This is a genomic window from Bacillus sp. ISL-7 (assembly GCF_018613065.1).
The window spans coordinates 230,687-340,373 of sequence record NZ_JAGGQW010000031.1 but is presented as its reverse complement, the minus strand read 5'-3'; the positions used below and the strand labels follow the sequence as shown (position 1 = coordinate 340,373).

Sequence of the window (109,687 nt, the reverse complement as noted above, 5' to 3'; positions counted from 1 at the left end):
ATTGAATGAATCTTGAAAGGAAATCATTTGTATACCACCTAAAATGTTTTATTACCACAATTATAAAATAAAAAGCAGTTGAAGAGTTGATAAAATCAACCTACAACTGCTATAAAACAAGGGACTTTTTCAGTGCCCTCCGCGAATGCGCCGAGGAGGCTCACCGACCGCCCGCGGAAAGCGAAGTGCCTGGAACGGAAATCAACAGGCAAGTTTAACAAAGCCATTTTAATAGTAAGGAAAATGCTCATTATTATTACCACTAACAGTTAAGGTCGTCATAAAGCCGACACATATGATCGTAAGAAGGGAATAAAAAAAATTTTCTAAACCGACTATTTGAATGCCGCTCGTTATGACTAGACCATCAATTAAGAATATAATGATACCTACATTTATTGAAGTAAATTTGGTTAGAATCTGAGCCAGTAAATCAGTCCCACCCGTACTTGTTTCATAACGAAGCATAAGACCGATGCCAATGCCGACAAGTAATCCACCAATTATTGTACTTGGTAATATACCCAATTGTATTTTACCGTTCATAAATGAAAGAAAATCAATACAAAACGAAGAAATGATCAGTCCGTGGAGGCTATAGTAGAAGTAGCGTCGCTCAAAAAACCAGGCTAAGACATATAAAGGTAGACTTAAAAGGATAATACTTAGACCAGTCGGCCATCCGTAAAAATAATGAATGAGTAGCCCTATGCCGATTACCCCTCCGTCTAGTAAGTGATAGGGAACTAAAAATCCATTTACCCCAAGACTCAATAGCAAACTCCCAAGCAGCATAGCTGCAATTTTTTCCTTCACAATCTCACCTCAAAACTTGTCCTCTAACATAAAAATATGAAAATTCGAGGCATTTAGAAGTGATATCACCAAAAAAATGACTATTATAAAGGATTAAAAAAAATAACCAGGAGAAAAAATTCCTGGTTGTTTTTTTAAAAGAAGATATTCAGAATAAAATAAATTATACCTGCTAACAAGGAAGTTATTGGTAATGTAATGACCCAGGTAATTAACATCCGCTGAGCAGTACCCCATTTTACTCCTTTAAGACGATGCGAAGCACCTACACCAAGTATCCCTGAAGAGATGACGTGTGTAGTACTGACAGGTAAGTGGATGTAGGTGGCCCCGAAAATGATCGCTGCACCCGTTAAATCCGCTGCAACACCATTAATCGGACGGATCTTCATAATTTTCCCGCCTACTGTTTTAATGATCTTCCATCCGCCTATCGAGGTACCAAGTCCCATTGCAATCGCACAAGAGAGCTGTACCCAAAAAGGAACCTCATCAGTATGCAGATAACCATTAGCTAACAGAGCCATGGTGATAATCCCCATGGATTTTTGTGCATCATTTGTTCCGTGTGAATAGGACTGTAATGCCGCAGTAGCAATCTGTATAAAACGAAAGTTTCGGTTTGTCTTTGTTAAATTGAAGTTCTTAAACACGACTTTAAAAATGCTGTAAACAATATAACCAACTGTGAAAGCTAAGATCGGTGATAGGACTAATGCTTCAAGGATTTTTATAAAACCTTCTGCTTTTATTACGTCAAATCCTTTGGCAGCAATAGCCGCACCAGCAATAGAACCAATAATTGCATGGGAAGAGCTGCTTGGAATACCGTAATACCATGTGAGTAAGTTCCAAATAATAGCCGATAGCAGCGCCGCAAAAATAACAATTGATCCGGTATGACCACCAGTTAGTGAGAATGGATCAACAATATCCTTAGATATGGTTTTGGCTACACCTGTGAATGTCAAAGCACCAACAAAATTCATAACGGCTGCCAGCAAAATTGCTTGGCGTGGCTTTAGGGCTTTTGTTGATACAGAGGTAGCGATTGCATTTGCAGTATCATGGAATCCATTTATAAAGTCAAATGCAAGGGCACCAATTACAATTAAAATCGTTAGAATTAATACAACACTCATATTTTTGCTCCTTAAGCATTTTTCATGATAATGGTTTCAAGTGTATTAGCAACGGTTTGGCAATAGTCTGCGATATCTTCAAGATTTTCGTAGATTTCTTTATATTGAATGATACGGATTGGATCTTTTTCAACCGTAAATAAATTTTTAATCGACTGGCGTAAGATATTATCACAGTTGGATTCATAATCTTTTATTTTAATCGCATGTTCTCTTATTTGTTGTAACTTTTTATTTGAAAGCAGTTCAACCGCTTTGTCAATTTCATGAACACTGGCTTGAATAGCATCGACAAATTTCTTCATATAGTCATCTGCATTCGTAATCGAGTACATTTCAAATAATGCCGAACATCCTTCAAGTCCATCCAGTACATCATCCATACTCATCGCTAGATGAAGAATATCTTCACGTTCAATTGGAGTGATGAAGGCATCATTCAATTCTTTGATTACTTCATGTACGAATGAATCTCCTTTGGTTTCAAGTTCCTTCATTTTCTCTGAGAAAATTTTCAAATCACTCACATTTTTTAATTTATAATCTGTGAAGAAATTTGCACTTTCTTTAAGGTTCGTAGAAATATTACTAAGTAATGCCATAAATTTATCAGTTTTTTTAAATGCCATGTAATTACCCCCATTTTAATTTAAAACGTCTTGTAGACCAACTTAGATATTTTATCTGAAAAATGTCGAAGAAAGAAACAAATTCTATGTAACTTTACAAAAACTTAACATTAGAATTTTTTGAATAGTTCATTTTTAAGATGGAGACCTTTTTACTTTTACCTAAATTCATTGATTTATGTATTAAAGGAAGGTTGTAAGATTTTTTCTTTTCTGAGTATAAAAATGAAAATAGGGTACTTTATAAGTACAGGTAGCATGAAAATTAAGTTGCTTTTCCAATACTGCCTGAGACAAATAATTGAATACTAAAAAGGAGTGTTCTAAATGAGTTTCATTTGGGCATTAATTATTGGTGGGATTATTGGATGGTTAGCAGGCCTCATCGTTGGAAGAGATATACCGGGCGGCATCATTGGTAACATCATAGCTGGATTTGTTGGGGCGTGGCTTGGGACAGCGATTTTAGGTAACTGGGGGCCGCATGTGGCTGATTTTGCAATAGTACCTGCAATCATTGGTTCTGCAGTACTGGTATTGCTGCTAAGCTTCATTTTGAGAGCCTTTAGAAGAACAGATAAATAACCATTGAAAAAGCCTCCTAAATCAGGAGGCTTTTTCAATGGTTTGTGGTTCAATAACCTAAATTGAATATATGTCAATATCTTTAAAAATAGCAGGTTGATCTAAAAATGGAGCATGACATACAATTTTATCCTGAGTAAATGGGTGAATCAACTCAAGCTTTGCTGCATGTAGTGCTTGTCTTTTAATAATTGCTTTCCCGCCATACAAAGTATCTCCAACTAAAGGATGTCCGAGATGACTTAAGTGAACTCTGATTTGATGGGTTCTCCCAGTATCGAGCCAACATTTAACATAGGATTGTTGTTTGTCTTTGTCTGCCTTTAAGACCATGTAATGGGTAAGTGCCTCTTGACCTGTTGGAGAAACTCTTCTTTTGGTTGCATGATGGCGGTCACGGCCGATTGGATCCTTAATTGTTCCGCTTCTATGTTTAACTATCCCATGAACCAAAGCAATGTAGGTTCTTTTAATCTCCCGTTTTTCGAGCATATTGTCCAAAATAGCACCAGCTAAAGCATGTTTAGCAAAAAGGATGGCACCTGATGTATCGCGATCTAATCGATGAACCTGCCGAATGTTTCTTATTTCCCCATTTGATTGCAGATAAAATTGCACCGCATTAACAAGGGTATATAGATCGGCGTTTGGGTCATTCGGATGGGTATTCATAAATGGCGGTTTGTTAAGAACCAATACATGGTCATCTTCATAAAGGATGTCGACATCTATATAGTTTGGTGTGATTAGTAATTCTTCTTCCTCAAAAAGTTTAACTTGCAGCTTCGAACCATGACTAAGAGGGATATTCCAGTTAGCCTGATCCCCATTTAGTAAAACCTTATTTTCCATTCTAAAAGAATGAGTTAATTTTTTGGGGGCTCCCCATACGTTTCGAAAAATATCAGCAATGGTATTTCCATTCCATTCCAAAGGAATCGTTAGTTGAAACCATTCACCCATTCGCATTGTTTTTAGCATTTAATTCTCCTTCAGGTTATAATTACCACCGTAAATACAGTCTTTGTTATGTTATTCTTATGATATACAATCAGACAGAAATAAGCGATGGCAAAGGTGGGTTAAAAGTGAAAATTGTTTTTGCCTCCACACCAAGTCAGGAAGAAGAAATTAATGAACTGGTGAGGTACATCTATTCGGATATTTTTCCTCTTTACTATACCGATGAGGAAATTAATCAATTTGAACAGTTAAAGGTTTTGCATACATCTGAAGATTTTAATACATTAAAAGATGCCTTTCAGGTAATGACAAGTATTCAAACATTAATCTCTATTCTTGAGGCCTCTCAACTTGATGTTCAGTATACATTATTATTTAATAAGAATGTTGAGACCTTAGAGGAATTTGGATTATTTTTTCCATTTAAATATGAACATTTTGAAGAGGCAAAATGTATCAGAGCAAACATGCTAAGTATTTATTCTAATGCTGATAATGAGTTGCTAGTATAATAAACAAAAAAGTCTGCAAAATTGCAGGCTTTTATTTTTTTTCTATTAGTAATGAGTAATTTTAAGGTAATATAGTAAAAGGAAAGAAATTAACAATTATATATTACTGCGAAAATTGTCGGCTAATTTCAGTAGATTTTTAAAGGAGTAACAAACATGAAATTAGAAACAATATAGAGTAGACAGAAACTGGAGGGGACACCTATGGATTGGAAGAAGAAAGCAAAAAGTTGGATAGAATTTGAAGGATTAGATGCTGAATTAAGAAATCAATTAACAGAAATAGTGAAGAATGAAGGGCAGCTAGAAGAGGTTTTTTATAAGAATTTAGAATTTGGAACTGGTGGTATGAGAGGCGAAATCGGAGTTGGTACTAACCGAATGAATCTTTATACTGTGCGCAAAGCCTCAGCTGGTTTAGCGGGATACATAGAAAACCAAGGTATAGAAGCGAAACAACGCGGTGTTGTGATTGCTTTTGATTCCCGTCATAAGTCACCAGAATTTGCAATGGAGGCCGCTAAAACGTTAGCCTCAAAAGGAATCCAAACATATGTATTTGAAGAATTAAGGCCTACCCCTGAATTATCATTTGCGCTAAGATATTTAAATGCCTTTTCAGGAATTGTCATCACTGCAAGCCATAATCCGCCTGAATATAACGGATTTAAGGTATATGGTTCAGATGGCGGCCAACTTCCTCCAGATGGAGCAGATAAGGTTATTGCCAAGGTAAATGAGATCGAGAATGAATTACTAATTGAGGTTGATAGTGAAGCAAACTTAAGAGCTGCCGGATTAATTAAAACGATCGGTGCTGAAATTGATAATGCTTATATTGAGAAATTAAGAACTATTTCAGAGAATCCAAACCTTGCTGAAGAAACTGATATTAAAATCGTCTTTACCCCTTTACATGGAACTGCTAATAAGCCTGTCCGTGCGGCTTTATCTGCATTGGGCTATAAAAATGTAACAATCGTTAAAGAACAAGAACTTCCAGATCCGGAATTCTCGACTGTAAAAAGTCCTAACCCTGAAGAACATGCAGCCTTTGAATTGGCCATTCGTGATGGAAAAGAAGTAGGAGCGGATCTTCTCATTGCTACAGATCCCGATGCCGATCGATTAGGTATTGCTGTGCGCAATCCTGAAGGAGAATATGTTGTTCTTACAGGAAACCAAACAGGTGCTTTGTTACTTGATTACATTATCACACAGAAAAAGGAAAAAGGAACACTCCCGGAAAATGGAGTTGTTTTAAAAACTATTGTTACATCAGAAATTGGCAGGAAAATTGCTACAGCTTTTGATTTAGAAACAGTTGATGTCTTAACCGGATTTAAATTTATCGCTGAAAAGATCAATGAATATGAGGCATCAGGTGATCGGAAATTCCTATTTGGATATGAAGAATCCTATGGCTATTTAATTGGGGACTTTGCTAGGGATAAGGATGCAGTCCAAGCGGCTCTACTAGCAACCGAAGTGTGTGCTTTTTATAAGAAACAAGGAAAAACCCTCTATCAAGGAATGATGGAAGTATTTGAAAAGTATGGTTATTACCAAGAAGGCCTACGTTCCTTAACCTTAAAAGGAAAGGAAGGGGCGGAGACAATCCAACAATTATTGGCTTCTTTCCGATCAGAGCCAATTACGAGTCTTGGAAACTTGACTACCTTCACGACGGAGGATTACTTAACAAGCATCCGTGTAAAGAATAATGGAGAAGAAGAAATTGATTTACCAAAATCGAATGTTTTAAAATATACTTTCGAGGATGGTTCATGGGTTTGTTTAAGACCATCAGGAACAGAGCCGAAGGTGAAATTCTATTTTGGAGTCAATAGTAAAAGTTTAGAAGAAAGCAAGATAAAACTAAAATCGATTGAAAATGATTTTATGGCTTTAGTTGACGATAAAATGAAAATGGTTCAAGAAATTTAATCCCATTTTAATAAGATCTAAGAACATCATCATGAAAAGAATAAATTAAAACACGGCTTCCATTTCAGGAAGCCGTGTTTTTTTGGTGGAATTCTTCGGTCCGGTTGTAAAAAGTTTCTCAGGCAGAAATTGTATTCACTTATCATTTTAGGAAAGACTATACATCGGTATCTCATTAGGGTCAGGCTCTACGGTTTCATTCGCATGGTCAATGTAGCGAAGAAGGTTATATAGTTTGGTTTCAATTACACTGTAATCACGTTCGAAATTGTAGGCATGCAGGAATTGTTCAATTCTTTTCGATAAAAATTGGTCTTTTGTTCGTACCATTAAAATCAGCAAATTATCCCACTCAGATCGATGTGTATAATATAAAGCTCGATCATAATCCATTTTATTCATTTTTTTTATCTCCTCCTTATTAGGAGTTGAGATTATTGTATGATATTTAGACGATAACTTTCACAGCAAATGTTGGACACCCATTGTTTACGCGTTTTTCAACATTTACCTGTATATATTCTTGTCATTATGAACAAGGCGGAGGCGCTATGGTTAAAATTATAATTTGTGTCATGCTCTTTTTATCCCTACAACTGGAAAATGTCGCAAGCGCTAAAATTGTCAAAGCTGATAAACCGTATACTTATGAAATGTTAGAAAATGACCTTTCAATAATTAACGAAAAGTATCAAGAGAAAATAAAAATCAAATCGATCGGAACGTCTCACTTTGGGCGGGATATTTGGGCAATCAAGCTCGGAAAGGGCAAGAAAAATGTGGTTTTGATTGGCTCGCATCATGGGCGGGAGTGGCTGACAAGCTTAATGTTAATGAAAATGCTTGAGTCTTATGCAGCTTCCTATGAGGAGAAGGGCCTTTTCGGATTTAAATCCAATCATATTCTTAATGAAGTATCATTATGGTTTGTGCCAATGTTAAATCCAGATGGAGTGGCCATTCAACAGAATGATCTTAAAAGTTTTCCATCTACACATCAGAAACTTTTGGTGAAAATAAATGAAGGATCAGATAACTTTAACCGATGGAAAGCAAACGGCATGGGCATAGATTTAAATAGGCAATATCCAGCTGGGTGGGAAAATCTTAATCCTGATCCTGTTTCACCCTCCTATAAACTTTATAAAGGAAAACAACCATTAGAATCAAAAGAAGTACTCTCCTTAACGAAATTTATTAAGGAAATTAACCCTTCAATTGCAGTTGCTTATCATACAGCGGGAAGAGAAATTTATTGGAATTATAAAAATGGCAAGCATCTTACACGTGATAAACTTGTTGCTAAAAAAATTTCGAAATTAACTGGCTATAAATTAGCCAAACCTGAAAAAAACGCAGTGGGAGGCGGTTTCACGGATTGGTTTATCACTACTTATCACAGACCGGCCATGACCATTGAAATTAGTTATTTAGTTGGCGAAACAAATCCCCCCATCTCAATTTTTAAACAGGAATGGAAACGGAATCGACATGTTGGCTTGAAGCTTGCAGTGGAAGCCAAAAAAATCTCTGATTAAAGCAATACTAGCCTATTGTTTTTTCTATCTTGTTTCATCATTCCCCTTTTTCCTTCATACATTGTGGTAAGAGGAAAAGGGGGAATGGCAAAATGGATGTGGAAGGTCGTAATTCACTCGAATATGCGATCAGTGAAATCACTGAAATAGCAACCGGGTTTGGTTTGGATTTTTATCCAATGCGTTATGAAATCTGTCCTGCCGAAATTATTTATACATTTGGGGCTTATGGTATGCCAACCCGATTTTCACATTGGAGCTTCGGCAAGCAATTCCACAAAATGAAACTTCATTATGATTTAGGGCTGAGTAAAATTTATGAATTAGTTATCAATTCAAATCCATGCTATGCTTTTTTGCTTGATTCCAATACACTTATTCAAAATAAACTAATTGTTGCCCATGTTTTAGCACACTGTGACTTCTTTAAAAATAATGTTCGTTTTCAAAATACAAAACGTGATATGGTCGAAAGTATGGCTGCCACAGCAGAAAGAATTCATCAATATGAAGTTCAATATGGTAAAAAAGAGGTGGAAACCTTTTTAGATGCGGTATTGGCTATTGATGAACATATAGACCCATCGCTTATGAGGCCTAAGTTATCTTGGTCCATTGGAGACGACGAGGAAGATGATGACCTAGAGCTTCAAGTAGCAACGCCATACGATGATCTATGGAGATTGGATGAAAAAGATAAAAAGGAGACCAATCAACCGCGGAAAAAGAAATTTCCTCCAAGGCCAGAAAAGGATCTGTTGCTATTTATTGAAACATATAGCAGAGAGTTAGAGGATTGGCAGCGGGATATCTTAACTATGATGCGGGAGGAAATGCTCTACTTCTGGCCGCAGCTTGAAACGAAAATTATGAACGAAGGCTGGGCTTCCTATTGGCATCAACGAATTTTACGGGAAATGGATTTAACGAGCGGTGAGGCAATCGAGTTTGCTAAATTGAATGCGGGAGTTGTACAGCCATCAAAAACGGGCATTAATCCTTATTACCTTGGAATAAAGATTTTTGAGGATATTGAAGAACGCTATAACAATCCAACCGAAGAGATGAAGCGAAGAGGCGTGGTTCCAGGATCAGGGCGGGAAAAAATGTTTGAGGTCCGTGAAGTAGAATCCGATATATCTTTTCTTCGCAATTACTTAAATAAGGACCTTGTCATGCGAGAAGATATGTATCTTTTCCAAAAACAAGGAAGAGACTACAAAATTGTTGATAAACAATGGGAACAGATTCGTGATCAACTTGTAAATATGCGCGTAAATGGAGGTTTCCCTTACATCACTGTCAATGATGGCGATTATTTAAAAAATGGGGAACTATATCTAAAACACTGGTATGAAGGGGTGGAACTCGACGTTAAATATCTAGAAAAAGTTCTTCCGTATATCCAACAGCTTTGGGGCAGACCTGTTCATATCGAATCGATGATTGAAGATAGAAAAATGTTATTTTCTTATGATGGTAAAGGAGTCCATCGTAAATATTTGTAATTTCTTGAGGCTATCTTGTACTATCAAGATAGCCTATTTTTATTTATGCGTAATAGGAGAGAGGAAATCATTTCATGAATGTATTTGTTAATGTTGTTAAAACTATTCTTAAAAAGGGGATAAATAAATGAAACAAGCTCTTAACTCTAAAGTTCTTTCAGTTTTAGAAGACAAGATTCAATTAATAAAAACAGAAAAAGGTGCGATATATTTAGTAGGACCGATCCGGCTTCCCGTTAATTTATACGGAGAAACAGTTGTCTTCAAATGGTATTGTTGGCTAAATTGTGATGAGGTAACAGAGGATTTTGAAAGAATTATTGATAAGTTATCTTCTGCAAATTTAGCAGAGTTTCAACAATCAAGCGTTTTAGTATATGGTGACTTTGAATATGAAGATGATGTCATTATTAGAATGCATTCCATCTGCCATACGGGAGATATATTTGGAAGCAAGCGATGTGATTGTGGATTCCAATTAAAACAATCAATGAAAATGATCTCCGAACATGGAACAGGGGCATTATTTTATCTAGCTAACCACGAAGGAAGAGGAATTGGCTTATTCAGTAAGGCAATGGCATATGTTCTTCAAGAAAACGGCTATGACACGGTTGAAGCAAATGAAGGCCTTGGTTTTGTCGATGATTCTAGAAACTATGGGGATGCTATTCAAGTCCTTAAAGCATTACGCTCTAAACCAGTCACACTTATGACTAACAATCCAAAAAAATTGGAAGCATTAAAAAGTGCTGGTTTAGTGGTAGCAGGCAGAAAGCCTTTGTGGGGAGATGTATCAGAGTATAACGAAAAATACCTGCAGACAAAAGTAAATAAGTCAGGTCATATAGGAGATAAGGGGACTTGTCCAAATGACTAACCATGAGTTCTATATGGAGTTAGCTCTTAAAAATGCTAGTGCAATGAAAGGCCAAACAGACCCAAATCCACTAGTAGGGGCTGTGATTGTGAATGATAACCGAGTAGTGGGAATCGGAGCCCATTTAAAAGCTGGCGAGCCTCATGCTGAGATTCACGCTCTCCGTATGGCTGGCGAAGCAGCAAAAGGCGGAACCATTTATGTTACATTAGAACCATGTTCCCACTATGGCAGGACAGGCCCATGTGCTGTTGCAATAGTAGAAGCCGGTATTAAAACAGTCGTAATTGCCACACTTGATCCAAATCCTGTTGTGTCAGGGAATGGAGTAAAAATTCTAAAAGACGCAGGAATTGAAGTAATAATCGGGGTTCATCAAGAGGAATCCCAAAAGATGAATGAAGTATTCAATAAATTCATTGTGGAGAAAAAACCATTTGTCACCTTAAAATCAGGGATTACTTTAGATGGTAAAATAGCCAGTTATGCATCAAACAGTAAATGGATAACTTCGGAACAATCCAGACATGATGTCCATCTTCTGAGAAATGAAAATATGGCTATTCTTGTAGGGGTTAATACAGTAATAAAAGACAACCCAGAATTGACAGCGCGAATTCCAAATGGAAGAAATCCAATTCGTGTTATTTTGGATTCTACTTTAAAGATCCCTATAGATTCAAAAGTTGTAACAGATAACCTTGCTGAAACTTGGATATTTACGTGTCAGAAATATGATCAGGATAAGGAAAAAACATTAAAGTCCTTAGGAATGAAAGTCTTTCCTACCAATGGGGTGGAAAAAGTAGATCCTAAAGATGTCATGGAAATATTAGGTGAGCACCTTATCTCATCCGTATTAATTGAAGGAGGGGGCACCATAAATGCTTCTTTTCTTGAAAATAAATGTATTGATAAAGTAATTCTTTATTTTGCACCCAAATTAATTGGTGGAAAGGATGCACCTACTTTCTTAGAGGGGGCAGGAATAGAGAAAATGTCTGATGCAGTGGATTTAGTGGATACATCGATCATTAAAATTGGAAAAGACTTTAAATTTATTGGCTATCCGATTTATTCAAAAGAGGGAATTATGTGATGAGATTTGGTTTTGATATCGATGATACATTAATAAATCTACGCGAGCATGCCTTTAACATTTACAATCAAAGGTTGAATCAGAATGTTCCGATCGAAGTTTTTCAAAGCTTAAAAAGAGTAGAGATACATGAACCCTTTGGATTAACAGATGAACAAGGGCAAGAAATGTGGCGTAATTCTTTAGAAGAAATTTATTATACGTCATGTCCTGCTTTTCCAGATGCTGTCGAAACTTTACAAGAACTAGAGAAGAAGGGGCATGAAATCTTTTATATTACGGCTAGGCCCAAAGAACATGGGGAAAGAACGAAAGAATGGTTAAAAGAAAACGGTTTTCCTGTTCATGAGGAGAGGTTTTTTTATGGAATGCAGGATCATGAAAAGGTAGAAATCATTAAAAAATTAAAACTCGATTATTATTTTGATGATAAACCAGAGGTTTTAAATACATTATTAAACGAATCAATTAAAATTTTTCTCAGGGATCAATCCTATAATCGGCATTTAAATTTACCGAGAATTATAAATTGGAGTGACCTTGAGGAAACAATTAAAGATAAAGCGAAATAAAAGTCGAGTTTTATTGTGTGTTAAAGCTATCTTGTAAAGACAAGATGGCTTTTTAATATATATAGGTTAAAAATGTGACTATTTAGTTAAATATAATAAAACAAGTTGACACTGATAATCATTCTCTTTATAATCAGAGTTGTGAATGATAATCATTATCAAATATAAAAATTATACAAACCGGGGGAAAATCACAATGTCAATCAAATTTAAACTTCTAGCAGCAATGGCAGCCCTTTCATTAGTTCTTGGAGCTTGTGGGAAAGCGGAAGAAACCGCTAGTAAACCAAAGGTAGAGAACAAGGAAAAAGTATCAGAGAAGAAAGAAGCAGAAGCAGAAGAAAAAGAAAAAGTAGAGTATGCTGATGTATTTAAAGAAGCTATTACGGAACTTGAAAAAGCAAAAGAAGGTAAAGATGTTGATTTTGACAAAGTGACAGATTTATATAATTCGAATTTAAAAGAGTTAGTTCAAAAGAGAGACGCGGAATTTGAAGATACAATTGATGAAAAAATCACTGCAGCTCTATCAGCAGGTAAAGACGGTTCAATGGACAAAGTAGTCGTTAAACAAATCTTTGATAAATTAATGCAAAAGGTATTTTATACATCTATTAAACACGATTTTACAGAAGTAACTGAAAAATGGGGTAAAACTGAAGAAGTCAATGCAGAATTAGAAGAAGCAAAAGGATATTATGCCATTCTAAAATCAACTGTAGAAAAGCGTGATGCTGCCTATGGAACAAACCTTGTCAGTGTAATTGATGGTGGATTTAGCGAAATAGAAACAGCAATTAAAAACAATGATCAACTAAGCTTTAACTTAGGTAAGCAAGTGGTTGACAAAACGTTAATGAAGACCTTCTATCTTGCAACGGGTGCACTTCCAAATGGATATGCAACAAAGGCTGCAGCTGAAGCGGGGAAAGATGCTGCTTTAGCCAAAGTAGAACAGGCAGAAGGCTGGGCATTCTTCCAATCTTTATATAGCTATTTGAACAAACATGCAGCTGATGAAACTGCATTAATTGAAAAACAATTCAATCTTGAATCTGATGTAAAAGCAGTTGATCCAGCTGCTGTTAATAAAGCTTTTGTTCGTGGTTTTGCAAAAATTGCCATTTCTGAGTATGGTGAGAGTAAAGAATTATTAGGTGAAGATAAAGCTGTTATCACTGGTTTAGAGGGTGCGTTATTCATCGATATCATCGGCGAAGATATCAAGCCCCTTCTTGGAGAAGATGGTTATAAGACATTAACTGAAAAAGCACAGAAATATGTTGAAACAGCAAAAGCCAAAGATAAAGCTGCTGGTGAAGCACAATTGAACGAGTTAATTTCCACTCTGAATACTATCGTAGAAAAAGCGAAATAATGCAGAGGAAAAACCTTGTTAACTTACGCAAGGTTTTTCCTTTTTTCTCTGATATGAGAGAATAATGTACATAATAAGTCGTGATGACCAACTAGGTATAGAGGTGTTATACATTGAAAGTAATTGTTACTGGCGGAGCAGGATTTATTGGCTCCCATCTTACAAGGAAATTGTTAACGGAAGGCCATGAGGTTTTAATCATCGATGAACTGCATCCTTACTATTCTGTTGCTAGGAAAAAACGACAGCTAGAATTTGCACGTGGAGCAGGAGAGTTCGCTTTCTTTCAAAAAAGTCTTCTAAATGACGAAGCGGAAGTAAAGGAAATCTTTCGTTCCTACAAGCCAGAAATGGTAATACACCTAGCGGCCATTCCTGGAGTATCACATTCAATAGCGGCCCCGAATGAGTATGTTGACTACGATATTAAAGCCACCATTAATGCACTGCGATTTGCGGGTCAATCAAACGTAAAACATTTTATTTTTGCTTCTTCCTCATCGGTTTACGGAGAACAAAAGAACGTTCCGCTTCAAGAAGAGATGGCGATGGGAAAGGTGGTATCTCCTTATGCAGCAGCTAAATTTGGGGCTGAATCCTTTTGCCATGCTTATTCTTCATTATTTGACTATAAAATTTCTATCCTTCGCTTTTTTACCGTTTATGGACCCTGGGGTAGGCCAGATATGGCCATTACAGGGTTTATTAAAAATTTGCTGAATAAACAGGAAATTACATTGTTTGGAAATAGAACGGCTAGGGACTATACATATATAGATGATTGTATAACAGGGATCATTAGTGCTTTTAACCAAACTGAAAGGGTCGGTACCTATAATATAGGGTCTGGTAAACCGATTTTTATTGAGGAATTAGTTGAGTATTTAAAACAACATTTTCCTGATATAACTGTAAAACAAGGTGGTTTTCGCCAAGGGGATGTCAATTCCACATGGGCGGATATTTCGAAGGCACATCAACAGCTAGGATTTTCCCCATCTATATCTTTTTCAGAGGGACTTGCTAAAACGATAGAATGGGCCAAAAAGCATGTTTCGGAAATCAGTTAAACGTTTGGTTAAAGTGATGGGATTCATTTTGGCAGGAATTTTTATCCTGTTGTCCTTGCGATATTTTCATGCTGAAAACTTTTTAAATGGGTCCAAAAAATTTTTCTTGGGGAATCCTTTGATTATCATAGTTGTTACCGTGGGTTACCTATCCTCATTTATCCTCAGAGCAGAGGCGTGGAGATTATATCTAGGAAAGAAAGCCAAGTTTATAAGCTGCTTACAAGGCATTCTCTTAAGTCTTTTCGTAAATCATATCACTCCAATAAAGGTTGGGGATGCGGTAAGGGTCGGGGTGTTGTCCTGGAAAGAAAAAAACATAAGTCCTGATATTTCAGCACATTCTGTAGTTGTGCTCAGATCGCTTGATATGTTGTTCCTAATGTTATTTTCCATAATAGGACTTGTTGCTTTTTCCAAAGCGTTTATCTTCCACTTGTCATTAGGAGTATTGCTTATTTTAGGTTTAAGCATTCTAATAGGAGGATTTATAATCTTTAAATACTGTCCACTCTTTGTGGAAAAGCATATCTCATTATTAAGAACAAGCTTTAAGGGCTGGAATTTTGTTTATATTTTTTTCTTGATTGGATTAAGCTGGGCAATGGAATGCGCTGTTTTGTGGGGAGTAACAGCTTCGTTAGGTGATGGTCTTTCTATTTATAAGTCAATTTGGGTCAATTCTATTACTGTCGGTGGGCAGGTATTTCAAATTACACCTGGGGGAATATCTACATACGAATCAGTCATGACTGCGGCTTTAACAAGTTTTGGGTTTCCGACAAAGGATGGATATATGGTTGCTCTTATTAGCCATAGTTATAAGTTTATTTTCTCCTATTTCGTTGGTTTCTTGCTAGTGATTCATTCACCTGCATCAAATTTTAAACAAATAAAAGTGTTTCTAAGAATGAGAGGAAGACAAAAATGAAAAAAGCATCTTCTTTTGAAAAAGTGGCGGCAAGGTGTTGGAACCTTCTGAATGAAGGGAAGCCGTTTACTCCAATATTTACAATCGGTACCATGTTGATTTATTCCCTGTCTAAGTTGGGATCCCCTTCTTACAGTTTAGATCTATTCTTAGGGTTATTAGCCATCTTACCTCTATTAATTATTTACTACCTGTACGATTATCCATTATTTCTTAGAAACTATTTATGGATCCCATTTACGGCCTTTCTTATCATTTGGGATCATGTAAATCTTAGTTTGCTTTTTACTGGCATTGGTTTATATTTCTTCTTTACAGTCTTTTTTTGGGGCACATTTTATTATCATTTGCGCATCGGTACCTCATGGCTGAATTTTACCCGGTTCTGGAAACTCGTTTTAAAAAATAGTGATTCAACAAGTGGGAATGCCCAAGAACAACTGCCAAAGTTTCTTTTGTTATTATCACTTTGGAATTTGACTATTGAGAAGCAAACCTGGTCGGGAAGTGAAATTGGAGTCATCGTATTCTTCTATTTAGGAATTCTATTGTTTTCTTGGATTCTTCATAAAAATCTGTTCGATTGGAAGCCGAAGATTATCCCTACCTTTACTTCTAATGTGGAGGAGCGGACAGATGCCATTAATAAGAAAGTTATTGTTATGGTCATTGACGGAATGAGGAAAGAGCGTTTTGAAGAAGCGAACACTCCCTTTCTCGACTATTTGAGAAAAAATGGAACAGACTATACTAGAATGGAAACCGTATATCCAGCAAGAACTGTCGTTTGTTTTTCATCGATGTTTTCAGGGACTTACCCATTTGAACATGGAATCAAGTCGAATATGGTTTGGAAGCAGGGTATTAAAGTAGAGAGCGTATTTGACACATTAAGAAAAGTAGGGAAAAAGGGTTCATTATTAGCGGTAGCCCATCTCGTTGATTCCTTTGGAAAGGATGTAGAGACATTCACAGCCGTAATGCACAATAATGTTGTCGATCGTAAAATTATTGATCGGGCGAAAAATATCATGGAAGAACAGGATCCCGATTTGCAAATTGTGCAATTAATAAGTACTGACCAAACTGGACATAGCCGAGGAGTATTATATAACGAATATATTCAAAAAATCGAAGAGGCTGACGCCTTAGTTAAAGAATATTTTGAGTGGTTAAAAGATAAAGGTAAGCTTGAAAATTATACGTTTATTGTTTGTGCTGACCATGGTCAAGCTGATGGGATTGGAGGACATGGCCACCTCGATGAAGGTGAAAGATTCGTACCGTTCTTTATGTATGGTCCGTCTATTGAAACAGGAAAAAGTGTGGAGGAAAAGCATAGTTTGGTTTCCCTCGCTTCAACGATTTCCTATTTGTTGGGGGCACCATATCCTAGTCACAGCCGTGGACCAGTATTAATAGAGGCAGTAAGGAAGGATGTTTAATCAATGGAGCAGCAAAAAGTAATTGTCTTTCTTCCAGCTTTCAATGAGGAAGAGTCGATTGCCCAAGTCATTCAAAAAATACCAAGAGATTTCGATCCAAAGGTGAAGGTAGAGGTTTTAGTGATAAATGATGGCTCTAATGATCGAACGGTTGAGCAGTCCTGGAAAGCAGGGGCAGATTATGTCCATACCTTTGCTAAAAACCTTGGATTAGGTGCTGCTGTTCGTAAAGGGCTGGAGCTTTGTGTTTTAAATGGAGCAGATATTGGTGTCATGATTGATGCTGATAATGAATACCCTGCTGATCAGATTCCTGATATTGTCAAACCCATCTTAATGGGAACAGCTGATTATGTAATGGGTTCCCGTTTCCTTGGAACTATTGAAGGAATGCGGTGGAACAGGAGAATCGGGAATTATTGTTTTACATTTCTACAAGCGCTTATACTAAGAAAATGGATTTATGATGGACAGTCTGGGATGAGAGCTTTTTCTAGACAAGCTATGGAAGAAGCTGAAATTGTTCATGATTACAATTATGCACAAGTTGTTACGCTGAATCTCATTAGAAAAGGCTTTCGGATGAAAGAAGTCCCAATTCGATATCAGGTCCGTAAAGCAGGGGAATCATTTATCAAGTTTCGTAGTTATATGACATCGGTCTTACCCGCCATTTTAAAAGAAATGAGAAGGCCAGTGAAAAAGGTGATCCATAATAGGACAACATCTGGTGCAAGAGACAGGGAATTACACCTTTTGAAAGCAAGGGAGATTAATAAGTAAGATAAATATGATAAATATGTGACATTCTAAATCCTTGCATTGACAGCGAGGATGATAATCATTATCATTATTCATGTAGGAGGGAAATTCTTAATGAAGAAATTTTTTGGATTATTTTTTACTTTCGCATTAATTTTTTACAGCATTCCTTTAAGTAGTGCTTTTGCCTATTCCTATGGTGATCCGAATGAGGAGAAGGTAGCTGAGGTGTACAAAGAAATGGTAGTGAAGCTTGATGAGAATCCTCCCAATTACAATTCTGCCAAAAAAAACTTTGAAACTGTTAAAGAAGAGATTGATATGCATATGGGCCAAGAGCCTGCTAAGCTAATTCTGAGTAACCTTAAAGATAAGGACAAGGAAGCCACCATTAACAATATGGAAAAACTACTGGTTTTAAATATTGCGAGGCGTTTAGAGAGTATTGAAAAGGACTTTGCTGAATATGACACAACGAAAAGACTCCTAGCTAAAGCCTTTGCTACATACGATGCGTTGTCTCCTAAAGTGGAAACTGAAAAACCTGAGAATGATAAGAAAATCAGAACCGATTTTGATCAGGCCCTTGAAGCATTAGGGAATCCTGGATTGTTTGGTGTCGGGAAAAAAGAAGCGAATTTAGACGCATTTAAGGAAAATAAAGACGAGATTTTAAACTCATTAAAAACTGAATTCAACATAAAAAGTCTTGAAGTCGGGCATTTTTCTGAAAGTGCTACAGAATCTGGGACTGTAAAAAAAGACTGGACGGATATTTCGAATATCCGAAACTGGGTACCGCTTGTATTAATCGCAGGTATAATAATAGCGGTAATCATAGTTGTTATCCGCAGAAGAAGAAAATAGAAATTAGGAAACATCACCATTGGGGAGGGACTCGGCTGTGGAAATTCAAGCTCTATTAATCACATTCCGTGAAGTGTTAGAAGCGTTATTGATTGTTGGTATAATAACTACCTATCTAAAAAGAGTGGACCATAAGCAGTACAATAAATATGTTTGGTTAGGAGCAGGTCTTGCCATACTAGCAAGTGTTGGGGTTGCCCTCCTATTCCAAATTGTTTTTACAGGATTCGCTGCAATGGGAAGCGAAATGTATTTGAAAATAGGAATTATGCTCGTTTCGACCGTATTATTAACCCAAATGGTTTTCTGGATGGCAAGCCACAGCCGTGATTTAAAAGGAAATATGGAAGGGAAAATGAATAAATTCATCTCCACAGGTAACGTTGTTGGAATGGTAATCCATTCTTTTCTAGTCGTCCTTCGTGAAGGAGTAGAAACCGTATTCTTTTTTGCTGCAATTACAGGTGGAAACATCGGCGCAGCCATGCAGGGATGGGGCGCGATTACTGGTGTGGTGATAGCAATTATTGTCTCTTATTTGTTCTTTAAAGGAACGATGAGGATTCCTTTGAGCACTTTCTTCAAGTTAACCGGTGCTTTTATTATTCTTATATCTGCTGGACTACTAGTACAAGCGATTTCCATGATGCAGGACCTTAATATCATTGGCAGTGTACTTCCACATGTGTATGATCTTACATGGTTCCTGCCAGAGCATCCGATTGATTACACACATTACCTTCGTGATACTGGTTCGGCTCCGATATTATCCGGGGATATTGGAATATTTCTAAAAGCTCTGTTTGGCTATTCTTCTATGCCTTCTATTGAAGAAATATTGGCTTATATCGGATACTTTGTCGCAATTTTATTGCTTACCTCTTCCAAACCTGCAGGAAGCAAGCAAACAAATAAAACGAATGCAAAGACAACTAAAATTCTTGAGACACAAGTGAAATGAATTTTTGAACATAAAAAGTACAAGGCCGATGCCTTGTACTTTTTCTCTAGATTAGGTGGTGGATATTTATTGTTCAAAAGTGGTTTAAAAGGGCCCTTTTTATTAGTGATAAGTGTTGCAGCTATAATTATTGTTTTTATATCCCAACTGTATTTTATTAATCCATATACCTCCTCATGGGATCAGGTAGATTTTGCACTGGCCGTGAAGCGCTATGATTTAATGGCTATGCAGCCGCACTTCCCTGGATATCCCTTTTTTATTTTAGGAGGGAAATTCATTCATCTGTTTGTAATGGACCCATCAAAAGCATTAACGATTTTTAATGTCTTTTGTTATGCTAGTTCTGTTTTTCCCATGTATAAGTTGTCCAGGAGATTCATACAAAGATCATTTGCTAGTTTATCTACAGCACTTATTTATTCAGCAAGCTACAGTGTTATAATCGTTAATCAGCCAATGTCAGAAGGCGCGGCACTGGCAGCATTTTGGTGGTATTTATGGAGCCTTCTATTGGCTTTAAACAAAAAAGATTCAAGAGCAATCTTAATACCATTAGGTTTTTTGAGTCTTATGCTAGGAATTCGCCTTTCATACTTACCCTTTGCAATCGGTATAATCTTTCTGTTTTATTGGAAAGTAAAAAAAGATGGATTAAAAATGAAATTGATCATATTTTACTTGATCTCTGGAGTCATCTTTCAAGCAATATGGGTAATTGGTCTTGTCATTTCAGAGGGGAGTATAATCGGTTTTATTAAGCTTTCTTTAGCGTTTACCAGCGGTCATTTCAATGATTGGGGAGGAACGGTAGAGGCAGCTGATATTGGCTTTTTTGATAGATTTATCATTTTTTCCTCAAAGAACATCCTATGGACAGGTATTGCAACTGAATCAGTGCTTAGTGCTGTCATTTATACTTTCCTTCTCATTTATATATTTATTAGGGCGTTCAAAAAAACAAAAAAAAGATGGCCATTTATGAACCTTCTTTATATATTGTTTAGCAGTTATTTTGGTTGGGCACTATTGGCTCAAAATGTAGAAAAAGCAAGGCATGCGCTCCCGCTTGCGGTCTTATTGATATTTTTCCTGTGTATTCGTCTTTTTTCAGAAAGAATCCCTTTTTTAGTCGTGGGACTCAGCATTTTCGTCCTTGGCCATCAGGTAAATCAAAATGTAACCCTATTAGCGACGGAAGCTAAAGAACCTCCAGCTGTTTATAAAATGAATGCATTTATTGAGAAAATGAATGAACCTGTTATACTCTACACATGGGAAGAAACGAGGGTGTTACAGTATTTAGAGGTTCCATATACACACAAAAGGATAGAAACTTATCAATATTTCCGGTATGATGCGAAATATTTCCAAGGCAGGACCGTACTACTTACAGATAAAGTGATTCAAGGATTTAGATCACAAGGTATTTCAATAGATGGGAAAATTAAAAAGGTAGCAGCTTTTCATTCCAACGGGCTTTTTGATCCAGTTTATCATGAAATAATTTTATATAAATGGATGGAGAAATGAACTGAGTAATAATTAATAAGAAATACTCAAAATGGAAAGGAAAATCTTCATTGAAAAAAATAGCCATTGCTGGAACAGGATACGTTGGATTAGTTACAGGGGTTTGTTTAGCAGACATCGGCCATGATGTGATTTGCGTAGACCAGGACCATCATAAAATAAGCACATTAAACAATGGGTATCCTCCAATTTATGAACCAGGATTAAATGAACTGATGTTGAAAAATATGGAAGAGGGGCGGTTACGGTTTACAACTAGCCCATCTATTGGTTTTAAATCGGCTGAAATCATTATGATAACAGTAGGAACTCCTCAAAATGAAAATGGCTCCCTTGATTTACAATATATTGAACAGATTTCTAAAGAAATTGGCAGGTCAATAAAGCGAAATAACGTCATTGTCGTTACAAAAAGTACGGTACCAGTGGGAACAAATGCAAAAATTAAAAATTGGATTCAATCAGAATTGCAAACAAGTCTTAAATTTCAAATCGTTTCCAATCCTGAATTTATCAGCCAAGGGTCGGCAATTTATGATACTTTTCACGGAGATCGGATCATTATTGGATCTGATAGTAAGGAAGCCCTCCATTCGTTGGAAGAATTATATCAGTCGTTTGGTATTCCCATTTTTAAAACGGATACGAATAGTGCTGAATTAATAAAAGTAGCATCAAATTCATTCTTAGCTTTAAAAATTAGTTACGTAAATGCACTCGCAAGTATTTGTGAACATGTTGGCGGAAATATTGAAGACGTATCATTTGGAATGGGGATGGATTCAAGGATCGGATCATCATTTCTTAAGGCTGGAGTAGGTTTTGGCGGCTCATGCCTGCCGAAAGATACCCACGCACTAGTTCAAATGGGTAATGATGCGGGAGAAGCTTTTAACCTCATTGAGGAGGTTATTGAAGTTAATAAAAGACAGGAACTTAAACTAGTGGAAAAGGCCCTGAACCGATTTCAAAGTTTACGTGGAAAAAAAGTCGCATTACTGGGGCTTTCATTTAAACCTAATACAGACGATATCAGGGAAGCAGTTTCGATTAAGTTAGCCAAGCATCTAGTTCAAGAAGGGGCGATAGTAATTGCCTATGATCCCGTCTCAATTCCAAATGTGAAAAAGGTTTTAGGAAAGCTAATTTCTTATGCAGATACGGTCGAGCAAGCTCTCATGAATGCTGACCTTACGTTTATTGTAACTGAGTGGGATGAAATTAAAAATGTTCCATTAAATCTCTTCCATGAGTTAATGAAAGAACCCGTTATCTTTGACGGGAGAAATTGCTTTCAATTAGAATCTATAAAAAAATATCCAGTTGAATATTATTCAATTGGCAGACCTAATGTAATTGGAGAGATAAACACGGTGCTACAAAACAAAGGCAGCTAGTAAGAATAGCTGCCTTTGTTATTAAAATCATATATTACTTTGTACATTCTTTGCAGGTTTGAATAGGTCATTATAGTTGTCATACACTCGGGGGACTCTTTTCCCAATTAAACAAACAACCTCATAATTGATGGTGCCCATTAAATGGGCAATTTCGTCCACGGACTGAAATGAGGAGCAGTTTTCTCCAAAGATGGTGACTACATCTCCAACAGAACAATTTTGTATATTTGTAATATCGATCATCGTTTGATCCATGCACACCCTTCCTGCAATAGCGGATTTTTGCCCATGGATTAAAACCTTCCCACGGTTTGATAGGAGACGGGAAAGTCCGTCAGCGTATCCAAGCGGAAGGGTAGCGATAAGACTTACTCTTTCCGGCTTCCAAGTCCACCCGTAGCTGATTGCTTGTAAAGCTGCTACTTTTTTTATGGCTGCAATTTTCGTTTTGAAGGTCATGGCCTGCTTTAGCTGGATGGAGTGGTTTTTTAACGAAGCATCTGGATATAACCCATACAAGGAAACTCCAATTCGAACCATGTCCAGATGCATTTCTGGAAATTTCATTGTTGCAGCACTGTTGCAGCAATGTTTTATGGGTATATAAATACAGTTGTTTTCCAAATATTCTACTATTGATTGAAATTTATTAAACTGTGCATATGTAAGGTCGCAGTTTTCACTATCTGCATTAGCAAAATGAGTAAATACCCCTTCAAGACAAACATTTTTTGCTTTTATGGCCTTCTTAGCAAGAATTAGTGCATCATCACTGGAAGTAACGCCAATCCTGGACATACCAGTATCAATTTTCAAATGAATAGAAGCAGTTTTGCTTAAGCTATCAGCTTGGACAATGACTTCATCCAATACTTCATGGTTAAAGACTGTTAGCGTGATATTTTCTAAAATGGCAGCCCTAATCGAACGTGTCGGAGTATACCCGAGTACGAGAATGGGTTGTGTGATCCCACACAGTCTAAGTTTGATGGCCTCATCTACAAGAGCAACTGCTAAATAATCTGCACCAGCTTCAATCGCTGTTTTTGCAATTTCAATGGCCCCGTGTCCGTATCCATCAGCTTTAATCACTGCCATGATTTTTGCATGTGGGTGAACAAACTGCCTAAACTGTAGATAATTATTTTTAATATGGTCTAGTGAAATTTCAGCCCATGTATCGCGGTAACTCAATTGATTCATGTAAACCATCCCCTTTAATCAAAAATCCCCTCAAGAGTTTCTTGAGGGGAATAACTACAATCAAATCGTAGCTAGTTCTTTTTCTAATGCCTTTTCGACTGTTACATAATCAAACCCTAGATCTTTTGCTACTGCTTCATAAGTGATTTCTCCGTTGGCAACGTTAAGGCCAAGATATAATGCAGCATTTTCAGAAATGGCTTTGAAAACCCCTTTATTTGCGATTTGCAATGCATATGGAACAGTAACATTGGTTAGTGCTATTGTTGAAGTTCTTGGAACGGCGCCAGGCATATTTGCAACAGAGTAGTGTACAACTCCATGTTTGATAAAGGTTGGATTGTCATGTGTTGTCACATGGTCGATTGTTTCAACAATTCCACCTTGGTCAATCGCAACATCGACAATCACTGAACCAGGCTTCATCGATTTAACCATTTCTTCTGTAACCAGCTTAGGAGCCTTTGCACCTGGGATTAGTACTGCTCCGATTAGAAGGTCAGCTTCTGCCACTGCTTCAGCAATATTGAGAGGATTAGACATTAATGTTTTGATTTGATTTCCAAAAATGTCGTCTAACTGACGAAGACGGTCAGCACTTAGATCAATAATTGTTACGTCAGCACCTAAACCGATGGCCATTTTAGCTGCATTGGTTCCAACAATCCCACCACCAACAATGGTAACTTTTCCACGGTTAACTCCTGGGACACCAGCAAGGAGAATTCCAAGACCACCATTATTTTTTTGTAAGAACTGTGCGCCAATTTGAGCAGCCATGCGTCCAGCTACTTCACTCATTGGTGTAAGCAGTGGAAGAGTCCTGTTTACAGAAACTGTTTCATAAGCAACTGCGATAACACCTTTTTCTTTAAGAGCTTTTGCTAACTCTGGCTCAGCTGCAAGGTGTAAGTAAGTAAATAAAATTAAACCTTGGCGGAAGTACTTATATTCACTTGAAAGAGGCTCTTTCACTTTCATAATCATATTTGCTTTTGTCCATACCTGTTCAGCGCTATCTATAATCTCAGCACCAGCTTTAGCATAATCATCGTTAGTGAAACCGCTTCCAATTCCAGCGTCCTTTTCCATTAACACAGTGTGGCCGGCATTTAGGAATGAAACAACACCTGCTGGAGTTAGTGCTACACGATTTTCATTATTTTTAATTTCTTTAGGTACACCTATAAACATAATCTTATTTCCTCCTCTAGTTACATTAAAGTGTTTTGCTATGGCTAAAGTATAGAATGTTTGCCAGAGAATTTCTTTGTTTAGAAAAGAGAAAGATTTTCATTCTTTTTGGGGATTTTCACAAAAAGTTCAAATCCCCTGATATTTTTCCAGTTTTAAATCTAGGTAGAGGATCATTTTTTGGTTAGGATCCTTGAAATTTACATCACCAATTTCCGTGATTCTCTTAAGTCGATAATTTAATGTGTTAGCATGGACATTTAATTCCTTGGCTGCATCATTAATGTTGTTATCTTTATTTAAGAAAACCTCTAATGTTTCAATTAAATTGCTGTTGTGTTTTTGGTCATATTCATGAAGCAGTTTTAAGGAATAATTTTCATATTCTTCGGTTTGTCTTTTTTCTAAAATAAGATCAAAAATTTGATATATTCCTAGTTTTTGATAATTATAAATGTCCTTTGTTTCAATTGGGAATTTTTCTTTAATTGATAAAACCGCCAATGTTTCCTTATATGCTTTGTTTGTTTTTTGATAATCCTCTTTAATACTGCTATATCCTGGTTTGATCTCCTTAATTCCATATCTTTCACTCATTTGCAGGACAAAGAATTTCGCAAATTGATCAAGTTCATTGAAAGGGTTTTCAAAATTGGTAACTGATACCAATAGAATTAATTGATTGCAGTCTATTGTATAAAGAGTAATTTTTATCCGTTGATTTGTTTTCAAAAGATATGAGATGGATTGCTCTACTTTGTTCGTGATATTTTCATGGAACTGAAAAACAAGAACCGCATAAGAGGTCGGCGGTGTAAGTTGTAATGAATGGAAATGTTCGAAAATTTCCTCTTTTGCTTTCAGATGACCTGTTAATAGCTTCCAAAAGAATTCTTGTGAACGTTCTTCCTTTTTGTTCTTTCTCGTCTGAAGCTGTAATAGTTTATTTTTTGCGGAATCTGCTGCTTTTTTTAAAAGGATGAAATCATCAGCCGTTAATGTTTTATCAATTTCTATTGCCCAAATAAATCCGATCACTTCATCATGCTTCCATATAGAGATAGCGACTCTATGGTTAAGCCCTATATCATTCATGTTTTTCACACGAATAGGCTCTTGGGTCTTTAGTAAAGCAGGAATCGTTCCTTCTTTCCATAATTGATTAATGACTTTTTCTGGAACTCTCCGGCCTATGATGGTAGAAATTCTTGCTGGATCTGTACGTTCATCATGTGTACTATAGGCAAGTAGGCGGTGGTTTGCATCCTCAATTGTAATAGGGCACATTAGTACCTGACTAATAAGGTCGGCAAATTCATCTAAGCTATCAAAGGCAGTCTTAAATGGGTCATGTAGTCTAGTATTCAAAATGATTACCCCCGGATTAATATATAATGACATATGGTAGTCTTGTTCAGTTCATAAAATGCCTTTGTTTAATTTTACAAAAAATATAAAATAATTTCATTTATTTTAACAAAATAAATAATATGCTATAATGTTAAAATGATTTAGAGTAATCTCAAAAGAGTAAATATTTTTATAATTGCTCTTTTGAAAGCGTTATCATTAGGAAAAAAGGAGGAATTAGTGATAAAAAGCTTAAAAGTGAAGCCTAATATTGCTATATTAATAAAGAGAAGAAATTATTTCATTGGGATGAGAGAATTTTGAAGTTTATTCATAAAGGGGGATTTATATGAGTAAAAACACTCATGGGAAAGAGCTACATCGTGGTTTAGAAGAAAGGCATATTACCTTGATGTCCTTAGGGGCAGCCATCGGGGTAGGACTATTTCTTGGTTCTGCAACAGCCATTAAGATGGCGGGACCAGGTATTTTGTTTGGATATGCTGCTGCTGGATTAATTATGTTTTTTATTATGCGTGCACTGGGAGAAATGGCGATTCAAAAACCGGTTGCAGGTTCTTTTAGTAAATATGCGCGTGATTATTTAGGACCACTTGCTGGATACATAACAGGTTGGAATTACTGGTTTTTATGGGTCGTTACCTGTATGGCAGAGATTACAGCTGTAGGAATTTACATGGAGTATTGGTATCCGGATGTTCCACGGTGGATTTGGGCACTCACCGCACTGGTGGTCATGGCGACTGTCAATTTCCTTGCGGTAAAAGCGTATGGTGAATTAGAATTTTGGTTTGCGCTAATTAAAATTGTTACGATTATTGCGATGATTGCCATCGGAATTGGAATGATTTTCTTTGGTATTGGCAACGGTGGTATTGCTACTGGAATTAAGAATTTATGGGATCATGGCGGGTTATTCCCTAATGGGATTAAAGGCGTATTATTATCTTTACAAATGGTTATGTTTGCCTATTTAGGGATTGAAATGATTGGGGTAACTGCAGGTGAGGTTAAAAATCCTGAGAAATCTCTTGCAAGAGCAATCGATTCTGTTTTCTGGCGTATTCTAATTTTTTACGTGGGTGCTTTATTTGTCATTATGTCTATCTATCCATGGGAGGAAATTGGTACAAAAGGAAGCCCATTTGTACTGACCTTTGAACAAATTGGGATACCGGGAGCAGCAGGTATTATTAACTTCGTCGTATTAACAGCAGCACTTTCGTCCTGTAACAGTGGGATTTTTAGTACGGCACGGATGTTATTTAACCTTGCTCAGCATGGTGAGGCACCACAGAATTTCGCGAAGGTCACAAAAAGTGGTGTTCCAGGGATTGCAGTAGTTGCTTCTGCTGGTGCGTTATTGATTGGCGTGGTCTTAAATTATATTGTTCCTGCAAAAGTTTTTACATGGGTTACTAGTATTGCGACCTTTGGTGCGATCTGGACGTGGGGAGTCATTCTTTTATCACAAATTCGCTATCGTAAAACCTTAAAGTTGACTGAGACGAAAGCTTTAAAATATAAGATGCCACTTTTCCCTTTTACTTCATATATTTCATTAGCCTTCTTAGCTTTTGTCATTGGGTTAATGGCTTATAATCCGGATACGAGGATTGCATTAGTAATTGGACCGTTATTCCTAGTATTCTTGGTTGCAGTTTATTATGCAAAAGGATTTCATAAACGAGATGCAATCAAGGATAAAGTAGAAGAACGAGTTAGTTAATTTTCTATATGAATAAACATACATGAAAAACGCAGTGGGTAAAAATCCACTGCGTTTATTATATGATTAACTTAAATTTGCTGCATTTCTCTCAACAATTCCGAATCGATGATTGGAATTTTTCCTATTTCACATACTAACATTAAAAAATAAATGAGGGATTTATGTTGGTATTGAATAAAATTATTACCCTGATAGCAGCAACATATTTAATTATATTCCTAACTAGTGTTCATGCAAATGCAGAAACAGCTGAAAATTTGTCTGAACAAAATACGATGTCGGTACTTTGGTTTCAAAGCGCCGGGGAAGCAAAAGGGTTATATTATCAAGGCTATAACATTGGAAGGATGAGATTGGACGAAATCATGAAAAAAGAAAGGGGAAAAAGTAGCTTAAAGCCGGCAATTGTCCTTGATATCGATGAGACCATTTTAAATAACAGCCCTCATCAAGCCTGGTATGTAATGGCAGGAAGAAAAATCCCGTTTAATTGGAATGAATGGTTCAAGCGGTCAGAAGCAAAACCGCTTCCGGGAGCAATTGAATTTTTGCAGTACGCAAATTCATTAGGAGTGGAGATTTATTACATTTCTAACCGTTATCAATCACAAAAAGATGCAGCTATTAAAAATTTACAGAGTGTAGGGGCACCACAAGCTGATACAGACCATGTATTATTACGGCAGCCTGGTGAAATAGGGAAAGAAACGCGCCGCAGGCAAGTAGGGAGAACACATGAAATACTTCTATTATTTGGCGATAACCTTGGAGATTTCAGTGGTTTTGATTTGTTATCCGTTTCAGAAAGAAATCAAGCAGTGGACAGGTATAGGGAGGAATTCGGTAAAAAGCTGATTCTGTTTCCAAACCCAATGTATGGTGATTGGGAAGGCGCCATTTATAATTATGATTACAAGAAATCTGATGAAGAAAAAGCCAAACTAAGAAAGAAATTCTTGGAAACATACCGTTAGAATAAAAAAGACGCCAGAGAAGGCGTCTTTTGTCTGGACGAAATAAAATAAATACTATCATAGACAACAAGAGCAACTCAATTCCTTACATTTTTAAGGATATTGATTGCAAAGACAATGATACCTAATACCATCAGGGTCCCACCTGTAGCTACTGCAGGCGCGGCACTTTCCGTTCCGGTTACTAAAAAAGCGAGTCCAATCATCATAATGGGAAGAGAAATATTATGAAGCCAAAAGTGAACCTTTGCCAGTGTTGTTTCCGCAGCACCTGGAAAACCAATATAGATGAGACCAGCGACAGCCATAGTCAGCCAACCTAATAAATTAATATGGGCATGAACCGGTGTGAAGTCGAAACTTTCCGTCATTGACATATACATACCCATGCAAACCCCAATGACAAAATACACAACAGAGATTTTAATCAACCGAATTGCCATTTTTCCGCCTCCTCTTTTAATCCTAAAAGATATGACTACAGTACTAATTATGTTGAAATACTCTGAAAAATAACTTTGATTTCAAGAGGACAAAGCAAGAATTTCATGGACGAAAAAAAGCCACCAATAAATGGTAGCTTTTTGCTAAGCATTAAAAAAGTGCTTTAATTCCTACTAAAACAATTCCTATTAAAAATCCACATACTGCACCATTGACACGGATCCATTGAAGGTCTTTTCCAACGTTAGTTTCAACCATATCGATAAGTGTTTTATCATCTAGTTTTTCTAAATTTTCTTTAACAAGCATTCCTATTTTTGAATGATTTTTATCAACAAAACTAAAAATATGATTTTTAATCCAAGCTTCAATAAGGTTCACTTTTTCTGGATTTAATTCGATACCTTCTAAACCCTTTTTAATTAAAGGGAGGAGATAATCATCATAAAAGGCAGGTTTTTCGACAAAGTCATAAGCTTTTTGCTGGATCTGACTTAATAAATCAGTAATTTGTTCTTGCAACTCCCATTTATCTACTAGCTGGGATTTAAAGTTATTAAGTTCTTCATAAATCTTTTCATCACTTTTTATTGATTGCAGCTTTTTATTCAAATGAATCAATAAGGTATGTCTATTTTGATTTAAGGGGTCACTATAGCTGGCTACACCTTTTAGAATAAGACTTTGGATAATGTTCCCTAGCTTTTCTTCATTAACAAGGTTGCTAAATGACTTTAAGGCAAATTGCATAAAACCATCTGCCTTAATATTTTCCACCGCATCTACAGCCAAGCCACCAAGTTTGTATTTCGTACTTTCTTTCCTGGCCCATTCATCAATTTCTTTTAGGATATAATCTAGTACTTTTTCATCATATTTTCTAATACTAATCTGGTCGATAAGCAAGGGGAGATAATTCTTGCTATCCAAATCGTTGATTCGTAATTTTAGTTCTTTTTCTAGAAGCGGAGCAAATTTTTTTATATCAAATATTTTTATCAAATGTTTAGAAATCATTAGGAAAGACTTTTGAACGGCTTTTGATGGTAATTCATTATAGATGATCTCAAATAGTTTTTTAGTAAAATTTATGGTGTCTATTTTTTTTCGAATACTCTCTTTTGTTAGCCAATCATTTTCTAACATTGAAATTATTCCAGCAATAATTCTGTTACGATTTTTGGGAAGAAGAGCAGTATGTGGAATAGGAATTCCTAGTGGATGACGGAATAATGCGGTTACCGCAAACCAGTCAGCCAGTCCTCCTACCAGACCGGCTTCAAATCCCCCTTGTAGGATGCTCCCCCAGATTGAATTCTGTATCGGAATAGTAGCTAAAAAGCCGATTCCCATCACAGCAAGAAAAATTGTCGCTAAATGCCGTGTTTTATTCTTACGATTTAACATCATGAAACCCCTCGTTTTTTGAGTATATTATTGTCTAATGCTATTATCTCAATTTTACAGAAAAAAAAGCAAAAAAAAATACTTAATAATGGCTTATTTGCTAAATACTTGTCGGATTAGGAAAAAAATAACATAAATATTTCTTAAAATGCAGATTTAAAGGCTTATGTCGCAAAGGTAACAAAGCGTCCTTTACCCAAGGTGAAGAAAAACTTGGAAAAGTATTTGAAAGTGAAAAGTTACTAGCATCAAGCATAGATAAACAAGTAAACTAATGAAACTAAAAAAACAAGCCAGATGTACTATGCTGGCTTGTTTTTTTAGTTTCATTAAAGAATCACTTCAGAGGATTGAAGATTCACACAATAGAGAAATACAGCATATCAACCGGCGTCTTGATTCCTATTAAGTAAACGCTTATATTTTACTGAATAATGATTTGACACCTTGGTAAAGCAAAACAAAAGAAAATACTAAAATAGCAAGTGCCCCTACTAAATGGAAAAATGATGACAGCCCAGCTAAAAATGAAATTGTTGGCATATTAACTAAGGCAAAACCGGCTAAGATACAAGCTAAAAATAAATTTGCTAAACGATCCATTCTAAAATCCCTCCTTTGTGATTAGAATATGCTTTAAGAAGATCGTTGACTGGTCAAGAGTCCTATAATCATTTATTTTTCTCAATAAAAAAAACCAGACCGGAAACCGATCTGGGTTAAGAACTTCTTTAAGATAGCACTTCTGAATTGGATATTGAAACTTGTTGGCTAACCGCCTCTCCATTATTGGCAATTTTGGAGACCTCGATATATTTAATATGGTGCTCTTCCATATCGAGAATTTTAAAGGAATAGCTTTCATGAAGTAGGATGTCTCCTTCTTTTGCTTCGTAATTCTCGGTTAGAATCCAACCGCCAATCGTATCGACATCTTCATCGTCAATCTCCACTCCCAATAAATCATTGACCTCACTAACTAATACTTTAGAATCGATAATATAATGGTTTTCTTTAATTTTGCGAATCTCTGGAATTTCATCCATATCGAATTCGTCACGAATTTCCCCAACAATTTCTTCTAAGATATCCTCAACAGTAACCAGCCCGGAAGTACCGCCATATTCGTCCATTAAAATCGCCATATGGACACGGTCTTTTTGCATTTTTACTAATAAGTCATGGATAGGAATCGTTTCTATTACTCTAATTATTGGTCGTGTATAGTTTTCTAGAGTACGTTCAGCTAGTTTTTCATTACCAATTAAATCAGTCATAACTTCTTTTATATTAATAAGCCCAATTATATGATCCTTATCACCATCAATGATGGGATACCGTGTAAATTTTTCTTCACGTAAAACCTGAAGAAAAGTCTCTAATGTATCATCCTTAGATAAGGAAACGATTTCCGTTCTAGGGACCATAACTTCTTTGGCAATACGGTTATCAAATTCAAAAATTTTATTTACATACTTAAACTCTGATTGGTTAATTTCACCACTTTTGTAGCTTTCAGATAGAATAATTCGAAGCTCTTCTTCTGTATGGGCGATTTCGTTTTCAGAAACAGGCTTAAGCCCAAAAAAACGTGTTGTAATTCGTGCAGAACCATTAAGCAGCCAAATTACAGGATACATCACCTTATAAAAAAGGATGAGCGGACGTGACATCATCAGGGTAATCCATTCTGCTTTCTGGATCGCCAATGTTTTAGGTGCAAGTTCACCAATTACTACATGTAAAAATGTAATCGCTGCAAATGCAAAGCCCACAGATAATATTTGGTTAAAACTTTCGGGAATATGCAGGCCTTTAAAAATAGGGTGCAGGATCTTTTCAAATGTCGATTCACCAAGCCAACCTAATCCAAGGGCAGTAATGGTAATTCCTAACTGACAGGCAGAAAGGTATTCATCTAGGTTCGAAATCACTCGTTTAGCTGTCACAGCACTCGAATTTCCGTCTTCGATTAACTGATCAATTCTTGAGCTTCTTACTCTGATAATAGCAAATTCTGAAGCTACAAAAAAAGCAGTTAAAGCAATTAAAATGGCTATAATAACCAAGTTAAATATGTCCAAATAAGTTCCCTTATCCCGTTTTTAGACAGGTAAGGAGTCACCTCCCAGTTTAATAAAAAAAATTAACTCGTATCAAAATAAACTCATTTCTAGTTTTCTGCTAATCTCGTCTAATGGTCATTATACCACCTCGACAATTTTGTAAATTAACAATAATTATAAAGAATTTGAACCGTACAGTCAAACGTTCTGGTTAGTATATTGGTTGATAACTATATTTTATGGGAAAACATAGTGAATATGAACAGTAAAGACGAAATATTACAAAAATTATCTAAAATAATACTGGCTCCTATTCAGGAGCCACTTCCACTTTTTTTTGTTCTGTTTTTGCTTTATATACTTCAATATATAAGATATGGTGACCTTCTATCTCATTAATTTCGAATACAAATCCGTCGTTTTCGATGGAATCACCTTTATGTACATCAAACTTTTGTGTTAAAAACCAACCCCCAATCGTGTCTACATCTTGCTCATCAAGTGATGTGCCCAGTAGATCGTTTACTTCGCTTATTAGTACTTTTCCATCCAAAATAAAATGCCCATCTGCTTTTTTCTGAACCAGTGGGAGTTCATCTAAGTCAAATTCATCCCGTATTTCACCAACAATTTCTTCAAGAATATCTTCGACCGTGACAATTCCTGCTGTCCCTCCATATTCATCAGATAAAACGGCCATGTGTGAACGGTTTTTTTGCAGTTTGACTAGTAGTTCCTGAATGGGAATTGTTTCAATGACATGAATGACTGGCTTAAGATAAGGGATAAGCGGCCTTTCGCCGGTACATTTTTGCTGAATACAATCGGTTAAGACCTCTTTAATATTAACAACACCTAAAATATTATCTTTGTCACCATCAATAAGGGGATATCTAGTGTATTTTTCTTCCTTGACTATTTCAATAATTTCTTCCATTGAGGCATCCCTGGATAGAGTTACAAGCTCAGTTCTCGGAACCATAATTTCTTTTGCAATCCGGTTATCAAATTCAAAAATTCGGTTCATATAACGGTATTCAGATTGATTTATTTCCCCACTCTCATAGCTTTGTGAAAGGATTAACCGTAGTTCTTCTTCCGAAAGGACGATATCATGCTCAGAGGCTGGTTGTATTCCGAAAAGCCCAGTAACAAATCTGGCGGAACGATTAAGAATCCAAATAAAGGGATACATCAGCTTATAAAATATGATTAACGGTCGTGCAAAAAACAAGAGGATTTCTTCTGCTTTTTGAATCGCTATCGTTTTTGGTGATAATTCCCCAATTACAACATGGAAATAGGTTATAGCAATAAAAGCAATGATAAACGAGATAATGTGTTTTAAAGATAAGGGTAATTGAATCCATTCAAAAACGGGATCTAGCAGCTTTCGAATAGTGGGCTCACCCAGCCATCCTAATATTAGGGAGATGATTGTAATTCCAACCTGAGTAGCTGATAAATATCCATCCAAATTAGAAATGACTTTCTTTGCTGCTTCCGCTTTGGGGTTTCCTTCTGACAGTAATTGATCAATTCTTGTTGTTCGAACCTTTACCATCGCAAATTCAGAAGCGACAAAAAGTGCGGTAAAGGCTATTAGGATAACAATAATAATTACATTCATCCAAATCATCTATCACCTTACAAAAGGTAAGGTATGCCACCTCACTTACGTTGTACTGTATACATTATTTCAAAAAAAAATTCTATTAGCAAATCGGCCTATAAAAAATGCTGCCAATAGGCAGCATGAACGATTTGTAATTAGACATTTTTTAATAGGCAATTCTTTTATTCCAGTCGCGGGCAAGCATGCTATAAACAAAAAGATCATGATATTGTCCATACAATTGTTCGCCGTCTCTAATGATCCCTTCCTTTACAAAACCGAATCTCTCAGGAATCGCACGGCTTTTTTTGTTTTTTATACCACAGCGAATTTCAACACGGTTTAAGCCTAATGTGAAAAAGGCATAGTTTATAAGGGATTGGACGGAACGAGTCATGATCCCATGACCTTCTGCATTTTTGGAAAGATAATAGCCGATACTTGTCATACGGTTATGCCAATCAATTTGATGTAATCCAATTGAACCAACTAGTTCACCTTTATAGAGTATCCCTACGTTTAATCCGCTATTTTCTGAGAACTGGGACAGCCATACGGGAATAATCGACTCAAATTGATAAGGGGAGTTCATGCTATCCACCCAGGGCATCCATTCACGTAAATGTTCACGATTCTCCTCAACTAGCTGATACAGCCTTAAGGCGTGATGCTGCTGGAACAACTGGAGCTCAATTTCATTATCAACCTTTAATGTAAACATTGGCCTAATCTCCTGATAAAAAATTTTAGTTCATCATATGCAACAGGAGTTTATAATGGAAGATATATTGAAGAGAAAAAAAAGAATCCCTGCTTTAATGAAAGTGGGATTGGATAATAGGACTATGAATGACCTTGTTCATTGCCACTAGGGATGGCTGTGACTGGTAAGCTAATCGAAAATGTTGTTTTATCAGGAGTGGAATCACAAACTAAATTCCCTTTATGTTTTTCAATAATTTCTTTACATACAAACAATCCAAGACCTGTACCCAGTTTTTTCGTCGTGAAAAATGGTTCGAAAATGGATTTTCTAAGTTCAGCTGGGATCACTGGGCCATTATTGGAAATATTGATTTTGATGGACTGATTTTCGAGACTGCTATTGATCTCAATTGTTGGAGTGGGATTCTCATCATGATTCAATACATCTATCGCATTAAATATGATATTAATTAATACCTGCCTAATTTCATCCGCATACCCATTAAGAGTAATATCTTCACTTAATTCTTTTCTTATTTTTACTTTTCCATCGAGAATGCTTGGATATAGAAAGTTTAATACTTCATCAATTAATTTATTTAAATTGAAGTCATCCTTTTCCTTTCCAATTAACTCCTTTTTTGATAAAAGTAAGAATTGCGAAATACGAAAATTAAGTTGATCCAATTCACTTGAAATGATATCTAAATATTTCATATCCGGATAATCAGCTTTCAGTAATTGAATAAATCCTTGAACAGAAGTTAGTGGGTTCCTAAACTCATGAATAAAGCTTGATGTCATCTGGCCGAGTAGTGTTAATCGATCCTGATGGGTAGAATCGATGTGCATTGTTTTTTCTTCGATTATTTTGTTTTTTGCTTCAGAATAATGTGAAACAGCATAGTATAAAAATTTATCAAAGCAAAAATTTATCCTGTTTAACGCTTCTTGCATATCTGACCATGGGATCCCAGTGTTACCTAAAAAGCTGTATAAAACTGTTCTCCCAAGATTTACATTATAAACAAAATCTCCAAGGTTAATATCAGCCAATACTCTTTCTTCCGAAACTTCTATGGCTAGCTTTTCGATAATGTTTAAAAGCTCTTGCTTAGTCATTTTATGCATATTAAGCAAAGCTTCGAGTAAGGCGGCTCCGTTTTCATGAATCTTCAATTTAAAAGGGTCTGCTTTAGTGGTAACAATAGCATTTTCCCATTCTTGAATCAATTTCTGTTTATTTTGATTAAAATAATCAATTAAATCCGTTTCGCTTTCCGTGAACATGCCGTTTTCCCCCTATGCTATTGACAAAACTGCTTACAGTGTAAATTCGATGATTAAAGCAAAAATCCTTCTTTATTTTATCATAAAAAGTGTTACTTCCGATTTTAATCATAATACTAGAATCATATGGGAAAATAAGAATAAAATCTAGCATCACTCAGTTTATATTTTCTTTGTAAAAGCCACAAAAGATTTCGAACTTTTGACAAATTTATTATGATTATTACCTATAAATAAGTGTTAAAATGACGATATTGAAAGATAATCATTCTCAATTAACATAGATAGGGTGATATAAATGTTCGGATTGTTAAAAGCAGGGGGTAAAGGGAAAATCGTTAATCTTTCTCAAGTTGGTCTCCTGGTGCAAAGACGTTTACTTGACTTAGGGATCACAGAGGGCTCAGAAGTGTGTGTGAAGTGTGTGATGCCATTTGGCGGGCCAGTTATGATTGAATCATGTGGACAATGTGTCGGTATCCGCCGTAGGGAAGCAGTTCAGATTGTAGTGGAGAAAATATAATGGAAATCGCTCTAATTGGAAATCCCAATACTGGGAAAACTTCATTGTTTAATAATCTAACAGGATCCTATGAGTATGTTGGTAACTGGAGCGGCGTAACCGTTGAAAAGAAAGTTGGTATTTTTAAAAATAATATTGGCCATTTAATTGATTTACCAGGTGTGTATACACTTAATCCGCTGTCAAAGGATGAAGGAGTGGTTACATCCTTCTTTTTGAATGAATCCGTTGATCGCCTGCTAAATATATTAGATGCTTCACAATTAGAACGTAATTTACATTTGACCTTGCAATTGCTGGAGATTGAAAAGCCATCCCTTATTGGACTTAATATGATTGATGTGGCTAATAAGCGCGGGATTCAAATAGATGCAGGAAAGCTTTCAAAGTTTCTCGGGGTGCCAGTTGTTCCGGTGGTGGCAAGAAGCAGTAAAGGCTGTGATAAACTAGTAGATGTCATCTCAACAGAATCAATCCAGCCTGTCAAAAAGAACCTCGTTTACTACGGTAAAGAGGTCGAAGAAGTGATTGTGACATTGACCGGTATGTTAAATGGAAAAACCGAACTTTCTGCACGCTTTCTAGCGATCCAATATTTTGAAGGAAATGAATATGTTAGAGACTATTTAAATAGCATTGTAGATGTAACTAAGCTAACTTCTATTATGGCAAATCTTGATTCAATATTACAGAAACAATATGATGTAAAATCTTTAGCCAACTATATTTATCAAAAAAGAAAAGAAGTAATCGAGAAGATTTTCGCGGAAGTTGCTAGGAAAAGTAGTTCAGATATTCCTCTTTCTGAAAAAATTGACAGTATTGTTACGAATCGCTTTTTAGGAATGCCAATTTTCTTGTTGCTCATGTATTTTATGTTTATGTTGACTTTTGATTGGCTTGGAACCCCATTATCTGATCTTTTGGATGGATGTTTAACCGGACAGATTACGGCAGGATTTGAGAAGGTATTAACTACTATTCATGTTTCCGATTTTATTCATGCTTTAATTATTGAAGGCTTAGTTGCAGGGGTAGGCGGGGTTCTCGTCTTTGTACCGCAAATTTTTATCCTCTTCTTTTTTATATCTTTATTAGAAGATTCAGGGTACATGGCTCGAGTCGCATTAGTAATGGACCGGATTATGGAATCAGTTGGCTTAAATGGGAAGGCATTTATCCCAATGATGATTGGTTTTGGCTGCAATGTACCAGGAATAATGGCAGCAAGAACAATTGAAACACCAAGGGAGAGGTTGCTAACCATTTTACTAACCCCGTTAATGTCTTGCTCGGCACGATTACCGGTATATGCATTATTCGTTGGAGCGTTTTTTGCAGGAAATAAGGCATTGGTTGTCCTTAGCCTGTATGTATTTGGCATCATTGTTGCGTTAACCTTGGCAAAAGTCTTTTCTTCTACTGTACTTAAATTAGAAACTTCATTGTTTGTTATTGAACTGCCGCCCTACCGACTGCCCCAATTTCAATCACTTTGGAGAAGTACATGGGATAAAGGGAAAGGATTTGTAAGAAAGGCTGGAACATTTATTTTTGCTGGTTCTGTCTTTATCTGGCTGCTATCATATGCGGGTCCCAATGGTTTAAAGGTTGACATGGATGATAGTTATTTAGCGGCAATTGGGAATGTTATTGCGCCAATTTTTGATCCGATTGGTTTTGGAACATGGCAGGCATCCGCATCGTTAATTACTGGATTCTTGGCAAAAGAAGCAATTATTTCTACCATGAATATCATCTTTTTTGTTCCGAACGATGCAAGTCTGCAAGGATTATTGGCAGATTATTATACACCGCTTGCAGCTTATAGTTTTATGGTTTTTATATTGTTATATATTCCATGCTTAGCGACGGTTGCAACAATCTATAAAGAAACGAATTCAAAGAAATGGACAGCTTTTTCAATAATCTATGCATTTGCTATTGCGTATGTCCTCTCTTTGATTATCTATCAAGGCGGCAAACTGTTTGGACTTGTGTAATTCTTAAAAGAGGTGGAGCAAATGATTGCCAATATTTTGATAGGGGCAGCTATTTTTGGATACGCGAGCTGGGCCTTGGTCAGGTTTATTAATAAATCGAAAAAGGGAAAATGCGGCGCATGTGATTTGAATAATTCATGTTCTAGCAAGTGCGGCATCCCTCCTAAAATACAATAATTATTAAAAGACTGCTATCCATGAGGTAGCAGTTTTTTAATGTTAATATTTGAATGATACGACAATCTAGTGTAAAATTACACTAGTTGGAATTGAAGGAAGGGCTGAACGTGACCAGGGATGAAATTATGATGCAGGTTTCTGAAAAACTTCGTCTCATTCGAACCGAGGCAGGTTATACTCAGGATAAAATGGCAGAAATCATTGGTGTCTCAAAGAAAACACTTGTTCAAATTGAGAAAGGCAGAGTTCTTGCCAACTGGTCTACCGCTGTTTCTATTTGCGCTCTTTTTCGTGAAACGGAAACAGTCCAATTCTTATTTGGAAATGAACCGCTCGAAGTGTTAGAAACGGTTGCCCGTGAAGGAATAGATATTCGTAAATCAAAAACGTTTGGCGGCAGGATCTGGTGGAGAGTATTATCAAAGAAAAACGGTTATATTCTTCAACAAAATATTCTAAGTAAACATTTTCGCATCTTGGATGAAAGAAATTACCGCATCTTTAGCAGTATTGATGAAAAACTTTCGAGACAACGCTTTAAAGAATTGATAAAAAATGAATAATAGACATTGAAAAGATGGGAATTCTGCCCATCTTTTTTCTTTTTTGTGGAATACTAATCGTTGGAGTTATCTTTCATAGAAAACCATCATAAAATCAACCCCATACTCAAAAAAGTATACCTGTTAAGATTACAGTTAAAGGATGTTTTTCATTTGGTATTTAAAGATAAAGTTAGCGCCATTTTTATGAACTGGAAAAAGTGGCACTTACTACAAATATTAGTGCTATCAGTATTGGTTCTCGTCTTAAGTTTTTTCGGTCTTCTTTATTATTTTTCCAAGGATGCAGATATTTCTGGACTTAAAAACGAGCTGCCCCAAGCAACCGTGTTTTATGATGTAAACGAGAATGTAGCAAGTAAAGTGTCGGCCAATAAAAATGAAGGTGTCTCAATCAAGCAGGTGCCTGATTCATTGAAAACTGCCATCATTGCCATTGAGGATCATCGGTTTTATCAACATAATGGTGTCGATCTAATTGGAACCTCTAGGGCACTCATCCGTGACTTAAAAGCTGGAGGAATGGTCGAAGGCGGCAGTACCATTACTCAACAATTGACAAAGAATACTCTACTTACATCACAAAAAACTTTAAACAGGAAAATGGAGGAAGTTTTTTTAGCACTTCAGATTGAACGGGAGTATTCGAAACCCGAAATCCTCCAAATGTATTTAAATCAAATCTACTTTGGAAATGGTGCATGGGGAATAAAGACTGCTGCCAGCAAATATTTTGCCAAAGAGGTGAAAGACCTAACAATCAGTGAATCTGCCTTACTCGCAGGGTTAATTAAAGCGCCATCAGCCTTAAATCCGTATGAACATATGGAGAAAGCGACTGAAAGGCGAAATCTAGTATTAACACAAATGCGAAAACAAGGGTATATTTCGAGTCGGCAATATGAGAAGGCGAAGCATGAAAAAGTGGTTTTGAATTATAGGGGAGGGGACCCGTTCAGAGGTAAATTTCCATATTATGTTGATCAGGTATTAGATGAAGCAATCAACCAATACGGCTTATCACAGGATAAATTACTAACAGGCGGCTATCAAATTTATACAGAGTTAGAACCGACGATGCAAACAGCAATGGAAAAGACGTATCAAAATGATACATTATTTCCAAAAGGAAAGGATCGCCTTATACAGAGTGGTGGAGTATTAGTTGATCCAAAGACAGGCGGGATCAGGGCCATTGTTGGCGGTAGAGGGAAACACACCTTTAGGGGCTATAATCGTGCTTCACAATTAGAAGCACAGCCAGGATCCTCCTTTAAGCCATTAGCTGTTTATACACCTGCACTGGAAAATGGCTGGGGAATGACCGATATGTTAAAAGATGAACCGATGACTTTTGGCGATTATCAACCGAGTAATTACGATCATCAATATGCTGGAGAAGTGCCGATGTATGAAGCCGTTAAAGAATCAAAAAATGTTTCAGCAGTATGGTTATTAAATGAGCTAGGGATCGAAGAAGGATTAGATTCTATCAAACGGTTTGGAATTTCATTGGACAAAAATGACCGCAATTTATCACTTGCCCTGGGAGGCTTGCATAAAGGAGTCTCTCCCCTCAACATGGCTGAAGCCTTTGCTGTTTTTCCGAATCATGGTGTAAGAGTGACGACCCATGCAATCAAGAAAATTGTGGATGCAGACGGAAATGTAATCGCTGAGTGGAAAACAAAAAAGGAGCGAGTCACTACAAAAGCTGTTACCGATAATATGACGACAATGCTCCTTGGTGTAGTTGAACAAGGAACAGGAAGTGCTGCACAAATACCGGGCCGAGAAACGGCAGGGAAAACAGGTTCAACTCAGGTTCCAATCAAGGGCATCAATGGTGTAAAGGACCAATGGTTTGTTGGTTATACACCACAGCTGGTTGGAGCTATTTGGGTAGGCTATGATAAAACAGATGCTAATCATTACGTAACTCCAATAAGTAATAAAGGTTCGGCGGTTGTTTTTCGTGAAGTGATGACGGAGGCACTAAAGAATGCACCATCGGAAAGCTTTAATGTCTCACATATTACTTCATTTATAGAGAAGAAAAGGCTGGAAGAAGAGGCGAAGAAACGAGGTAATATTCAAGAGAACTTTAATAATGAGGTTCAGAAATGGGAAGAGAAGTGGAATAAGCAAAAGGAAAAGTGGAAGAAGAAGTGGAAGAATAGAGGGAATGGTGAGGGTCACTAATATTTTTATCCGAAAGACAATAGATAAAACAATTCTGAAAAATGGGAATTGACTTTTAAATAAACTGGTGATAATCTAACAAAAGAAGAAAAAAAAGGAAAGGGAGGGTTACAATAATGATTAAATTCAATCCAGCTTTTTTACCATTTGAATATTTGAATGTAACCTGTCCTGAAGAATTTTCCTGTTAATTTTAGACGCGAAAATTAATAAATGACAAAAACACAGGTTGCGTTTTATTTGATACGTAACGTGTGTTTTTTTGTCCCTTTTTTTAAAAGGAGGCATACTGCACTACTGCGGTATGTCTTTTTTTATAAATAAAAATGCTTTAAGGAGGTAAATTTGATGGGAAATTTAGAATTAGTCAGGATTGGAAATACAACGGAGGCGCTAGAAGGCGGATAGTAAAACATAAGGGGGCAGTCAGTTATGTTTGCGGTATTAAAAAAATTAAGTTGGTTCTTTAGAGAAAATTGGCAGCGATATATGATTGCCATTACGCTATTAATTTTAGTTGGTATTTTGGATGTGATGCCGCCAAAATTAATTGGAATGGCGATTGATGATATTCATATCGGTATTATAAGTAAACAGAAAATTCTCAGGTACCTCGGTATTCTTTTATTAATTACGGTGTCATCCTACGCGATCACCTATATATGGATGTATCGTTTATTTGGAGGGGCCTTCCTCGTTGAAAGGAAACTCAGGTCTCGATTTGTCAAGCACTTAATAAAAATGACCCCGGGATTTTATGAAAAAAATCGAACAGGGGACTTAATGGCACGTGCTACAAATGATTTAAAAGCCATCTCTATTACAGCAGGCTTTGGGATCCTAACCCTAGTGGATTCTAGCGTTTGGATGTTAACCTTGCTGTTGACAATGGGACTTTTCATTAGCTGGAAGTTAACATTAGCGGCTATTATCCCGCTGCCATTAATGGCCATTTTAATGAAAATTTATGGGAAAAGGATTCATACTCGCTTTATGGAAGCGCAGGATGCCTTCGGTGAACTGAATGACAGGGTGCTTGAATCTGTCGCAGGAGTAAGGGTCATCCGTGCTTTTGTTCAAGAAGCGGCTGATTGTAATCGGTTTCATCAACTCACGGAGGATGTTTATCATAAGAATATTAGGGTTGCAAAAATTGATGCCTTATTTGATCCCACGATAAAGGTGCTTGTAGGAATAAGCTATTTAATTGGTCTCGGGTATGGTGCTTATTTAGTTTTTCATCAAACGATTACATTAGGCAATCTGGTTTCCTTTAATGTGTATTTAGGGATGCTGATATGGCCAATGTTTGCTATTGGTGAGTTAATCAATGTGATGCAAAGAGGGAATGCCTCTCTAGACCGTGTGAATGAGATACTTAATTATAAGGTAGAAGTCGGCAATCCACTCGAACCTGTTGCAATCGCTACAGCGGATCGTATTGATTATCAAAAGGCAACCTTCAGGTATCCATCTTCTAAAAATGACAATCTAAAAAATGTGGATGTTAAACTTCTTCAGGGGCAAACATTAGGAATTGTAGGTAAAACGGGCTCAGGAAAGACCACCTTTATTAAGCAGTTATTAAGGCAATATCCACTTGGGACCGGTAAGGTATCTATTTCAGAGGTATCATTAGAGGAACAAACCTTGAATCAAGTCCGTAACTGGATTGGTTATGTGCCCCAAGATCATGTCCTGTTTTCTCGAAGTGTGAAAGACAATATTCTTTTCGGCAGGACAGATGCCAGCGACGAAGAGTTAGAAACAGCCATAGATTTAGCGGCGTTCCGTAAGGATCTTGAAATGCTTCCGGAAGGATTAGCTACGATGGTAGGAGAAAAGGGTGTGGCCTTATCAGGAGGGCAAAAACAACGTATTTCGATTGCCCGCGCGCTTATCAAAAATCCAGAAATCCTTATTCTTGATGATTCCTTATCAGCCGTTGATGCGAAAACAGAAAAACAAATTATTGATAATATCCGCTTGGTAAGAACAGATAAAACAACGATTATTACTACTCACCGAATGTCTGCTATCGAGCATGCAGACCATATTATCGTTCTAGATGAAGGCAGAATTGTTGAAGAGGGAACACATGAACAACTGATTGAACACAATGGGTGGTATAAGGAACAATTTATCCGCCAACAGATTGCAGGTAAGGTCGATGAGGGGGTATCAGCATGACAACTGGGAAGCGATTAACTAAGTACGCTTTTACTTATAAAAAAATTATTATAGCGGCATTGTTCATGCTGACCATTTCTGTCGGAACCGACCTTGCAGGACCGTTTATTGCTAAAAATATTATAGATCAGCATATATTAGGGATTGAATCTGTTTGGTATGAAACCGCAAGTGGCAATCGGGCAGTGAATTATGACGGGAAATTTTACACAAGAGAAAAGTATTTATCTATATCAGAACAAAAGGGAAAACAAATTCAAATTTTGCAAGTCGGTTCCAAGTTCGTTTTCATTGACCAAAGACTTGAATTTGATGGGAAGAGAAGCTTAAAAGCAGGAATTTTGGAGATTAAAAAAGGTGGACGAAAGGCAGAGTATCAGGCGAAAACCCTAAAGGGGTCTGAAATATTATCCTTTTACCAGCCAGAGATTCCAGCTATCTTTCAACTATTGGCCATCTATTTTGGACTCTTGGTTGTATCAGCCGTTTTTCAATACGGAGAACGTTTTTTATTACAAAAATCAGCCAACCGTATCATTCAAAAAATGCGAGAAGATGTCTATGGTCAGATACAACGGTTGCCGATTAATTATTTTGATAATTTGCCTGCAGGTAAAGTGGTAGCAAGAATCACGAATGATACAGAAGCAATCCGGGAGTTATATGTTACTGTTCTTGCTACCTTTTTTACTAGTGCCATATATATTACAGGAATATATGTTGCCTTGTTTATTTTGAATGGAAAGCTTGCAGCGATTTGTTTGTTATTATTGCCAATTCTATATGCATGGATGCTAATATACCGGAAGTATGCTTCTAAATATAACCGTGTCATCCGGTCTAGGAATAGCGATATAAATGCAACCATCAATGAGTCCATCCAAGGGATGAGTATTATTCAGGCGTTCAGTCGCGAAAAAGAAACAAAAGCAGATTTTGAAAAACTAAACCATGAGCATTTTACGTACCAGAATAAGCTATTAAGTTTAAATGCATTAACCTCTCATAATCTGGTTGGGATATTAAGAAATCTCATTTTTGTGGCATTTATTTGGTATTTCGGGGGCCAGGCGCTGAATACTTCAACTATCCTATCACTTGGGATGCTATATGCCTTTGTTGATTACATCAACCGCCTTTTCCAACCTGTTCAGGGGATTGTCAATCAATTGGCTAATTTAGAGCAGGCACTTGTGGCCGGTGAACGAGTATTCAAGTTGATGGATGAGCCAGGGGAAAATGTTAGTGGTGAGCGGATTGCTCGTTTTAAAGGGAATGTAAGATTTGATCATGTTTCGTTTGGATACAAAGAAGGAGAATTCGTGCTAAAGAATATTGATTTTGAAGCGAAGCAAGGTGAAACAATTGCCCTCGTGGGTCATTCAGGTTCTGGAAAAAGTTCAATCATGAATTTACTTTTCCGCTTTTATGATTGTCAAAAGGGGAAAATTACGATTGATGGAAGGGATATTGAATCCATCCCACGTCAAACGATCCGAAACCATATGGGCATCGTTTTACAGGATCCCTATCTATTTACAGGAACGATTGCTTCCAATGTAAGTCTTAATGATCCTTCGATGACAAAAGAAAAAATCGAGAAAGCATTAAAGGATGTTGGAGCAGAAAAGGTATTCAAAAATTTAGAAAATGGGTATGATGAACCTGTTCTTGAGAAAGGAAGCACCCTTTCGAGCGGGCAGCGGCAGATAATTTCTTTTGCCCGTGCGCTTAGCTTTAATCCTGCGATTCTAATTCTTGACGAAGCCACTTCTAGTATTGATACAGAGACAGAAGCAGTGATCCAAGAGGCTATGGATGTCCTGAAAAAAGGGAGAACAACCTTTATCATTGCCCACCGGTTATCAACGATTCGAAATGCCGATCAAATAATTGTATTGGATCGAGGGACGATCGTTGAAAAGGGATCACATGATGAATTGATGGGGAATAAGGGGAAATATTATCAGATGTACCAACTTCAGCAGGGCAGCACAGATCTGGCAGGATAGAAAAATGGCCCCTTAACGAAATTTGTTAAGGGGTCTTTTTTCAATAAGTAAGTCCCACTCGCGAGCCGATAAATTGTTTGTTAATAAGCTGCTTAAATACGAAATCAGCTGTATCGTAAATCGAGATGGAAGAAGGATGATCAGGTAAAAAGTCTTTTTCGTACCTGTAATATCCTTTTCTTTCGCCTATAGGTAAGTAGGTAGGACATACAACCGTCCAATCAAGTCCAGAATCTTTTAGCATTAAATAGGCTTTTAAGTGTTCCTCCGCATCACGAGTGCTTTTCCGTTTCGACTCAGAGGATTGAAATCGATATAAATGTGGGGCAGAACGAGCTTGCAGAATTCCTGCTGTACCAATTGTAATAATTCGGCTTATTTCCTGCTCTTTCATATGTTTAATGATTAATGGCATCGATCCAGACAGAGTAGTGGTGCCATCTGTATTTAATGCACTAATGACCACATCTGAACCTGTTAAGCTATTAGCAATATCTGTCTCATTTAGTACATTACCTGTCTTAACCTCAAGACCTGCACCATTACTATTTAGCTTTTTCATATCTCTCACTAGTGTAGTTATAGAATGTTGCTGGGACAAAGCATTTTCTAAAATGATCGAGCCTACCCTGCCCGTTGCACCAAATAGGCAAATGTTCACAAAAAGTTCACCTCTTAGTCAATAATGTGTAATAATCATCACTTGTCAAACCCGCCGCTTGTGATATTTTAAAAATGTTTAAGTATTTAATAAGATCGGGGTGGGATGTATATGTCAGAGTATTCAGTAGTACTATTGATCGGTAGTTTTTTAATCCTTTCTTATTATATCGGATATTCAATCATTAAACATTAAATTATTAACTGCAGACAAGTGTCTGCAGTTTTTTTATATAAGTAAATTGTAAATAGTTTAATAAAATGGATAGGAATGGGTATATATATTGAAGTATACGAATTTGTGAGGTGTGGATGACACGTGGAGAATTATCGAATCGAAAAAGATACGCTAGGTGAGGTTCGTGTGCCAGCAGATAAATATTGGGGTGCGCAAACACAACGAAGTAAGGAAAATTTTAAAATTGGCTCCGAAAAAATGCCATTGGAATTAATTTATGGCCTGGTTTTTATAAAAAAAGCTGCAGCAATCGTCAATTTTCAATTAGGAAAACTCAGCGAGAGGAAAATGAAGGCAATCATAAAAGTATGTGATTCTATTCATAACGGAGAGATGGATGAACATTTTCCATTGGTAGTTTGGCAAACAGGCAGTGGTACTCAATCCAATATGAACGTAAATGAAGTCATTGCCAATCGGGCGAATGAATATTTAAAAGAGCAAGAAGCCAATCTTGAAAAAATCCATCCGAATGATGATGTCAATTTGTCGCAAAGTTCCAATGACACCTTTCCGACAGCAATGCATATTGCTGCCTATACAAAAATAGTAGAGGATCTCCTGCCTGCTGTATCAGAATTAAAAAACACGCTGCTTGTAAAAGAGAAGGATTTTTCAAAAATAATCAAAATAGGTAGAACTCATTTGCAGGATGCAACACCACTAACGCTGGGACAAGAGATTAGCGGATGGCGGGTAATGCTTGAAAAATGTGAAAGGATGATAACAGAGGCAAACCAGTATCTGCTTGATTTGGCGATAGGAGGGACAGCTGTTGGTACAGGAATCAATGCTCCCTCACAGTTTGGTGACAAGGCTGCCGAGCAGCTTTCGATGCTCACAGGTTATCCATTCCGTTCCTCTGGGAATAAATTCCACGCATTAACAAGTCACGACGAAATTGTTCATGTTCATGGGGCGTTAAAGGCTTTGGCAGCTGATTTAATGAAAATGGCTAATGATGTCCGCTGGCTTGCTAGTGGGCCGCGCAGTGGAATCGGTGAACTTAGCATTCCCGCAAACGAGCCAGGAAGCTCCATTATGCCGGGGAAGGTTAATCCTACTCAGAGTGAAGCGTTGACGATGATTGCGTGCCAGGTTTTTGGGAATGACGCCGCCATTGGATTTGCGGCAAGCCAAGGGAATTTTGAGTTAAATGTGTTTAAACCAGTAATAATTAATAATTTTATCCAATCAATCAGGCTCCTTTCGGATGGAATTAATTCTTTTAATAAAAATTGTGCCTTAGGTCTCCATGCCAATGAAGAAATTATCAAAGAGCATGTAAACCGATCTTTGATGTTGGTTACAGCGTTAAATCCACATATTGGCTATGAAAAGGCCGCAGAAATTGCCAAACTTGCATTTAAAGATAATTGCTCATTAAGGGAGGCAGCCATAAAAATAGGCTATGTTTCAGAAGAACAATTTTCAAAATGGGTTAGACCTGAAAATATGATTTAAACAATGAAAGCCCCCTTCCAAAAGAAGGGGGCTTAGCCATAATATTTATTTGTATTTACTGGTTTTTCTAAAAATTAGCGTTGGAATCCGCCAAGTTGAGATTCAGCCATTGCTACAAGACGCTTTGTAATTTCTCCTCCAACAGAACCGTTGGCACGTGAAGTAGTATCGGCACCAAGATTTACACCAAATTCAGATGCAATTTCATACTTCATTTGACTAAGAGCTTGCTCGACACCTGGTACTAGAAGTTGATTAGAGTTGTTGTTAGCTGCCATAGTTGAATAACACTCCTCTTAATAAGTTTGGGGTCAGTATGGAGTTGAACCATAATGGAGATTAAACCATTGCCGCCTTGGCCTAACCCATGTTATCAATGTTACCTTTGATAAGCTTCTACAAATTGGAGATTCATTCATTGTCTTTTGTTTGGTTGGATGAGTCGGACTTGCACCGGCTATTACCCTTTTTGGTTTCATCCATCGTTGTAAGTAGGTGTTGCTTGCTTTGTAATACTTATTATGATTAAAACGGAAAGACTTATTCGAGAATTTAATTGGTAATTAATTCCATCACATATGGTTTGCAAGTTAACACAAACTAAGATTATCAACTAAAAAAAGGGTGAATAGGATGTCAGTATGCCCAGTATGTAATGGTTTTCGGGAAGCTTACTTATTATGTACAAGTTGCGGTGAGCCTATGATGGAGAATGGACGTCTTATGGATTTTTATGATGATTATAGTCCATACATGGAAATAGATCTAATGAAGATGGAGGATGGGTATCCAGATACAAATTCAGGTCAAAAGTGTCCCCATGTGTATCGATGTCCTTCCTGTAATAAAGAGGAAGTATTTTTTATAAAAGAATAAGCCCCGTTTCGTGAACGGGGCTTATCGGTTATTATTATGGGCGGATTCGTGATTCTGTTTCAACATCAAAGAAATGTGCTTTGTTCATATCAAATGCTAGTTCTAAAGTATCGCCAGGATGAATATCTCCACGGGAGTCAACGCGGGCTACGAAATCTTGGCCGCCAATACTTGAATAGATCATTAATTCTGCACCAGTTAACTCTGCAACATCAACGTTAGCATTAATTTTTGTACCTGCAGACGCATCAATGAAAACTGGCTCATCATGAATATCTTCAGGGCGAGTTCCAAGAATGATTGATTTTCCAACATAGCCTTGTTCACGAAGATATTTCATTTTTCCTTCAGGAACAGAAATAGATGTTTTTCCAATCACAAATTTTCCATCCTCTAGTTTTCCGTTAAAGAAGTTCATTGCTGGAGAGCCGATAAAGCCACCGACAAAGACATTCTCAGGCTTTTCATACACTTCTTTAGGTGAACCAACTTGTTGAATGACACCATCCTTCATAACAACTAGTCGAGTAGCCATTGTCATTGCTTCAGTTTGATCGTGCGTAACATAGATAGTAGTTGTATCTAAGCGGCGGTGAAGTTTTGCAATTTCAGCACGCATTTGAACACGAAGCTTTGCGTCTAGATTTGATAAAGGTTCATCCATTAAGAATACCTTTGCATCACGGACAATGGCTCTTCCTAATGCTACACGTTGACGCTGTCCACCAGATAGTGCTTTAGGTTTACGGGTTAAGTAAGCCTCTAAACCAAGAATTTTTGCAGCATCTTGTACACGACGATCAATTTCATCTTTAGGGAACTTGCGCAGTTTTAAACCGAATGCCATATTATCATATACCGTCATGTGTGGATAAAGAGCGTAGTTTTGGAAAACCATGGCGATATCACGATCTTTCGGTGCTACGTCGTTCACTCTTTTACCATCAATGTAAAAATCACCTTTTGAAATATCTTCAAGACCAGCAATCATTCGTAGTGTAGTAGATTTTCCGCACCCAGATGGGCCAACAAACACGATAAATTCCTTATCCTCAATATGTAAATTGAAGTCTTGAACAGCTGTTACTTTATTATCATAAATTTTATAAATGTGATCTAATTTTAACTCTGCCATTTGTAATTCCTCCCTTTATCTTGTTAACAATATTGTACAATTAGAGGTAAAAAATCAGTATGGACAGAGTGCACAAAGATTGAAAGCGCTTTTTTGGGCAGATTGTTACTTTTCTTTACTCTGCTCATATAGTAGACATGCTAAAAACACTGTAAAAGCACCGTAAAAATCCTTTAATTGGATTCCAGTTTTATCGATGAATTTATCGATCCGGTATTGAAGTGTATTTCTATGAATATACAACTTTTTTGCCGTTAAGCTGGCATTTAAATTATTTTCGAGAAAGACTTTTATAGTTGAATACATCTCTGTTTCTTCATTAAAGACTCCAAAGATTAATTGATTGACCCTTTGTTTTAAATCAGCCGGCAAGTGATAAGCTAAATAGGATGGGAAGACGCGCTCAAATGTAAAGATATTCAGGTGGGTCACAAGATTCGCAATCCCAAAAGAGAAGAATTCTTTCTCTTGAAGATATTTTGAGCGAAGTTGATCGGAAAAAGGATGGAACTTTCCGATAAAAAAAGAAATTTTTATATAAAAATCACTTTCTAATGTTTCAGTCATTGAAATCAAATCTTCCTCTGTAAGAGCAATCGCGTTGCCCTCTTCAATGACAATACCTCGACTGTGGTTTTCCCATATAATCATAATTTCTTCTGTAAAAAAACCTTTTAAGGCAGACTCAATTTCGCTTTGATTCGTATCATCGCTGTTAAATTGAAACTGAATGAAACGAAGATATGTCTCAGGTTTACAAGTAGGGAGAGGACCATCCAATAGTAAATAGGTATCCCATCCCTTTGCAGCGGAATTGCTCGAAGGATTTTTATATTCAACTAATTGGTAAATTGTTTTAAGAAGGGCTAATTCCTTTTCAGTTACCACACCTTTAGGAATGGCGATCCATTCGTTTTCAAACTCATTAAAGAAGATATAAAATTGTTCAGAGGGATTCACTGGCTTAACTGGAAACAAAATGGAATTCTCATAAATAGACAATAATTTTTTTAACATGGTTGATTTCCCCATTTTTTAATATTTACTTGATTCATTTATTATACCAGTAGTTGATAAAAGCAAGAAAATAATAAAGGCTAGCCTTTGTTAATGCGGGCTAGCCTCTCATATATGGTGGTTATAAAGATTAATCACATTCATAGGGTGGTTGTTCTTCAATGAACTCATGGGCTTCTTCGATATTAGTTGTATCATGGCGTGAATGGACAGAACCACCAGACATGCCTTCGTTAATCATCCGGTCCACATCCATGAACACCTTATCTCTGCCTTCATAAGCAGAACCTAAATCCGTTACCTTGTCTTTTCCTTTATCCATAACCATCATCCCTTTCCGTAAACTATTTCTAGTTTGTGGAAAAGGTGAGTTTTCATACACTTTAAAGATCCCGGCATTACATTATTCATAAACATGGTAAAGCATCAGCTCATGGATTTGGCTTGATAATGCCTCGATCTCATCTCGTTCAGGTACATTTGTTGTCCATTCTATATTCCCTGTTTGATGATAAATTCCTGTGACTCTTTGCTTTTTATGATAAAAGGAAAAATTCCATCCCGGAATATTTTTATTTTCAAATAATGGCTTGAATTGAAAGTGCATTAACATCGTGAAATCCCCCTTTTAATTTACTTACTATTAGCTTAACTTGTTTGGGAGATTTTTTAAATAGAATTTTCTGTCAATCTTTTCATCAGTTCTGATAATTTGATAGTTGGAGGAATAACCGGCAAAGTTGCTCAATTTTCTTTTCTTCTATTTCGTGTTCGTCAAAGCTCATGGGTTTGGAATTTACCTCGTAAATATAGTACTGACCCGTTTTACTTACCCCAGCGTCGATGGAAAATTCACCAAAATAGCCAAATCGTTCAGATAATGCCCTTCCAATATAAGGGATAATTGTTTCAATAAATTGATCATGCTTTTCAGAATGCAAAAGTTCATAGGGCAAGAGCCTCCCACCAGAGGGTATATGAGTAGTAATTCCTTGTTCTTGTGATTGCCTAATCCCAATCCCAGTTAAAATGTACTTACCATCATCTGCGTGGGCAAGAATACGAAAGTCAAAACGATTACCTTCGTATTCAGCTGATGTTATTTCCTCTTGGGCTAGGTAGTTTTTCTCAAGTAGCTCCTTGCCCCAGTTCTCCCAAAAATGATTAAAGGATTTATAAATTTCCTGAAGATAGATTCCTTCTAATTGAAGCTTGGAAGAACCCATCAACTTTAAGCGGAAAATCCCTTTTCCTTTTGATGATTGCGCAGGTTTTAAATATATGCTTATTTGCTTCTGCAGAAAAGTGATCAAGTCCTTTTTTTGCTGGATGAGGATTGTTTGCGGCAAAAAGGTTTGCAAATACGGATGGGTTTTAAGTAATTCATATAACTCAAATTTATCGATAAAACATGGATTGAAAAAAGGGATATTTTTCTCCTTTAAAATCGAAAAAAAACGTTGGTATTGCTCATTTTGTTCTGACTTTCGGAAAGGCACCCGATTATAAACCAGGTTTGGATAGGGGAATATTTCCTTAACCCAGTGATTTTTATCAGGTATATAGGTATAGCCAGTAATAAGATCTGTATCTACATCTTCGGGAGTAAAGACAAAGCTTATTCCATCAAGTGAAATAAGCTTCTTTTGTAATGCTATAAATAGCGGGCCATTACCCGCAATAGAACCATTTGATTTTCTCGCTGACATAATGCCAATCAGTGGCCCTGCTTGATTGGCTTTCATGTGAATAACTCCTCTGGGTGTAATAATGATTGCTCGGTAAGAAAGACAGCAAACGCAATGGACAATTTACGTGTTAGCAAATCAAAATCTTTCAATTCGGGATGAGCAAAGATTGTTCTTCCAGGTTTTGAATTTGCTTCAAAGAGCCAAACATCTCCATTTCGGTCGATACCTAAATCAAAACCAATCTCACCAATAATGCCTTCTACATTCCTATCCAAAGAACTGCTTAAAAGAAGGGCGGCATGAGAGAGTCTTTCTTTATACAAAGTACGTTCATCCCCTGAGAATATTTCTTCGAGCGTTTTAACATTACCACCGCTTCTTGTATGAGTGGTCACGCTGCCAGGGCCTGCGATTTTCGCTGCAATGGCTGATACATGCCAATTTCCCAGATCATCTTTATTCGTGTGGACGCGAAAATCAATTGGTCTTGATTCGCTTCTAAGTAAATTAATGCCCTGCTGTACCAACATTTTTTCAAGTGATTGATTGGCGAATACGATACCCATCAATCGTTCTAAACTTGAAAATCTTCGCAAACGGTTTACACCACTTTCATCTTGGTAGCGGCAAAAATAATCATCGGTGTGCTTGTCATATATTATTTGGTGAACACCTAAACCAAGACTGCCATTTTTAGGTTTAATAAAAACATGGCCATGGGTAGAAAGCATAGTCTCGATTGAGGAGAAGGATGTAAATGGAAGTGTTTCTGGTAGGAAGCTTGCAACTATGTCATCATGAATAAGCCTTTCATGAATATCAAGCTTGTTAAAAAATCCAGGATTATACCAAGGAATAAGGTATTCCTTTTGCAAGCGGTCACGCACCTTAATTAATTTTGGGTTATTTTCACTTCTCCGATTGGGCAGCCGATCATAAATAACATTAGGAAAAGGCACTTCAACCGTCTCCCATGCATTATTTTGAAAAATGTACCCTTCTATGATTCCTTGGTCCCAATCAATATGCTGTTCTCCAAATACAAAAGGTAAAGCACCCACCATTTTATTAACGGATAGAAGTTTTGAAAAGAACAATGTTCTTTCACCAATAGGTTCCAAAGGTAGAGAGGTAAATCCCGCTGTGAAAATACCTACAAGTGGACCGATAATAAGACTATGGTTTTTGAAAAAGACATGAAGTGGAGTGTTGAAATTAGGTAAATGGAGTGCTTTTTGAATTTCTCTGCTTATCGAAACCCGGTCATTCTTATCAGGATGAGGGATAAAATCAACTTCTATGGATCTCGAACCAAAGGCAATCCTTGTGATCTCTTTATCTTTAAGAAATGATGGAGGACAGAAAACAACTAATTGATCATTTTGAGCAACTTCAATGAGATAATGTTTTCTCATAATAGCTCTTCCTTTCTTTTGAATCAATCAGGGTTAAGTGTTTCCCGTAAAGCAAAGGCGCTAGGTTCAGAGAATCTTTAAGGTCTGGTTGAGTTTGCAAGAGCACTTTTCGCCCTGGTTTCGAATTTACATCCAAAATCCAGATTGAACCATTTTTCGCTATGCCAATATCTACTCCGAGTTCAAATAATGGTAAAAATGCATTTTCAAGAAGAGGAGGAAGATTGGTGAGAATGTATGTTAGTTCTTGATTAATATATTCCCTAGTAGCAGGTGGGAGAGAAGGTGACCAATCGGCAAAGGGGAGGACGGTCCCGCCAGCACTTAAATTTGATAAAATACCCCCAGTATTTCCTCTACGAATCCCTCTTCCTAATTCGTTCCATTTCCCATCCATATTTTTTTGCAGTAGGACGCGAATATCGAATGGCTGCAGTTGATTATTTGATAATTCAAGATAAGGTTGCAGTAAGTATTGACGATTACAAATGAGTGATTGTAACCACTGGGTTAGCTTCGTTTCATTTGGGAAAATCCGTGAAATAATCTTCTTTTGTTTTTCAGTTTTAACATGAAAGGATTTTTCGTTTTTTTTCAAATAGTAAATGCCATGCCCTTGAGATCCGTTAATGGGCTTTAAAATAATCCTTTTCTTTGTTGTTAATTCATTTAATACGATGTTAGTATCGGAAACAGATTGAGTTACAGGTAAGTAAGCCGATAAAACTGTTTTTCTTAATTCTTCATAGAGTTCCAGTTTATTTGGCAGCCCATACCCTAAAAAGGTTATGTCAGTTCTGGTCTTTAGCCAAGATACAATCGGAATGCATTGTTTGGAATGCTCATCATCACCGTAAAAACAACGGTCATAAATAATCGTTGGAATGTGAAATTCACTGTCGACCCAGGATTTTGTAGTTAAATTAAACTTTTCCCCTTTTACTTGAAGTGTCAGCGGATCTATTTTTGAAGGGATGAAACGGTAGCATTCCATCCCACAGGATTCTGCAAGGTTCGCGATTTCGTTTATATAGGACTGTTCACTTTCCATGCTAACTGTCATTATTCCAAATGCAATCAATTTAATGATCCTCCTTTATAATTGTAGATTCAAATGCAAGCAACGTACAAAATTGGATGAGCGCCTTAGCAGACGGCCTAATTTTTCCTAACCCATCCTCAAAGTTTTTAGAAGGTTTAGAGTTTACTTCTATTATCCACAGCTGTCCCTCTTGATCGACCCCGATGTCGATCCCTAATTCTCCGGTTATCCCTGTTGAAGAACCACTAATAGTCGAAGCTGTTTCAAGCGCTAATTCCTTCATATGTGCAAGCACTTCTATCGATTTTTTATGGCCGAGACAAGTGTGTAGAACATTTAAGGGTCTGAGAATTCTTCCTCCCCTAGCAATGTTGGAAACGAACTCACTTTCCGATGCGACCCTTGCCACAATCGAGGTAACTTGCCAATGGTTGTTTAGATTTTTGTGGCACAAGACTCTAAAGTCCATGGCACAGGATTCAAAAGTAACTAACTCAATCCCCTGTTGAACAATATAAAAGCGATTATGGAGTATTTGCTTTATAAGTTGGTGGACTTCATCTAAGAGATATTTATTTCTAGATCTATCATTAAGAGCAGCGATAGAGGTTTGTAAAGAGAATTGGCTATCCTCTTCCTTTTTCAATTTCATAATATTTCTGCCTTGACTGCCATGAACTGGCTTGATAAATACCGTTTCAAATTCTTGAGTAAGTTCATATAAGTGTTCTTTTGTATAAATTTTTGTTTTTGGTAAAAACGGAAAGAGATGTTTCTCGTGAAATATTTGATTATACACTTCCCATTTTGAAAGAAAGCGTTCATTAAAAAGTGGAATCAGTAAGGTTTCAAGTCTTTTACGAAAATGTTTGAATGGCTCAGAGAGTTCAAGTTTGCGGGAATGGATTCGGTTGTAAATAACATCTGGTAAAGGATGTTCGAAGGGACTCCATTTCCCATTAATAAGGTAATACCCACGATTTAAAAATTGATCATATGAAAAAACATAAAAAAAGCCGCCAGTCTCGGTAATTCCATGATGAAGCTCTTCGCAAAAAGCATGAATAGAACGAAAATGGGGTTCCCCTTCCTCATTTGAAGGGAAATCAGTTAAAAGTCCAATCACAGGCCCAAGCTCAAGTGTGAGTAAATCAGGCTGATAGATGGCCTGAAATTTATAGTCCTGAATGGGGAGACAAAAATCTTTTAAGATATTTTCGGGTATATGCATCATATTTGGGTCCATTTCAATCGTTTTGACTTTTGTATTTATCGTCTTGTGTCCTAATTTGATATTTAAGTCAAGGTTATGATTCACTAGTAAATTTGTAAACAATTGGTTGGACATTTGCACAAAGCAGTCATTTTTATTTTTTTGTTTCCTTGGTTTAATCGTAATTGGAGTTATTGGAAAAAACATAAGCATTCCTCAATTTCTACCTAGAGCTTATAGGCATTAGTTGATATAGTAATGTATGTAACATTAATCTAGATGGTGATATTAACATTCTCGCATTTAAGTGAATAGTTTGTTATAGTTGATTCGGAATAAAAAAGCGGAAGCGCCCGTTTAGCGGCGCTGGAGCTAGACATCATTAAAAAGGGGTGACACAAGTGGCAGTAAATTTATATGATTCCGCCTATGCGTTAGAAACAGCCATTCGTCAAAGTGCAGAATATACCCAACTACAGCAAGCTTATAAAGAGGTAAATGCTGATCCAGCAGCAAAACAGATGTTTGATAAGTTCCGTCAAATTCAAATGGACCTGCAACAGAAACAAATGATGGGGCAGGATATATCAGAACAAGAGGTACAACAAGCACAATCAACCGTTGGACTCGTTCAGCAAAATGAAAAAATTGCTCGGCTTATGCAAGCGGAACAACGGATGAGCATGGTTATTGGGGAATTAAACAAAGTGATCATGAAGCCATTAGAAGATTTATATGGAAAAATGTAATAACTTAATAAATTGGCCTTCGGAAAAGTAAACCGAAGGCTTTTTTCTATTCAATTCACCCGAACTTAGCAAAATCGTGCCTTCCCATTTGCATTGCAAAGGAAGCTTCCGCTTTTCTGTTCTATAAATGCCTAAAAAATCATAAAAGTGATATAAAGGCTAATTCACCAAGAACAGGGGGCAACGTAATGATTTATCGCTTGCTTGCTTTAAATATTGATGGCACACTTCTTCAAACAAATGGAAAAATTCATAAATCAACAAAAGAAGCAATCGAATATGTTCAACAAAAAGGGATCTATGTCACACTCGTTACATCAAGGAGTTTTCCTTCTACAAGGAAAGTAGCGAAGGCGTTAAAAATAAAATCACCATTAATCACTCATCAAGGCGCTTTTATTGCCAGTTCAGAGGACAAACCAATTTATGTGAAAAGGATAAATGAAGATATAACCTACGATACAGTAAGCTTCTTAGAGGCCCTGCCCTGTCAAATTCGTCTAGTCCACGAACAATTTTCATTAGCAAATAAATTAAAGCTAAATAATAATTTGTTGGCTAAAACCGTTTTTACCTCAGGAGATCCAGTCTTCTATTCGCAGCAATTTGTTTCATCACTATCGGAATATTTACATGACCAACCAGTGAGCCCGCCTAAGATTGAAGTATATTTTGAAGAAGAGAGTGACCTTCAAGATGCCAAAAAGGCGCTTAGAAAAATGTTTACAGAGATTGAATTGATTGAGCTTGACTCGTTACGGTTAGATATTGTACCCGTGGGTGTTTCAAAGTTATCAGGTTTATCCTACCTAGCGAGCCAACTTGGAATCGATCGAAAAGAAATGGTCTATATCGGTGATGGTCTAGATGATATTCCATTGCTTGAAGCCGTAGGTCTAGGAGTATCAATGTGGAATGCCGATTTCGAAGTAAAGAGAGCATCCGATTGGGTTACCCGGTCAGAGAATGAACATGGTGTTGCATATATGGTCAAAGAACATTTTAGAAAGCAGCAGCCAATTGCGTTTTTAAGAAGGATGAACATTATTAAAAAATGACCCTTGCAAAGATATCAGTGGCAGAGCCGTTGATATCTTTTTTGGTTTTGAACTATTATCTAAATAATTTTCACTGTATTGATTTAATTTTCAGTGGGTATTCCTTTGCCTTTTTGACTGTGATAAGAAAAAGATTAAATTATAGAAAATTCACTATATTTTAAAAACTCTTATTTATTTATCCCATCAATTCCCTATATAATGGAATTGATGAAAGAGGATGGGAGGGTTTGGCATGTCGATAAATTTTATTACCGATAAGGTGCATGTGAAGATTGCTGGCCGTGTTGCAACATTAGAAATGAATAGACCCGAAGCTTTAAACGCAATGGATCCAGATATGATTAGGGGGCTTGTCTGTAAGCTTAAAGAAATCAGTGAATCCGATGAAATTGATATTGTTGTAATAACCGGAAAAGGTAGAGCCTTTTCAGCCGGCGGTGATATTAAAACAATGATTTCTAGCATGAATGAAAATGAATTTTATCCAGTCATGGATAGCATTAGCGAGCTTATTATTACTCTTTATAGTATGCCAAAATTAACGATTAGCGCTGTTTCAGGGGCAGCAGCAGGCTTGGGATTCAGCCTAGCATTAGCTACAGACCATATCATTGCCGAAAAGACTAGTAAGTTTGCAATGAATTTTATCGGAATTGGTTTGATTCCTGATGGAGGTGCCCATTTCTTTTTAGAGAAAAAATTAGGAGAAGCAAAAGCGAAACACGTAATCTGGGACGGTAAAATGATGAATGCTGCTGAGGCATTGGAGTTGGGGTTAATTGAAGAGGTAGCCACTGGAACGCTTCAGGAGACATTAGATGCTAGAATCGCAGATTGGTTAAGCAAACCGGTTCAAGCAATGATAAAAACAAAAAAAATATTGGCAGACATGAATCGTCCATATTTACTAAAAATATTAGAATTAGAAAAACTCTCCCAACAAAAAATGCGTGAAACGATTGACCACCAAGAAGGAATTCGAGCCTTTATTGAAAAAAGGCCACCTAGATTTATAGGAAAGTAAACAAAGAAGCCAGCCGGCTTCTTTGTTTTTTAGCCTTTTAAGAATGAAAGAGTAATAACTTTCCACTTGGCGAGGTGCAGCGATGTGTACGTTCTAATAAGTTTTTTTCAGTTAACATCTTTTCGGCTAATTCTTTTGCAGCCTCATCATGTTCAGCCTGAATAGATTCGTCTAAAATCTTTTCTCCATTGGTTTCAAATGCTGTTAATTTATAAGTCTTCATTCCACCAACCCCTTAATAACTAGTGTTACTTAATATTTTCACATAATTAAAAAAAAAGCGCAAAAAGAAAGTGAAACCATTTTGTGTAATATTCGTAATTAAATGGAGAGGAGTGTGTGAAATGGGTCTGATACTTGAACATGTCACGAAAAGGTTTGGAGATTTTGCTGCTGTTGACGATTTATCTTTAGAAATACCCGAGAAAGAAATGTTTGGCTTTTTAGGGGCAAATGGAGCAGGAAAAACAACGACATTCCGTATGATCTTAGGTCTACTCGATTCGAGCGGTGGAAAGATTACATGGGACGGGAAGCCAATTAATTATTCTTCGAGTCACTTAGTCGGTTATCTTCCGGAGGAGCGAGGGTTGTATCCAAAACTAAAAGTCCGTGACCAAATTGTCTATTTAGCAAGATTAAGAGGGATGCAAAAGACGGAGGCACTTACAGAATTAAGGTCATGGCTTGAGCGATTTAAAATTCAAGAGTATGAGAATAAAAAAGTCGAAGAACTTTCCAAGGGGAACCAACAGAAAATTCAATTCATTGCGGCTGTCGTACATAAACCGAAATTATTAATTCTTGATGAGCCATTTAGCGGGCTTGACCCAGTAAATGTGGAAATGCTGAAGGAATCAGTTTTATCCTTAAAAGAAAGTGGAACAACCATTGTGTTTTCGAGTCATCGGATGGAACATGTAGAAGAAATGTGCGAGCATCTTTGCATTTTACACAAAGGAAGTCCAGTGGTCCATGGTTCATTAAAAGAAATAAAGCGGTCGTTTGGTAAAAAGAACTTGGTTATTCATGCTGACTTTTCGTTAGATTCCTTAAAAAGTTATCCTGGTGTTGTTAAGTCAAAACCTACTATGGAAGGAATTCATCTACAAATTGAAGGAGAGTACATAGCGGAAAAAATTCTTAAGGAGATAGTAAATCAAGGGTTTATTCGGAAATTTGCTCTTGAAGAGCCTTCTTTAAATGATATTTTTATTGAGAAAGTAGGTGACTCTTATGAATAGTTTTTGGATTATCTTGTTCCATACTTATATAAACAAATTAAAAACAAAATCTTTTATCATCACAACCCTTTTAACGGTTGTAATCGTCTTAGTCTTAACTAACTTATCAAATATCATTGATATATTTGATAAAAATGATGGGAAAGAAATGGTTGTTGTTTTAGATGAAACAGGACAATTATACAAACCATTGGAAAAACAAGTTAGATCAATTAATAAAAATATTAAACTGTCTCTTTACGAGGGCAGTGAAGCTGAAGCTGAAAAAGCGGTAGAAAAGGGAGATTATCAAGGAATTATTCTGCTCAGTTTCAATGATGAAAAACTGCCAGAAGCACAATTTAAAGCAATGAGTATTGCTGATTCAGCCTTGTTTACAGATCTTCAAACGAGTCTCCAGCAATTAAAAACAATGCTCGCAGCTTCTCATATCCATCTGACACCCGTCCAGCTTCAAAAGCTTTATGAACCCGTTTCTTTTGAGAAAATTGCCCTTGAGAAGAACGCAAAAACAGAGGAGGAATTAAATCAAGCAAGGGGTCTTGTCTACGTCCTGCTATTTATCATTTATTTTTCAGTAATTATGTATGCAAATATGATTGCGATGGAAGTTGCGACAGAAAAATCTTCAAGGGTAATGGAAATCTTAATATCAAGTGTCTCACCGATTAAGCAAATGTTTGCAAAGATAATCGGAATAGGTCTTTTAAGCCTGACACAACTTGCTGTATTCCTGTCTGTAGGCTATTTCTCGTTTAAACAAAATATGGAATCCTTAAAAGAAGGTTTTTTTGGTGTATATGGTTTTGGTGATATCCCTGGAGATACGATCGTGTACGCGGTCATTTTCTTTATTCTAGGCTATTTTCTTTATGCAACACTTGCAGCCTTTCTCGGGTCACTTGTCAGCAGAATTGAAGATGTTCAGCAAATGATTACGCCAATGACCATGCTCGTTGTTGCTGGATTTATGATTGCTATGTTTGGCTTGGGAAAGCCTGATGCACCGTTTATCACGATAACATCTTATATACCGTTCTTTACACCAATGATCATGTTTCTGCGTGTTGGAATGTTGACAATTCCGGTCTGGGAGGCTCTATTAGGAATAGCTATCCTTGTAACAACTATTATTTTCTTAGCGATATTTGGGGCCCGCGTATATCGTGGCGGCGTCTTAATGTATGGACAGTCAAACTCCTTTAAAGATATTAAAAAAGCATTACAGTTAACTAAGAAAGAATAAAGGTGAACTTGAGCTTTTACCCCTGGTAGAAGCTCTTTATTTTTTCATCCTACTATTAACAAGAACGTGCATTCGTATTTCAGAGGTGCTACAATGGAGAAAAGATGAGGAAAGGAATTTTTTATGAAAAAGATAACGTTTATTCATGCAGCTGATCTGCATTTGGACAGCCCGATGGTTGGATTAAAGTATTTGCCTCATAATATCTTTTTACGAGTGAAAGAAAGTACGTTTACAGCCTTAAAAAAGGTTACGGCAGCTGCGATTTACCATCAGGTGGACTTCGTTATATTAGCGGGCGATTTGTTCGATGGTGAGGACCGCAGCTTGCGGGCACAATCCCGGTTTCGGACCGAGATGCTTAAGCTTGCAGAAAAAGAAATTCCTGTTTTTATCGTCCATGGTAATCATGATCATTTAAACGGGTCCTGGGTTCACCTCGACATGCCACCAAATGTACATGTTTTTACTAATGAGGTAGGAACCAAAGTTTTACATACAAAGAGCGGAGAAATCATCCATCTATATGGCTTTAGTTATCCTACGAGACATGTCTATGATAGAAGAATAGATGATTATATAAAGAAAGAAGGAGCCGACTTCCATATCGGAATTCTTCATGGAAATGAGAGTTCTGGGGTTGAGCATGATAACTATGCTCCATTTACAGTTAGTGATTTGCTTCGAAAAGATTTTGATTATTGGGCATTGGGCCATATCCATAAAAGAACGATCCTATCTGATAAACCGCCGATCATTTATCCAGGCAATATCCAAGGTAGAAATAAGAAAGAAACAGGGGTAAAAGGAATTTATCATGTATCGTTAACCGAACTTGATCTGAAAATGACCTTTTTAGAAACAGCTGATATTATTTGGGAAGAAGCAGTGGTTGATGGATCTTCAGCCAGAAGTTTTCAGGAGCTGTTACAATTATGCCAGACTCAAATCAATAGTGTACGGAAGGAACAGAAGGGGACGCTATTATCTCTTGTTTTGAAAAATATTCAATTAGACGATGAACGGGAAAAAAGAAGCGTCGATGCCGAACTTTTAGAGCTTCTCTTAGAGGATGAAAAAGATGAGGAATCATTTGTTTGGGTTGTCGACTTAACCATCACAGTTAGTCAGCAAATAGATAAAGAACAAATGAAAAGGGACGCTAATTTTTATGCAGAGCTCTTTGAAACCATTGACCATTATGACGATGTGGAGCATGCTTTGGCTCCATTGTACGAACACCATTTAGGGAGAAAATATTTAGCTCAGTTTACGGCTGCAGAGCAAAAAGAACTAGTCGGAAAAGCAGAGAAGTTGCTTATACAATTACTTTATCAAGTTTAGGGAAGGTGTGAGGAAGATTTGAAAATCCTCGAACTACACATATACGGGTATGGCCAATTAGAGAATGTCCAAATTACCAACCTTCACGATTTTCAAGTTTTCTATGGAGAAAATGAAGCTGGTAAGTCCACAATTATGGCCTTTATCCATGGCATTCTATTCGGTTTTCCTACAAAACAACAATCATTAGTGCCCCGATATGAGCCAAAACATAGTACCAAATACGGCGGAAAAATTAGAATTTATCATGAAAGTCACGGCGGGGCTGTGATTGAACGTGTTAAAGGAAAAGCTGCCGGCGATGTCAAGGTCGTTTTGGACAATGGTAGGATGGGCGGCGAGGAACTACTTAAAGAATTAACTGGAAACTTTGATAAAAGCTTATTTCAAGCTATTTTTTCTTTTAATTTGCATGGTTTGCAAAATATCCACCAAATGAAAAGTGAAGAGATAGGGAAATTCCTATTTTCCGCTGGAACATTAGGAACTGAAAGGTTGTCAAAAACAGAAGGTTTCCTGCAAAAAGAGTTAGACGCGCGCTTTAAGCCTTCAGGAAAGAAACCTTTATTAAATGAAAAGTTACAAGCACTTCATGAAATCAATGAAGAATTGAAAATAGCAGAAGCCAAAAATAAAAATTATTCTAATTTAGTAGAAAAGAAAGAGATGCTCCAGGAAGAACTAACCGGAATAAACGGGTCTATACAGGAGCTTGGGGCAATGATTGAAAAGCTAAATGAATGGAAAAGGATCGAATCCACTGTCAAGGATGAAAAGTGGACATCGAAGGAGCTAAAGGAACTAGGAGAGATTGGGTTTCCGGCACGTGGTATTGAACGGGCCGAAAACATAAATCAACTCATCCATCCTTATCGTGCGGAGATTAACAGTATGACCGAAAGAATTGGAATTTTGAAAAAAGAAATAGCGATGATTCAGCCAGACCATTCTTTTCTAAAAAATGAGCCGGCTCTTCTTTCTTTGCTTGACCAAGTCCCGCTCTATGAGCAATTAAAGCAGGAGAAGCTGAAATGCGAAACGAAACTTTTAGCTATTGAAGAAGAGCTTTCTATAACTAAAGAAAAGCTTCATTTAAATTTAAATGAGGAAAATATCCTTTCTATTAATACAAATATTTATATGAAAAACCAAGTTGATGTAGTTTCTCGGAAAGTTCAAAGGCTAGAAGAAGTAAAGGAAGAATTAGAAAATCAATATCAAGAAGAAAAAGGCAATTTAGAAGAAATAGAAAAAGAGGTCCGACTAGCAGAGAGACATGTTCTAACTGTACAGGAACGATTGCGGCTTGAAGAGAAGTTAACTTCGGGAAATGATAAGAAGAGCATAGAAGGAGAATTAAGGGCCTTACAAGACAAAATAGAATTCTATCAACAGATAAATGAACGAGATAAAGCTACTTCAGCAAAGCAAGATAAGCAGAAGAAACTTCAGTTTTATCTTTTTGAGTTTATTCTAGCTGCAGTAACATTTTATGGCTTGCTATCAAAGCAATGGTTTTTAGTTACTTTAGGTTTACTAGGGTGTAGTTTAATAGCCATTTTTATGACTAAAACGAAGAAGCAATCGAAGGAAGTAGACTTAAATCAAACATTAAACGGTTTACGAGAAAAGGAAAAAGAGTTAACGAAAATACTCCACTCAGCTGAATATATCGAAATAACAAATCTTGAGGAGCAGTTAGAGCTTGATAACCAGAGGAAAGAAGAACTGCAAATAGTAAAAATGAAGTTAAAGCAGCAGCAAGCTCAATATGAAAAGGTCATTGCAAAATTTGAACAATGGGAATTGGAGTCAGCTCAAAATAAAGAAAAGCTGTTATCCATTAGCAATGAATTAAGGATTCCTGAATATATTGCTAATTCCTTTCTACTAGAAGCATTTGAACTAATTGAACACTATAAGTTGATTTATAGAGAGAAAAAACAATTACACCCAAGAATTGAGCAAATAAATCAGCAGCAGGAAAAAATAATAAAGAGTCTCCATCATTTTGAGAAGCTTTATTTAAATGAAAAAGGTTTAGATTTGTATAATGCTGCCTATGTATTGCGAAACAAGTTGAAAGAAGAACATGGCAAGCTAATAACGAGTCAAGAGAGACTAGGTAAGCTTACGGACCTTGAAGCTGATTTAAGGCAAAAGTCTCAGGAATTGACTCATCTGCAATCAGAATATAAAAAACTTATTTCTTCTGCACAGGTGGAAACAGAGCAACAATTTTATGAACTTGGAGCAAAGGCAGAAAAGAAAGTAAAGCTGACTGAAAGATTAGAATCACTGCAGAGCCAACTACAATATTCGATTCTCTCTGAACAGGAACGGGAAAACTTCCTCCAAATGCGACCTAGTGATGAATTACTGACTGAATGTAATGAGGAGGTCCAATTACTACAAGCAAAATTAAAAAAAGTTCTGGAAGAACAAGCTTCCATTAGGTATGAAATTCAAGTCCTAGAAGAGGGAGGCATTTATTCAGATATTCTCCATCACTACAAGCAGAAAAAATTTGAATTGGAAGAGGCAGCGAAAGAGTGGTCCGTCTATTGTTTAGCACAAGAGATCCTCTCAGATACGATTGAAAAGTATAAAAATATTCATTTACCAATGATGCTCTCCAAAGCAGAGGAATATTTATTGTTTCTCACTGATGGCAACTATCATAGGATTCACTTACAGGACACAGGATCGGGTTTTTTAGTTGAGCGCAAGGATCGAACTATATTTGAAGCAAATGAACTAAGCCAAGCTACAACCGAACAATTATACGTAGCCATAAGACTTGCTTTTGCAGTTACGTTATATGAGAAACATCTGCTCCCAATTATAATTGATGATAGTTTTGTAAATTTTGATGCAAATAGAACAGAAAAAGTGATAGAACTACTAAAAGGGCTGGAGCGAAATCAACTATTATTTTTCACTTGTCATAAACATTTGCTTACACATTTCCCAAGGGAAAATGTTCTTTTTTTAGAAAAAGGTGCTGTTCAGATAATTTCATAGAGTGATAATTGGATATGTTATACTCTTACTAGTAGAAAGGACGTGAAATTATGGGTAAAGGAATATTAAAGCATGAAGTAGGGGAACAGGTGGAACTTTTTTTATTAATAAAAAGTTCTACTAAAGGAATTGCAAGTAATGGCAAACCTTTTTTAACACTAATTCTCCAAGACAAAAGCGGGGAAATAGAAGCAAAGCTATGGGATGTTAATGAAGAGGATGGAAAGAGTTATGCACCACAAAGTATTGTAAAAATACAAGGTGATGTGCATAGTTATCGAGGGAAAAGTCAACTTAAAATCCGCCAAATTCGCCGTACTGGGCCGTCAGATGGCGTAAAATTGGATGACTTCTTAGAGACCGCTCCACTAAGCCAAGAAGAAATGTCAGGCAAACTTACGCAGTATATTTTTGAAATGAAAAATCCTAATATCCAAAGAATTACTCGGCATTTAATTAAGAAGCATCAGGAGGCTTTTTTAGAGTTTCCAGCAGCAACTAAAAATCATCATGAGTTTGTGTCAGGACTTGCATATCATGTTGTCAGTATGCTTGATCTGGCCAAATCAATTGCCATGCTTTATCCAAGCCTTGACAAGGATTTACTCTATGCAGGGGTTATTTTACATGATATGGGTAAAGTATTGGAACTTTCCGGTCCCATTTCGACGGTCTACACAATTGAAGGGAATCTGCTTGGGCATATTACGATTATGATTAATGAAATAGGCAAAGCAGCTGAAGAACTGGGTATTTCTGGGGAAGAAGTCCTTATTCTCCAACATCTTGTTCTAAGTCATCATGGAAAAGCAGAATGGGGCAGTCCAAAACCTCCAATGATTAAAGAAGCTGAGATTTTACATTATATCGATAATCTTGATGCAAAAATGAATATGCTTGACCGTGCATTAGAAAGAGTGAAGCCAGGTGAATTTACCGAGCGAATTTTCGCCTTAGATAATCGTTCCTTTTATAAGCCAGTTTTTCATAAATAAAATAACCCTCTTTTGGGTTATTTTTTTTGCTTTAAAAGGTAATATGAATAATTTCATTTTAAGGGAATATCATTTAGTAAAGGTGGACAACCACTAAGAAAGGAGCAAGAAAAATTGACTATTCCTATTTGGGTATATGCTGTCGTGGTTGGTATTGTAGTGAGTGCACTAATGGCACTGAAAACAGGAAGAGAAGAGCGACTAATGGAAATGGAAAACATTGAGCAGGAAGGCGAAATCTATATGAAACGCCTAGAGAGAGAAAAGGAATTGAAGGAAGAACTTAAAGAAGAATTTAAAGAAGAACTTAAGGCAACTGGTGAATAAGAAAAGCGGAAGCGCCCATAGGAGGCGTTCCGCTTTTTTCATTTCTTATTGTGCAGCAGTTGCTGCTCCTGCTTGTGGTTTAAGTGCATCTTTTAAGTCTTTATCACTAACCTTTACATCTGCAGCTTTAAGTTCACGTTCCATAGCTTTATTAATTTCTTCAGTGGTTAATTTAGAAGATTTTACTTGTGTTTCAATTTCGTCCTTCATTTCTGCGTATGGTTTTTTCTCTTTTTTGTCAGTTAATTGGATAATATGATAACCAAATTGTGATTTTACTGGAGCACTAATTTCATTGACTTTTAAAGCATATGCAGCTTTTTCGAAGTCAGGATCCATCTTTCCAGTTCCAAACCAGCCTAAGTCCCCGCCGTTTGCTTTAGAACCTTCATCTGTTGAATACTGTTTTGCCATATCTTCAAATTTTGCTCCACCATCAAGTTTTTTCTTCACTTCATTTGCTGTTTTTTCATCAGCAACAAGGATATGACGAGCCTTTATTTCAGGTTGATAAGTAGCGTAGTAATCCTTTAATTCCTTTTCAGTTACCTTAACGCCTTTCATCGCAGCTTTTTCCTGCATCATGCCGAGCTTCATCGTTTTCTTCAAGTCATCTTCGCTTTTATAACCATATTGTGCAAGCGTAGATTCAAAATTTGCACCAAGATCTGTTTTTAATTGGTCGATTTTCGCATTTAATTCCTTATCAGTAACCTTGTATTTCTTAGATAGAACTTTTTCATATACAAGCTGCTGAAGGGCTTGGTCCCCGTATTTATCCTTCATTGTATTGTAAAGTTCTTCTTGCGTAACATTACCAACTTTGCTCTCTGCCACTGTATCAGATCCGCTTTGATTACATGCAGTTAATGCAAGTACTCCACCAGCCAATGAAAGGGCTAATAACCATTTTTTCATGATGAAATCTCTCCTAAACAGTAAATTCTTGTCCACAAACTCTACTATAACATAAATGGGAACTACTGCAAAAATTATAACGATGTTTATTTTTTGAAATTTATAAAAAAGGCAACCTAAAAATCATTTCAAAAAAAGTGGGAAGTGCCTAAACGAAATGAATACGGTTTGAATAGTATATCGTAGTAAATGAAAAAGGAGGTATTACGATGAGCCATGGATATGGAGCTGGATTTGCTTTAATTGTAGTACTTTTCATACTATTAATTATTGTCGGGGCTTCTTGGATTTGGTAAGACCAAATTAACATTTATGAATGGAGGTAAATATATGTCTGGTGGAGCAGGTTACGGTGGAGGATTTGCCTTAGTGGTTGTCCTATTCATTTTATTAATTATCATTGGAGCTTCTTGGGTTTATTAATAAACGTACCAAACTAAAAGCGATGAGAAATGCTCTCATCGCTTCTATTTTTAATGAATACAAATCCCTTCGTTCGCTAAAGCGTTCTAATTGGATTATGTATATAAAATTTCCAAATATGAAGAGATCAGAAGAATCGTAATTAGGATATTAATGGTACGGAATACCTTATGTTGGTTTTCTTCAGGAATTTCTTTTTGGATACAGAGTGAATTGGTCATTTTATTTACATAAAACAAGATAAAAATAGCGAAGACAATAAAAATGGAGATCATCAATGATTCCCTCCCTGATGTACGTGATATGATTAATACAATATCAAAAATCACCTGAAAAAGATAGTCAAAAAGAATGGAAGAATGTTAGGCTCTTAATGGATGCATTAACCATTTATGTTCTGTCGGGAACTACTAATTAAAAATATTACCCGATATTATTAAAAATGGTTTACCCAATGTTTTAAAAGGTTAATAATAAACATATAAAAATGTTAAAGTTCTGAAAAGAGGGCAATAGGATGAATGAACATGAATTACTGGAAAGAATAAACTTGCTTGAATTTCATCAAAAGCTATTATTAAAATTGCTTAATGATCCAAAGCTTGAATTATATAAACTAATAATTGAAAATGGGATTACCGAACAGGAAATAGAGAAGTTTTATTCTTTATGTGACAAAATGAACCTAAAAATGGAAGAACAAAAAGCGGAGGGGTATGTGTACTTCCATCCGCTTTTTCATGAATTATCTGTATCATTACCGTCTACACTAAATATAAGAGAAGTAATTAACGCGTGTTTAACGCAAAAGCTTTACTTACCCCTTTTTCAAGAGATGGTAAAGTACTTATAATCCAATATTAAACGAGTTCTTGTTCAGTATTTTTTGATTTTTTTAGCTTCCCATCTTCTTCAACGAACCTACTTTCAATATTATGAAATGAACGCTCAAAGATTTCCATGAAATCTTCCCCATAAATGTTACGGACGATCGCCATCATTTCAACAATCTCTGGAAACTTGCCGTATAAGTCACGAAGCGGCAAAGCACCAGAAAATACAGCATTGCCATTTGGCTCATAGGTTTCCATTAGTTGAAGTAAAATCTCTTCACCCTTTTCAGTAAGCTGGATATAAGTATTACGTTTGTCATTTTCCTTTTTTGAAAATTGAAGCAAACCTCGTTCTTCTAACTTTTTCGAAAAGTTAAATGCTGTTGAAACATGCATAACCCCGAACTTGGCCACATCCGATATAGAAGCCCCATTTAAATGGTAAGCAATCCATAGAATATGATGTTCATTAATATTTAAATCAAAAGGCTTTATCCATTGCTGCCAATCTTTCTCAATCGATTTCCACAAGGCTTTACTTAATTGTGCAACTCTCTGAGTAAAAATCATCGCTTCCTTCATTGAATATTGTTTTTCAGTCATCCCCATTTTCACCCACTTTATATTTCTCTATTTTCATTATGCCAATAAAGTAAAAATTAATAAAGTATAAATTCACAAAATTTTTAAAAAATAGAATAATATCCTATTGAATTATAAAAAAATATGCTTTTTCTTGAAAAAGAATCATATTTGACAAGATCCACGGAAAAGTAGCAACATTTAGAAAATTCACTCTAAAATTTTATTTTAAAGAAAAGTTTCCATTCATCCCTTTTTTTAACTTATAGACCTTGTTCATAGGAAGGGACGCCTAAACATATAAATAGTTACAAAATGGTCGAATTTTTGAAACTAAATAGGGGGATAAGATAGATGAAGCTTGCTGCAACCCTTTTTTTTATTTTTGGTGCGATCCTTTTATTGGGAGCAATTAAATATTTTTTAAGATTAACAAGCCCCGGTGTATATCCACCTAAACAAATATTAAAGAAAAGAACATTTGCATTAGCTGGAGGTGGGGGGATTTGTTTGGTAATTGCTGTAATGATCACCTATTTTTTATAGAAAGTATATTAAGAAAAGAACCCCTCTGGGTTCTTTTCTTAAAAAGGATCCCGTTCATTATTTTTGAATGACGGAAGGTGTTGTTAATTTAGTTCGCTTAACAATTGATTGAGCTACTGGATACAAAATAACCATTGTAACGGTATTGAGTGCAATGGCCGGCAAAACACCTGCTGCAAATAGTGCGGTGAAAGACATAGGTAAGCCTACAAGATAGAATGCGGATGTTAAAAAGATTGTCCCTGAAACAGCAGTTCCAACCGCAGTTAAGACGGCAACACTTACAATAGAGTTTCGGTATTTTTTTAAGGATAAAAATAAACCGAGGAAGACCAAAGCAGTGATGGGCTTATCAATGATATTAGGAATTTGTCCACCTGGAAATCCAGTCGTTAATGCAGACAATACTCCGGTTACAATGGACAAGAGCAAGACACTCTTTATCTCAGGAATAAGGATTATTCCTAAAAACATCATAGCAAGCATCATGTCAGGTTTAATTCCAAGAAAACTTGGCATTACCGTATGCAAGACCACCCCAATCCCCGCTAATAGTGCTAAAATTACAATGTTCTTCGTATTCATTTCTCTTCTCTCCTCTGCTATACTAATCTATTTGTTCCTCCTGCAGTGCGCTAGTTGCCTGCAGCGAAAAACCTGCTTTCATTATAACATAATTATATAATAATAATAAAGATATAATTTTCAGATAATTAAAAATACCTTAGTTTTACACTTGATTATTAATATTTGCAGCCATTTCATCTAACATTTGGAATGTGTATTCACTTTGATTACTTTTCCATACGGCTCCAAATCCGTCCCCTTTTCCATAACGCGGAAGTAAATGCATATGATAATGAAATACGGATTGACCGGCATGTTCACCATTATTATTCAGCGTATTTAATCCAATCGGTTCAAATTCTTTTTTTAAGGCATTGGCAATGGCAGGGACCACTTCAAAAAGGTTTCTGGCAATTTCTGGAGTTAATTCAAATAAGTTTTCCTTATGTATTTTCGGAATAACCAATGTATGTCCTTTTGTTACCTGTGTAATATCCAAGAAGGCTAATACATGCTCATTTTCAAAAACTTTTGCAGATGGAATTTCTCCATTAACAATTTTACAAAAAATACAATCGCTCATTACATACACGATCCTTTCTAATTGGTTTGTATTATTTTACCATACAAACTCCAAAAAGAAAAAGGCAGGATCCGCATGGAATCCTGCCCTCTCGAAGGGGAATTGCTTCAAAAGATACGTTCAATAGGAGTGTTCTTTGATAAACACCTCATTTTTCATAGAGTGTTTTTTATAAAGAGACATTATTGTTCAAGCTGACCATCCCCTATGTTGTTTTTATATGTTTTCTCAACTTATAAAAACAGGTAGCGATCTGCGGTAAACACCTCATTTAATGTTTATTTTTTTAAGATAAACAGTTACTTGGTGTTACTAGAACTCAAAATGGTTCCTATGCACTTTGTACAAAACAACCATCCCCTTATCTGAAACGAATTGGAAGCTCACTTATTTGAAATGTAAATTGTCTTTGACAGACACCTCATCTCAAGTTTTGATGAATCGCTTCATCGAAGTAAGTTATTTCCCCTTCGAATATTATGATGTCCGATGTGAAAAGAAATATACAAAAAAAAGATAAAAAATTGAATTTCTATTTTTATCAAGGACAATTTGTTAAAATAATAAAATAATCGTGCTTAGGAAGGACGTTGCAAATGTCTTTATTAATGATCGAAAATCTTGTCGGGGGATATACCCGAAACCCTGTCTTAAAAGATGTTTCCTTTGAAGTAAAGGAAAAAGAAATCGTCGGCCTTATTGGATTAAATGGCGCGGGCAAAAGTACAACCATAAAACACATTATTGGATTAATGGAACCACACCGTGGTGCAGTAAAAATAAATGGACAAACCTTTACAGAAAATAAAGAAGCTTATCGTAAATTGTTTACGTTTGTTCCAGAAACCCCGGTTTTATATGAAGAATTGACCCTTGAGGAGCATTTGAAACTTACGGCAATGGCGTACGGTCTTGATGAGGCCACTTATAAAGAGCGCATTACATCATTGCTGACAGAATTTCGTATGGAAAAGCGTTTAAAGTGGTTTCCTGCCCATTTTTCTAAAGGCATGAAACAAAAGGTAATGATTATGTGTGCATTTTTAATTCAGCCGTCTCTATATATTGTTGATGAACCTTTTGTCGGGCTTGACCCGCTGGGTATTCAATCCCTACTTGATTTGATGAAAAAAATGAAAGATAACGGTGCAGGTATTTTAATGTCCACTCATATTTTGGCCACTGCGGAAAAGTATTGTAATCGATTTGTGATCTTGCATGAAGGAAAAATACGTGCAAAAGGGACGCTTGAGGAGTTGAGGGAGCAATTTTCCATGCCAGCTGCTTCTTTAGATGATTTGTATATTCAATTAACAAAGGAAGAAAATTATGTTTGATGAAAAAAAGCTTTGGAAAGACCGAGCTAGCAGTCGTATTAAAGATTTAGGCAGGTATTTACGCTATATTTTCAATGGGCATCTGGTCGTTGTTTTATTGTTTTTAATTGGAACGGCCTCATTTTATTATCAAAAGTGGATTGAAACCCTTTCAGATGGTTTTCCTGCAGAAATAATTATCGCTGTATTGATTAGTATCTTGTTAACCTATAGTCCTGTTTACAATTTCCTGCTTGAAGCCGATCAGGTGTTTATACTCCCGCTTGAGGATAAATTAAAAGGATATTTTCTTCGTTCAGGAGGAGCGAGTCTTGTTTTTCAAGGGTATCTTCTCCTTATGGTGTTGGCAGTATTGATGCCAATGTATGCCCAAATAAGTAGTAATGGCTTCCGTTCATTTATCCCCTTTCTAGTTATACTTTTGGCCTTAAAGGCTTGGAATTTAGCAACTAGCTGGCGAATCGACTTTTTCGTTCAATCTTCTATCCATAGATGGGACATCTTTGTTCGCTATTTATTAAATGCAACTTTTACATATTTGTTATTTAAACAAGCGAGTATTTTTATCCTATTGCTAATTGTGGTAGTTTGTATTTTTTATTACTTTTACTTTTATGTTCAAACTAAGAAAATGGGCCTTAAATGGGATTTATTAATTAATCAAGAAGAGAAAAGGATGGCGTCCTTCTACCGACTGGCAAATATGTTTACAGACGTGCCAAAATTAAGGGATACGGTAAAAAGAAGAAAATGGTTAGATTTATTCATTAACCGAATTGCCTTTTCCCGAGATAAGACCTATCAATATTTGTTTTCGAGAGCCTTTTTACGGTCATCTGATTATCTAGGACTCTTTATGCGCTTAACAGTAATTGGTGCACTTGCGATTTATTTTATTTCTTTTGGGATAGGTCAAATTTTACTTGGAATTTTATTCTTATATTTAACGGGTTTTCAACTTCTTCCACTTTGGAATCATCATCAAAATAAACTATGGGTAGACTTATATCCTGTGGAACAAAAATATAAAACAGGAGCATTTTACTCTTTATTAATGACCATTTTAGCGATCCAAGCAGTCATCTTTTCATTATTTATATTGTTTAAAGGTGATTTGTTCATATCGTTGCTATCTGTAGGTGCTGAACTTGTTTTTAGCTATGTTTTTGTTTATTTTTACGCTAGTAAACGTTTGAAATCATAATCGGAAATCCCCTTTTAGATCATAGAAGGGGATTTTTTTGAAACTATTGGGCGGAGGACTTCGTATGTATGCATATAATTATTGGGGGGGGGTTGCCAATGAACGAGTATGAATTAAAGGTTTTTGAGGAAGTCGAAGAGTGGAAACGAAAATTAACGAGGCGTTCAGGGATGATGAACCGATTATCGAAAAAAGCTCAAGGGAAAATAAATGAATTAATTCCTGAAAAGGTTCATGAGGTAATGACAGAAAGTATCAAAGCAATGGTAAAAGCAACGTTATTCGGCTCGCAGGTGACAACAAATAAGGATCAGGCATGTGGGTTAACGCTTGCTGAAAGAGATGAATTGGCAGCTAAAAAAATCACTGCCTTTCAAAAGACAGCGATGATTGAAGGTGCGGGGACTGGGGCTGGTGGTATTTTGCTTGGACTTGCTGACTTTCCGTTACTGCTTTCCATTAAGATGAAATTTCTATTTGAAGCAGCATCCATCTATGGGTTTAATACAAAGGAATATGCAGAAAGGCTTTTTATTCTTCATGTTTTTCAGCTTGCATTTTCAAGTGAGGACATACGTAAGAGTACACTAGATGAAATTGAAAACTGGGAGAATCGAAAACGGGTTCTTGTGGAAATGGATTGGCGGAAGTTTCAGCAGGAGTATCGGGATTATATCGACTTAGCTAAAATGCTCCAACTAGTCCCGGGCATTGGAGCTTTTGTCGGTGCTTATGCCAATCACAATCTCCTTAAGCATTTAGGAGAAACAGCTATGAATGCCTATCGATTAAGACTACTGCAAAAAACCCCTGACCCAATTTGAGTTCAGGGGATTTTCCTTAATCATTACCATGAATACTTATTGCGGCCACACCCAATGTTTTCGCTGCAATTAACATTGCCTTTTCATCAATATCAAATTTGGGGTGATGATGAGGGTATCCTGTTTCGTTACCTACCGGCTTTGCTCCGGTGAAGAAGAATGTACCTGGCACGTTTTGCAAATAATAGGCGAAATCTTCACCGCCCATTTGCGGCTCGCTTTCTTCGATAGTGGTTACTTCTGCGACCTTCTGAGCACAGGAAGTCAAATAAGCCGTTTCTTTCTCATGATTGACCACCGCAGGGTATCCCCGATCAAACCTAAATTCATATGAACTGCCTGACATTGAGCATGTACCAGCAATAATTCTTTCCATTTCATCCTCGATAAATTGACGGACGTTATCATTAAAAGTCCGCACAGTGCCAATGAGGTGCGCTTTGTCAGCTATAACGTTGAAGGCATTCTGTGCCGTGAAAGAGCCAATGGTGACAACAGCGGAATCAATCGGATTAATCCTGCGACTGACAATTTGCTGTAGATTTAAAACAAGCTGTGAAGCAATTACGATGGCATCTACCGTTTTATGTGGCTGGGCACCATGACCGCCTTTCCCCTGGATGTCAATTTCAAAGCGGTCAGCCGCCGCCATGATTGGTCCGGTTCGATATTGGATGGTTCCCGTCGTTTCACTTGCCCATAAATGAGTACCAAAAATCACATCAACACCATCTAAACATCCATCTTCAATCATTGAAATCGCACCACCAGGAGCGTACTCCTCAGCGTGTTGATGGATAAAAACATATGTGCCTTCCAATTCCTCTTTTAAATCGTTGATTGTTTTTGCAAGGACGAGGAGAGTAGCCGTATGACCATCATGTCCACAAGCATGCATCACTCCTGGAACTAAGGATTTGTATGGAACTTCCTTTTCATCCTGAATGGGTAATGCATCAAAATCAGCGCGTAATGCAACCGTTTTACCAGGTTTCTTTCCATAAACCTTAGCAACTACACCATTACCACCCACGTTAACTCTTACTTCAATTTGGAGCTTCTCATAAAAGGAATGAATGAATTTTGCTGTATTATATTCCTGAAAAGATAACTCTGGATGCTGGTGCATATAACGGCGTAAGGCAACCATTTCTTCATATGACTCTTCTAAGGCAGCAAACAGCTTGTTTAACAAATCGATTCCCCCAAACGTATCAGAAATAAAGAATGTATTTTCAAACTATTTTATCACTTTTATCCTATAAAGTAGATTTTTATATTCATTTTCACTATACTTTTATTAGAATTTCTACTAGATAGATGCAGGAAAGGGTTTGGGGAATGGGGAAAAATCAAAATAAGTGGAATCCTTCTTTTATTTTTATATTTATTGCTGTATTATTTGCCTTTTTTACTACAATCAAAGTCGGTATCCACAGCCAATTTTGGATTGATGAAAAAATAGCAGGGCTATTCTCACATGTACCGGAGACAATCATTCCATTCTTTATTCAACTAACAGAAATGGGGGATAAAAAAGGGATTGGGGTTGTAGCCTTGCTTGCGTTAGCCTGGTTGCTACTAAAAAAAAGGAACTATGTTGGTGCTGCCGTCCTGGCCTTATCAATAGCCTTAGGTAATGAAATTAGTAAGCTTTTAAAAGATCTTTTTGAGCGCCCAAGGCCAGACCTTGAACATCTTGTCAATGTGAAAAGCTATAGTTTTCCGAGCGGTCATGCCATGGTAGGGATGATTGTTTATTTTATGATTGCGTATCTTTTAATTGAGGGAACAAAATCAAAGGCAGGAAAAATAACCATTGCTGCAATTACATCTATCTTACTATTATTAATAGGTGCTAGCCGAATTATATTACATGTTCATTATCCTTCAGATGTCCTTGGAGGCTATGCTTTAGGTTATCTTTGGGTAGTGATTTGGATTCAAATATATACCTATTTTAAAAAACGTATAAAATAAGTAAAGAGGCTGATCACTGGATCAGCCTCTTTACTTGGATTAAATGAGAAACATTGCTGCAATCGTTGTCACAACGAGACCGATCACAACTGGTAGGAGGTTTCGTCTGGCTAGTTCAAATGGATCGACATTACAGATAGCGGCAGCGGGGATTAACGCCCAAGGTACAAGTGTTCCGCCGCCTACCCATATAGCAGCGATTTGCCCGAGTGCAGTCAATGTGGCAGCACCTTTACCTATAGCCACAGCAAATAGGCTGGCAACGGATCCGGCAAGCGATATACCTGAAAAGCCTGAACCATCCAGACCAGTGATGGCACCTACAGTAGTTAGGGTAATCGCCCCAACTTCTTTGCTTAACGGAACGATATTTGCGAGAGCAACGCCTAAATCATTGACAATCCCTTGGGAAGCCTTCGGTAAAAAGTCACCAATGATTTTCCCAAATCCGGCGTCACCCAAATAGAAGAACGCAGCAATTGGAATAACAGGACCAAAAACTTTAAAACCAAATTGGAATCCTTCTATTAAATATTGTGTTGTTTTTTCTAAGCCTTTATTTTTATGGCTCGTTAAAGTGATTAACAGAAGAATAAGAATGGAGGTACCGCCAATTAATGCTGTGGCATCACCACCTGCTAAATCAAGGATTGACATGGCGGCAACATCTGCAGCAAATAATAATGGTACTAATATAGCAAAGAAGCGTTTTTGAGTAAGTGATAAAAGCGCAGGATGGTCAGTGCTGCTCGAAGGCGAATCCGCGCTGACAGAAGTTGTAGTGGTTAGAACACCACGTTTCATATCCCTTCGTAAGAAGTAGAATGCCGTTAAGGTTGTTACAAGACCCATAATAAATACTAATGGAATGCTGGCATTGATGACATCTTGAATTGGAATACCTGCTGCATCAGAGGTAAGCTTAGGGGCAGCCTGAATCACAAAGTCACCCGATAAAGCGATTCCATGACCAAACAAGTTCATTGCCATCGCAACCCTTAGCGCCAACAAAGGAGTTTATTTTTTAGAGGAATTTTACTTCGGATATTAATACGGACGGAGTCTTACCCGGAGCCCGATAATAGCTGCTTGGAACATCCACAGTGATTGATTCAAAAAGATCATTAATAAAACTTTTCTTTTCGAAATCATTTGCAGTATCCCACAAATGTGGAATATTATCGAGCATATTTATAATAGCGTCCCGGTCATACCGCACTTCCTGTGGAGTAATCGCGGCCAGCTGCTCTTTAATCATTTCTTCTTTTTTAGTATCATCGGCTGTCATGGATTTATATTCATCTTGTGACATAATGCCGTTGCCTAATGCTAGGAGCCAATTCCTTTTCCTGTTCTTTATTGCTGATAGTTCTTTTTCAAACTCCTTAATTAAGTGTGTTTGGTCAGATTGTTCATGTTCAATATTAAAATCTTTGGATAGCTGTAAGAATTGCTGTGGATCATCAGCCGACAATTCATCCAAAAATGTTTTAGCAAGTGCTGTTTCTGTAAACTGTGGAAGGTCACAAGTACCTTTATTCTTTTTATTTACACATAAGTAATGTTTGGTGCCTTTTGCTTTTCTAAACCATCCAGAAAGAGGCCCACCACATCGTGCACATCGAAGTACACCGGAAAAATGATAAGGAGAGGTTGCTTTTTTTCCTTCCATTGTTCGTTTATTCCGAAGTAACTGTACCTTTTCAAAAGTCTCCTCATCGATAATAGCGGCGTGAGAGGTATCGTCATAAATAATTGTATCCATTTTAGATCGGTTTCCCCATCTAAGCTTTCCTGCATAAACGGGATTTTCAAGCCATCTCGAAATTGTTCGGATGTCTTTTTTTAAGCCAAATTGCTGCATGTACAAAACAATGGACCTAATGCCTTTACCGGATATATATAGCCGAAACATTTCTTGAATGATTTTAGCTTCTTTTTCATCTATCACTAGGCTTCCGTCTTTTAATCTGTAACCAAAAGGTGCACGGCCTCCGTTTCTTTCTCCTAATTCGGCCTTTTTGGTCATGCCCATATAGACACGCTCTGCTAGTTGCTCACGCTCGAATTGAGCTAGAGAAGCAAATATATTAATCAATAACTTTCCTTGTGCTGTGGTCGTGTCATAAGGTTCTGTGGCACTTTTAAAGGATACTTCATTATCTTCGAACGTTTGTAGTAGCTTATTAATGTCTGCAACACTTCTGGAAAGACGATCTAATTTATAAACAAGAACAACATCATATGAATTCAAATCCTTCAGCAACTGCTTTAATTGTGGTCGGTTTATATCTTTTGCTGATTGACCTTCTTCGCGAAAAATCTTGGTAACTTCCCATCCTTGTGAAAAACAAAAGGCTTCTAATTTATCCTTTTGAGCGTCAAGGGAGTATCCTTCTTTACTTTGTTCCTCAGTTGAAACTCTTATATAGAGAGCTGCATGCATTGTTTTTCCTCCTTTCCATCCTTAATGATATATAAATCCATTTGGAAATTATCCTGTTAATTAGTTCCAAAATTCTATACTTCATATTTATGACGGCTTTCAGCGATATATTTGAAGCATCGATTATGTATTTGCTCCAAGCGTTCTTCACACAATTTCGGAGTCACTTTGAAAAGGCTAGCCATTTGATCAATGACATACGGATCCTCGAAATCCACAAATTTAAGCATGTGATGCGGAATGGCCGCATATCGTGTAAAATGCCTGGCATCTCGCTCTTGTAATTCACGCAATGCTGCTAACATCATACTTTGCCTACCTGTATGTCTCATGATGTGACAAAGCTCATGAAAGAACATCTCGCGCTGTACTGTGAATGATACACGGCTATCAATGGTAATGCCCCTGTATCTACCCATGACCTCATAGTAGGATGGCATAGGCTTTTTATGAATGAATATTTCGTTAACTTTTGCTATGTTCTCAATTTTAATTTGTCGAGGGTGTAGAATTCTAAGACGTGTATAAAAGTTTGTTACCCAATCTTCCAGTGCGGTTGTATAGTAGTTTTTTAACATTTGTAAAATCCCTCCATCGAAATTATACAAACATTTGTTCTGTTTTTCAATAAAAAGAAAATGTCCATATTTTGGACATGAATTAATTGAAAATTATTCCTTAAACTATCATACAAGAAAACGGCTTACTTTCCCTCCGCTACAAGTTGGTAAATTTTCCATCCTTTTTAAATTTTATAGGTAAGGGAATAAAAAAGTATAAACTTTGAAATTATAGTATATAATTTTCTGAAAAACAATAAAAATGTTGAAAAACATCAATTTTAGGATATAATGAAGATAAATAAAGAAGATGAGCTTGTTCTTTTCGAAGGCTTACGTGCCACGTAAGCTACTTAGTAGGAAAGTGGGGGCTCATCTTTTGTTTTTTGGATTATATTGTTCATTCATTTTTTTTTCTGTAGGAGTAAACTTCCAATGTCTATAAGAATGATTCCAAAGATTTGTATTATCACTGGATCGTCCTGTACTTTCACCAACGTTAAAACCTGGGTAAGTTTCTCTTATCCTTTTATTAATATGTTTATACAATTTTTCTTTAGCCCTCGTTCTTTTACCTCTTCTTTTTTTTCCTTCTGGTATTATCAAGTGTTTTTCATTAAGTCTAAATTCCATTGCACCAAGGACAATATCTAAACATTGTAGAATAACATGTTTATGTGAAACAGCTTCAGCTATATCATCTTTTTTATTGAAAAATAAACGAGCTTCTTCAAAAACATCTTGATATTGTAACTCGTAAATAAAATCAATAAATCGTTGATTTTTTGTTTGGGTATCCGGAAGTTGATCGAAGAAAATATATAACGAAATACGATTTTTTTGTGGATTTGAATAACGCAATCCAAAGGCATGCTTGAAGAATTGATAATATAAGAGAAAATATTCATTATCCCTTTGTTCTTTTGTCAAACCAGTTGGTATGAATCTATTATGAGTGAACATAATCCTAATTTTCACTTTGTCGTCTTGAATAAAATCAAAAAAAGTATCAACGAGTGCAATATATTTTTCAAGGTAATGCTCAGTAACCTTTTGCCACTTTACTTCGCCATTAAAACCTAATTCTAATTTCTTTTTCTCAAGCGTTTCTTTCACTTCATGGAAATGAACTGACTTAACTAATGCACCCCCATAAAAATTGCCAAAGTATTTTCCATTTTTCTCAGATTCATCACAATAGATAATATATTGCATCAAATTACCCCTCTATTAAACAATTCTTCACTTTATATTTGACAATCATATTAATAAAGAAACACCCAGAACTAATCGTTAGTTCCAGGTGTTTTATTTTTTATCCTCGTTTCGTTCTTTAGCTTTCTGTGCTACCCATTCGAAATGCCTTCTTATTTCATCTACATCGTCTGGAGAAAGATTTTTCCATTTCTCAATATCAAAAAATCCCATGTCCTCAATACCGAATTCTTTTACCATCTTGTTGATCTCGGCAAGCGAGTTGTAAGTTTCGTCATGTTTACTTATTTTTGATTGGTTTTCTTCCTCGATGTAACCTGCTGCTTGCATTAACTCTTCATACGATACCTTTAAGGGTTTGCAAAGTTTTTTCAATACATCTGGTGATGGAATACCCCTTGATCCTGTTTCAATTTGTGACAAATAAGCTGAAGATACATCGGAATACAATGCAAGTTGTCTTATCGAAAGATTATTTTCCTTCCTTAACTTTTTTAAATACTCATTGAATTCCATAAAACATTCTCCTTGTGATTACAACTGATAACACAATGATAACAAAAGTGATTATGTTTAATTAATTAATTTTAAGTTTTTTAATAAAAAGTGTTTACAACTGCGTACATCGGGTGATAATATGTTCACATAAGCAAACGATAGTGAAAAGAGGTGAACAAATGAGTATAAAAGTGAATATTGAAGCTTTTATAAATGCTCGGATTATTAATGGGTTTTCTCAGCGTGAGTTAGCAAAAAGAGCTGAACTTAGCAGCGCTCTAATTAGCCAAATTGAAAATAATGAAAGAAATCCAAGCCCAAGTTCTGCAAAGAAAATATGCGAAGTTTTAAACGTGAAATTTGATGAAATTTTTTTTACTGAAAGTGTTTGCAATTGCAAGCATATCACAGCTTAAAAGGAGCAAGCTTTATGAATGTTTACGAATACACACTTCCAGTACTTGCTGGTCTTAAAGGACAAGTTAAATCAGTGGTAAAAGCAAATAACCATTCTATCCCTTGCCGTGTAATTGCAACAATCAAATTTATGAGATATGGAAAGTACCCGGTTCAGTATAAGTTTGATTTCCTTATTGAAGAAGGACCCGGACAAATGGGTATGGTTGCTCAAGAACTTGATCACTGGATGGAAGAGTTAGAAGCAACCACACGAGACTTGTTAAAAGATATTCCAACAAACGAATTAGCTGAAATCTTAGCTGAACGATTAAAAGTCACATCTTAGTTTCCCCATAGGTTGTCAAAACATAGCAGACAATCAGCGTCTCATACACATTAATAAGGAGGCGATCAAATGATTAAAGTGCCAGCAGAAAAATTAGCGCGTGCGGTAGAAAAACATTTATTGCCGGGATTACTTAGACATTTAGCAGAACAACAAAGAACCCAACAAGTCAATGAAAAAAGGAGCTCTTGAGGAGGAATTGATTTTTTAAAAAACAACTAGAACAAGTTAAAAAAGATAATGCGTAATATGAAGAATTTGTAAAAGCCATTAGGCTTTCTCTTTTTAGTCATATTGCAGAAATTGTCTATCGATTTAATGAATAACTTAAGGAGGCTAAACATATGGGATACATCGCAACAGGCGTGATACTTTTCGTCGGGGTGTTTGGAGGGTACTTCTTATTTTGGGCATTTGGATTAATGCCTAAAGGAGGTGAACAAATGGGACATGGTACAAAAAGTGCTGAAGGAAGATCTAGAAGATGGTCTTCGGTTCGATAAACAAGGTCGTATGCTCTATCATCCGGATTTTCATTTTAACAATGGAAAACGTTACTCCGAAGAAGAACTTGAATACTTGTGTAGGTTCTTTGATTTTGACGATATTCGGACCATTTCTTTTGCTCTAGGAAGGCCAGAAACTAGCTTAGCAACTCAAGTATCTCTGTTAAAAAAACAAGGCAAATTCGGTTACTACAAAAGGCTGAATAAGCATTGCATTTCAAGGAGGTGAGGATAGTGGACCGTAAAACATTGGAGTATATGGAAGAACGAGCAAAGAAAGCTCGCAAAGTCGTTTCTAGGATTAATCTACTTCAAGAAAGAATTGAAAAAGTCAAAAATGCAGAAAAAGTTCTTTTTATAGGATATACCAGCAATGGCGTCAATTTTGAGGAAAAAGAAAATGAGATTTTCGAAGAGTTAGTTGCAACTTACATTGGAGTAGCAGAAGAAGAAATTCAACGGCTAGAAATAGAACTAGCTGAATTATAGGGAGGGAACAACGTGATTATTAGTTTTAAAACTTTATCTCTACAAAACTATAAAAGTCACCAGGATCTCAAGGTTAACTTTGGCGAGGTAACAAAGATCACTGGTGACAATGCGAAAGGGAAATCCAGTATTCCGGAATCCATTTCATGGCTATTATACAACACGGATACATTCGGCTCAAAGCTTGACCCTACACCATTAACTTATGCAGCTGAAGAAACTTTAGTACAACTACTTTTAACGCATGACGGAAAAGAGCTATTGCTCGGCCGCGGGCTTAAAAAAGGCAAAGCAAGCTATTACATTAATGAAGTGCCTTCGAAAGCCACAGAATTTACCGAGATCGTTGAACAGCTATTTGATAAAGACTTGTTCATGTCTCAGTATAACCCTTCTTATTTCTTTACGTTGAAATGGGATAAACAAAGGGAAATTCTACTAAAATATGTATCCGCTCCAGCTAACAAAGAAGTATTAAAGAAACTACCGGACTTGCAAGCTGAAAAGCTTGGAACCTTGCTAAAAAAACATAACTTAATTGATATTGACAAAATACATCGAGACAACAAAAACAAAAAAGACAAAGAATATATTGCCGCACAAAGTCGGACTAAGACTTTGCAAGAGCAGTTGGACCAATTACCTGGATTAAATGTCCCAATTGAATCTATAAAGGTTGAGTTATCTCAAATAGACAAACAGGTCCGGGACATTGAAACCCAACTGGATAACGCTTGGGAAAAGAATCAAGCATACAATAATCTCCAATCGAAGATCCGCAACCTTCAAGACCAAGTAGAAATGTCTAAGGAACGTTGGCCAACACTTAAAAATGAAGTGATTGAAGATACTTGTCGCACTTGTAAGCGACCACTTGATGAAAGCTCCGTGGAATCCGTTAAGGCTGACAAGGATAAAAGGGTTGAACAGTATAAGGCAAATCATAATGGACTGGTAAAACAGCGTGATGAACTTAAATTGCAACTAGCGGAGTTGGAATTCATTGATGTAACAGATTTAAGAGAGCAACTGAAAATTGATGAAAAAGGGAACCCATTGCGAATGGCACTCCAATCATATTCGCAGTTTGATAGATTGCAAGAAATGGTTAACGAAGCCAAGGAAAATGAAAACGAGATATTAAAGTCCTTAAACGATTCAATCTTTGTTCTGGATAGTATCAAAGCTTTTAATGCCAAATCAGCCGAACTGCAGGCAGAAAAAGTACAAGCCCTATTTACCACACTTTCTATCCGACTCTTTAAACAGAACAAGGGTGATGGCGAAATTAAGCCAGATTTCGAGATTGAAATGAATGAAAAGCCTTACAGGACACTATCCCTTTCTGAAGGTATTCGGGCCGGGCTAGAACTTCGAGACGTTCTTTCACAGCAAAGTGAATTGATTGCTCCTTGTTTTGTGGATAACGCTGAATCCATTACTAGTTTTAAACAGCCCAATGGGCAGTTGATTACATCCAGAGTTGTCGCTGGGCAAGAATTAAAAATTGAGGTGGGCGCATGAAAAATGGAAAGAGACCTACACGAAACCAAAAGAAAAAAGTTAAAGAAGCAGGATTTAATCCTGATATGGTTGATTGTTAAAAATCAAACTGACCAAATGATCCTTGTTCACCGGGAAACAGGCACTACAAAAACCATTTTAATTTAGGAGGAAAATACAAAATGTTAAATCCAATCAAATTTTTCAAAGATAAAATGCAAGCTTTCCGTGTTGCTCAACAATCAGCTGCTTATAAGGAATTAGCCTTTATGAAAAACAACGGTGAAACAAACACTTATGTCCCTGCGAAAGAACGTTCTCGGCGAAAGAAGCGGAAGCAGATTGCTAAGCAATCCCGCCGCCAAAATCGGAAATAGGAGGTTTTTAGATTGCCTGATTTAGAACATCCATCGATTACTCAAGTTAATAAAACAGGTTATGCCAATGTGGTTGCTCAACCAGATCATTTTGGAACAGATGTCATGGACCATGAAATTTTAAAGGGTGCCAGCTACATCGAGTTACCAAACGGGGATTTGTTACTTGAAAGCAATGTGGAGGATTACCAAATTGAAGTTCTTGGCTGGGTTTTTAAAACAGCAGATTAGGAGGGTAGGCAATGAGCGAAATTCTTTTGGAAGTATTAAAACTCAGAAAAGAAGTAGCGGAACTAAAATCGATTGTACAAGAAATTGCTGGTTCAAGGAACAAGTTGTCTTACCAGGATAATGAGATTGGAATCGAAGGAAAGATAACTGCATTTTTACACGATATAAAACTGCCAACAAAGTTGCTTGGCTATTCATACCTGAAAGTAGCAATCAAAGAAGTGTATGAAGACCCTGATTTAATTGGTACCTTTTCAACTGTTTTATATCCGAATATTGCTAATAAGTTCAAAACAACTCCTAGCCGAGTGGAAAGAGCCATTAGACACGGAATAGAAGCATCTTATAAGAAAAATCTGCTACACCCTTTTTATTCAGCGAATTTTAATTCGAGGCCTACTAATGCAGATTTTATAGCAATTATTGCAGATGAATTTTTGATGAAAGAAAAATATAAATCGGAGGTTATCTAAAATGTCAAAAAACCAATTAGCAACATTACCATTAACACCGCAGATCACAGAGGCATTTGCTCCTCAAGTATTAGAGGTCATTAGAACTTCAATCGCTCCAACAGCAACAGATACTGAGTTCTTATTGTTCGCTCACAAAGCTGCATCCTATGGGTTGGATCCATTCAAAAACGAGATTTTCTTTATCAAGTATGGCAACACTGCTCGAATTCAATTTGCAGCTGAGGCCTATTTAGCAAAAGCGAGGGCGATGGAAGGCTTTCAGCCGCCAGATACCCAAATGGTCCACGAGAATGATGAATTTAAAATCGCAATGAACAAGGAAACAAAGGAAATGGAAGTTGTTCTTCATGAAATCGGATTTCCAAGAGGAAAGATTATCGGAGCATACTCCATTGCCTATCGTGATGGTCACCGCCCTGTAACAGTGGTAATGGACATTGAAGAAGTGGCCCATATGTTCACTGGACAAAACAAAGACAACTGGAATAAATGGACATCGGATATGTTCGGGAAGCATGTGCAGCAACGTGCCCTAAAAAAACAGTATGGTCTTGAGTTTGATGATGAAACTATTTCTCACGGAGAACAGGGAAACAGCATTCCTGAATATAAGCCGCAAACTAGAAAAGATATCACACCTAGCCAAGATGTAATTGATGCACCACCTAAGCAACAGCTACAGCAAGATGATGATGCTTCAAAGATTAAAGCGGTTCGTTCGGAAATTTCTAAGAAGTTTAAAAAAGCTGGGATTGAAAAAGAAAATCAAAAAGAATACATGGATACTCATGTGCCTAACTTTAAAGGGACCTTATCTGATTATGTTGGCTTAAGTCAATTACTGGACATGCACATCGAAATGCAGGAAGCACAATCCGCTTATGGCGATTTATTGGACTGAGGTGGAACAAATGAAACCTGGGAAGTTAAATCAATTCATGTATGCAGTCATGAAAGAAGCCAGGAGATATTCCCTCATGGAGCTTCTTGAAACGTGGGAAATCACTGAAGAAGAATATGAGGAAATCAAAGAATGGTTCTGGAAAGAACATAAGGTGAACTTATGAAAAACGAGTATGAAATTCGTGGTGAAGTTACGGCTATTTTCATTAAGTTTAATGGACAAATTATCGAAACGCTTATTGACTCAACAGACCTTCCAAAAGCAAGAGAATTTACCGGTACCTGGTATGGATGGAGATGCCCAAAGACGGGAGGGATTTATGTTTGTGGCCAAAAGACAATTAATGAACATCGCACCAGTTTCCGTCTTCACCGGTGGATCACTGGTGTCCATCCTTCTTTACAAGTTGATCATATCAATCATAATCCTTTAGACAATAGGCAATCTATGAATCTAAGGAAAGTGAATAATAGCCAAAACAACCAAAACAGAAAAGGTCCTCTAAAAAATAATAAAGCCGGCTGCTTAAATGTCTACTTCTGCATTGAAAGACAAAAGTGGTCAGTTGGAATTACATTAAACGACAGAAAAATTTTCTTTAAAAGGTGCAATTCAAAAGAAGAAGCGATTAGACTTGCAAAAATAAAAAGGGCTGAATTGCTCCCTTATAGCGAGGTGGTCGTATGAAAATAGACATCTTAGCTTCTGGGTCACAAGGAAATTGTATTGCTCTTCAGTCCTCAGAATCTACCATTCTAGTCGATATAGGGATAGCTAAAACGAAGGTTGAAAAACGGCTACTTGATGTAGGTATTCGTCCAGATTCGATTAGAGCAATGTTGATCACTCATGCTCATAGTGATCACGTGAAGGGTCTACCACTGGCTAACAAATATAAGATTCCAGTTTATGCAGCAGAAGGTGAATGGAAATCTATAAAGGGCTTGGATGTGGACTTACAGCGACCTATTAAAGCAGGATCTGATATCAACATTGATGATTGGTACATTGAGTCCTTCAAGACCCACCATGACGCTTACAGCCCGCTTGGATATGTAATCAGTGACTATGAAGGGCAGAAATGTTCAGTTTGCTTAGATACAGGTCACGTTGATCCTGAGATGCTTTCAGCGATGGAGTTCTCAAACATTTATATCATCGAGGCAAATCATGAACCTTCCATGGTCGAAGTGTCCGATTATCCTAACAGCGTGAAAGCTAGAATCATATCTCATATTGGTCACTTGAGCAATGAGCAGACTGCAGAAACCCTTTCTAAGCTGATTATGGGCTTGGGGGAGCAAATATACCTTACACATTTATCGAGCAAAAATAACATGCCTGCACTGGCTGAAATGACGGTTAAAAGAGCATTAGCTAGAAAAAGTTTTAAAGCTGGAACACATTATTTTTTGGAGGTGGTTTGAATGGAAACACAAGAAGAAACAGAGTGGAAATTCATTGAAGAATACTACCTTGCCAGGCTAAACAAAGAAAAGGAACAAAAGGAACTTGCCCATGGATTAGTTAAAAGCCTTACTGCAACAATTAATAAAAAGAATACGGAAATTGAAACGCTGAATTTTTGTATCAATACCCTAGCTAGTGCATTAAAAGCTTCGTGTGAAGCAGTTCATAAATTAAAAGAGTTGGAGAAAGCAAAATAGACAGGATGATTACTCATGGCAAACCCACAAACTAAAAATGGTTATACACAGGTTGCTAATGAGATTTTAGAAAACATCTCAAAAACCGATCTCAACGGCACACAGATGCGAATCGTCTTGGTGATATGGCGGTATACATATGGCTTCCGGAGGAAACAGCACGAATTATCACTAGCTTTTCTCTCTGAAGCGATAGACACCAGGAAAAGTCATGTCGACCGAGAGCTCACCGCTTTAATAGATCGTAAGATTGTTAGTGTCGTTGGGGTTGGTTCAAGGAGGGGAAGGGTTTTGAGCTTCAACAAGAACTACGAAGAATGGCAAGAACGTCCTACAAATGTAGTACATCAACCATCGTCCCACAATAGTAGTACTTTATCGTCCACTACCTGTAGTACGATATCGTCCCACAGTTGTGGTACCAAGAAAGAAAAGATTAAAGAAAATAATAAAAAAAATACTCGTCAACAAAAAACGTATGACGAGGACAGCTCTTATTTTAAAATGGCTCTTTACTTTTTTGACAAAGTTTCAGATGTAGCAGAAGAAGCTGGGGTGCAACATTTACTCAAGAAAGTAAAGCTCCAAAAATGGGCTGATGACTTTAGAAAGTTAGTTGAACTGGATGGAGTTACCGACAAAAAACAAATCCTTGCTGTCATGGATTGGGTAACGCAAGATGACTTTTGGAAAACAAATGTTTTATCAGCTAAAAAGTTTAGGGACAAGTTTGGCGAACTTGCAATTAAAATGAAAAACTCTCAAAAAACTAAAATATCAAAACCAATACAACCAATAGATACAAGAGATAAAGATATTGAGTTCCAAAAATGGTGTGCAAATGGTGGTGATCCAGGTGAATTCAAATGGACCTGACATAGAGGCCGAACAGTCTGTCCTTGGCGCTATATTCCTTGAAGCTTCAGTGTTGGATGACATTACTTTTCTCGAAGAACGTGATTTCTTGGTTCCACGTCATCAATCCATTTACAAGGTAATGCGGCACCTGGAAAACAAAGGTCAACCAGTCGATGTTATTACCGTCACTAATGCAATCGCTAAATTCGGAAACATAGATGATTTGGGCGGTGTTTCTTACCTATCGAAACTAGCAGCATCTTGTCCTACTACCGCCAATACTGAATATTACGCTCGAATCGTTCGCTCCAAAGCGATGGAAAGACGAACAAGAAATATGGGTGACATTATTTCAGGAATGTCTAGGGATGATTACGATTCTGATGAGGAGTTTTTCTCTAGCATTGAAAACTTAATCACTGAATTGAGACCAAGTGATAATGCCAAAATGCTCAACTTTTCCGAAACCAAAGATGAATACTACACCCATTTAAAAACACCAGCTGAATTTATTAAGACCGGATTTGATGAATACGATAAGTGGGCTCAAGGATTATGGAGAGGATGGCTTTTTATAAGTGCCGGCCGTCCTTCAGTAGGAAAAACAGCCTTAGCCTTGCAAAGGATTTATGGTGTAGCAAAACAAAGGCAAGGTGTGGTCCTTGTGTGGAGCCAAGAAATGAAAAGAAACGCACTCAAGGATCGAATGATGTCGGCACAAACTGGAATCGCCTATCAAAAAATTAAGATGAAAAACTTGAACGAAAAGGAACAAGCCTTAGTCAATTTTGCTTACGAAGAATATGAACATTTGCCAATTTACATGCAAGATTCTTCTGGAGTAACTATTGATGAAATTAAAGCTACAGCAAAGCAATTTAAAAAGAAATACGGAAAGATTGCCATGATTGTAGTGGATTACTTACAGATCATGAGTATTCCTCAAACAAAAGGTGATACTCGAGCATTGGCTATTGGACGTGTTACTGGACAAGCCAAACAAATTGCCATGGATATGGATTGCTGCTTTATGATGCTTTCCCAAATGACAAGGGAATCAGATAAAAGGGGTCGCCCGTTGCTGTCCGATCTAAAAGAATCCAGCTCTATTGAACAGGATGCTGATGTAGTTGAATTTTTATGGAGCGAAGGGGATAAGACATCCCAGGGGAAAGTAATCATCCAAACATTCGCTAAAGGAAGAGACGTTGGAGTAAATGAATTCAAACTTCTTTTCATGAACTGGAAACAAAAATTCACAGAAATTCCCGATGAAATTAAATAGTGAAAGCGAGGAAATGAAAATGGTGGACTGGCTAAATGGACCTTTAAAGATCGGAATGCAGAGAAGGAGGGGAAAGGATGCGCTTTGTAGGGATTGATCCTAGCACGAAAACCGGATTTGTAGCACTGGATGTAAACGGACAAGTTGATCGGGCAAAAGAACTCACTGGAGTAGGAGATGAGGATCCGCGAAGGATGATTACCCTTATCGATGAAATTATAGCCCATGTTAAGCCCGGTGACTTTATTTGTATAGAAGGTTTTCCTTATGATACTCAGCGCGCCATGTTTGCAGGAGGACTGCACCACGGCATAAGAAACGAGTTATTTAAGAGGAAACTACCTTATTTTGAGGTTGCACCAAACGCCGTAAAAAAGTTCGTAAATGTCACAGGTTGGACTGGCGAAAAAGGGAGTATGGTACGTCTTACTGGTCCTCAAAAGAAAAGAGTAGTTATGAAAGCAGTATTTGACCTTTACGGATATGAGCATAAGAGTGACAACGTGGTGGATGCTTACATTTTGTCTCAAATCGCACAAGAAATTTGGATGGAGCAAAATGCATTTCGGTTGTTGCCGAAGTTTCAAGCAGAAGTAATTCAACAAATACTTCATCCAGCACCAAAAGAGGCAAAGCCTAAAAAGAAAAAGGCTAAAGCATGAGAAGAAAAGATTTTCCTGTCACCATCCATCGACAAAGAAAACATGAGGCAGAACAAGCCATAAAGGACCTGGAAGAAAGAGGTTTCGTGTTGATCTATCCTTTAACGGAACTCAAAAGTGACGGAAAAACATTTACCAGGGATTCATTTAATCGAAAAATCTTTGTTGAAAATACAGAAAGCAGCTGCTGGGTTGCTAAGTTAAGAAAGGTGGAGAAAGGGTGAAGTTAGTGAGTTGTAGCAGATGTTTTAAATTAGAGCAACCTAAACAAACGGATACCATTGAAAAGAAAAGGGTTTGTCATGAATGTAAGAAAAAGGCGAAATTGAGGTGATATTTATGGCAAATAAAGTAAAACAGAAAAGAAGGCTTAGAAAGGCGATTGTTAGGCGGCAGAGAGCTATGGAAAAAGAAGTTTTAGCCGTTGCTTGGAGAAATATATTCGTCCGCAAAGGTATTTTGAAAGGGTGAGAATATGAGAGATTATCTAAATTCTGCCGAGAAAAATCAGTTTATGGTCATGAATTCCGTTTTGCAAATGGCGATAGGTATTAGAAATCAGGGTACGGACGGTCCGAAACTCAAGACCATGAGGGAAGAATGGTCGAAACGGGATAATATGACCAGAGATGAACACAAGAGCTTGAAAATGGCAGAGACATATATGAGTAAGTTTATTATGTCCGTCTATAACCGGCTAAGTCCGAAAGAACAGGAACAGATTAATAAGAAATTGCTGAAATATGATTTTAAATTGGTTGATGATTTTACATTGCAAAAGGTGAATCGAGATATAAAAGATAAAATGCAAAATGCAGTTGTACCTCGCCAGCAGTTTTATGACTGGTGTGTAGAAGTTATGGATGTGAAGTGCAATGGCTGTACAAAAGATTGGAATACTTGTGATCTGCATCAGGTATTTGATAACAACTTTGTTCCGGAAAGCGGCTTTGACTGTTCAAACTGCAAATATGCTTATCGGTAGATAAATAGTTGACAAATATTATGACATAAAAAATCCCCTCAAGTTTTTCTTGAAAGGAATCACGTTTGTTTTGCGTTTTCAAGTTTTGATTTAATTTGGTTATTTTGAGATATTATGACACTGCTAAAAATTATTGTTGCTACAAAGCCTAAAAGTGAAAAAAAGACAAAAACAGCCAAATTGGTATTATCACGCATAACAGAACCTCCCTTTAGTAATAAGTATAGTTTGTATAAAAAAACCATTTATTATTCGTAATGCATACTTCGAATAAATAGCGAAGGAGGTAAGCCATGAATCAGCCCTTCGATTATGAGCAATTTTTTATAACGAAGTCATTTATTACCTGGAACAAAAATGGAGTCGACCACTATCAGATCATGAAAAACATATAGCCATAGAATGTTACAAGTTTGGCCGATTAGTTGAATCGGAAAACGAAATCAAAATTCTTTCCGCCAAATAAAAAAGAAAGGAGAAGCAAATATGGAGAAACAGATAGTTGATGCCGATAGTATCCAGTATAAAAAACAATTAGCTGAGTTTATGCAGCAGATCAATCCAAAGCCGACTCTCGAGGATATTGAAAAGTTAAAACAACAGTATTTGGACAGGAGGAAGGAAACCAGTGTCAGCATTACAGAGGATGCAGGATATTAACCAGTTAATCAAAACCATTGAACAGCAAGAAAAAGAATGTCAAACGCTTTACAGTTCACTTGCTGAAGCAGATGCCATTATTGAGCAATACCAGCTGCAAGAAACTCTCCTCTTAGAACGACTTAAAAAACAAACATTACAAATCAAAGAAATGAAACAAAACAGCCGACTCATTAATTTTTATGCTATGTCTAAGGAAAATTTAAAACTAGCTGAAGAGAATGCCAGGTTAAAAGAATTGGTCAATTAATTTGCGAAAAAGGTGTGATGGTATGGGAATTTTGTTTGAACTTGCAATGGCTGACAAACGGAAAACTCTCATCAAGGAATTACGGGAATTAAACGTATCTACATCACAGAACGGGACGAGCCTTGAAAAATTGGATTTTGATGAATTAAATTACGAATTTGTTCAGGCATTGTTTAGAAAAATCGATGTCACGAAGGATGAAAACAAATGGTTTTAGATTACTCAAAAGCTACTAATCAGCAGCTACTAATTATTCTTTTAGAGGATTGTCCAATAAGCTTTAAATTCAAGGAAGCATTTGAATTACAAAATCGAAAAGAAAAATCTAAAAGTCAAAAAGTGTCATGTACTAAAAGAATGGCTGCTTATTCTGGAAAAACATATCGAATTAACTTGTAGAAAGGAGCAATTGAAATTGAATTTAAATAAATTGTTTGAAATACAAAAAGTCTTACGTGATCGAATCGGTTATAACGAACCAGATAGATTCAATAAGCTAATTTTGGCATTATTAGTCGAATTAGGCGAATGTGCAAATGAGTGGAGAGGATTTAAGTTCTGGAGTGTGAATCAATTGCCGCATACATCCGCCGTAAGGGTACCTTGCATGATGGAAGAGGATAAAGAGTTTTACAATCCATTGCTTGAAGAATATGTGGACAAACTTCATTTTATTCTAGAAATTGGATTGGAATTTAATTTCACTGACATTGATGTGTTGTCAGTCAAAGAAAAAGATATCACTATTCAATATATTGAATGCACTGGTAGAGCCTATAACCTTTACTTTCACAATAGGGTAACTGGTGAAGTTCCCAAAGTAATGTATGAACATTTATTTAGTGTTTTTATTGGACTTGGTGAAATGCTTGGCTTTACCTGGGAACAAATCGAACAAGCTTACCTAGAAAAAAATCGCGAGAATCATAGAAGGCAGGAGGTAGGCTATTAATGGGATATACCAAAGAAGAGCAAGAAACTACATTGGTTTTTGACTATTCAACAGGTCTCTGGAACGTTTACTCTACCGTTCCGAAACACATTAGAAAACTCTCTCTGTTGTGTGAGTTAATTACCTTAGAATTGGAGAATGACAGACCGATTGCAGTCAAGGGGATATTAACTGAAAAACAGGTAGCGATGAGGAATCCAAGAACTATGTCTGAAGAACAGAAACAAAAGAATGCTGAGAGGCTTTCTAAGGCTAGAAATCGCTTGTAGATAGACAAAAAAATAAAGCATTTGCGGTTAGCGATAGTATTAGTCTACTAACTCTCTATACGTCAGTATTGCTCGTTACGAGCTCGTAATTTAATTTTAAAATATAGGAGTGAATAAACATCATGCAAGTAACTGTAAAAGCGAATTTTAACAAACAAACTAAAGACAGCAAAAAGGAGCTCATTCAATTTTATGTAAAGGGCGATGATGAAAAAAAGCAAGAAATTAATCAAATGACTCGGGAAGTTGTTGAACTTGAAATTGAAGGTGTTGACCAAAAGCTAACTTGCGAATTCCATAAAACTACTAAAGACAGCAAAAAGACGGTTTTAGAATTCATAGTAAAAGGGGATACATCCTCAGATCAATCATTTGATTTTTATAGAAAAGCAGGGTCGGATGTGACTCTACACATTACTGAATCACAAATGAGTATTGATGAATTTTATGATGATATGCAGCACGAAGGTGTGGAATATAAGATCAATCCAGATGGAACCGCTGAAGTGAAGCCTGATCAATTATCTTTGGATGATATTGCAGATGACAACGAAGGAGAATCTGAAGCAATGCTGATTGGTTCACAGGACGATGAAGAAGACAGTGATTTATTAAACTAAGAAAAATGCTTTAGAAAACAAAAAAACCAGGACTTCTCCTGGCCATCGACAGATTAATTATAGCACAGGGAGGAGTCCAAGGTGGGTATAGATAAAGCGATGCAGAACAGTGAATTTTTTGAAAGTGTGTGTATAAATTGTCCGGGTAGCTTATGGGGAGAAAAAAGTATTTGCCGCATTCACGGTAAAAGCATCGGGGAAATCACATCTTGCGAGGAATGGACGAAACATACTCCTAACTTAAGTATTAAAAACGGACAGGTAGCATTTAGTGATCTTGAGCCAGCTCTTGAGATAGTACAGAAAACAGAAGAGGACTTAAGAAGCTACCACTGGATGATTAAAGAAATAGATCGGCTCCAAAAAGAATTAGATAAAGCGATTAAATATATAGGTTTTAACAGTCCGTTGGTGGCACAATACGGCGATGAAGCAGGAATGCCTAGGGCTCAAGGAACAAAGCCGTCTACGACTCTCACAATAAGTGAGGAGAAGTACGAAAGACAATTTAAAAGGCTACAAGGTTTAGAGATGAAATTAAGAAAAATCAATCAAGCTGTAGAACAGATCACAGATGAAAAAGAGAAAACTGTGATGGAATGCATCCTAGATGGTGAACGTATGAATATTATTGCCAGGCATGTAGGAGTATCTCGGACCCGATTAAATGAGATCAAAAGGACCATTGTTATTCATGCAGCAAAGGTTTTATATCCAGAGGAAATGCAAAGATGAATCTCGAAACAAATCTTACAGCATTAGAAAAGTTAGTAACTTGTAATAGTCTATTCTGTTTAACAGGGTAGGCTATTTTTATTAATAAAGGAAAACAATGACTATGTAGCGAACTTATTTTAAGTTAATATTCGTGTTAATGAAAGGAATGACTTTATGGAAGAGAAAGTTTTAACTTGTTTTCATTGCGGAAATAAAACCTCAATGAAGGAAGTTGCTAAACATAGGATTATTGATAAAGAAGAAATATGGAGTTATCCTCATGACCCATTTGGTCCGGCATATTTCGCTGAATTCGGGAAGGCCTGGTATCTCTTTCTTTGTCCAGTTTGTGTGGAAGTAACCTTGGATAAGCATTCATGGTGTAGTGAGGATGCCGAACCAGGTGGAAATACTATAATTTATGAAGAAATTCTTTATCCAGCCACTTCAATAAATGAACATTATTTGCCCAAAGGAGTAAAAGATGCGTTTGATGCAGCCTTAAAAGTGAGAAACCTAGATGGAGCTATTTGTGTATTAGCATTGCGAAGAGCCCTTGAAAAAATGTGTAAAGATAAAGGGGCTGTTGGAAGAGACTTGTTTAGCAAACTTAAAGATCTACAAGAAAAGAAAATTCTACCTGAGATAATTAACGATGTTTCCACAATCTTAAGAAAAGAAGGGAATTCAGCTGCACATGCTGATGATATTGAATTTGATGGTGAAACAGTGGGTCTAATGATTGAATTCACTAGAACAATTCTTGATTATGTTTATACGCTACCAGAAAAAATCAAGATAGCGCAGGAAAGAATCATGAAGCATGAAACTGAAATTGAGGAAGAACAAAAGGCATAATTGGTGGTATGAATCTCAAATCAGAGTATAGAAACAAAATTGTTTAGCATAAGTATTGGTTTACACTTCTAACAATATGGACATAAATTACGTTTTTTGTAACATATTACACTTTTGTTTTATACTTAGGGCAACCGAATATGAGTCAAGCAAGCGAGCGTCTTTCCAATTGGAGAGGCGTTTTTCTATATCCTGCTACTCTACACCTGGTTGTGCAGATTGCCAAATCTGCGCCGCTCATACCCTTAAAATATCACCTCCAGGGCAGACAGTGATCTCAGCTGTGCAAGGTGTGGATCGAGACGGTTTGCTACCAGCCGCAGTAAGTGGTAGCTGATATATAAAAGCAGTTGATGCCGCTTCAGAGGAATTGTGCTAAGGAGCAGAGTGAAACGGACCGTTAGCTCTAAAGCTTCTAAGTACCTTCAACTGTTTTTTTATGTTTGTCAACAATTGTCGATAAGTTGTGTTTGTCGAATCGCCTTTAATCGCTACAATAAAGCATGTAGAGGAAAGGAGGCGAAAAAATGAGTTACTATGAAAGCGAAATATTAAATGATTTAGAAATTGGAGAAATTTATACATCTAGAGACATAGCAAGTATTGTTTATTACAAACGAAATTCCATCATCTTATGTGAAGATACATCTAATTTTCGTTCTGAAGATACAGAAACTAAATTTAAAGTGATTGATAGAATGGAAACTTTCATTCATAAAAATGAACGCAGTAGCTACGTTATGAACAACACAAAACAACTTATTTATGTAGTTAAAAAAATTTAACCAATTTGCGGTGGCGGAATAGGTAGACGCTTAGGCATAAGGCAGATACGACTCGGTGAGCCCCGGGGAAAACCATAGGGCAGGAAGACACAGGGCTTCTCTTATTGGTGAGTAGAATCGGAATAAGGCCGTGGGAAACTTAAGTGGGGAAGTCAGGTAAGCTGCTACCCGTTGTGGGGAAATGCTGTTATGTAAGGTGCAAATCCTTACCCGCAATTAACACGAAAACTTGTTCGTCCCACAATTGTAGGACGATGTTTATCGTACCACACCTGTAGGACGTTATCGTACCACACCTGTAGGACGTTATCGTACCACACCTGTAGGACGATAAAAATTTTTCCTTCATTAGAGCGAAAACTCTAAAGAAAATATTAAAGAAAATATTAAAGAAATATACTTGCAACATCATTTGCAAGGAAGGATTGTCTTTTAAAACATCTGTAATAACAGGTGTTTTTTATTTTGTATAAGAAGGTGAGGCTATGAGAATTGGTGATCGTTTATCCAAAGAACAAAAGCAGCAGTTAAATAAAATGGTGTCTAATCCAAAGCCAAGGAAAGCTGAGGTTCGAAATAAACCTAAGCCAAAGAAACAGGAGAAAGTGGATTGGGCAGATATTATGGGGACTAAGAATAGAGGTCTAAGGCGTAAAAAAGGTGGAGCTTGGAGCAATTAAGGGAGGTAATTTGATTGGTTGTAACAATTAATAAAATAATTCCTGTTCGTGATCCTGTTTATTCAGATGATGGAAGATGGTCTAACAACATTAATTGTCTTGATGTGGAATACACGGTTGAACATAATAATTTATCAATAAACGGAATCATGAAGCTAACTGGAGATGTCGAGTATTCACGATTTACTATCGCTGAACTAAAAGAAAAAGTGATTCAACAAATAAGAGATATATAGGTTTAAATAGACCACACAAATAGGAGGTAGGTGCTGAATGTGAATTGGGATATTATCCGCAAAGAATATGAATCAACTGACATTACATTAAAGGCACTTGCCGAAAAATACGGAATCAAATTAGGGACATTAAAGAGCAGGAAAAGCCGAGAAGGATGGTCAAGAGATCCTACTAAAAAGGTTGCAACCTCGAAAAAGAAAAAGGTTGCAGATAAGAAAAAGGATGCATCCATTAAACCGGTGATACTGTCGGAAGAGTTAACTGATAAACAAAAGCTTTTTTGCTTGCATTATATCAAGTATTACAACGCAACCAAGGCTTATCAAAAGGCATATGGTTGTAGTTACGATGCAGCAAGAACAGAAGGCTCTAAACATCTTACAAAACCTAACATAAGAAAAGAAATAGAACGTCTTAAAGCCGAGCAACAGCAAGGACTATTCTTAGATAGTTTGGCTGTGCTCCAGAAATACATTGATATCGCCTTTGCTGATATTACCGATTTCGTTACCTTCTATCGCCGAGACGTTAAGACAGAACAGATGGAAGTGTTATTAAATCCAGATGGTACCGTGAAGGAGATTGTACCTAAGCTCGAAACTACTAATGAAATGTTTTTTAAAGACATGGAAGAAGTGGACGGAACGATTATCAGCGAAGTAAAGAAGAGTAAAGATGGTATTACCGTGAAGCTGCATGACAAGATGAAAGCTTTAGAGAAGCTGGAGAAATACACTGACCTGTTAAATGATCAGCAAAAGCATCGTTTAGCTGAAGAACAAATGAAGTTAAATCAAATGAAGTACGAGTTAGATAAGAGAGTCCTCGAACTAAGAGAAGAAGAAGCGAAAACAAAAGGTTGGTAGGTTATGGCTAAGTATGCGGTATTAAAATCATTCTATGCCTCAGAGAAATGGATTAACTTTCGCCTTGGATTAATCAATGAGCGAGGTACTAAGTGTTCTAGGTGTGGTGAAAGGATTGCTAAATCCAGAGACCTCATTGGTCATCATAAGATAGAGCTGACTCCTGAGAATGTCCATGACTACACTATCAGTTTAAATCCCGACCAAGTGGATCTAGTCTGTTTCGATTGCCATAACAAAGATCATAATCGTTTTGGGTATAAAGCAACTAAGCAAGTCTATCTGGTGTATGGACCACCGATGTCCGGAAAGATAAGTTATGTCCGAGATAACATAAGTCGTGGGGACATTGTCGTGGATATGGACAGACTCTATGAAGCTATTACCATGCTACCAAGCTACGACAAGCCAGACCAGTTGTTTAGTAATGTCATAGGAATCCACAATCAATTGATTGATAACATTAAGACCAGATATGGTAAGTGGACTAATGCCTGGGTAATTGGTGGCTATGCGGATAAGTATAAGCGCGAGAAGTTGGCCAATGACTTAGGAGCTGAGATCATCTTCTGTGATGTAAGCAAAGAGGAATGTCTAAGGCGATTGAACATGGACCAGGACAGGATCTATAGGCAGGATGAATGGGAAGGTTATATCAATAAATGGTTTGAACAATATACAGTATAGGAGTGTTTAATATGTCAAAGAAAACAATAGCAGATGAACCAATCAATACTACAGAACAAGTAACTGAAGAGCAGACAGTAGTTGTATCACCAATCATAACAAAAGAAAATGTAAAAGATAGACTGGAACTCATCCACAAAATAGTTAAGGAAGAGCATCCGGTTATTGCCAGTGTCAAGGCACACATCGAGCAGGACTTATTAGTTAGAGATGTTCTTGAAGGTATTGCTAAGGGTGCTGAGGATCCAGTAGGCTTAGCAGAAGCAGCGTTAGAGGTGTTCAAGAGTGAATTCACAAGGTCGTTTAGTTAAACGCAAAAAATTTAGCCCCCCCATCTTAAAAAGGTTACAAATTTATCAGGGACCGAGGAGGGGACTCATTTTCTGCATAAACCGAAAAATTTGAAAATCGCTGGAGGTTTTTTGAACTGTGTCAAAAAGCGAAGTTTATCGACAAGAACTGGCGAAATTGACCGAAATATTCGCGGATGTTGATGTTTCAAAGCGAAAGCTGGTTGAAGGGCTTATCGAAGATGCTGCCTTTTTAAAAGCTGAAAATGACGTTTTAAAACAGGTTATTTCAAAAACAGGGATGGTCAAGGTACATCCAGAGCATCCCGAGCTACAGAAACCTACCGAAGCAGGAAAGCAGTATCTTAAGAATATTAATAGCTATTCCGTTGTCATTAAGACGCTGAATGGGGTATTAAGTAAAAACATGATTGAAGAAGAAGACGATCTGAGTGATTTTGAATGACGCAAAATGTTTTACCGCATTCTTACCTGCTGCAGTACATCAATAAGTGCAAGTCAGGTGAAATAATTATCGGCCAGGAACTCATGCAGATGCTGGATGTTTTGCTCACGCATTTCGATAATCCTGAAATCAAAGTAGACTTTGAGTTTGCAAATAAAAGAATTAACTTTATTGAGACCAAATGCAAACACTTTGAAGCGCCTTTTGCTGGCAAGCCATTTCTTTTAGAGCTATTCCAGAAGGCATTCATCGAAGCAACTTACATTTTCAAGATTTATGATGACGAAATTGGGCGCTGGGTAAGGTTATACCAGGACGTCCTTTTTTTAGTTGCCAGAAAAAACGGAAAAACTCCACTTATCTCAGCAGAATGTCTAGCTGAGTTTTTTTGTGGGGAGATGGGCACTCGGATTTTATGTGCCAGCAATGATTATGAGCAAGCTGACCTGATGTTTCAGGCCATTAACTCCATGCGCGAGGAAAGTAAATCCCTCGTAAATGTAACAAGAAGCAATATCAAAGGGATTTTCTTTGGTAACCCCAAAAAACCAAAACACACAGGTAAGTTTAGCTATAAAAATAAAGGACAAATCAAAAAAATCTCAGCGAAAACGGGCGCCAAAGAAGGAAAAAACATTAAGGTCGGCGCTGTAGATGAAGTACACGAGTTGAAAGATAACACATCTGTTATGCCGATTCGCCAGGCAGTGTCTACACAAGATGAACCACTATATATTGAGTTGACCACTGAGGGCGTAGTCAATGACGGGTATTTGGACGGCCGATTAAAAGAGGCACGACAAGTTTTGAGTGGTGAATTAGAAAGACCGCGTTGGCTGATATGGATGTACACGCAGGATAGTGAACAAGAAGTTTGGCAGGATGAAAACTCCTGGGCAAAATCTAATCCGGGTCTCGGTGTGATAAAAAAACGGAGCTTCCTTCGTAAAATGATTGACGAAGCAAAAACAAGTAAGGCTATGCGTGTCTTTGTTTTGTCAAAGGATTTTAATATTAAGCAAAATAACGCTACGGCCTGGTTGACGCCTGAAGACATCAAAAATGAAGAGACTCTAACCATCGATGAATTTCGAAATTCCTTTGCAATCGGTGCTGTGGATTTATCTAAATCAGGAGACTTGGCAAGCGCAAGAGTCATTATGATGAAACCAGGTAGTCAAAAAAAATACATGCTCCAGAAATACTTTATCCCAGAGTCAAAGTTGGACGACTTAAACAAAGAGGATAAGGCCATGTTTTTGGATTGGATTCGACAGGATCTCATTACTGTTTCACCTGGAAATGAAAACGATTTTTGTCTCGTAACAGCATGGTTCATTAAGCTGTTTAAGGAATATGGCATCCGGGTTTATAAAGTTGGCTACGATAAGTGGTCTGCAACCTATTGGGCCAAAGAAATGGAGAGTTACGGATTCGATTGCCAGAGGGTATCTCAGGAATGGGGCAGCATGTCGGAACCGATGAAGTTGGTTGAGGCTGATTTGAAAAGTAACCTCGTCAACTATGGCAATAACCCAATCGATAAATGGTGCTTGGAGAATACGGCGCTAAACTTGAATTCGAAGCAGGAGATTATGCCGGTTAAAGTCCAGGGCAAGGAAGATAAAAAAATAGATGGTGCGGTTACGATGATCATCGGATATAAGATTTATATTGATAATCGAACTGAGTTTCTTTCGCTGGTAGGGAGGTGATCACTTGGCATTAATGGACGGATTAAAGAATTTCTTTTCAAGCAAGAACAATAAAAGCATGCAATACGCAAAAATGCTAAACGGCTACGCTCCCGTTTTTAGCCAGTTTGGTAACGATGTTTACGCATCCGATGTTGTTCAGACCTGCATAGATATTATTGCGACAGAATGCAGTAAACTCATGCCTAAACATATTCGGACGGATATCAACGATATGCAAACAAACGTAAAGAGCAACATCAACCGGCTTTTTAAGTTTTCCCCGAATGAGTTGATGACAACAAAGGATTTTATTGAAAAAATAATTTGGCTCCTTTACATGAATTACAATTCTTTTATCTATCCGACTTATGACGTCATCATTGGGGCGGATGGGAAGACGCGAAAAGAGTACACTGGATTTTACCCGGTTAATCCGACTCAAGTTACATTTTTACAAGATGAGACAGGATCTCTTTTTGTGAAGCTTCAATTTTCTAGCGGATATGATTATACGCTTGCATACTCAGATATCATTCACTTGCGTAAAAAGTTTTCCGTAAGTGAAATCATGGGCGGTGGATTAAGCGGTCAACCAGACAACTCAGCTATCCTAAAAGTATTGGGTATCAATGATACCGTTTTACAAGGATTGGAAAAGGGGATAAAAACAAGCTTCTCAATTCGCGGAATTATAAAGATCAATACCATGCTTGATGATGCGAAACAGCAAGAGGAACGTAAACGTTTTGAAACATCTATGAGGAACAGTGAATCCGGAATACTGCCAATGGATTTGAAAAACGAATATCAAGATATCAAAGTGGACCCGAAAATAATCGACAAGGACACCTTGCAATTTTTGCAGGACAAAATATTAAACTATTACGGTGTTTCTGTCCCGATTCTAAGCGGCGATTTTAACGATGAACAGTATCAAGCGTTTTATGAAAAAACATTAGAGCCGATCATAATCAGTTTAGGGCAGGCATTTAGTAAAACTTTATTTTCTAATAGGGAACTAGATGTAGGTAATGAGATTGTCTTTTATCAAAAGGACATGATGTACCTAAGTACAAACGCTAAATTAAATTTACTTAAAACCGCTGGTGAGCAAGGGTTATTAACTGATAATCAAAAACTAGCAATCCTCGGGTATCCGCCGATTGAGGGCGGGGACAAAAGAACCATATCACTCAATTATATCGACGTGAACCTTGCTGCTAACTATCAATTGAAGCAGGCGGGGGCAACGGGAACGGGGGGAAAAGGGAATGGCGAAAAATAAATTATTACCACTAAAGGCTGAACCGGTCGTTCGCAGTTTTGGCATTCAAGATTTGAGAGCAATCGGGGATGAAAATGTTAATTCGATTGAAGGACATCCTGCTGTCTATGACCAGAAAACCGACATAGGCGGATGGTTTTATGAAATTATCGAACGAGGGGCTTTCGATTCTACCAACTTTGATGATGTTCTTTTTTGTGTCAATCACGACTTGAGAAAATTGCCACTGGCCAGAAGCCGAAGAAACAACGGCAATTCTACAATGCAGCTGAAAGTGGATGACAAGGGCTTGTCTATTAAAGCGACGCTAGACACTGAAAATAATTCAGAGGCAAAAAGCCTTTATAGTGCAGTAAGCAGAGGAGACATCGATGGGATGTCTTTTATGTTTTACGTAGAAGAAGAAAGATGGACTAATTTAGATACAGATATGCCAACCAGGTATATATCAAAGATTAAAACAGTAAGAGAAGTTTCCGCGGTCAATTTCCCTGCCTATGCTGGGACTGACATAAATGCACGTGATCAAGCCGTATTGGATAATGCGGCAAAGGCATTGGAAAATGCCCGATCGGAGTTGGATAACTCTAAAAGCGAGCTAGAAGTTTTGAAATTAAAAAACAAAAATAAAGAAAAAGGACTGATATAAACATGAACAAGAAAAAATTATTAGAACTACTCGGTAAGAAAGAAGCAAGAAAAGCAGAACTAGTAAAAAAATCTGACGCTTCAGAAGATGTTGGTGAATTACGCTCAATCGGTGCAGAGTTGGACACTCTAAATACTGAAATTGCTGACCTTCGTTCGATTACAGATTCATTACCTGATGATGCTCCTCCAGCTAATCCAGTTCCAGCACCAGGTGAGCAAAGAATGACTCCACAAGGTCAAATGAATCCGTTGGCTTCATATGGTGTAGGTGGAGGAACTCCGCAGCAACAACAACGTGCTGAAGAACCAGAAGACCGCTATGCTACACTAGAATACCGTAAAGCTTTTATGGAGTATTGCCGGACAGGTAATATCACTCCAGAGCTTCGTGCTAATGCTATGACAGGAACAGGCGATATCTCAGCGATTATCCCATCCACAATCCTCAACGAGGTTATCAAAAAGGTAACATCTTACGGACAGATTTTTAATCGCGTAAGAAAGCTAAACGTAAAGGGTGGTTTAACCATCCCTATCTTGTCACTTAAACCTGCAGCGACGTGGATTGGAGAAGCAGCATCATCGGACAAGCAGAAAGTCCAAGCAAACACTAATATTACGTTTAGTTATTACGGTTTGGAATGCAAAATCTCCACTTCTTTATTAGCCGATACAGTTTCTCTAGCTGGATTTGAAAACACGGTAACCGACCTTATCACAGAGGCAATGGTAAAAGCGTTAGACCAAGCTGTCCTCAATGGAACCGGCACAGGCAGACCACTTGGTATTACAAAGGATACTCGGGTACCTGCTGCACAAATCATTACACTAACTGCAGCTGATTTTGTAAAATGGGACGCTTGGAAGAAAAAAGTATTCGCTAAAATGCCACTTAGCTACAAAGCTGGAGCGGCATTTTTTATGGCATCAGGTACGTTTGAAGGTTACATCGATGGTATGGTAGATACAACAGGGCAACCAGTTGGACGTATAAACTACGGTATTGCAGATGGAGCCCAAGAACGATTTGGTGGCAAGGAAGTAGTTCTAGTTGAGGATGATATCATCGCACCATACGACGATGCTGTTGTCGGTGATGTTGTTGCAGTTTATGTTGACCTAAAGAACTATGGTTTCAACAGCAATATGCAAATGACGATGTACCGTTACTTTGATCATGATACAAACGAATGGGTCGACAAAGCTATCCTTATTGCCGATGGTAAAGTCATTGATCCAAACGGTGTTGTTATCGTAAAGAAAGGCGCATAGTTAAAAATTTAGAGGTGACTGGGTATTCCCACCACCTCTTTTTTGGGGTGATATGGTGAACACTATAGATTTATTAGATGAGTGCAAAATAGGATTAGGAATTTCTCTTAATAGCTCCGCGTTCGATGGATTGTTAAATCAGAAAATAAAAGCGGTGCAATCGTTCATGAAAAACGCAGGTGTATCTGATGCAAAAATGAATGACGACCTTGCTGTTGGTGTCATCGTTATGGGCGTAGCTGATTTATGGCAGACGAGTCCAGGTGAAGTTAGATTTTCCCCGGCCTTAAATACACTTATTAACCAACTCACCTACGATGGTGAGGTGACGTAATGAGACTAGACATCGTAATCGACTTGTTGGAATTAGAAGAATCGACCAACGATAATGGTTTTCCTCAACTCTCAATAAAAAGCAGGAAAACGGTCTTTGCTAAAAAAGGAAGTATTAGAAGCAGTGAATTTTATTTAGCCTCTCAAAGTGGATTTTCACTTGAGCTTATGTTTGAGGTTTTAACGCTTGAATATGAATCTCAAAAATATATTGAATATAAATCGAAAATGTATAAGGTTATCAGAACCTATGAAAAAGACAAAACGTATAAAGTCACCCGAACGTACGAAAAAGACAAAATGACTGAGCTGGTGTGCCAGGCCTATGACGAAATGCCATTAGGGACGTGATCCAATGAATGAAGTAACGTTTACCGGAATGGACGAGCTGCTACGACGCTTGGAACAGTTAGGCGAACAGGCAGAATCAGTAAAGAAAAAAGCGCTTGAAGAAGGCGCTGAAGTTATTCGGGCTGAGATTGAAAGCAGTACCAAACGTAGTAACATTAACCATGACCATATGGCGGATGGGATCATTACTAACTTAAAAGATGATGTAATTGTTATCGGCCCTGGTGTTGAATATTATTATGCGCACTTCTTGGAATTCGGGACATCAAAAATGGCAGCTCAGCCGTTCATGGGACCATCCTTTGAGCGTAAAAAAGAAGCGGCAAAGGAAAAGATGGCAGAAGTGATTAGGCGGGAGTTGGGCTTATGAGTTTAAATAGTTTAATCATTACCGAATTAAAACCATTAGCCCCAACTTTCTACTTAACCTATTCAGGGTCTATATTTCCTCACATAACGTTTTTTGAATTCAATCAGCAATCAGCACTAAACGCAGACGATTCCGAAGAGATGACTTCATACTCTATTCAAGTTGATATTTGGTCATTAAATGACTATACAAGTCTTGTAGATCAAGTTAAAACTAGCTTGCAAGCTATAGGCTTTCGACGTACAAATGAAACGGAATTTTACGAGAATGATACAAAGATATATCACAAGGTTTTACGATTTAATTTTGTTCGATAGGGAGGCTTTATTATGCCGGTAATTGTTGGCTTAAAAGATTTATACTATGCAATTCAAACAAAAGATGATAGCACGGGGGTAGCGTATAGTGCACCGATTAAAATCGCGGGTCTTATCAACGCAAAAATTACTCCTTCTAGCGAATCGCTTACGGTTTATGCAGATGACGGTCCGAGTGAACAAATCAATCAACTTGGGACGATCGGTTTGGAACTGGAAACAAAGGATTTACCTCTAGATGTTCAAGCTGCCCTACTCGGGCATTCAATAGTTGGCGGGGTTCTTATTAAAAAGGATACAGATATTCCTCCTTATGTAGCGATCGGATATCGGTCTTCTAAGAGTAATGGGAAGTACCGTTATATGTGGCTACTAAAAGGTAAATTTGATTTGCCAGGACAAGAAGATAAAACGAAGGAGGATAAGCCCTCTGTTCAAACGCCTAAAATCGCTGGTACTTTTATGAAAAGGGATTATGACGGGCAATGGCAACGCGTCACAGACGAAGATCTTTCAAGTTATGTTCCAGCTACTGGGGCAAATTGGTTTACGTCCGTTGAACAAATTCTTGATACCACTCCGCCAACAGTAACAATTGTTCCTGCTAATAATGCTACAGCGGTTGCAGTAGGATCTAGCGTTGTTTGGACATTCAACGAACCAATCTTAGCAAGCACTGTAAACAAAGGAAATTTCTTGGTCCAAAAAGCGGACGGCTCAGCTCAAGTAGCAGGAACACTCGTATTAGATGCTACTCTAATGATCGTCACCTTTACACCAAGCACCAACTTGACAGCCGCTACTCAATACATGGCGATTGCTACTCAAGGGGTTCAAGATGTATCGGGTAATGCATTGGCATCACCTAGTGTAACTAAATTTACAACAGCTTAGATTTTTTCGGAGTAGCGGGAATTACTATTCCTCTACTCCTTTTTTATTTATTTAGGAGGGAAAAGATATGCAGTTTAAATTGTTTATGGAAGATAAAGAAAAAACCTTTTCAGTACCTTTTGTGAAGGGACGTCTTTTCAGAAAAGCCTTAAAAATGAACAAAGTGTTTAACGAAGGTGGAGAGATAACCGAAGAGGTAACAGATCAATTAGTCGATTTTGTTTGCGAAGTTTTTAATAGTCAATTTACTCCTGACGATGTGTGGGATGGGATGCCGTTAGACGGGATATTACCGGCTTTGCAGGGTGTATTTTTTGAGGTTATTGACCGTGGCACAAAAAGTATTCAAGACGGGGCAGACACATCAAAAAACGGATAACAGATCCTTATGAAGCGATAAAAGAAATGTATAAGGATCTTATGAAAATTGGATATAAACTTCATGAAATAGATGAGATGGACATTGAATTTTATTTTGAGTTAATGGCAAGCGTAGCGGAAGACAAAGTAGGATTTATTGACGACGTGTTTTAGGTGGTGAGATTTATATGGCCGAAGAAATTGGATCCTTGCATATTGATATGAGTTTGACCAACGCCGAATTTAAAAGTGGTATGAGGGACGTAAGTAACCGATTAAAAATTGCTCAATCGGAGTTTAAATTAGCGGGGGCGGGCTTAAAAGATTTTGGTAAAAGCATGGATGGCCTTAAGGCTAAATCAAAGTATTTAGAAGATACATTAAAAGCACAGCAAGAAAAAGTTGATTTTCTCAGGCGTCGATATGAGCAGTTAAGAACTACCCAGGGTGAAAATGCCGCGGCTACCCAACGAATGCTGGCTGCTTATAATAACGCTCAAGCGGGCATGCGAACAACAGAATCCAGATTAAGAGATGTGAATGAGCAAATCACTTTGCAGTCGAGTAGATGGCATCAATTAGGTGAGCAATTAAACGCCGCGGGAGACAGGTTTAAAGCGGTTGGCGGTAAGATGCAAG

Annotated in this window: 133 protein-coding genes and 2 pseudogenes (1 of these 135 only partly in view); 97 read left to right on the top strand and 38 right to left on the bottom strand. The window is 37.0% G+C overall.

All coding sequences use genetic code 11. The annotated features are described in order from the left end of the window. Positions 1 to 228: 228 nt before the first annotated feature. The 3 genes from J7E66_RS10990 to J7E66_RS10980 all read right to left on the bottom strand — a co-directional run bounded on the left by J7E66_RS10990 (position 229) and on the right by J7E66_RS10980 (position 2,587). Positions 229 to 816: a YitT family protein gene (locus J7E66_RS10990; protein WP_214999968.1), complete on the bottom strand. Its 588-nt coding sequence runs from the start codon at positions 814 to 816 to the stop codon at positions 229 to 231. A gap of 134 nt (positions 817 to 950) precedes the next feature. Further along, complete coding sequence (locus J7E66_RS10985) at positions 951 to 1,958, bottom strand: inorganic phosphate transporter (protein ID WP_214713288.1); 1,008 nt, start codon at positions 1,956 to 1,958, stop codon at positions 951 to 953. Between the two features lie 11 nt (positions 1,959 to 1,969). Next, positions 1,970 to 2,587 carry a DUF47 domain-containing protein gene (locus J7E66_RS10980; RefSeq protein ID WP_214999966.1) on the bottom strand — a complete coding sequence of 206 codons (618 nt, stop codon included), beginning with the start codon at positions 2,585 to 2,587 and terminating at the stop codon, positions 1,970 to 1,972. 327 nt (positions 2,588 to 2,914) lie between these two features. On the opposite strand from J7E66_RS10980, the gene J7E66_RS10975 reads away from it, so the two are divergent. Further along, the gene (locus J7E66_RS10975) at positions 2,915 to 3,172 is read left to right on the top strand and encodes a GlsB/YeaQ/YmgE family stress response membrane protein (protein WP_214999964.1); all 258 of its coding nucleotides are present in this window, start codon (positions 2,915 to 2,917) and stop codon (positions 3,170 to 3,172) included. Between the two features lie 57 nt (positions 3,173 to 3,229). Here the strand turns inward: J7E66_RS10975 and J7E66_RS10970 are convergent, their stop codons facing one another. Then, positions 3,230 to 4,153 carry an RluA family pseudouridine synthase gene (locus J7E66_RS10970; protein ID WP_214999962.1) on the bottom strand — a complete coding sequence of 308 codons (924 nt, stop codon included), beginning with the start codon at positions 4,151 to 4,153 and terminating at the stop codon, positions 3,230 to 3,232. Between the two features lie 107 nt (positions 4,154 to 4,260). On the opposite strand from J7E66_RS10970, the gene J7E66_RS10965 reads away from it, so the two are divergent. Together J7E66_RS10965 and J7E66_RS10960 are read left to right on the top strand one after the other, a co-directional pair. Beyond that, entirely contained in the window at positions 4,261 to 4,647 is a 387-nt protein-coding gene (locus J7E66_RS10965; protein ID WP_214999960.1) for a YhcU family protein, read from the top strand. Positions 4,648 to 4,851: 204 nt separating this feature from the next. After that, on the top strand, positions 4,852 to 6,594 hold the full coding sequence (locus tag J7E66_RS10960; RefSeq protein ID WP_214999958.1) for a phospho-sugar mutase: 1,743 nt from the start codon (positions 4,852 to 4,854) through the stop codon (positions 6,592 to 6,594). 147 nt (positions 6,595 to 6,741) lie between these two features. Here the strand turns inward: J7E66_RS10960 and J7E66_RS10955 are convergent, their stop codons facing one another. Further along, a complete protein-coding gene (locus J7E66_RS10955; RefSeq protein WP_088085936.1) occupies positions 6,742 to 6,996 on the bottom strand; it encodes a YhdB family protein in 255 nt (84 codons plus the stop codon). A 149-nt stretch (positions 6,997 to 7,145) separates the two neighbouring features. On the opposite strand from J7E66_RS10955, the gene J7E66_RS10950 reads away from it, so the two are divergent. From J7E66_RS10950 to J7E66_RS10885, 14 genes are all read left to right on the top strand, one after another. Next, on the top strand, positions 7,146 to 8,132 hold the full coding sequence (locus tag J7E66_RS10950) for a M14 family zinc carboxypeptidase (protein WP_214999956.1): 987 nt from the start codon (positions 7,146 to 7,148) through the stop codon (positions 8,130 to 8,132). A gap of 92 nt (positions 8,133 to 8,224) precedes the next feature. After that, positions 8,225 to 9,640, top strand: a complete 1,416-nt coding sequence (locus tag J7E66_RS10945) for a SpoVR family protein (RefSeq protein ID WP_214999954.1) — start codon at positions 8,225 to 8,227, stop codon at positions 9,638 to 9,640. A gap of 127 nt (positions 9,641 to 9,767) precedes the next feature. Further along, the gene (locus tag J7E66_RS10940) at positions 9,768 to 10,520 is read left to right on the top strand and encodes a GTP cyclohydrolase II (protein WP_168242372.1); all 753 of its coding nucleotides are present in this window, start codon (positions 9,768 to 9,770) and stop codon (positions 10,518 to 10,520) included. Beyond that, a complete protein-coding gene (gene ribD / locus J7E66_RS10935) occupies positions 10,513 to 11,619 on the top strand; it encodes a bifunctional diaminohydroxyphosphoribosylaminopyrimidine deaminase/5-amino-6-(5-phosphoribosylamino)uracil reductase RibD (RefSeq protein ID WP_214999952.1) in 1,107 nt (368 codons plus the stop codon). The genes J7E66_RS10940 and ribD overlap by 8 nt, the downstream gene beginning before the upstream one ends. Then, positions 11,619 to 12,191, top strand: a complete 573-nt coding sequence (locus tag J7E66_RS10930) for a 5' nucleotidase, NT5C type (RefSeq protein ID WP_215000009.1) — start codon at positions 11,619 to 11,621, stop codon at positions 12,189 to 12,191. Before ribD ends, J7E66_RS10930 begins: the two co-directional genes overlap by 1 nt. Before the next feature lie 196 nt (positions 12,192 to 12,387). Next, positions 12,388 to 13,569: a hypothetical protein gene (locus J7E66_RS10925; protein ID WP_214999950.1), complete on the top strand. Its 1,182-nt coding sequence runs from the start codon at positions 12,388 to 12,390 to the stop codon at positions 13,567 to 13,569. Between the two features lie 113 nt (positions 13,570 to 13,682). Beyond that, positions 13,683 to 14,639: an NAD-dependent epimerase/dehydratase family protein gene (locus tag J7E66_RS10920; RefSeq protein ID WP_214999948.1), complete on the top strand. Its 957-nt coding sequence runs from the start codon at positions 13,683 to 13,685 to the stop codon at positions 14,637 to 14,639. Continuing rightward, positions 14,620 to 15,570, top strand: coding sequence for a lysylphosphatidylglycerol synthase transmembrane domain-containing protein (locus J7E66_RS10915; RefSeq protein WP_214999946.1), 951 nt, complete (start codon positions 14,620 to 14,622; stop codon positions 15,568 to 15,570). Before J7E66_RS10920 ends, J7E66_RS10915 begins: the two co-directional genes overlap by 20 nt. Continuing rightward, positions 15,567 to 17,015 carry an alkaline phosphatase family protein gene (locus J7E66_RS10910; RefSeq protein WP_214999945.1) on the top strand — a complete coding sequence of 483 codons (1,449 nt, stop codon included), beginning with the start codon at positions 15,567 to 15,569 and terminating at the stop codon, positions 17,013 to 17,015. The genes J7E66_RS10915 and J7E66_RS10910 overlap by 4 nt, the downstream gene beginning before the upstream one ends. A gap of 3 nt (positions 17,016 to 17,018) precedes the next feature. Then, positions 17,019 to 17,798 carry a glycosyltransferase family 2 protein gene (locus J7E66_RS10905; RefSeq protein ID WP_214999943.1) on the top strand — a complete coding sequence of 260 codons (780 nt, stop codon included), beginning with the start codon at positions 17,019 to 17,021 and terminating at the stop codon, positions 17,796 to 17,798. A gap of 93 nt (positions 17,799 to 17,891) precedes the next feature. After that, positions 17,892 to 18,644: a hypothetical protein gene (locus J7E66_RS10900; protein WP_214999941.1), complete on the top strand. Its 753-nt coding sequence runs from the start codon at positions 17,892 to 17,894 to the stop codon at positions 18,642 to 18,644. Positions 18,645 to 18,681: 37 nt separating this feature from the next. Further along, on the top strand, positions 18,682 to 19,605 hold the full coding sequence (locus J7E66_RS10895) for an FTR1 family iron permease (protein WP_214999940.1): 924 nt from the start codon (positions 18,682 to 18,684) through the stop codon (positions 19,603 to 19,605). 69 nt (positions 19,606 to 19,674) lie between these two features. Further along, a complete protein-coding gene (locus J7E66_RS10890; RefSeq protein ID WP_214999938.1) occupies positions 19,675 to 21,138 on the top strand; it encodes a glycosyltransferase family protein in 1,464 nt (487 codons plus the stop codon). Between the two features lie 50 nt (positions 21,139 to 21,188). Further along, complete coding sequence (locus J7E66_RS10885; protein WP_214999936.1) at positions 21,189 to 22,535, top strand: UDP-glucose dehydrogenase family protein; 1,347 nt, start codon at positions 21,189 to 21,191, stop codon at positions 22,533 to 22,535. A gap of 27 nt (positions 22,536 to 22,562) precedes the next feature. Here J7E66_RS10885 and alr read toward each other — a convergent pair whose 3' ends face one another. From alr to J7E66_RS10870, 3 genes are all read right to left on the bottom strand, one after another. Beyond that, a complete protein-coding gene (gene alr, locus J7E66_RS10880; protein ID WP_214999934.1) occupies positions 22,563 to 23,741 on the bottom strand; it encodes an alanine racemase in 1,179 nt (392 codons plus the stop codon). 60 nt (positions 23,742 to 23,801) lie between these two features. Further along, complete coding sequence (gene ald / locus J7E66_RS10875) at positions 23,802 to 24,935, bottom strand: alanine dehydrogenase (protein WP_214999932.1); 1,134 nt, start codon at positions 24,933 to 24,935, stop codon at positions 23,802 to 23,804. Between the two features lie 129 nt (positions 24,936 to 25,064). Then, positions 25,065 to 26,303 carry a PucR family transcriptional regulator gene (locus J7E66_RS10870; protein ID WP_374103841.1) on the bottom strand — a complete coding sequence of 413 codons (1,239 nt, stop codon included), beginning with the start codon at positions 26,301 to 26,303 and terminating at the stop codon, positions 25,065 to 25,067. 331 nt (positions 26,304 to 26,634) lie between these two features. Between J7E66_RS10870 and alaP the strand changes: the two genes are divergently transcribed. Together alaP and J7E66_RS10860 are read left to right on the top strand one after the other, a co-directional pair. After that, a complete protein-coding gene (gene alaP / locus J7E66_RS10865; protein ID WP_214999928.1) occupies positions 26,635 to 28,035 on the top strand; it encodes an alanine permease AlaP in 1,401 nt (466 codons plus the stop codon). A 164-nt stretch (positions 28,036 to 28,199) separates the two neighbouring features. Beyond that, positions 28,200 to 29,012 (top strand): 5'-nucleotidase, lipoprotein e(P4) family, encoded by an 813-nt coding sequence (locus tag J7E66_RS10860; protein ID WP_214999926.1) that lies wholly within the window; start codon positions 28,200 to 28,202, stop codon positions 29,010 to 29,012. A gap of 77 nt (positions 29,013 to 29,089) precedes the next feature. Here the strand turns inward: J7E66_RS10860 and J7E66_RS10855 are convergent, their stop codons facing one another. From J7E66_RS10855 to J7E66_RS10825, 7 genes are all read right to left on the bottom strand, one after another. Beyond that, a complete protein-coding gene (locus J7E66_RS10855) occupies positions 29,090 to 29,455 on the bottom strand; it encodes a cytochrome-c oxidase (RefSeq protein ID WP_214999924.1) in 366 nt (121 codons plus the stop codon). A 151-nt stretch (positions 29,456 to 29,606) separates the two neighbouring features. Then, positions 29,607 to 30,863 carry a DUF445 domain-containing protein gene (locus J7E66_RS10850; RefSeq protein ID WP_214999922.1) on the bottom strand — a complete coding sequence of 419 codons (1,257 nt, stop codon included), beginning with the start codon at positions 30,861 to 30,863 and terminating at the stop codon, positions 29,607 to 29,609. Between the two features lie 417 nt (positions 30,864 to 31,280). Further along, positions 31,281 to 31,466, bottom strand: a complete 186-nt coding sequence (locus J7E66_RS10845; protein ID WP_214999920.1) for a hypothetical protein — start codon at positions 31,464 to 31,466, stop codon at positions 31,281 to 31,283. Between the two features lie 128 nt (positions 31,467 to 31,594). Then, positions 31,595 to 32,947 carry a hemolysin family protein gene (locus J7E66_RS10840; protein ID WP_214999918.1) on the bottom strand — a complete coding sequence of 451 codons (1,353 nt, stop codon included), beginning with the start codon at positions 32,945 to 32,947 and terminating at the stop codon, positions 31,595 to 31,597. A 292-nt stretch (positions 32,948 to 33,239) separates the two neighbouring features. Next, the gene (locus J7E66_RS10835; RefSeq protein WP_214999916.1) at positions 33,240 to 34,568 is read right to left on the bottom strand and encodes a hemolysin family protein; all 1,329 of its coding nucleotides are present in this window, start codon (positions 34,566 to 34,568) and stop codon (positions 33,240 to 33,242) included. A 142-nt stretch (positions 34,569 to 34,710) separates the two neighbouring features. Then, positions 34,711 to 35,265, bottom strand: coding sequence for a GNAT family N-acetyltransferase (locus tag J7E66_RS10830; protein WP_214999914.1), 555 nt, complete (start codon positions 35,263 to 35,265; stop codon positions 34,711 to 34,713). A 122-nt stretch (positions 35,266 to 35,387) separates the two neighbouring features. Next, complete coding sequence (locus tag J7E66_RS10825) at positions 35,388 to 36,539, bottom strand: histidine kinase N-terminal domain-containing protein (RefSeq protein WP_214999912.1); 1,152 nt, start codon at positions 36,537 to 36,539, stop codon at positions 35,388 to 35,390. Between the two features lie 298 nt (positions 36,540 to 36,837). Between J7E66_RS10825 and J7E66_RS10820 the strand changes: the two genes are divergently transcribed. The 7 genes from J7E66_RS10820 (at position 36,838) to J7E66_RS10790 (ending at position 46,212) form a co-directional block, all read left to right on the top strand. Continuing rightward, on the top strand, positions 36,838 to 37,062 hold the full coding sequence (locus J7E66_RS10820; protein ID WP_214999910.1) for a FeoA family protein: 225 nt from the start codon (positions 36,838 to 36,840) through the stop codon (positions 37,060 to 37,062). Continuing rightward, positions 37,062 to 39,065, top strand: a complete 2,004-nt coding sequence (feoB, locus tag J7E66_RS10815) for a ferrous iron transport protein B (protein ID WP_214999908.1) — start codon at positions 37,062 to 37,064, stop codon at positions 39,063 to 39,065. The genes J7E66_RS10820 and feoB overlap by 1 nt, the downstream gene beginning before the upstream one ends. A 21-nt stretch (positions 39,066 to 39,086) precedes the next feature. After that, positions 39,087 to 39,242: a FeoB-associated Cys-rich membrane protein gene (locus tag J7E66_RS10810; protein WP_214999907.1), complete on the top strand. Its 156-nt coding sequence runs from the start codon at positions 39,087 to 39,089 to the stop codon at positions 39,240 to 39,242. Between the two features lie 110 nt (positions 39,243 to 39,352). Then, positions 39,353 to 39,808, top strand: coding sequence for a helix-turn-helix transcriptional regulator (locus J7E66_RS10805; protein WP_214999905.1), 456 nt, complete (start codon positions 39,353 to 39,355; stop codon positions 39,806 to 39,808). 153 nt (positions 39,809 to 39,961) lie between these two features. Continuing rightward, positions 39,962 to 42,010 carry a transglycosylase domain-containing protein gene (locus J7E66_RS10800; RefSeq protein WP_251032863.1) on the top strand — a complete coding sequence of 683 codons (2,049 nt, stop codon included), beginning with the start codon at positions 39,962 to 39,964 and terminating at the stop codon, positions 42,008 to 42,010. 432 nt (positions 42,011 to 42,442) lie between these two features. Next, on the top strand, positions 42,443 to 44,200 hold the full coding sequence (locus tag J7E66_RS10795; RefSeq protein WP_214999902.1) for an ABC transporter ATP-binding protein: 1,758 nt from the start codon (positions 42,443 to 42,445) through the stop codon (positions 44,198 to 44,200). Further along, the gene (locus J7E66_RS10790) at positions 44,197 to 46,212 is read left to right on the top strand and encodes an ABC transporter ATP-binding protein (RefSeq protein ID WP_214999900.1); all 2,016 of its coding nucleotides are present in this window, start codon (positions 44,197 to 44,199) and stop codon (positions 46,210 to 46,212) included. Before J7E66_RS10795 ends, J7E66_RS10790 begins: the two co-directional genes overlap by 4 nt. A gap of 40 nt (positions 46,213 to 46,252) precedes the next feature. On the opposite strand, the gene J7E66_RS10785 is transcribed toward J7E66_RS10790, so the two are convergent. Continuing rightward, positions 46,253 to 46,873 (bottom strand): NAD(P)-dependent oxidoreductase, encoded by a 621-nt coding sequence (locus J7E66_RS10785; protein WP_214999899.1) that lies wholly within the window; start codon positions 46,871 to 46,873, stop codon positions 46,253 to 46,255. A gap of 318 nt (positions 46,874 to 47,191) precedes the next feature. Between J7E66_RS10785 and fumC the strand changes: the two genes are divergently transcribed. Further along, complete coding sequence (fumC, locus tag J7E66_RS10780; RefSeq protein WP_214999897.1) at positions 47,192 to 48,574, top strand: class II fumarate hydratase; 1,383 nt, start codon at positions 47,192 to 47,194, stop codon at positions 48,572 to 48,574. Positions 48,575 to 48,648: 74 nt separating this feature from the next. Here the strand turns inward: fumC and J7E66_RS10775 are convergent, their stop codons facing one another. Beyond that, on the bottom strand, positions 48,649 to 48,852 hold the full coding sequence (locus tag J7E66_RS10775) for an alpha/beta-type small acid-soluble spore protein (RefSeq protein ID WP_168242404.1): 204 nt from the start codon (positions 48,850 to 48,852) through the stop codon (positions 48,649 to 48,651). 355 nt (positions 48,853 to 49,207) lie between these two features. On the opposite strand from J7E66_RS10775, the gene J7E66_RS10770 reads away from it, so the two are divergent. After that, on the top strand, positions 49,208 to 49,450 hold the full coding sequence (locus J7E66_RS10770) for a hypothetical protein (RefSeq protein ID WP_168242405.1): 243 nt from the start codon (positions 49,208 to 49,210) through the stop codon (positions 49,448 to 49,450). 34 nt (positions 49,451 to 49,484) lie between these two features. On the opposite strand, the gene J7E66_RS10765 is transcribed toward J7E66_RS10770, so the two are convergent. The 8 genes from J7E66_RS10765 to J7E66_RS10730 all read right to left on the bottom strand — a co-directional run bounded on the left by J7E66_RS10765 (position 49,485) and on the right by J7E66_RS10730 (position 57,170). Beyond that, the gene (locus tag J7E66_RS10765) at positions 49,485 to 50,585 is read right to left on the bottom strand and encodes an ABC transporter ATP-binding protein (RefSeq protein WP_168242406.1); all 1,101 of its coding nucleotides are present in this window, start codon (positions 50,583 to 50,585) and stop codon (positions 49,485 to 49,487) included. 105 nt (positions 50,586 to 50,690) lie between these two features. Then, positions 50,691 to 51,602 carry a PucR family transcriptional regulator gene (locus J7E66_RS10760; protein WP_214999895.1) on the bottom strand — a complete coding sequence of 304 codons (912 nt, stop codon included), beginning with the start codon at positions 51,600 to 51,602 and terminating at the stop codon, positions 50,691 to 50,693. 130 nt (positions 51,603 to 51,732) lie between these two features. Further along, positions 51,733 to 51,924 carry a hypothetical protein gene (locus J7E66_RS10755; protein WP_214999893.1) on the bottom strand — a complete coding sequence of 64 codons (192 nt, stop codon included), beginning with the start codon at positions 51,922 to 51,924 and terminating at the stop codon, positions 51,733 to 51,735. Between the two features lie 81 nt (positions 51,925 to 52,005). Next, positions 52,006 to 52,215 carry a YheE family protein gene (locus J7E66_RS10750; RefSeq protein WP_088085981.1) on the bottom strand — a complete coding sequence of 70 codons (210 nt, stop codon included), beginning with the start codon at positions 52,213 to 52,215 and terminating at the stop codon, positions 52,006 to 52,008. A gap of 85 nt (positions 52,216 to 52,300) precedes the next feature. Continuing rightward, entirely contained in the window at positions 52,301 to 53,347 is a 1,047-nt protein-coding gene (locus tag J7E66_RS10745; protein WP_214999892.1) for a YheC/YheD family endospore coat-associated protein, read from the bottom strand. Beyond that, on the bottom strand, positions 53,344 to 54,708 hold the full coding sequence (locus J7E66_RS10740; protein WP_214999890.1) for a YheC/YheD family endospore coat-associated protein: 1,365 nt from the start codon (positions 54,706 to 54,708) through the stop codon (positions 53,344 to 53,346). Before J7E66_RS10740 ends, J7E66_RS10745 begins: the two co-directional genes overlap by 4 nt. Then, entirely contained in the window at positions 54,686 to 55,789 is a 1,104-nt protein-coding gene (locus J7E66_RS10735) for a YheC/YheD family endospore coat-associated protein (RefSeq protein WP_214999888.1), read from the bottom strand. Before J7E66_RS10735 ends, J7E66_RS10740 begins: the two co-directional genes overlap by 23 nt. A gap of 1 nt (position 55,790) precedes the next feature. Beyond that, positions 55,791 to 57,170 (bottom strand): YheC/YheD family endospore coat-associated protein, encoded by a 1,380-nt coding sequence (locus J7E66_RS10730; protein WP_214999886.1) that lies wholly within the window; start codon positions 57,168 to 57,170, stop codon positions 55,791 to 55,793. Positions 57,171 to 57,364: 194 nt separating this feature from the next. On the opposite strand from J7E66_RS10730, the gene J7E66_RS10725 reads away from it, so the two are divergent. The 3 genes from J7E66_RS10725 to J7E66_RS10715 all read left to right on the top strand — a co-directional run bounded on the left by J7E66_RS10725 (position 57,365) and on the right by J7E66_RS10715 (position 59,797). Then, positions 57,365 to 57,712 (top strand): YlbF/YmcA family competence regulator, encoded by a 348-nt coding sequence (locus tag J7E66_RS10725; RefSeq protein WP_214999884.1) that lies wholly within the window; start codon positions 57,365 to 57,367, stop codon positions 57,710 to 57,712. Between the two features lie 188 nt (positions 57,713 to 57,900). Further along, positions 57,901 to 58,770, top strand: coding sequence for a Cof-type HAD-IIB family hydrolase (locus J7E66_RS10720; RefSeq protein ID WP_214999882.1), 870 nt, complete (start codon positions 57,901 to 57,903; stop codon positions 58,768 to 58,770). Positions 58,771 to 59,005: 235 nt separating this feature from the next. Beyond that, entirely contained in the window at positions 59,006 to 59,797 is a 792-nt protein-coding gene (locus J7E66_RS10715; protein ID WP_214713243.1) for an enoyl-CoA hydratase, read from the top strand. Positions 59,798 to 59,834: 37 nt separating this feature from the next. Here the strand turns inward: J7E66_RS10715 and J7E66_RS10710 are convergent, their stop codons facing one another. Beyond that, a complete protein-coding gene (locus J7E66_RS10710) occupies positions 59,835 to 60,020 on the bottom strand; it encodes a YhzD family protein (protein WP_098932820.1) in 186 nt (61 codons plus the stop codon). Positions 60,021 to 60,141: 121 nt separating this feature from the next. Here J7E66_RS10710 and J7E66_RS10705 point away from each other — a divergent pair, with 121 nt between their 5' ends. From J7E66_RS10705 to J7E66_RS10680, 6 genes are all read left to right on the top strand, one after another. Continuing rightward, complete coding sequence (locus J7E66_RS10705; RefSeq protein WP_214999880.1) at positions 60,142 to 61,041, top strand: ABC transporter ATP-binding protein; 900 nt, start codon at positions 60,142 to 60,144, stop codon at positions 61,039 to 61,041. Further along, entirely contained in the window at positions 61,034 to 62,287 is a 1,254-nt protein-coding gene (locus J7E66_RS10700; protein WP_214999878.1) for an ABC transporter permease, read from the top strand. The genes J7E66_RS10705 and J7E66_RS10700 overlap by 8 nt, the downstream gene beginning before the upstream one ends. 123 nt (positions 62,288 to 62,410) lie before the next feature. After that, the gene (locus J7E66_RS10695) at positions 62,411 to 63,631 is read left to right on the top strand and encodes a metallophosphoesterase family protein (RefSeq protein ID WP_214999876.1); all 1,221 of its coding nucleotides are present in this window, start codon (positions 62,411 to 62,413) and stop codon (positions 63,629 to 63,631) included. Between the two features lie 18 nt (positions 63,632 to 63,649). Further along, the gene (locus tag J7E66_RS10690; protein WP_214999874.1) at positions 63,650 to 66,655 is read left to right on the top strand and encodes an ATP-binding protein; all 3,006 of its coding nucleotides are present in this window, start codon (positions 63,650 to 63,652) and stop codon (positions 66,653 to 66,655) included. 50 nt (positions 66,656 to 66,705) lie between these two features. After that, complete coding sequence (gene yhaM, locus J7E66_RS10685; RefSeq protein ID WP_168242419.1) at positions 66,706 to 67,650, top strand: 3'-5' exoribonuclease YhaM; 945 nt, start codon at positions 66,706 to 66,708, stop codon at positions 67,648 to 67,650. Between the two features lie 114 nt (positions 67,651 to 67,764). After that, positions 67,765 to 67,977, top strand: coding sequence for a sporulation YhaL family protein (locus J7E66_RS10680; protein WP_214999872.1), 213 nt, complete (start codon positions 67,765 to 67,767; stop codon positions 67,975 to 67,977). A gap of 45 nt (positions 67,978 to 68,022) precedes the next feature. Here the strand turns inward: J7E66_RS10680 and J7E66_RS10675 are convergent, their stop codons facing one another. Continuing rightward, positions 68,023 to 68,895, bottom strand: a complete 873-nt coding sequence (locus tag J7E66_RS10675; protein ID WP_214999870.1) for a peptidylprolyl isomerase — start codon at positions 68,893 to 68,895, stop codon at positions 68,023 to 68,025. Positions 68,896 to 69,104: 209 nt separating this feature from the next. Between J7E66_RS10675 and J7E66_RS10670 the strand changes: the two genes are divergently transcribed. Both J7E66_RS10670 and J7E66_RS10665 read left to right on the top strand, forming a co-directional pair. Beyond that, positions 69,105 to 69,191, top strand: a complete 87-nt coding sequence (locus J7E66_RS10670) for a YjcZ family sporulation protein (RefSeq protein ID WP_214713368.1) — start codon at positions 69,105 to 69,107, stop codon at positions 69,189 to 69,191. Positions 69,192 to 69,225: 34 nt separating this feature from the next. Next, on the top strand, positions 69,226 to 69,318 hold the full coding sequence (locus tag J7E66_RS10665; protein ID WP_066251949.1) for a YjcZ family sporulation protein: 93 nt from the start codon (positions 69,226 to 69,228) through the stop codon (positions 69,316 to 69,318). Between the two features lie 95 nt (positions 69,319 to 69,413). On the opposite strand, the gene J7E66_RS10660 is transcribed toward J7E66_RS10665, so the two are convergent. Continuing rightward, the gene (locus J7E66_RS10660; protein WP_088085999.1) at positions 69,414 to 69,593 is read right to left on the bottom strand and encodes a hypothetical protein; all 180 of its coding nucleotides are present in this window, start codon (positions 69,591 to 69,593) and stop codon (positions 69,414 to 69,416) included. A 242-nt stretch (positions 69,594 to 69,835) separates the two neighbouring features. Here J7E66_RS10660 and J7E66_RS10655 point away from each other — a divergent pair, with 242 nt between their 5' ends. Next, positions 69,836 to 70,171, top strand: a complete 336-nt coding sequence (locus tag J7E66_RS10655) for a DUF1878 family protein (protein WP_214999868.1) — start codon at positions 69,836 to 69,838, stop codon at positions 70,169 to 70,171. A gap of 7 nt (positions 70,172 to 70,178) precedes the next feature. Here J7E66_RS10655 and J7E66_RS10650 read toward each other — a convergent pair whose 3' ends face one another. Further along, positions 70,179 to 70,754 (bottom strand): HTH-type transcriptional regulator Hpr, encoded by a 576-nt coding sequence (locus J7E66_RS10650; RefSeq protein ID WP_168242422.1) that lies wholly within the window; start codon positions 70,752 to 70,754, stop codon positions 70,179 to 70,181. Positions 70,755 to 71,087: 333 nt separating this feature from the next. On the opposite strand from J7E66_RS10650, the gene yhzF reads away from it, so the two are divergent. Continuing rightward, positions 71,088 to 71,279 (top strand): membrane protein YhzF, encoded by a 192-nt coding sequence (gene yhzF, locus J7E66_RS10645; RefSeq protein WP_168242423.1) that lies wholly within the window; start codon positions 71,088 to 71,090, stop codon positions 71,277 to 71,279. Positions 71,280 to 71,336: 57 nt separating this feature from the next. Here the strand turns inward: yhzF and J7E66_RS10640 are convergent, their stop codons facing one another. Further along, positions 71,337 to 71,864 (bottom strand): tryptophan transporter, encoded by a 528-nt coding sequence (locus J7E66_RS10640; RefSeq protein WP_088086002.1) that lies wholly within the window; start codon positions 71,862 to 71,864, stop codon positions 71,337 to 71,339. A 145-nt stretch (positions 71,865 to 72,009) separates the two neighbouring features. Next, on the bottom strand, positions 72,010 to 72,429 hold the full coding sequence (locus J7E66_RS10635) for an HIT family protein (protein ID WP_214999866.1): 420 nt from the start codon (positions 72,427 to 72,429) through the stop codon (positions 72,010 to 72,012). Between the two features lie 596 nt (positions 72,430 to 73,025). On the opposite strand from J7E66_RS10635, the gene J7E66_RS10630 reads away from it, so the two are divergent. The 3 genes from J7E66_RS10630 to J7E66_RS10620 all read left to right on the top strand — a co-directional run bounded on the left by J7E66_RS10630 (position 73,026) and on the right by J7E66_RS10620 (position 75,794). Then, on the top strand, positions 73,026 to 73,766 hold the full coding sequence (locus J7E66_RS10630; protein WP_168242426.1) for an ABC transporter ATP-binding protein: 741 nt from the start codon (positions 73,026 to 73,028) through the stop codon (positions 73,764 to 73,766). Then, entirely contained in the window at positions 73,759 to 74,970 is a 1,212-nt protein-coding gene (locus J7E66_RS10625) for an ABC transporter permease (protein ID WP_214999865.1), read from the top strand. Before J7E66_RS10630 ends, J7E66_RS10625 begins: the two co-directional genes overlap by 8 nt. A 98-nt stretch (positions 74,971 to 75,068) precedes the next feature. Beyond that, a complete protein-coding gene (locus J7E66_RS10620; protein WP_214999863.1) occupies positions 75,069 to 75,794 on the top strand; it encodes an EcsC family protein in 726 nt (241 codons plus the stop codon). A 16-nt stretch (positions 75,795 to 75,810) separates the two neighbouring features. Here J7E66_RS10620 and J7E66_RS10615 read toward each other — a convergent pair whose 3' ends face one another. Further along, entirely contained in the window at positions 75,811 to 76,989 is a 1,179-nt protein-coding gene (locus J7E66_RS10615; protein WP_285289209.1) for a M20 family metallopeptidase, read from the bottom strand. 146 nt (positions 76,990 to 77,135) lie between these two features. Between J7E66_RS10615 and J7E66_RS10610 the strand changes: the two genes are divergently transcribed. Continuing rightward, on the top strand, positions 77,136 to 77,774 hold the full coding sequence (locus tag J7E66_RS10610) for a phosphatase PAP2 family protein (RefSeq protein WP_214999861.1): 639 nt from the start codon (positions 77,136 to 77,138) through the stop codon (positions 77,772 to 77,774). 39 nt (positions 77,775 to 77,813) lie between these two features. Here J7E66_RS10610 and J7E66_RS10605 read toward each other — a convergent pair. From J7E66_RS10605 to J7E66_RS10585, 5 genes and pseudogenes are all read right to left on the bottom strand, one after another. Beyond that, a pseudogene (locus tag J7E66_RS10605) lies at positions 77,814 to 78,785 on the bottom strand (hypothetical protein); the annotation flags it as partial. Between the two features lie 13 nt (positions 78,786 to 78,798). Then, the gene (locus tag J7E66_RS10600) at positions 78,799 to 80,220 is read right to left on the bottom strand and encodes a recombinase family protein (protein WP_214999859.1); all 1,422 of its coding nucleotides are present in this window, start codon (positions 80,218 to 80,220) and stop codon (positions 78,799 to 78,801) included. Positions 80,221 to 80,294: 74 nt separating this feature from the next. Continuing rightward, on the bottom strand, positions 80,295 to 80,798 hold the full coding sequence (locus J7E66_RS10595; RefSeq protein WP_214999857.1) for an ImmA/IrrE family metallo-endopeptidase: 504 nt from the start codon (positions 80,796 to 80,798) through the stop codon (positions 80,295 to 80,297). Between the two features lie 354 nt (positions 80,799 to 81,152). Beyond that, complete coding sequence (locus tag J7E66_RS10590; protein ID WP_214999855.1) at positions 81,153 to 81,995, bottom strand: DUF3800 domain-containing protein; 843 nt, start codon at positions 81,993 to 81,995, stop codon at positions 81,153 to 81,155. A gap of 93 nt (positions 81,996 to 82,088) precedes the next feature. After that, positions 82,089 to 82,511 (bottom strand): helix-turn-helix domain-containing protein, encoded by a 423-nt coding sequence (locus J7E66_RS10585; protein ID WP_214999853.1) that lies wholly within the window; start codon positions 82,509 to 82,511, stop codon positions 82,089 to 82,091. Positions 82,512 to 82,672: 161 nt separating this feature from the next. On the opposite strand from J7E66_RS10585, the gene J7E66_RS10580 reads away from it, so the two are divergent. The 23 genes from J7E66_RS10580 (at position 82,673) to J7E66_RS10480 (ending at position 93,181) form a co-directional block, all read left to right on the top strand. Further along, positions 82,673 to 82,909 carry a helix-turn-helix domain-containing protein gene (locus J7E66_RS10580; protein ID WP_214999851.1) on the top strand — a complete coding sequence of 79 codons (237 nt, stop codon included), beginning with the start codon at positions 82,673 to 82,675 and terminating at the stop codon, positions 82,907 to 82,909. Positions 82,910 to 82,923: 14 nt separating this feature from the next. After that, a complete protein-coding gene (locus tag J7E66_RS10575) occupies positions 82,924 to 83,238 on the top strand; it encodes a hypothetical protein (RefSeq protein WP_214999849.1) in 315 nt (104 codons plus the stop codon). A 69-nt stretch (positions 83,239 to 83,307) separates the two neighbouring features. Continuing rightward, on the top strand, positions 83,308 to 83,430 hold the full coding sequence (locus J7E66_RS32285) for a hypothetical protein (protein ID WP_285289208.1): 123 nt from the start codon (positions 83,308 to 83,310) through the stop codon (positions 83,428 to 83,430). A gap of 152 nt (positions 83,431 to 83,582) precedes the next feature. After that, positions 83,583 to 83,741 (top strand): hypothetical protein, encoded by a 159-nt coding sequence (locus J7E66_RS10570; protein WP_214999847.1) that lies wholly within the window; start codon positions 83,583 to 83,585, stop codon positions 83,739 to 83,741. Beyond that, positions 83,689 to 83,973, top strand: a complete 285-nt coding sequence (locus tag J7E66_RS10565; protein ID WP_214999846.1) for a DNA-entry nuclease — start codon at positions 83,689 to 83,691, stop codon at positions 83,971 to 83,973. Before J7E66_RS10570 ends, J7E66_RS10565 begins: the two co-directional genes overlap by 53 nt. A 5-nt stretch (positions 83,974 to 83,978) precedes the next feature. Beyond that, positions 83,979 to 84,233, top strand: a complete 255-nt coding sequence (locus tag J7E66_RS10560) for a hypothetical protein (RefSeq protein WP_214999845.1) — start codon at positions 83,979 to 83,981, stop codon at positions 84,231 to 84,233. A 12-nt stretch (positions 84,234 to 84,245) separates the two neighbouring features. Next, entirely contained in the window at positions 84,246 to 85,757 is a 1,512-nt protein-coding gene (locus J7E66_RS10555) for an AAA family ATPase (protein WP_214999843.1), read from the top strand. Continuing rightward, positions 85,754 to 85,837 (top strand): DUF6906 family protein, encoded by an 84-nt coding sequence (locus J7E66_RS32845; RefSeq protein WP_374103844.1) that lies wholly within the window; start codon positions 85,754 to 85,756, stop codon positions 85,835 to 85,837. The genes J7E66_RS10555 and J7E66_RS32845 overlap by 4 nt, the downstream gene beginning before the upstream one ends. Before the next feature lie 16 nt (positions 85,838 to 85,853). Beyond that, positions 85,854 to 85,904 (top strand): hypothetical protein, encoded by a 51-nt coding sequence (locus tag J7E66_RS32840; RefSeq protein WP_374103843.1) that lies wholly within the window; start codon positions 85,854 to 85,856, stop codon positions 85,902 to 85,904. 14 nt (positions 85,905 to 85,918) lie between these two features. Continuing rightward, entirely contained in the window at positions 85,919 to 86,113 is a 195-nt protein-coding gene (locus J7E66_RS10545) for a hypothetical protein (RefSeq protein WP_214999841.1), read from the top strand. 12 nt (positions 86,114 to 86,125) lie between these two features. Then, positions 86,126 to 86,344 (top strand): YqaI family protein, encoded by a 219-nt coding sequence (locus tag J7E66_RS10540; RefSeq protein WP_214999839.1) that lies wholly within the window; start codon positions 86,126 to 86,128, stop codon positions 86,342 to 86,344. Between the two features lie 11 nt (positions 86,345 to 86,355). Beyond that, positions 86,356 to 86,817: a sporulation initiation factor Spo0A C-terminal domain-containing protein gene (locus tag J7E66_RS10535; protein ID WP_214999837.1), complete on the top strand. Its 462-nt coding sequence runs from the start codon at positions 86,356 to 86,358 to the stop codon at positions 86,815 to 86,817. A 1-nt stretch (position 86,818) separates the two neighbouring features. Next, positions 86,819 to 87,721: a RecT family recombinase gene (locus J7E66_RS10530; RefSeq protein ID WP_214999835.1), complete on the top strand. Its 903-nt coding sequence runs from the start codon at positions 86,819 to 86,821 to the stop codon at positions 87,719 to 87,721. Positions 87,722 to 87,731: 10 nt separating this feature from the next. Beyond that, positions 87,732 to 87,887 carry a hypothetical protein gene (locus J7E66_RS10525; RefSeq protein ID WP_214999833.1) on the top strand — a complete coding sequence of 52 codons (156 nt, stop codon included), beginning with the start codon at positions 87,732 to 87,734 and terminating at the stop codon, positions 87,885 to 87,887. Beyond that, positions 87,884 to 88,411 (top strand): HNH endonuclease, encoded by a 528-nt coding sequence (locus tag J7E66_RS10520; protein ID WP_214999831.1) that lies wholly within the window; start codon positions 87,884 to 87,886, stop codon positions 88,409 to 88,411. The genes J7E66_RS10525 and J7E66_RS10520 overlap by 4 nt, the downstream gene beginning before the upstream one ends. Next, entirely contained in the window at positions 88,408 to 89,151 is a 744-nt protein-coding gene (locus J7E66_RS10515; protein ID WP_214999829.1) for an MBL fold metallo-hydrolase, read from the top strand. Before J7E66_RS10520 ends, J7E66_RS10515 begins: the two co-directional genes overlap by 4 nt. After that, positions 89,152 to 89,391, top strand: a complete 240-nt coding sequence (locus tag J7E66_RS10510; RefSeq protein WP_214999827.1) for a hypothetical protein — start codon at positions 89,152 to 89,154, stop codon at positions 89,389 to 89,391. Between the two features lie 15 nt (positions 89,392 to 89,406). Continuing rightward, positions 89,407 to 90,267: a replication protein gene (locus J7E66_RS10505; RefSeq protein ID WP_214999825.1), complete on the top strand. Its 861-nt coding sequence runs from the start codon at positions 89,407 to 89,409 to the stop codon at positions 90,265 to 90,267. Beyond that, a complete protein-coding gene (locus J7E66_RS10500; RefSeq protein WP_308162496.1) occupies positions 90,248 to 91,534 on the top strand; it encodes a replicative DNA helicase in 1,287 nt (428 codons plus the stop codon). Before J7E66_RS10505 ends, J7E66_RS10500 begins: the two co-directional genes overlap by 20 nt. A gap of 77 nt (positions 91,535 to 91,611) precedes the next feature. After that, positions 91,612 to 92,196, top strand: a complete 585-nt coding sequence (locus J7E66_RS10495) for a RuvC family protein (RefSeq protein WP_214999823.1) — start codon at positions 91,612 to 91,614, stop codon at positions 92,194 to 92,196. After that, positions 92,193 to 92,420 (top strand): hypothetical protein, encoded by a 228-nt coding sequence (locus J7E66_RS10490; protein ID WP_214999821.1) that lies wholly within the window; start codon positions 92,193 to 92,195, stop codon positions 92,418 to 92,420. The genes J7E66_RS10495 and J7E66_RS10490 overlap by 4 nt, the downstream gene beginning before the upstream one ends. 115 nt (positions 92,421 to 92,535) lie before the next feature. After that, positions 92,536 to 92,667, top strand: coding sequence for a DUF3983 domain-containing protein (locus J7E66_RS10485; protein WP_214999819.1), 132 nt, complete (start codon positions 92,536 to 92,538; stop codon positions 92,665 to 92,667). A 4-nt stretch (positions 92,668 to 92,671) separates the two neighbouring features. After that, positions 92,672 to 93,181 (top strand): DUF5651 domain-containing protein, encoded by a 510-nt coding sequence (locus J7E66_RS10480; protein ID WP_214999817.1) that lies wholly within the window; start codon positions 92,672 to 92,674, stop codon positions 93,179 to 93,181. Between the two features lie 59 nt (positions 93,182 to 93,240). Here the strand turns inward: J7E66_RS10480 and J7E66_RS10475 are convergent, their stop codons facing one another. Next, entirely contained in the window at positions 93,241 to 93,378 is a 138-nt protein-coding gene (locus tag J7E66_RS10475) for a hypothetical protein (RefSeq protein ID WP_186328945.1), read from the bottom strand. Between the two features lie 289 nt (positions 93,379 to 93,667). On the opposite strand from J7E66_RS10475, the gene J7E66_RS10470 reads away from it, so the two are divergent. From J7E66_RS10470 to J7E66_RS10340, 29 genes and pseudogenes are all read left to right on the top strand, one after another. After that, complete coding sequence (locus tag J7E66_RS10470) at positions 93,668 to 93,841, top strand: hypothetical protein (protein WP_214999815.1); 174 nt, start codon at positions 93,668 to 93,670, stop codon at positions 93,839 to 93,841. Next, positions 93,810 to 94,091 (top strand): hypothetical protein, encoded by a 282-nt coding sequence (locus J7E66_RS10465; RefSeq protein ID WP_214999813.1) that lies wholly within the window; start codon positions 93,810 to 93,812, stop codon positions 94,089 to 94,091. Before J7E66_RS10470 ends, J7E66_RS10465 begins: the two co-directional genes overlap by 32 nt. A gap of 22 nt (positions 94,092 to 94,113) precedes the next feature. Continuing rightward, positions 94,114 to 94,308 carry a hypothetical protein gene (locus tag J7E66_RS10460; protein ID WP_214999811.1) on the top strand — a complete coding sequence of 65 codons (195 nt, stop codon included), beginning with the start codon at positions 94,114 to 94,116 and terminating at the stop codon, positions 94,306 to 94,308. Then, positions 94,299 to 94,490, top strand: coding sequence for a hypothetical protein (locus tag J7E66_RS10455; RefSeq protein WP_214999809.1), 192 nt, complete (start codon positions 94,299 to 94,301; stop codon positions 94,488 to 94,490). The genes J7E66_RS10460 and J7E66_RS10455 overlap by 10 nt, the downstream gene beginning before the upstream one ends. Before the next feature lie 16 nt (positions 94,491 to 94,506). Continuing rightward, the gene (locus J7E66_RS10450) at positions 94,507 to 95,043 is read left to right on the top strand and encodes a dUTP diphosphatase (protein ID WP_214999807.1); all 537 of its coding nucleotides are present in this window, start codon (positions 94,507 to 94,509) and stop codon (positions 95,041 to 95,043) included. Then, the gene (locus tag J7E66_RS10445; protein ID WP_214999805.1) at positions 95,043 to 95,312 is read left to right on the top strand and encodes a hypothetical protein; all 270 of its coding nucleotides are present in this window, start codon (positions 95,043 to 95,045) and stop codon (positions 95,310 to 95,312) included. The genes J7E66_RS10450 and J7E66_RS10445 overlap by 1 nt, the downstream gene beginning before the upstream one ends. A gap of 122 nt (positions 95,313 to 95,434) precedes the next feature. Beyond that, complete coding sequence (locus J7E66_RS10440) at positions 95,435 to 95,932, top strand: hypothetical protein (protein WP_214999803.1); 498 nt, start codon at positions 95,435 to 95,437, stop codon at positions 95,930 to 95,932. An 81-nt stretch (positions 95,933 to 96,013) separates the two neighbouring features. Then, complete coding sequence (locus J7E66_RS10435) at positions 96,014 to 96,667, top strand: hypothetical protein (RefSeq protein WP_308162495.1); 654 nt, start codon at positions 96,014 to 96,016, stop codon at positions 96,665 to 96,667. A gap of 156 nt (positions 96,668 to 96,823) precedes the next feature. Then, positions 96,824 to 97,507: a DUF4145 domain-containing protein gene (locus tag J7E66_RS10430; protein WP_214999801.1), complete on the top strand. Its 684-nt coding sequence runs from the start codon at positions 96,824 to 96,826 to the stop codon at positions 97,505 to 97,507. A 527-nt stretch (positions 97,508 to 98,034) separates the two neighbouring features. Then, positions 98,035 to 98,292 (top strand): hypothetical protein, encoded by a 258-nt coding sequence (locus J7E66_RS10425; protein ID WP_214999799.1) that lies wholly within the window; start codon positions 98,035 to 98,037, stop codon positions 98,290 to 98,292. A gap of 485 nt (positions 98,293 to 98,777) precedes the next feature. Then, on the top strand, positions 98,778 to 98,972 hold the full coding sequence (locus J7E66_RS10420) for a hypothetical protein (RefSeq protein ID WP_214999797.1): 195 nt from the start codon (positions 98,778 to 98,780) through the stop codon (positions 98,970 to 98,972). A gap of 14 nt (positions 98,973 to 98,986) precedes the next feature. Continuing rightward, on the top strand, positions 98,987 to 99,208 hold the full coding sequence (locus tag J7E66_RS10415) for a hypothetical protein (RefSeq protein WP_214999795.1): 222 nt from the start codon (positions 98,987 to 98,989) through the stop codon (positions 99,206 to 99,208). Positions 99,209 to 99,247: 39 nt separating this feature from the next. Beyond that, positions 99,248 to 100,075 carry a terminase small subunit gene (locus J7E66_RS10410; protein WP_214999793.1) on the top strand — a complete coding sequence of 276 codons (828 nt, stop codon included), beginning with the start codon at positions 99,248 to 99,250 and terminating at the stop codon, positions 100,073 to 100,075. Positions 100,076 to 100,078: 3 nt separating this feature from the next. Then, a pseudogene (locus J7E66_RS32835) lies at positions 100,079 to 100,315 on the top strand (HNH endonuclease); the annotation flags it as partial. Between the two features lie 114 nt (positions 100,316 to 100,429). Beyond that, a complete protein-coding gene (locus J7E66_RS31730; protein WP_251032862.1) occupies positions 100,430 to 100,762 on the top strand; it encodes a hypothetical protein in 333 nt (110 codons plus the stop codon). Positions 100,763 to 100,773: 11 nt separating this feature from the next. Next, positions 100,774 to 101,073, top strand: coding sequence for a hypothetical protein (locus J7E66_RS10400; RefSeq protein ID WP_251032861.1), 300 nt, complete (start codon positions 100,774 to 100,776; stop codon positions 101,071 to 101,073). Positions 101,074 to 101,191: 118 nt separating this feature from the next. Then, positions 101,192 to 101,518 carry a hypothetical protein gene (locus J7E66_RS10395; RefSeq protein ID WP_214999789.1) on the top strand — a complete coding sequence of 109 codons (327 nt, stop codon included), beginning with the start codon at positions 101,192 to 101,194 and terminating at the stop codon, positions 101,516 to 101,518. Continuing rightward, the gene (locus J7E66_RS10390) at positions 101,515 to 103,233 is read left to right on the top strand and encodes a terminase large subunit (RefSeq protein ID WP_214999787.1); all 1,719 of its coding nucleotides are present in this window, start codon (positions 101,515 to 101,517) and stop codon (positions 103,231 to 103,233) included. Before J7E66_RS10395 ends, J7E66_RS10390 begins: the two co-directional genes overlap by 4 nt. 13 nt (positions 103,234 to 103,246) lie before the next feature. Next, a complete protein-coding gene (locus tag J7E66_RS10385) occupies positions 103,247 to 104,500 on the top strand; it encodes a phage portal protein (protein WP_251032874.1) in 1,254 nt (417 codons plus the stop codon). Beyond that, positions 104,487 to 105,149: an HK97 family phage prohead protease gene (locus J7E66_RS10380; RefSeq protein ID WP_214999783.1), complete on the top strand. Its 663-nt coding sequence runs from the start codon at positions 104,487 to 104,489 to the stop codon at positions 105,147 to 105,149. Before J7E66_RS10385 ends, J7E66_RS10380 begins: the two co-directional genes overlap by 14 nt. Before the next feature lie 2 nt (positions 105,150 to 105,151). Beyond that, a complete protein-coding gene (locus J7E66_RS10375; RefSeq protein WP_214999782.1) occupies positions 105,152 to 106,423 on the top strand; it encodes a phage major capsid protein in 1,272 nt (423 codons plus the stop codon). 55 nt (positions 106,424 to 106,478) lie between these two features. Further along, a complete protein-coding gene (locus tag J7E66_RS10370; RefSeq protein WP_214999779.1) occupies positions 106,479 to 106,757 on the top strand; it encodes a hypothetical protein in 279 nt (92 codons plus the stop codon). Further along, complete coding sequence (locus J7E66_RS10365) at positions 106,757 to 107,107, top strand: hypothetical protein (RefSeq protein WP_214999778.1); 351 nt, start codon at positions 106,757 to 106,759, stop codon at positions 107,105 to 107,107. The genes J7E66_RS10370 and J7E66_RS10365 overlap by 1 nt, the downstream gene beginning before the upstream one ends. 4 nt (positions 107,108 to 107,111) lie before the next feature. Then, positions 107,112 to 107,477: an HK97-gp10 family putative phage morphogenesis protein gene (locus J7E66_RS10360; protein WP_214999776.1), complete on the top strand. Its 366-nt coding sequence runs from the start codon at positions 107,112 to 107,114 to the stop codon at positions 107,475 to 107,477. Next, on the top strand, positions 107,474 to 107,794 hold the full coding sequence (gene gp17, locus J7E66_RS10355) for a tail completion protein gp17 (protein WP_214999774.1): 321 nt from the start codon (positions 107,474 to 107,476) through the stop codon (positions 107,792 to 107,794). The genes J7E66_RS10360 and gp17 overlap by 4 nt, the downstream gene beginning before the upstream one ends. Before the next feature lie 12 nt (positions 107,795 to 107,806). After that, positions 107,807 to 108,688, top strand: a complete 882-nt coding sequence (locus J7E66_RS31725) for a major tail protein (protein ID WP_251032860.1) — start codon at positions 107,807 to 107,809, stop codon at positions 108,686 to 108,688. A 67-nt stretch (positions 108,689 to 108,755) separates the two neighbouring features. Beyond that, positions 108,756 to 109,067, top strand: a complete 312-nt coding sequence (gene gpG / locus J7E66_RS10345; RefSeq protein WP_214999772.1) for a phage tail assembly chaperone G — start codon at positions 108,756 to 108,758, stop codon at positions 109,065 to 109,067. Between the two features lie 26 nt (positions 109,068 to 109,093). Beyond that, on the top strand, positions 109,094 to 109,222 hold the full coding sequence (locus J7E66_RS32280; protein WP_256942329.1) for a hypothetical protein: 129 nt from the start codon (positions 109,094 to 109,096) through the stop codon (positions 109,220 to 109,222). A gap of 14 nt (positions 109,223 to 109,236) precedes the next feature. Beyond that, positions 109,237 to 109,687 carry the 5' portion of a phage tail tape measure protein gene (locus J7E66_RS10340; RefSeq protein ID WP_214999770.1) on the top strand. It continues 2,972 nt past the right edge of the window, so only the first 451 of its 3,423 coding nucleotides appear in the window; the start codon lies at positions 109,237 to 109,239; its stop codon lies beyond the right edge, outside the window.

Bases quoted from the DNA above. Each gene is read 5' to 3' on its own strand.
- J7E66_RS10510 (WP_214999827.1), top strand. From the start codon at position 89,152: ATGGAAACACAAGAAGAAACAGAGTGGAAATTCATTGAAGAATACTAC.
- J7E66_RS10925 (WP_214999950.1), top strand. From the start codon at position 12,388: ATGTCAATCAAATTTAAACTTCTAGCAGCAATGGCAGCCCTTTCATTA.
- J7E66_RS10430 (WP_214999801.1), top strand. From the start codon at position 96,824: ATGGAAGAGAAAGTTTTAACTTGTTTTCATTGCGGAAATAAAACCTCA.
- J7E66_RS10700 (WP_214999878.1), top strand. From the start codon at position 61,034: ATGAATAGTTTTTGGATTATCTTGTTCCATACTTATATAAACAAATTA.
- J7E66_RS10765 (WP_168242406.1), bottom strand. From the start codon at position 50,585: ATGGCAGAGTTAAAATTAGATCACATTTATAAAATTTATGATAATAAA.
- J7E66_RS10455 (WP_214999809.1), top strand. From the start codon at position 94,299: ATGGTTTTAGATTACTCAAAAGCTACTAATCAGCAGCTACTAATTATT.
- J7E66_RS10810 (WP_214999907.1), top strand. From the start codon at position 39,087: ATGATTGCCAATATTTTGATAGGGGCAGCTATTTTTGGATACGCGAGC.
- J7E66_RS10375 (WP_214999782.1), top strand. From the start codon at position 105,152: ATGAACAAGAAAAAATTATTAGAACTACTCGGTAAGAAAGAAGCAAGA.
- J7E66_RS10985 (WP_214713288.1), bottom strand. From the start codon at position 1,958: ATGAGTGTTGTATTAATTCTAACGATTTTAATTGTAATTGGTGCCCTT.
- J7E66_RS10620 (WP_214999863.1), top strand. From the start codon at position 75,069: ATGAACGAGTATGAATTAAAGGTTTTTGAGGAAGTCGAAGAGTGGAAA.
- ribD (WP_214999952.1), top strand. From the start codon at position 10,513: ATGACTAACCATGAGTTCTATATGGAGTTAGCTCTTAAAAATGCTAGT.
- J7E66_RS31725 (WP_251032860.1), top strand. From the start codon at position 107,807: ATGCCGGTAATTGTTGGCTTAAAAGATTTATACTATGCAATTCAAACA.
- J7E66_RS10720 (WP_214999882.1), top strand. From the start codon at position 57,901: ATGATTTATCGCTTGCTTGCTTTAAATATTGATGGCACACTTCTTCAA.
- J7E66_RS10760 (WP_214999895.1), bottom strand. From the start codon at position 51,602: ATGTTAAAAAAATTATTGTCTATTTATGAGAATTCCATTTTGTTTCCA.
- J7E66_RS10940 (WP_168242372.1), top strand. From the start codon at position 9,768: ATGAAACAAGCTCTTAACTCTAAAGTTCTTTCAGTTTTAGAAGACAAG.
- J7E66_RS10535 (WP_214999837.1), top strand. From the start codon at position 86,356: ATGAGCGAAATTCTTTTGGAAGTATTAAAACTCAGAAAAGAAGTAGCG.
- J7E66_RS10775 (WP_168242404.1), bottom strand. From the start codon at position 48,852: ATGGCAGCTAACAACAACTCTAATCAACTTCTAGTACCAGGTGTCGAG.
- alr (WP_214999934.1), bottom strand. From the start codon at position 23,741: ATGAATCAATTGAGTTACCGCGATACATGGGCTGAAATTTCACTAGAC.
- J7E66_RS10960 (WP_214999958.1), top strand. From the start codon at position 4,852: ATGGATTGGAAGAAGAAAGCAAAAAGTTGGATAGAATTTGAAGGATTA.
- J7E66_RS10825 (WP_214999912.1), bottom strand. From the start codon at position 36,539: ATGTTCACGGAAAGCGAAACGGATTTAATTGATTATTTTAATCAAAAT.
- J7E66_RS10505 (WP_214999825.1), top strand. From the start codon at position 89,407: ATGGCAAACCCACAAACTAAAAATGGTTATACACAGGTTGCTAATGAG.
- J7E66_RS10655 (WP_214999868.1), top strand. From the start codon at position 69,836: ATGAATGAACATGAATTACTGGAAAGAATAAACTTGCTTGAATTTCAT.
- J7E66_RS10755 (WP_214999893.1), bottom strand. From the start codon at position 51,924: ATGGATAAAGGAAAAGACAAGGTAACGGATTTAGGTTCTGCTTATGAA.
- J7E66_RS10660 (WP_088085999.1), bottom strand. From the start codon at position 69,593: ATGATCTCCATTTTTATTGTCTTCGCTATTTTTATCTTGTTTTATGTA.
- J7E66_RS10980 (WP_214999966.1), bottom strand. From the start codon at position 2,587: ATGGCATTTAAAAAAACTGATAAATTTATGGCATTACTTAGTAATATT.
- J7E66_RS10610 (WP_214999861.1), top strand. From the start codon at position 77,136: ATGGGGAAAAATCAAAATAAGTGGAATCCTTCTTTTATTTTTATATTT.
- J7E66_RS10695 (WP_214999876.1), top strand. From the start codon at position 62,411: ATGAAAAAGATAACGTTTATTCATGCAGCTGATCTGCATTTGGACAGC.
- J7E66_RS32845 (WP_374103844.1), top strand. From the start codon at position 85,754: ATGAAAAATGGAAAGAGACCTACACGAAACCAAAAGAAAAAAGTTAAA.
- yhaM (WP_168242419.1), top strand. From the start codon at position 66,706: ATGGGTAAAGGAATATTAAAGCATGAAGTAGGGGAACAGGTGGAACTT.
- J7E66_RS10905 (WP_214999943.1), top strand. From the start codon at position 17,019: ATGGAGCAGCAAAAAGTAATTGTCTTTCTTCCAGCTTTCAATGAGGAA.
- J7E66_RS10470 (WP_214999815.1), top strand. From the start codon at position 93,668: ATGGAGAAACAGATAGTTGATGCCGATAGTATCCAGTATAAAAAACAA.
- J7E66_RS10520 (WP_214999831.1), top strand. From the start codon at position 87,884: ATGAAAAACGAGTATGAAATTCGTGGTGAAGTTACGGCTATTTTCATT.
- J7E66_RS10850 (WP_214999922.1), bottom strand. From the start codon at position 30,863: ATGTTAAATCGTAAGAATAAAACACGGCATTTAGCGACAATTTTTCTT.
- J7E66_RS10665 (WP_066251949.1), top strand. From the start codon at position 69,226: ATGTCTGGTGGAGCAGGTTACGGTGGAGGATTTGCCTTAGTGGTTGTC.
- gpG (WP_214999772.1), top strand. From the start codon at position 108,756: ATGCAGTTTAAATTGTTTATGGAAGATAAAGAAAAAACCTTTTCAGTA.
- J7E66_RS10855 (WP_214999924.1), bottom strand. From the start codon at position 29,455: ATGGCAATTCGGTTGATTAAAATCTCTGTTGTGTATTTTGTCATTGGG.
- J7E66_RS10545 (WP_214999841.1), top strand. From the start codon at position 85,919: ATGTTAAATCCAATCAAATTTTTCAAAGATAAAATGCAAGCTTTCCGT.
- J7E66_RS10360 (WP_214999776.1), top strand. From the start codon at position 107,112: ATGAATGAAGTAACGTTTACCGGAATGGACGAGCTGCTACGACGCTTG.
- J7E66_RS10475 (WP_186328945.1), bottom strand. From the start codon at position 93,378: ATGCGTGATAATACCAATTTGGCTGTTTTTGTCTTTTTTTCACTTTTA.
- J7E66_RS10705 (WP_214999880.1), top strand. From the start codon at position 60,142: ATGGGTCTGATACTTGAACATGTCACGAAAAGGTTTGGAGATTTTGCT.
- J7E66_RS10515 (WP_214999829.1), top strand. From the start codon at position 88,408: ATGAAAATAGACATCTTAGCTTCTGGGTCACAAGGAAATTGTATTGCT.
- J7E66_RS10740 (WP_214999890.1), bottom strand. From the start codon at position 54,708: ATGAGAAAACATTATCTCATTGAAGTTGCTCAAAATGATCAATTAGTT.
- J7E66_RS10485 (WP_214999819.1), top strand. From the start codon at position 92,536: ATGGCAAATAAAGTAAAACAGAAAAGAAGGCTTAGAAAGGCGATTGTT.
- J7E66_RS10945 (WP_214999954.1), top strand. From the start codon at position 8,225: ATGGATGTGGAAGGTCGTAATTCACTCGAATATGCGATCAGTGAAATC.
- J7E66_RS10715 (WP_214713243.1), top strand. From the start codon at position 59,006: ATGTCGATAAATTTTATTACCGATAAGGTGCATGTGAAGATTGCTGGC.
- J7E66_RS10445 (WP_214999805.1), top strand. From the start codon at position 95,043: ATGGGATATACCAAAGAAGAGCAAGAAACTACATTGGTTTTTGACTAT.
- J7E66_RS10565 (WP_214999846.1), top strand. From the start codon at position 83,689: ATGGTACAAAAAGTGCTGAAGGAAGATCTAGAAGATGGTCTTCGGTTC.
- J7E66_RS10670 (WP_214713368.1), top strand. From the start codon at position 69,105: ATGAGCCATGGATATGGAGCTGGATTTGCTTTAATTGTAGTACTTTTC.
- J7E66_RS10625 (WP_214999865.1), top strand. From the start codon at position 73,759: ATGTTTGATGAAAAAAAGCTTTGGAAAGACCGAGCTAGCAGTCGTATT.
- J7E66_RS10830 (WP_214999914.1), bottom strand. From the start codon at position 35,265: ATGTTTACATTAAAGGTTGATAATGAAATTGAGCTCCAGTTGTTCCAG.
- J7E66_RS10845 (WP_214999920.1), bottom strand. From the start codon at position 31,466: ATGGATCGTTTAGCAAATTTATTTTTAGCTTGTATCTTAGCCGGTTTT.
- ald (WP_214999932.1), bottom strand. From the start codon at position 24,935: ATGTTTATAGGTGTACCTAAAGAAATTAAAAATAATGAAAATCGTGTA.
- gp17 (WP_214999774.1), top strand. From the start codon at position 107,474: ATGAGTTTAAATAGTTTAATCATTACCGAATTAAAACCATTAGCCCCA.
- J7E66_RS10770 (WP_168242405.1), top strand. From the start codon at position 49,208: ATGTCAGTATGCCCAGTATGTAATGGTTTTCGGGAAGCTTACTTATTA.
- J7E66_RS10750 (WP_088085981.1), bottom strand. From the start codon at position 52,215: ATGTTAATGCACTTTCAATTCAAGCCATTATTTGAAAATAAAAATATT.
- J7E66_RS10380 (WP_214999783.1), top strand. From the start codon at position 104,487: ATGGCGAAAAATAAATTATTACCACTAAAGGCTGAACCGGTCGTTCGC.
- J7E66_RS10425 (WP_214999799.1), top strand. From the start codon at position 98,035: ATGAGTTACTATGAAAGCGAAATATTAAATGATTTAGAAATTGGAGAA.
- J7E66_RS32280 (WP_256942329.1), top strand. From the start codon at position 109,094: ATGTATAAGGATCTTATGAAAATTGGATATAAACTTCATGAAATAGAT.
- J7E66_RS10790 (WP_214999900.1), top strand. From the start codon at position 44,197: ATGACAACTGGGAAGCGATTAACTAAGTACGCTTTTACTTATAAAAAA.
- J7E66_RS10480 (WP_214999817.1), top strand. From the start codon at position 92,672: ATGAGAGATTATCTAAATTCTGCCGAGAAAAATCAGTTTATGGTCATG.
- J7E66_RS10950 (WP_214999956.1), top strand. From the start codon at position 7,146: ATGGTTAAAATTATAATTTGTGTCATGCTCTTTTTATCCCTACAACTG.
- J7E66_RS10640 (WP_088086002.1), bottom strand. From the start codon at position 71,864: ATGAATACGAAGAACATTGTAATTTTAGCACTATTAGCGGGGATTGGG.
- J7E66_RS10710 (WP_098932820.1), bottom strand. From the start codon at position 60,020: ATGAAGACTTATAAATTAACAGCATTTGAAACCAATGGAGAAAAGATT.
- J7E66_RS10530 (WP_214999835.1), top strand. From the start codon at position 86,819: ATGTCAAAAAACCAATTAGCAACATTACCATTAACACCGCAGATCACA.
- J7E66_RS10580 (WP_214999851.1), top strand. From the start codon at position 82,673: ATGAGTATAAAAGTGAATATTGAAGCTTTTATAAATGCTCGGATTATT.
- J7E66_RS10955 (WP_088085936.1), bottom strand. From the start codon at position 6,996: ATGAATAAAATGGATTATGATCGAGCTTTATATTATACACATCGATCT.
- J7E66_RS10365 (WP_214999778.1), top strand. From the start codon at position 106,757: ATGAGACTAGACATCGTAATCGACTTGTTGGAATTAGAAGAATCGACC.
- J7E66_RS10490 (WP_214999821.1), top strand. From the start codon at position 92,193: ATGAGAAGAAAAGATTTTCCTGTCACCATCCATCGACAAAGAAAACAT.
- J7E66_RS10595 (WP_214999857.1), bottom strand. From the start codon at position 80,798: ATGTTAAAAAACTACTATACAACCGCACTGGAAGATTGGGTAACAAAC.
- J7E66_RS10835 (WP_214999916.1), bottom strand. From the start codon at position 34,568: ATGATTTGGATGAATGTAATTATTATTGTTATCCTAATAGCCTTTACC.
- J7E66_RS10630 (WP_168242426.1), top strand. From the start codon at position 73,026: ATGTCTTTATTAATGATCGAAAATCTTGTCGGGGGATATACCCGAAAC.
- J7E66_RS10585 (WP_214999853.1), bottom strand. From the start codon at position 82,511: ATGGAATTCAATGAGTATTTAAAAAAGTTAAGGAAGGAAAATAATCTT.
- J7E66_RS10820 (WP_214999910.1), top strand. From the start codon at position 36,838: ATGTTCGGATTGTTAAAAGCAGGGGGTAAAGGGAAAATCGTTAATCTT.
- J7E66_RS10390 (WP_214999787.1), top strand. From the start codon at position 101,515: ATGACGCAAAATGTTTTACCGCATTCTTACCTGCTGCAGTACATCAAT.
- J7E66_RS10975 (WP_214999964.1), top strand. From the start codon at position 2,915: ATGAGTTTCATTTGGGCATTAATTATTGGTGGGATTATTGGATGGTTA.
- J7E66_RS10795 (WP_214999902.1), top strand. From the start codon at position 42,443: ATGTTTGCGGTATTAAAAAAATTAAGTTGGTTCTTTAGAGAAAATTGG.
- J7E66_RS10385 (WP_251032874.1), top strand. From the start codon at position 103,247: ATGGACGGATTAAAGAATTTCTTTTCAAGCAAGAACAATAAAAGCATG.
- J7E66_RS10915 (WP_214999946.1), top strand. From the start codon at position 14,620: ATGTTTCGGAAATCAGTTAAACGTTTGGTTAAAGTGATGGGATTCATT.
- J7E66_RS10495 (WP_214999823.1), top strand. From the start codon at position 91,612: ATGCGCTTTGTAGGGATTGATCCTAGCACGAAAACCGGATTTGTAGCA.
- J7E66_RS10635 (WP_214999866.1), bottom strand. From the start codon at position 72,429: ATGAGCGATTGTATTTTTTGTAAAATTGTTAATGGAGAAATTCCATCT.
- J7E66_RS10570 (WP_214999847.1), top strand. From the start codon at position 83,583: ATGGGATACATCGCAACAGGCGTGATACTTTTCGTCGGGGTGTTTGGA.
- J7E66_RS10970 (WP_214999962.1), bottom strand. From the start codon at position 4,153: ATGCTAAAAACAATGCGAATGGGTGAATGGTTTCAACTAACGATTCCT.
- J7E66_RS32285 (WP_285289208.1), top strand. From the start codon at position 83,308: ATGATTAAAGTGCCAGCAGAAAAATTAGCGCGTGCGGTAGAAAAACAT.
- J7E66_RS10460 (WP_214999811.1), top strand. From the start codon at position 94,114: ATGGGAATTTTGTTTGAACTTGCAATGGCTGACAAACGGAAAACTCTC.
- J7E66_RS10575 (WP_214999849.1), top strand. From the start codon at position 82,924: ATGAATGTTTACGAATACACACTTCCAGTACTTGCTGGTCTTAAAGGA.
- J7E66_RS10525 (WP_214999833.1), top strand. From the start codon at position 87,732: ATGAAACCTGGGAAGTTAAATCAATTCATGTATGCAGTCATGAAAGAA.
- J7E66_RS10600 (WP_214999859.1), bottom strand. From the start codon at position 80,220: ATGCATGCAGCTCTCTATATAAGAGTTTCAACTGAGGAACAAAGTAAA.
- J7E66_RS10675 (WP_214999870.1), bottom strand. From the start codon at position 68,895: ATGAAAAAATGGTTATTAGCCCTTTCATTGGCTGGTGGAGTACTTGCA.
- J7E66_RS10745 (WP_214999892.1), bottom strand. From the start codon at position 53,347: ATGAAAGCCAATCAAGCAGGGCCACTGATTGGCATTATGTCAGCGAGA.
- J7E66_RS10440 (WP_214999803.1), top strand. From the start codon at position 95,435: ATGCAAGTAACTGTAAAAGCGAATTTTAACAAACAAACTAAAGACAGC.
- J7E66_RS10590 (WP_214999855.1), bottom strand. From the start codon at position 81,995: ATGCAATATATTATCTATTGTGATGAATCTGAGAAAAATGGAAAATAC.
- J7E66_RS10650 (WP_168242422.1), bottom strand. From the start codon at position 70,754: ATGACTGAAAAACAATATTCAATGAAGGAAGCGATGATTTTTACTCAG.
- J7E66_RS10860 (WP_214999926.1), top strand. From the start codon at position 28,200: ATGTTGGTATTGAATAAAATTATTACCCTGATAGCAGCAACATATTTA.
- J7E66_RS10730 (WP_214999886.1), bottom strand. From the start codon at position 57,170: ATGTTTTTTCCAATAACTCCAATTACGATTAAACCAAGGAAACAAAAA.
- J7E66_RS10420 (WP_214999797.1), top strand. From the start codon at position 98,778: ATGAGAATTGGTGATCGTTTATCCAAAGAACAAAAGCAGCAGTTAAAT.
- J7E66_RS10930 (WP_215000009.1), top strand. From the start codon at position 11,619: ATGAGATTTGGTTTTGATATCGATGATACATTAATAAATCTACGCGAG.
- yhzF (WP_168242423.1), top strand. From the start codon at position 71,088: ATGAAGCTTGCTGCAACCCTTTTTTTTATTTTTGGTGCGATCCTTTTA.
- J7E66_RS10910 (WP_214999945.1), top strand. From the start codon at position 15,567: ATGAAAAAAGCATCTTCTTTTGAAAAAGTGGCGGCAAGGTGTTGGAAC.
- alaP (WP_214999928.1), top strand. From the start codon at position 26,635: ATGAGTAAAAACACTCATGGGAAAGAGCTACATCGTGGTTTAGAAGAA.
- J7E66_RS10400 (WP_251032861.1), top strand. From the start codon at position 100,774: ATGTCAAAGAAAACAATAGCAGATGAACCAATCAATACTACAGAACAA.
- feoB (WP_214999908.1), top strand. From the start codon at position 37,062: ATGGAAATCGCTCTAATTGGAAATCCCAATACTGGGAAAACTTCATTG.
- J7E66_RS10900 (WP_214999941.1), top strand. From the start codon at position 17,892: ATGAAGAAATTTTTTGGATTATTTTTTACTTTCGCATTAATTTTTTAC.